This is a genomic window from Rhodothermales bacterium (assembly GCA_040221055.1).
Lineage (GTDB): Bacteria > Bacteroidota > Rhodothermia > Rhodothermales > UBA10348 > 1-14-0-65-60-17.
Window position 1 is genome coordinate 1 of record JAVJVN010000014.1, and the last position, 110,000, is coordinate 110,000.

Annotated in this window: 94 protein-coding genes (1 of these 94 running past the window's edge); 24 read left to right on the forward strand and 70 right to left on the reverse strand. The window is 61.7% G+C overall.

Features of this window, described 5'->3' with window-relative positions:
* Positions 1–351: 351 nt before the first annotated feature.
* The 16 genes from RIE53_07655 to ruvB form a co-directional block, all read right to left on the reverse strand.
* A complete protein-coding gene (locus RIE53_07655) occupies positions 352–684 on the reverse strand; it encodes a DUF5615 family PIN-like protein (GenBank protein ID MEQ9104559.1) in 333 nt (110 codons plus the stop codon).
* Positions 681–905 carry a DUF433 domain-containing protein gene (locus RIE53_07660; GenBank protein MEQ9104560.1) on the reverse strand — a complete coding sequence of 75 codons (225 nt, stop codon included), beginning with the start codon at positions 903–905 and terminating at the stop codon, positions 681–683. The genes RIE53_07655 and RIE53_07660 overlap by 4 nt, the downstream gene beginning before the upstream one ends.
* A gap of 182 nt (positions 906–1,087) precedes the next feature.
* Positions 1,088–1,354, reverse strand: coding sequence for a type II toxin-antitoxin system YafQ family toxin (locus RIE53_07665; GenBank protein ID MEQ9104561.1), 267 nt, complete (start codon positions 1,352–1,354; stop codon positions 1,088–1,090).
* Positions 1,355–1,612 (reverse strand): type II toxin-antitoxin system RelB/DinJ family antitoxin, encoded by a 258-nt coding sequence (locus RIE53_07670; GenBank protein ID MEQ9104562.1) that lies wholly within the window; start codon positions 1,610–1,612, stop codon positions 1,355–1,357.
* Between the two features lie 333 nt (positions 1,613–1,945).
* Positions 1,946–4,534 carry an FtsX-like permease family protein gene (locus tag RIE53_07675; GenBank protein ID MEQ9104563.1) on the reverse strand — a complete coding sequence of 863 codons (2,589 nt, stop codon included), beginning with the start codon at positions 4,532–4,534 and terminating at the stop codon, positions 1,946–1,948.
* Positions 4,531–4,845, reverse strand: a complete 315-nt coding sequence (locus tag RIE53_07680) for a helix-turn-helix transcriptional regulator (protein MEQ9104564.1) — start codon at positions 4,843–4,845, stop codon at positions 4,531–4,533. The genes RIE53_07675 and RIE53_07680 overlap by 4 nt, the downstream gene beginning before the upstream one ends.
* Before the next feature lie 43 nt (positions 4,846–4,888).
* On the reverse strand, positions 4,889–7,318 hold the full coding sequence (locus RIE53_07685) for a choice-of-anchor B family protein (GenBank protein ID MEQ9104565.1): 2,430 nt from the start codon (positions 7,316–7,318) through the stop codon (positions 4,889–4,891).
* A gap of 84 nt (positions 7,319–7,402) precedes the next feature.
* Positions 7,403–8,698 (reverse strand): selenium-binding protein SBP56-related protein, encoded by a 1,296-nt coding sequence (locus RIE53_07690; protein ID MEQ9104566.1) that lies wholly within the window; start codon positions 8,696–8,698, stop codon positions 7,403–7,405.
* A gap of 164 nt (positions 8,699–8,862) precedes the next feature.
* The gene (locus RIE53_07695; protein ID MEQ9104567.1) at positions 8,863–9,396 is read right to left on the reverse strand and encodes a DinB family protein; all 534 of its coding nucleotides are present in this window, start codon (positions 9,394–9,396) and stop codon (positions 8,863–8,865) included.
* 45 nt (positions 9,397–9,441) lie between these two features.
* Positions 9,442–9,819: a hypothetical protein gene (locus tag RIE53_07700; GenBank protein ID MEQ9104568.1), complete on the reverse strand. Its 378-nt coding sequence runs from the start codon at positions 9,817–9,819 to the stop codon at positions 9,442–9,444.
* 139 nt (positions 9,820–9,958) lie between these two features.
* Positions 9,959–10,726: an alpha/beta hydrolase-fold protein gene (locus RIE53_07705; GenBank protein ID MEQ9104569.1), complete on the reverse strand. Its 768-nt coding sequence runs from the start codon at positions 10,724–10,726 to the stop codon at positions 9,959–9,961.
* A gap of 12 nt (positions 10,727–10,738) precedes the next feature.
* Positions 10,739–11,377, reverse strand: a complete 639-nt coding sequence (locus tag RIE53_07710; GenBank protein ID MEQ9104570.1) for a Vat family streptogramin A O-acetyltransferase — start codon at positions 11,375–11,377, stop codon at positions 10,739–10,741.
* The gene (locus RIE53_07715; GenBank protein MEQ9104571.1) at positions 11,378–12,631 is read right to left on the reverse strand and encodes a serine hydrolase domain-containing protein; all 1,254 of its coding nucleotides are present in this window, start codon (positions 12,629–12,631) and stop codon (positions 11,378–11,380) included.
* Between the two features lie 283 nt (positions 12,632–12,914).
* On the reverse strand, positions 12,915–13,334 hold the full coding sequence (locus RIE53_07720; protein ID MEQ9104572.1) for a DoxX family protein: 420 nt from the start codon (positions 13,332–13,334) through the stop codon (positions 12,915–12,917).
* 191 nt (positions 13,335–13,525) lie between these two features.
* Positions 13,526–13,885, reverse strand: a complete 360-nt coding sequence (locus RIE53_07725) for a DUF6122 family protein (protein MEQ9104573.1) — start codon at positions 13,883–13,885, stop codon at positions 13,526–13,528.
* Between the two features lie 99 nt (positions 13,886–13,984).
* On the reverse strand, positions 13,985–15,016 hold the full coding sequence (gene ruvB / locus RIE53_07730) for a Holliday junction branch migration DNA helicase RuvB (protein MEQ9104574.1): 1,032 nt from the start codon (positions 15,014–15,016) through the stop codon (positions 13,985–13,987).
* A gap of 82 nt (positions 15,017–15,098) precedes the next feature.
* On the opposite strand from ruvB, the gene RIE53_07735 reads away from it, so the two are divergent.
* From RIE53_07735 to RIE53_07750, 4 genes are all read left to right on the forward strand, one after another.
* The gene (locus tag RIE53_07735) at positions 15,099–15,668 is read left to right on the forward strand and encodes a DUF3109 family protein (GenBank protein MEQ9104575.1); all 570 of its coding nucleotides are present in this window, start codon (positions 15,099–15,101) and stop codon (positions 15,666–15,668) included.
* Positions 15,662–17,128 (forward strand): RNA polymerase factor sigma-54, encoded by a 1,467-nt coding sequence (gene rpoN, locus RIE53_07740; GenBank protein ID MEQ9104576.1) that lies wholly within the window; start codon positions 15,662–15,664, stop codon positions 17,126–17,128. Before RIE53_07735 ends, rpoN begins: the two co-directional genes overlap by 7 nt.
* 25 nt (positions 17,129–17,153) lie before the next feature.
* The gene (locus RIE53_07745; GenBank protein ID MEQ9104577.1) at positions 17,154–18,644 is read left to right on the forward strand and encodes an aminotransferase class V-fold PLP-dependent enzyme; all 1,491 of its coding nucleotides are present in this window, start codon (positions 17,154–17,156) and stop codon (positions 18,642–18,644) included.
* Positions 18,645–18,927: 283 nt separating this feature from the next.
* Entirely contained in the window at positions 18,928–19,155 is a 228-nt protein-coding gene (locus RIE53_07750) for a hypothetical protein (protein MEQ9104578.1), read from the forward strand.
* Positions 19,156–19,395: 240 nt separating this feature from the next.
* Here the strand turns inward: RIE53_07750 and RIE53_07755 are convergent, their stop codons facing one another.
* Both RIE53_07755 and RIE53_07760 read right to left on the reverse strand, forming a co-directional pair.
* Positions 19,396–20,280, reverse strand: a complete 885-nt coding sequence (locus RIE53_07755) for a hypothetical protein (protein MEQ9104579.1) — start codon at positions 20,278–20,280, stop codon at positions 19,396–19,398.
* A 15-nt stretch (positions 20,281–20,295) separates the two neighbouring features.
* A complete protein-coding gene (locus tag RIE53_07760) occupies positions 20,296–22,224 on the reverse strand; it encodes a M1 family metallopeptidase (protein MEQ9104580.1) in 1,929 nt (642 codons plus the stop codon).
* Between the two features lie 39 nt (positions 22,225–22,263).
* Here RIE53_07760 and RIE53_07765 point away from each other — a divergent pair, with 39 nt between their 5' ends.
* The gene (locus tag RIE53_07765; protein ID MEQ9104581.1) at positions 22,264–23,208 is read left to right on the forward strand and encodes a hydroxymethylglutaryl-CoA lyase; all 945 of its coding nucleotides are present in this window, start codon (positions 22,264–22,266) and stop codon (positions 23,206–23,208) included.
* On the opposite strand, the gene gcvP is transcribed toward RIE53_07765, so the two are convergent.
* From gcvP to RIE53_07830, 13 genes are all read right to left on the reverse strand, one after another.
* Positions 23,199–26,063, reverse strand: coding sequence for an aminomethyl-transferring glycine dehydrogenase (gcvP, locus tag RIE53_07770; protein MEQ9104582.1), 2,865 nt, complete (start codon positions 26,061–26,063; stop codon positions 23,199–23,201). The genes RIE53_07765 and gcvP overlap by 10 nt on opposite strands.
* Positions 26,064–26,198: 135 nt before the next feature.
* Positions 26,199–26,993: a ribonuclease III gene (gene rnc, locus RIE53_07775; protein ID MEQ9104583.1), complete on the reverse strand. Its 795-nt coding sequence runs from the start codon at positions 26,991–26,993 to the stop codon at positions 26,199–26,201.
* A complete protein-coding gene (locus tag RIE53_07780; GenBank protein ID MEQ9104584.1) occupies positions 26,993–27,895 on the reverse strand; it encodes a serine hydrolase in 903 nt (300 codons plus the stop codon). The genes rnc and RIE53_07780 overlap by 1 nt, the downstream gene beginning before the upstream one ends.
* Positions 27,892–29,454, reverse strand: a complete 1,563-nt coding sequence (locus tag RIE53_07785) for a glycoside hydrolase family 3 protein (protein MEQ9104585.1) — start codon at positions 29,452–29,454, stop codon at positions 27,892–27,894. Before RIE53_07785 ends, RIE53_07780 begins: the two co-directional genes overlap by 4 nt.
* Positions 29,451–30,071: a nicotinate (nicotinamide) nucleotide adenylyltransferase gene (nadD, locus tag RIE53_07790; protein ID MEQ9104586.1), complete on the reverse strand. Its 621-nt coding sequence runs from the start codon at positions 30,069–30,071 to the stop codon at positions 29,451–29,453. Before nadD ends, RIE53_07785 begins: the two co-directional genes overlap by 4 nt.
* Entirely contained in the window at positions 30,068–30,862 is a 795-nt protein-coding gene (gene bamD / locus RIE53_07795; GenBank protein MEQ9104587.1) for an outer membrane protein assembly factor BamD, read from the reverse strand. The genes nadD and bamD overlap by 4 nt, the downstream gene beginning before the upstream one ends.
* Positions 30,863–30,923: 61 nt before the next feature.
* Positions 30,924–32,309, reverse strand: a complete 1,386-nt coding sequence (locus tag RIE53_07800; protein ID MEQ9104588.1) for an ABC transporter substrate-binding protein — start codon at positions 32,307–32,309, stop codon at positions 30,924–30,926.
* Between the two features lie 14 nt (positions 32,310–32,323).
* A complete protein-coding gene (guaA, locus tag RIE53_07805; GenBank protein ID MEQ9104589.1) occupies positions 32,324–33,892 on the reverse strand; it encodes a glutamine-hydrolyzing GMP synthase in 1,569 nt (522 codons plus the stop codon).
* Positions 33,892–34,269, reverse strand: coding sequence for a glycine cleavage system protein GcvH (gene gcvH, locus RIE53_07810; GenBank protein ID MEQ9104590.1), 378 nt, complete (start codon positions 34,267–34,269; stop codon positions 33,892–33,894). Before gcvH ends, guaA begins: the two co-directional genes overlap by 1 nt.
* Complete coding sequence (accC, locus tag RIE53_07815; protein ID MEQ9104591.1) at positions 34,256–35,611, reverse strand: acetyl-CoA carboxylase biotin carboxylase subunit; 1,356 nt, start codon at positions 35,609–35,611, stop codon at positions 34,256–34,258. Before accC ends, gcvH begins: the two co-directional genes overlap by 14 nt.
* A complete protein-coding gene (gene accB / locus RIE53_07820; GenBank protein MEQ9104592.1) occupies positions 35,611–36,084 on the reverse strand; it encodes an acetyl-CoA carboxylase biotin carboxyl carrier protein in 474 nt (157 codons plus the stop codon). Before accB ends, accC begins: the two co-directional genes overlap by 1 nt.
* 22 nt (positions 36,085–36,106) lie before the next feature.
* Positions 36,107–36,676, reverse strand: a complete 570-nt coding sequence (gene efp, locus RIE53_07825) for an elongation factor P (GenBank protein MEQ9104593.1) — start codon at positions 36,674–36,676, stop codon at positions 36,107–36,109.
* 89 nt (positions 36,677–36,765) lie between these two features.
* The gene (locus RIE53_07830; GenBank protein MEQ9104594.1) at positions 36,766–38,406 is read right to left on the reverse strand and encodes an aldehyde dehydrogenase family protein; all 1,641 of its coding nucleotides are present in this window, start codon (positions 38,404–38,406) and stop codon (positions 36,766–36,768) included.
* 56 nt (positions 38,407–38,462) lie between these two features.
* On the opposite strand from RIE53_07830, the gene RIE53_07835 reads away from it, so the two are divergent.
* On the forward strand, positions 38,463–39,149 hold the full coding sequence (locus RIE53_07835) for a hypothetical protein (GenBank protein ID MEQ9104595.1): 687 nt from the start codon (positions 38,463–38,465) through the stop codon (positions 39,147–39,149).
* On the opposite strand, the gene RIE53_07840 is transcribed toward RIE53_07835, so the two are convergent.
* Positions 39,136–41,004, reverse strand: coding sequence for a PQQ-binding-like beta-propeller repeat protein (locus tag RIE53_07840; protein MEQ9104596.1), 1,869 nt, complete (start codon positions 41,002–41,004; stop codon positions 39,136–39,138). The two genes, RIE53_07835 and RIE53_07840, sit on opposite strands and share 14 nt — an antisense overlap.
* Before the next feature lie 330 nt (positions 41,005–41,334).
* On the opposite strand from RIE53_07840, the gene RIE53_07845 reads away from it, so the two are divergent.
* The 6 genes from RIE53_07845 (at position 41,335) to RIE53_07870 (ending at position 52,620) form a co-directional block, all read left to right on the forward strand.
* Positions 41,335–42,792, forward strand: a complete 1,458-nt coding sequence (locus RIE53_07845; GenBank protein ID MEQ9104597.1) for an RAD55 family ATPase — start codon at positions 41,335–41,337, stop codon at positions 42,790–42,792.
* Positions 42,793–42,799: 7 nt separating this feature from the next.
* The gene (locus RIE53_07850) at positions 42,800–46,207 is read left to right on the forward strand and encodes a tetratricopeptide repeat protein (protein MEQ9104598.1); all 3,408 of its coding nucleotides are present in this window, start codon (positions 42,800–42,802) and stop codon (positions 46,205–46,207) included.
* Positions 46,208–46,210: 3 nt separating this feature from the next.
* Positions 46,211–47,701 carry a glycosyltransferase family 2 protein gene (locus RIE53_07855; GenBank protein ID MEQ9104599.1) on the forward strand — a complete coding sequence of 497 codons (1,491 nt, stop codon included), beginning with the start codon at positions 46,211–46,213 and terminating at the stop codon, positions 47,699–47,701.
* A gap of 172 nt (positions 47,702–47,873) precedes the next feature.
* On the forward strand, positions 47,874–48,356 hold the full coding sequence (locus RIE53_07860) for a hypothetical protein (protein ID MEQ9104600.1): 483 nt from the start codon (positions 47,874–47,876) through the stop codon (positions 48,354–48,356).
* Positions 48,357–48,358: 2 nt separating this feature from the next.
* A complete protein-coding gene (locus tag RIE53_07865) occupies positions 48,359–50,683 on the forward strand; it encodes a hypothetical protein (protein ID MEQ9104601.1) in 2,325 nt (774 codons plus the stop codon).
* Positions 50,684–50,802: 119 nt separating this feature from the next.
* The gene (locus RIE53_07870) at positions 50,803–52,620 is read left to right on the forward strand and encodes a hypothetical protein (GenBank protein MEQ9104602.1); all 1,818 of its coding nucleotides are present in this window, start codon (positions 50,803–50,805) and stop codon (positions 52,618–52,620) included.
* 24 nt (positions 52,621–52,644) lie between these two features.
* On the opposite strand, the gene bshB1 is transcribed toward RIE53_07870, so the two are convergent.
* The 17 genes from bshB1 to argS all read right to left on the reverse strand — a co-directional run bounded on the left by bshB1 (position 52,645) and on the right by argS (position 74,532).
* Positions 52,645–53,400: a bacillithiol biosynthesis deacetylase BshB1 gene (bshB1, locus tag RIE53_07875; GenBank protein ID MEQ9104603.1), complete on the reverse strand. Its 756-nt coding sequence runs from the start codon at positions 53,398–53,400 to the stop codon at positions 52,645–52,647.
* Positions 53,397–56,102: a leucine--tRNA ligase gene (leuS, locus tag RIE53_07880; GenBank protein MEQ9104604.1), complete on the reverse strand. Its 2,706-nt coding sequence runs from the start codon at positions 56,100–56,102 to the stop codon at positions 53,397–53,399. The genes bshB1 and leuS overlap by 4 nt, the downstream gene beginning before the upstream one ends.
* Positions 56,103–56,126: 24 nt before the next feature.
* Entirely contained in the window at positions 56,127–57,737 is a 1,611-nt protein-coding gene (bshC, locus tag RIE53_07885; GenBank protein MEQ9104605.1) for a bacillithiol biosynthesis cysteine-adding enzyme BshC, read from the reverse strand.
* Complete coding sequence (locus tag RIE53_07890; GenBank protein ID MEQ9104606.1) at positions 57,734–58,324, reverse strand: bifunctional nuclease family protein; 591 nt, start codon at positions 58,322–58,324, stop codon at positions 57,734–57,736. Before RIE53_07890 ends, bshC begins: the two co-directional genes overlap by 4 nt.
* Positions 58,325–58,337: 13 nt before the next feature.
* Positions 58,338–59,432, reverse strand: coding sequence for a histidinol-phosphate transaminase (hisC, locus tag RIE53_07895; protein MEQ9104607.1), 1,095 nt, complete (start codon positions 59,430–59,432; stop codon positions 58,338–58,340).
* Between the two features lie 53 nt (positions 59,433–59,485).
* Entirely contained in the window at positions 59,486–59,845 is a 360-nt protein-coding gene (locus RIE53_07900; GenBank protein ID MEQ9104608.1) for a DUF3276 family protein, read from the reverse strand.
* A gap of 119 nt (positions 59,846–59,964) precedes the next feature.
* Positions 59,965–61,680, reverse strand: a complete 1,716-nt coding sequence (locus RIE53_07905; GenBank protein MEQ9104609.1) for a trypsin-like peptidase domain-containing protein — start codon at positions 61,678–61,680, stop codon at positions 59,965–59,967.
* 9 nt (positions 61,681–61,689) lie between these two features.
* The gene (locus RIE53_07910; GenBank protein ID MEQ9104610.1) at positions 61,690–62,496 is read right to left on the reverse strand and encodes a purine-nucleoside phosphorylase; all 807 of its coding nucleotides are present in this window, start codon (positions 62,494–62,496) and stop codon (positions 61,690–61,692) included.
* Positions 62,493–65,156 carry a PP2C family protein-serine/threonine phosphatase gene (locus tag RIE53_07915; GenBank protein MEQ9104611.1) on the reverse strand — a complete coding sequence of 888 codons (2,664 nt, stop codon included), beginning with the start codon at positions 65,154–65,156 and terminating at the stop codon, positions 62,493–62,495. The genes RIE53_07910 and RIE53_07915 overlap by 4 nt, the downstream gene beginning before the upstream one ends.
* Positions 65,157–65,225: 69 nt before the next feature.
* The gene (locus RIE53_07920) at positions 65,226–65,906 is read right to left on the reverse strand and encodes a RecX family transcriptional regulator (GenBank protein MEQ9104612.1); all 681 of its coding nucleotides are present in this window, start codon (positions 65,904–65,906) and stop codon (positions 65,226–65,228) included.
* 6 nt (positions 65,907–65,912) lie between these two features.
* Complete coding sequence (locus tag RIE53_07925; protein ID MEQ9104613.1) at positions 65,913–66,749, reverse strand: hypothetical protein; 837 nt, start codon at positions 66,747–66,749, stop codon at positions 65,913–65,915.
* A gap of 44 nt (positions 66,750–66,793) precedes the next feature.
* Positions 66,794–69,418, reverse strand: coding sequence for a TonB-dependent receptor (locus tag RIE53_07930; protein ID MEQ9104614.1), 2,625 nt, complete (start codon positions 69,416–69,418; stop codon positions 66,794–66,796).
* Between the two features lie 42 nt (positions 69,419–69,460).
* Positions 69,461–70,591, reverse strand: a complete 1,131-nt coding sequence (locus RIE53_07935) for a FecR domain-containing protein (protein ID MEQ9104615.1) — start codon at positions 70,589–70,591, stop codon at positions 69,461–69,463.
* Complete coding sequence (locus tag RIE53_07940; GenBank protein ID MEQ9104616.1) at positions 70,588–71,130, reverse strand: RNA polymerase sigma factor; 543 nt, start codon at positions 71,128–71,130, stop codon at positions 70,588–70,590. The genes RIE53_07935 and RIE53_07940 overlap by 4 nt, the downstream gene beginning before the upstream one ends.
* The gene (locus tag RIE53_07945) at positions 71,131–71,946 is read right to left on the reverse strand and encodes a geranylgeranylglycerol-phosphate geranylgeranyltransferase (protein MEQ9104617.1); all 816 of its coding nucleotides are present in this window, start codon (positions 71,944–71,946) and stop codon (positions 71,131–71,133) included.
* 3 nt (positions 71,947–71,949) lie between these two features.
* Positions 71,950–72,837 (reverse strand): prephenate dehydratase, encoded by an 888-nt coding sequence (gene pheA / locus RIE53_07950; protein ID MEQ9104618.1) that lies wholly within the window; start codon positions 72,835–72,837, stop codon positions 71,950–71,952.
* A 9-nt stretch (positions 72,838–72,846) separates the two neighbouring features.
* Positions 72,847–74,532 (reverse strand): arginine--tRNA ligase, encoded by a 1,686-nt coding sequence (gene argS, locus RIE53_07955; protein MEQ9104619.1) that lies wholly within the window; start codon positions 74,530–74,532, stop codon positions 72,847–72,849.
* A gap of 111 nt (positions 74,533–74,643) precedes the next feature.
* Here argS and RIE53_07960 point away from each other — a divergent pair, with 111 nt between their 5' ends.
* The 6 genes from RIE53_07960 (at position 74,644) to RIE53_07985 (ending at position 81,004) form a co-directional block, all read left to right on the forward strand.
* Entirely contained in the window at positions 74,644–75,345 is a 702-nt protein-coding gene (locus tag RIE53_07960) for a DUF4159 domain-containing protein (GenBank protein MEQ9104620.1), read from the forward strand.
* Between the two features lie 46 nt (positions 75,346–75,391).
* Positions 75,392–76,699, forward strand: a complete 1,308-nt coding sequence (glyA, locus tag RIE53_07965; GenBank protein MEQ9104621.1) for a serine hydroxymethyltransferase — start codon at positions 75,392–75,394, stop codon at positions 76,697–76,699.
* Entirely contained in the window at positions 76,699–77,256 is a 558-nt protein-coding gene (locus tag RIE53_07970; GenBank protein MEQ9104622.1) for a phosphoribosyltransferase family protein, read from the forward strand. The genes glyA and RIE53_07970 overlap by 1 nt, the downstream gene beginning before the upstream one ends.
* Before the next feature lies 1 nt (position 77,257).
* Positions 77,258–78,139, forward strand: a complete 882-nt coding sequence (gene tatC / locus RIE53_07975) for a twin-arginine translocase subunit TatC (protein MEQ9104623.1) — start codon at positions 77,258–77,260, stop codon at positions 78,137–78,139.
* 22 nt (positions 78,140–78,161) lie between these two features.
* Positions 78,162–79,814 (forward strand): S41 family peptidase, encoded by a 1,653-nt coding sequence (locus RIE53_07980; protein ID MEQ9104624.1) that lies wholly within the window; start codon positions 78,162–78,164, stop codon positions 79,812–79,814.
* Positions 79,815–79,993: 179 nt separating this feature from the next.
* Entirely contained in the window at positions 79,994–81,004 is a 1,011-nt protein-coding gene (locus RIE53_07985; protein MEQ9104625.1) for a trypsin-like peptidase domain-containing protein, read from the forward strand.
* Between the two features lie 9 nt (positions 81,005–81,013).
* Here the strand turns inward: RIE53_07985 and RIE53_07990 are convergent, their stop codons facing one another.
* The 18 genes from RIE53_07990 to RIE53_08075 all read right to left on the reverse strand — a co-directional run bounded on the left by RIE53_07990 (position 81,014) and on the right by RIE53_08075 (position 101,779).
* Positions 81,014–81,838: a M23 family metallopeptidase gene (locus RIE53_07990; protein MEQ9104626.1), complete on the reverse strand. Its 825-nt coding sequence runs from the start codon at positions 81,836–81,838 to the stop codon at positions 81,014–81,016.
* A 38-nt stretch (positions 81,839–81,876) separates the two neighbouring features.
* Positions 81,877–82,548, reverse strand: coding sequence for a ribulose-phosphate 3-epimerase (gene rpe / locus RIE53_07995; GenBank protein MEQ9104627.1), 672 nt, complete (start codon positions 82,546–82,548; stop codon positions 81,877–81,879).
* Between the two features lie 10 nt (positions 82,549–82,558).
* Entirely contained in the window at positions 82,559–83,584 is a 1,026-nt protein-coding gene (gene nuoH, locus RIE53_08000) for an NADH-quinone oxidoreductase subunit NuoH (GenBank protein ID MEQ9104628.1), read from the reverse strand.
* 20 nt (positions 83,585–83,604) lie between these two features.
* Entirely contained in the window at positions 83,605–85,326 is a 1,722-nt protein-coding gene (locus tag RIE53_08005; protein ID MEQ9104629.1) for a 2Fe-2S iron-sulfur cluster-binding protein, read from the reverse strand.
* Between the two features lie 2 nt (positions 85,327–85,328).
* Complete coding sequence (locus RIE53_08010; GenBank protein MEQ9104630.1) at positions 85,329–85,865, reverse strand: DUF4920 domain-containing protein; 537 nt, start codon at positions 85,863–85,865, stop codon at positions 85,329–85,331.
* Between the two features lie 23 nt (positions 85,866–85,888).
* Positions 85,889–87,190 carry an NADH-quinone oxidoreductase subunit NuoF gene (gene nuoF / locus RIE53_08015; GenBank protein ID MEQ9104631.1) on the reverse strand — a complete coding sequence of 434 codons (1,302 nt, stop codon included), beginning with the start codon at positions 87,188–87,190 and terminating at the stop codon, positions 85,889–85,891.
* Positions 87,191–87,199: 9 nt separating this feature from the next.
* Entirely contained in the window at positions 87,200–87,874 is a 675-nt protein-coding gene (locus RIE53_08020; GenBank protein ID MEQ9104632.1) for an NAD(P)H-dependent oxidoreductase subunit E, read from the reverse strand.
* Positions 87,875–87,880: 6 nt separating this feature from the next.
* The gene (gene nuoD, locus RIE53_08025) at positions 87,881–89,194 is read right to left on the reverse strand and encodes an NADH dehydrogenase (quinone) subunit D (protein MEQ9104633.1); all 1,314 of its coding nucleotides are present in this window, start codon (positions 89,192–89,194) and stop codon (positions 87,881–87,883) included.
* 1 nt (position 89,195) lies between these two features.
* On the reverse strand, positions 89,196–89,861 hold the full coding sequence (locus RIE53_08030) for an NADH-quinone oxidoreductase subunit C (GenBank protein MEQ9104634.1): 666 nt from the start codon (positions 89,859–89,861) through the stop codon (positions 89,196–89,198).
* A gap of 10 nt (positions 89,862–89,871) precedes the next feature.
* On the reverse strand, positions 89,872–90,456 hold the full coding sequence (locus RIE53_08035; GenBank protein MEQ9104635.1) for an NADH-quinone oxidoreductase subunit B family protein: 585 nt from the start codon (positions 90,454–90,456) through the stop codon (positions 89,872–89,874).
* A gap of 47 nt (positions 90,457–90,503) precedes the next feature.
* On the reverse strand, positions 90,504–90,860 hold the full coding sequence (locus tag RIE53_08040; GenBank protein ID MEQ9104636.1) for an NADH-quinone oxidoreductase subunit A: 357 nt from the start codon (positions 90,858–90,860) through the stop codon (positions 90,504–90,506).
* Between the two features lie 143 nt (positions 90,861–91,003).
* Positions 91,004–93,820 carry a TonB-dependent receptor gene (locus RIE53_08045; protein MEQ9104637.1) on the reverse strand — a complete coding sequence of 939 codons (2,817 nt, stop codon included), beginning with the start codon at positions 93,818–93,820 and terminating at the stop codon, positions 91,004–91,006.
* A gap of 143 nt (positions 93,821–93,963) precedes the next feature.
* Positions 93,964–95,037 (reverse strand): ABC transporter ATP-binding protein, encoded by a 1,074-nt coding sequence (locus RIE53_08050; protein MEQ9104638.1) that lies wholly within the window; start codon positions 95,035–95,037, stop codon positions 93,964–93,966.
* Positions 95,034–96,584, reverse strand: coding sequence for an iron ABC transporter permease (locus tag RIE53_08055; protein ID MEQ9104639.1), 1,551 nt, complete (start codon positions 96,582–96,584; stop codon positions 95,034–95,036). Before RIE53_08055 ends, RIE53_08050 begins: the two co-directional genes overlap by 4 nt.
* A 51-nt stretch (positions 96,585–96,635) precedes the next feature.
* Entirely contained in the window at positions 96,636–97,631 is a 996-nt protein-coding gene (locus tag RIE53_08060; protein MEQ9104640.1) for an iron ABC transporter substrate-binding protein, read from the reverse strand.
* Between the two features lie 115 nt (positions 97,632–97,746).
* A complete protein-coding gene (locus tag RIE53_08065) occupies positions 97,747–99,345 on the reverse strand; it encodes an amidohydrolase family protein (protein MEQ9104641.1) in 1,599 nt (532 codons plus the stop codon).
* A 35-nt stretch (positions 99,346–99,380) separates the two neighbouring features.
* Positions 99,381–100,982 (reverse strand): D-aminoacylase, encoded by a 1,602-nt coding sequence (locus RIE53_08070; protein ID MEQ9104642.1) that lies wholly within the window; start codon positions 100,980–100,982, stop codon positions 99,381–99,383.
* Positions 100,983–101,002: 20 nt separating this feature from the next.
* Positions 101,003–101,779 carry an SDR family NAD(P)-dependent oxidoreductase gene (locus tag RIE53_08075; protein MEQ9104643.1) on the reverse strand — a complete coding sequence of 259 codons (777 nt, stop codon included), beginning with the start codon at positions 101,777–101,779 and terminating at the stop codon, positions 101,003–101,005.
* Between the two features lie 75 nt (positions 101,780–101,854).
* On the opposite strand from RIE53_08075, the gene RIE53_08080 reads away from it, so the two are divergent.
* Positions 101,855–103,669, forward strand: a complete 1,815-nt coding sequence (locus RIE53_08080) for a choice-of-anchor B family protein (protein MEQ9104644.1) — start codon at positions 101,855–101,857, stop codon at positions 103,667–103,669.
* A complete protein-coding gene (locus tag RIE53_08085; GenBank protein MEQ9104645.1) occupies positions 103,666–105,078 on the forward strand; it encodes a beta-propeller fold lactonase family protein in 1,413 nt (470 codons plus the stop codon). The genes RIE53_08080 and RIE53_08085 overlap by 4 nt, the downstream gene beginning before the upstream one ends.
* Here RIE53_08085 and RIE53_08090 read toward each other — a convergent pair.
* Complete coding sequence (locus tag RIE53_08090) at positions 105,043–105,972, reverse strand: DUF368 domain-containing protein (protein ID MEQ9104646.1); 930 nt, start codon at positions 105,970–105,972, stop codon at positions 105,043–105,045. The genes RIE53_08085 and RIE53_08090 overlap by 36 nt on opposite strands.
* A 7-nt stretch (positions 105,973–105,979) precedes the next feature.
* Positions 105,980–107,443, reverse strand: coding sequence for a tetratricopeptide repeat protein (locus RIE53_08095; protein MEQ9104647.1), 1,464 nt, complete (start codon positions 107,441–107,443; stop codon positions 105,980–105,982).
* Between the two features lie 66 nt (positions 107,444–107,509).
* On the opposite strand from RIE53_08095, the gene tmk reads away from it, so the two are divergent.
* From tmk to pyrR, 4 genes are all read left to right on the forward strand, one after another.
* Positions 107,510–108,139 (forward strand): dTMP kinase, encoded by a 630-nt coding sequence (gene tmk, locus RIE53_08100; GenBank protein MEQ9104648.1) that lies wholly within the window; start codon positions 107,510–107,512, stop codon positions 108,137–108,139.
* Between the two features lie 26 nt (positions 108,140–108,165).
* Positions 108,166–108,651: a transcriptional repressor gene (locus RIE53_08105; GenBank protein MEQ9104649.1), complete on the forward strand. Its 486-nt coding sequence runs from the start codon at positions 108,166–108,168 to the stop codon at positions 108,649–108,651.
* 83 nt (positions 108,652–108,734) lie between these two features.
* Positions 108,735–109,142 carry a hypothetical protein gene (locus RIE53_08110; GenBank protein ID MEQ9104650.1) on the forward strand — a complete coding sequence of 136 codons (408 nt, stop codon included), beginning with the start codon at positions 108,735–108,737 and terminating at the stop codon, positions 109,140–109,142.
* A 6-nt stretch (positions 109,143–109,148) separates the two neighbouring features.
* A complete protein-coding gene (pyrR, locus tag RIE53_08115) occupies positions 109,149–109,664 on the forward strand; it encodes a bifunctional pyr operon transcriptional regulator/uracil phosphoribosyltransferase PyrR (GenBank protein MEQ9104651.1) in 516 nt (171 codons plus the stop codon).
* Here the strand turns inward: pyrR and RIE53_08120 are convergent.
* Positions 109,652–110,000, reverse strand: partial view of a PASTA domain-containing protein gene (locus RIE53_08120; GenBank protein MEQ9104652.1) — the 3' portion only. 422 nt of this gene lie beyond the right edge of the window; only the last 349 of its 771 coding nucleotides appear in the window; its start codon lies off the right edge, out of view; the stop codon is at positions 109,652–109,654. The two genes, pyrR and RIE53_08120, sit on opposite strands and share 13 nt — an antisense overlap.

The following is a 110,000-nucleotide window of genomic DNA, read 5'->3' on the forward strand; positions in this document are numbered from 1 at the left end:
CCGGTCTGTCTCAAGCCCGAAAGAGGGTCCAGGACGGACGCTGACCCGGCTCTGAGCCACCGGAACGTCCGGGGCGTGGTTCATCACAGACAAATCAGCGATATTGGACACGTCACAAATACGAATCGCTCAGCTTAGGTATCAGTCTTTGAATTAACATCAGTCAGAATGCATGTTGGTTCGCGAATCTACGGCGAGCCATGCCCACCTATCAGAAATCTAGTCGATCCAAGCCACACCCGCATAGTGTAAATCGACCGTTTTTCGGATCGACGTCCCTTCCGTTGCCGAAGTCACTGGTGGCCTAGCGAGTCCGTAGCATTCGCTTGTTATGGCGCGTAATGCTTTGATTCAGGCCAGAATCAGGATTCCAAAAGGAGCCGAACTCCCCAATCTGAAAATGGCATCCACGCTATCCCTCAAGAGCGATTCAATATCGGAAGTAGAGCAATTGCCCCTACGGATCCACACGATGCGCGGAGGAAAGCCACGAACCATGCCGATTTCACTCAGATCGGAGTCCTTGCTCACGATCGTCAACGAGTTCTCTTGCGCGTAGTCCCAGACTTCAAAGTCGGAAGCACTGGCAAGTCCAACTCTCGCAACGTGTTCAGATAGGGGAAATACGTCGGCGAGCCGCTCAACCAACTTTTGGGAGAGATTGTGGTCAAACAGCAGCTTCATGCGCTGGCGGTAACCGTGACGCGCTCCCGTTCAGCCGCATACTCCAAACTGGCAAGAATATCCTCTTTTGACAGAGACGGAAAGTCTTCAAGGATCTGCTCTTGCGTCATCCCTGAGGCCAGGTAGCTCAAAATATCGTACACCGTGATGCGCTGACCCCGAATGCATGGCTTTCCGCCGCGCTTTCCTGCTTCTATGGTAATTCGGTCCAAGTACGACATGGATTCAGAATTGCTGATTATCCGGTTGTAACCTAAAAGCGAGAAGCCTGTTTCAGCCGACCGCGTAGCGCCATAACGGCTGGCGGATTTGCGGCGAGCTAACGCCCACCTACCAGAAAGTAACCGTCCAAGACCAGCAATGCTGGTGGAGCGAGCCCGCAAAATCCGCTTGTTATACGACTTCAGAACAGGTCTTCGTGGGTGCCTGTTCGGACGAGGATCAAGTCTTGACCGGAAACCTGATACAGAAGGAGCCAATCTGCTTCAATGTGAATGTCCCGCACCCCCGCCCACTCCCCCTCAAGCTCGTGATCTCGAAACTCATCAGGTATGGCAGTTTCTTCTGCCAAGAGCTCCACGATGGCCCAGAACAACTCAGGCTCGTATCCAGCTCTGAGCATTCGTTTTAAGTCTGACTCGAACTTCTTGGTGGTTTTGACCGAAAGCATCTATGTGGAGAGCTTGGCTTTCAGGTCTTCAATCGACTTGTAGGAAGTGACTTTGCCTTCCCTGGCGTCTCGAATTGCCTGCTGCGTCTCCTCATTGGGCAGCTCGACAGGAAAGGGAATGCCGCGACGAAGTGATACCTGCTTGTAGAACAGGGCGATTGCTTGGGAAGCCGAAATCCCGAGCTTCTTGAATACAGCCTCAGCCTGTTTCTTATCGGTTGCGTTGATCCGCGTTGAGATGTGAGCCGTCTTTCCCATGGTCATTCACCCTGTGTTCCATTGTCAACACAATGTATATACTCGAGCGTGACGGAAGTTTCAACGACCTGAAGTCGTATAACGTAGCATTCTGCCGAACGTACATCACAGGCAAATGCCATATAGGACGCAGTGTGAACGGCAGGTAAGTATAGACGAATCAGGGAGTACGGGCAAGGCCATTCCGCATAGGATGCGGGTCGCGGCCATATAGGTCTATTCCACCTATCGACGCCACGAGCCCCGTCCCCCAGCCCGCTCTTAAATGTAACCTGGCAGGTTACATTTGAATCGGGCCACAACCCCCAGAAGTTCGGCCCCTCACTCGGCTCCTCATTCCGCCCGAAGTGCCGTCGCCGGATCCGTGGCCACGGTGCGGAAGGACTGGGCGGCGATGGTGACGAAGGCCGCAACGAACACCAGACCCACGGCCGCGACGAAGATGCCGGGCCCGATGGTCGCCTGGAACGCGTAATTCTCGAGCCATTTCCGGGCGAAGACCAGGCCCAGAGGTACGGCCACCACCGATCCCAGGAGAATGAGTCCGGAGAAACTGCGGAAGATGAGCATGACGAGTCCGGCCCGCGATGCGCCGAGTACCCTACGGACGCTCAATTCCTTGGTGCGGTTCTGGATGGACAGCGACGTGAGGCCGAGCAGACCCAGCAGGGCCAGGAAAATGGCGCAGGCCGAAGCCACGTTGATGATGCGCCCCCAGCGCAGGTCCATGGCGTACACACGCTCCATCCGTTCGTCCATGAATTCCCAGGAGAACGGCACGTCGGTCGACACCGATGTCCAGACCGATGCCAGTCGACCCATGACCTCGTCCACCCGGCCCGGAGCCAGGTGTACGTACAGGTACCGGAAGGCATCCGGTCCGCCCACGGACATGATCAACGGCCCGACGTCCTGATACAGGGACTGGAAGCGGAAACTGGAGGTGACGCCGATCACGAGGGGTGAAGGTTGCACCGGATACCAGTCCGGAAGCGGCTTCCCGACCGGGTCTTCCAGACCGAATCGCTCAACGAAAGCCTGGTTCAGGATGACGGCCGCCGAGTCGGATGCCAGATCCGGATTGAAGGCGCGTCCGTCCTGCATGGAAATATCCAGGACCTCCAGAAAACGATGATCGGTATAGAGCTCATCCACCGTCACGCTGGACCCTTCGTAGTCCATGTTGAAGCCCCAGCTTCCCCGGTACCCGAGTGCGTTGCTGGCCAGCGTCATGTCCACGACGCCCGCATCGCCGGCGAGCGCATCCCGGTACCGGTCCCGCGCCTGCTGCCCGTCCAGCCCGTTCAGGTCAATGAGCACCACCTGATCCGTCTCGTACCCGCGATCCTGGTCCCGGACGAACGTGGCCTGCCGGTGCATGACCAGCGTCGCAATAATGAGCACGATGGACACCGTGAATTGCAGGGTCACGAGCCCCTTCGTGAACAGGTTCGATCCGGAAACCCGTACGCGACTCTTGAGGACATCGATGGGGCGGAATGAGGACAGCACGAGGGCCGGGTACGATCCGGCAATGAGCCCGGTCAGGACGACAATCCCCAGCACACCCAGCGGAATGCTCCAGTCCTCCAGCAGCGTGAACGTCAGGGCGCGGTCGGTCAGGTCGTTGAACGTAGGCAGCAGGTACCAGGCCAGCCCAAGCCCGAGCAGCGTGGCCAGTACCGTCATGAAGAAGGCTTCGCCCCAGAATTGGGCCAGGAGTTGGCCACGCACGGCGCCTACTGCCTTCCGGATGCCCACCTCGCGGCTGCGCCGAAGGCTGCGCCCGATGGCCAGCGTCATGAAATTGATGCAGGCAATGAGCAGGATGGCCATGCCCAGACCGATCAGCGTGAACGAATAGGCGGGGTCGCTCGTGTTCGTGAGATACATCTGCGACAGCGGGACGGCCCGCCATGTGGAGGCCTGGACGCCGTCCGGGACGGGCTCCCGGGCCTGCAGCCGCTCCAGGAAATCACCATTCACCTGCGCGAAGTGCTGGAGGAGCGCATGGTCGACCGTTGCGCGGTCGGCATCCGGATGCAGTCGGGCATAGGTCTTCACGAGCGACCAACCGTAGGCGTCCACGGCCTGGGGAAAGCGCGATGGAATCCAGTCCGTGATGGGCGCCAACAGTTCAAACTGGGTGGATGCATTGGCGGGCGGATTCTCCAGGACGGCCACCACATCGTACGTCCGGTACGTCGTGCCGACCCGGACCTCCAGCGAGGCCCCGACGGCCTCCTCGGTGCCCAGGAATCGCTCGGCAGCGGAGGCCGTCAACACAATGCCGTCTCTCTGCGGGTCTCCGGACAGGACCCGGAACGGAAACACCGTGTGGTACGATGGATCGATGAACAGCACATGCGCCTCGAAAATGTCGTCGTCGCGACGCACGAACACCTCATCCTCCCATACCCGCGTGGAGGCGGCCACGCCGGGCACGTCCGCAGCAAGGAAATCCGAGAGCGGAAGGGACAGGTTCGTTTTGCCGGGGCGGTAGGCACCGACGGGGGTGGCGCGCCATTCCTGGATCTGAACGATGTCTTCGTGGCCCTCATGCACCTGGTCGAATGTCCATTCGTAGCGCACGAAGAGCAGGATGAGCACGGCAAGTGCAATGCCCAGCGTGAGGCCGGACAGGTTGATGAAACCCTGGATTTTCTGCTTGTTCAGTGTGCGCAGGGCCAGCGTGGCATAGTTCTTCAGCATGACGGAGCTCCAGCCAAGTGATTGCAGGATGAAAGCGGGCGCGGAGACCAGGACCTGGCGGACGTACCATGCACGGGCGCGTTGCAGCCCGTCCGAGCCGACATACGCGGCATACAATTCGTCGAGATCACCCATGACCTCGTCGCGGTCGGCCGGGTGGACGCAGTATTCCAGGATGGCCCGAAGGATGAAGGGTGGACGCATATTCATGGGGCCCACGCCAATCCGGATACATCACGCCACATCGCATCGTATTCCGCCCGGGCATGTTCGAGGGCCTGGACGCCCTTGGCCGTGAGCCGGTACATGCGCTTGCGGCGGCCGCCACGCTCGGCGGTCGGGTGACCTGTATGCGACCGGAGCAGCCCCGCCCGGGTGAGCCGTTTCAGGGGCGCGTAGACCCCGGCAATGGACCACTCTTCGGACGTGGATTGCTGGAGGTGGTCCAGGACGGATGCCCCGTAGGCATTCTCCTGCAACTTCCAGACCGCCAGCAATATGAGTTCATCGGAACGCGACATGGCGGACATTATGCGAGGCAGAAGAAATAAAGTTGCAGGGTTGCTACAACTCCGTCTTCTTCTTGCCCCGCAACAGGAACATGCCTTCGCGTTTGCTGGTCACGATGACCGTCCCGCTCTCGAAGAACGGATAGGTGCTCCACGCGCCACTGAAGCCCGGACCGTCCAGATACGGCGTCGTATCGAACGAGCCGACTTCCACCGGATGCACCGGATCGGAAATATCCAGGACGTGCATGCCGTACCGGTAATTGGCCTGGTACATGAATCCATCCTTGATGTACAGGTTGTGGGCGCTGGCGGGCATGGATCCCATGAACTCGTTCACCAGGATGGGGTCCTCCAGGTCGGCCAGGTCCCAGATGAGCGTCCGCGTCCGGTCCACGTTGCCGCGCAGCACATCGGCCTCATCATTCTGGTAGAAATAGCGCTGGTCATCGGACAGCCACCCCTGGTGGATGTAGGCCGCCGCGGGCGACGAGGCGGTGGAAAGCGAGACCGGATGGGCCTTGTCGGTGACATCCATGATCTCGAATTCGGCACCGTTGGAATTCAGGCACAGTTCGTGCCCGGTATACCGCTGGTCGGGACCGGTGTACGTCACGCATTGCGTATCGTGCGTGCCGTGATTCCCACCCTTGGCGCATCCCACGAAAACCGGATCCAGCGGATTGTTGATGTCCATCATGTAAAGGCCGCCCCCGCACGTGGGCCGGTCAATGGTATAAGCGAACCCGGTGTCCTCGTTGATGATGACATTGTGCGAGCTCGCAATCCCGGTGTAGTGCACATCCGGCTCGAACAGGGCGGGCGGCTCCGTGACCCCGCGCAGCCGCGTGAGATCAAAGATCTGCAGACCGTGATCGCCCGCGCCGTCCGCCACGATGTAGGCGTGGTTGCGGAAGGTCTTGATGTCCCGCCAGATGGGCGAGGGCGGCGTGCCCCACGGTTTCGGGAGGTCGCCGATCAGGACGGGGCTCAGGGGATCCGTCACATCCACGAAGGATACGCCGTCGGTGCGGGCAATGAGGGCATATTCGCGGCCGGTATCGGGATCGGTCCAGCCCCAGTTGTCATTCACGCGCACACCCCGGGCGTTTTCGGGCGCCCGAAGGTAGTCGTTCGGCAGGAAGGACAGCAGCTCAACTTCGTCGCAGTCGAACGGCCCGATCTTGCCATCCACGCACTGCCGTTCTTCACCCGTGAGGGCGCCCAGCACGTCGGGCGGGCTCAGCATTCGCTGCGGCTCTTCGTTCGGCGCGTACGCGCTCAGGGCACCCGCCTGATGATGCATGCCCGGGGCGGACACGACCACCTGTGGGCCTTCGACGACGATCGTGCTTCCGAAGGCATCGCGTTCGACGGTGCCGGTGAGTTGGATGCGCTCCGGCGTATCGAGCGAGCCGTCGGCGTTTCTGCCCAGCACGAACGCCGAGCCCGTTTCATTGCCGCGCAATGTCGGGGCGCCGACCCAGATGGCCTCGGCGGCATGGGCCACGCTGCTGCCGAACAGGTCACCGGGCTGGCCGTCGGGAAGTTGGATGATGCGCTCCGGCGCCCACGGTTCGTCGCGGCGGCCTTCACGGGCTTGTCCCGTTTGCCGCGTGAAGGAGTAGACCGCGCCCCGCGTACCGTGGGCGCCGGGAGCGCCGACCAGGAGTTGGCCGTTCTCCATGGACAAGGCGCTGCCGAACGATGCGGCAGATTCCGAAAAGAAGGGGAGTACCCCGGTTTCGGTCCAGGTATCGTCCAGGAGCCGGAATTCCGTGACGCGGCCCACGTTCTGGAGGCCGGCCGAGGTGTCATCCCAGTCAGGCGCGCCGACCAGGGCCCGGCCGTCCACCAGCAGGAGGGTGGCCCCGAACCGGTCTTCCGGCGTGGCGCTCGAATGCTGGAAGGCCGAGTGATACGTGAACGAGCCATCGGCTCCGCGCCGGTACGCATGTACGCGCTCTGAAGACCCGGCCAGCAGCCAGTCCTCGTTCAGCGCCAGCGTCAGTCCGAAGTCGGTGCCGCAGTATCCGCGGTGATTGCATTCCGGCTCGAGTCCGGCGGTGCCTGGCCCGGAGACCATGCCGACGTGTCGCCAGCCTGAAGTTGCTCCTTTTTCGAACACGTGGAGAGGGCCGCCCCGCTGGCCAGCAACGAGTGTTGCGCCATGTTTGGCCAGGACCGTGCCGAAACCGTCCGCCCGGGAGGCGTTGGGCGCCGTCAGCCGCTGGACTTCGGCCCACCGCGAGGCCGAGCGCTCGTAGATGTAGACCGATCCTTCGCGGAACGACGTATTGGGTTCGCCCACAAAGAGTTCGCCGCCGTCCAGTACCACCGCCACCCCATACGATCCGGATTGAGCGAGGGTGGTCGCGGGCGTAAAGGCCAGACAGGAAAGGATGACCAGGAAGGCGCAGAAAGCGCGGAAGGCCGGGGCCGTGAATACGACCGGTTGCGAGCAGACGGTGGACACAGTACGCATGACGGGCGGGTATCTGACAGACAGGGGATCCTCGCCAATGTACGCGGCCCAAGTGAGTGCAGCGTGCAGAAGCGTCGTCACCCGCTACCGGTATCCGAACAGCGCAGCGTGCGGGATTGCCGTACCGGTCTGGCCATGGGGCCAGTTCTCGCGATAGAAGGACACTCCGGCCCTTGGAAACTCCGGCGATCCGAACGCATCATCGAGCGTCAACAGTCCACTGCCCGCATGGAATTCGAACATGAGCACCGTGTGCGTCGCTGCCGGACCGGACGACGTGACCACGACCCTTGAGCTGCCCGGGTCCGCTGCGGCCCAATGGGGCTGATAGCCCGGGGTATTGAATCGACTGGCCTCCTTGATATCCGTCGGGTCCGAGATGTCAATGACCAGGATGGTCTCGCTGAACATGACCGGCAGGATCAGGAAATCGTCCATGACCGCGGGCACCGAACAACCTAACAAATCCGGATAATTGAGCGCCAATTCAATGGCAGGTTCAGAAGTATGGATTTCGCTTATACGATACAGGCCGCACATCAGGGTATTCATGATGACGGAACCGTCGTTCATGGCACGACTCTCAAACGGTTGAGCCTCCGCCGGATACTGTTCCGCCCGGCACCGTTCTCCGATTCCCAGCACGCACTCCGGGCCATCGGCAGGTTCGACCCGTGGTACACGCAAGGTGTTCAGCAGGGCCGAATCTGAGAGCCTCCAGATCTGCACCAGATCGGCAGCCTGCTCGGTCGAGATGTTCATGGTCCGGCTGGTCGTGACCAGCCTGTCCAACTCCGGAATGGCCTCGACCGAGTAGGGCCGGATCCGTTCGCCCTCGAATTCCGGATCTGCCGCACTGGTCACGGAAATCAAGTTGGCGTCCGAATCGAATTTGGCGAGTCCACCCGGATTGCCGGGCATGCTTCCATCTCCGTATTGCATGGTCGCAAGCAAATCCCCGTCCGAAAGACGAAGAAAGCTGTGCGGGAAGGAAAAGCCGGGTACGGGAGCGAGTTCGGCCGAAAGAACGGGCGCACCGGGCACCGCCAGGTCAAACAGGAAGGTTCTACCCGACCGGTAGCCGTTGGCGAACAACAAAGCGCTGGTTGGAGCAACAGGCTCGGCATGATGGGGATTCGTTCCGACGGCGCCAGCGGGCGCTGTGGCTATGATCTCCCCGTACTGCGGACTCTCCGGATCCGAATCCAGGACGGCGAGAAAGTCGGTATCACTCGGGCGCTGGTCCAGATCGCCGGCCCAGACATACAGGAGCGGCGCGGGTCCGACGTGAAGATTATCCTCCCCCTCAGACGGAGAATGCCCGGGCGCACACCCGCCCGCCAAAAGCGCCATGCCGAGCAGCAGGGTTCGTCCCCTCATAAGCGAAGTTGATATGCTGGAAACCAGATCGGGGTGATGGTGCGTGGAATGGCAGCAATCTACGCCGACATCCTGAGAAAGAAATATGTCCGGAAGACGGGGCGCAGGTCAACCCGGGAAATCCATAGAACGCTGTCCCGCGTCTTACTCCTCGACTCTGCCCGTCACGTCAAGTCCGATTCAATGGCGGCTCCGTTGATCATCCTGACGGTCGTAACGATCTGTCCCGTATGCCGGGCCGCATGGTCGGCCGCGTGGAACAACAAGCCCAGCACGTTGGAAGGCAGCCGGGCACGGCCCACCAGACGTTCATCTGTCAGGGTCGATTCATCGGTCTGCCGCAACTGATCCAGTGATCGATCAACCACCTGCTTCCAGTTTTCGAGTAGCGTGCTTGCAGCGGGCAGGTCGCCGTGCTGTCCTTGCTCCGCCCGCAGCGCCGCCGTCTGTTCATCCGTCAGTTCCGCTCCCCGAGCGTAGGTGAACAACCGGTCGGTACTTCCCGCGAGATGCCGCAAATGGAATCCAACAGAAGCGGCTCCATGCAGCTGGAACCACAAACGAGACGCCGGCAACTCGCCGAGCGCCTCCTCCACATTCTCGACCGAGTGGACAAGTGCATGCGCTACCGGCTGCAGCAGCGGCGGAATGCCAGGGATGCGTCCCCTGAGCCATGGTGAGGGCAGTGCTTTACCCATGGAATTGGGTCACGTTGATGCTGAAGGTCAGGAGTCCCATTCCATTCACGCGCGTGATGCACCCGCGTAGCCGCCCAGCAGGATCAAAATGGTGGCACCCCCGGCAGCTCCGCCGACGAACCCGGCAACCAATGAAGCAAGCGGCCCAGGAACTCCACCCATCATGACGGAAATGGAATCCGGGGTTGCAAGGCTCATGCTGACGAAGAAAACGGACCCAATGATGGCGTAATTGCCAATCGATCGAATGGCGGCCGAATGGTCAACTCGTGCGAACAATACGTGTCCAACCGCTCCAGCAAGGAGCCCCGCAATCGCACAGAAAAACCCGAACGACAGTGAATACGGCACCCCGGCTTCCCCGAGAAGACCCGTGAGTGCTCCCAATACAAAGCCACCAAAAGCACCAGCGACAGCACGCATGGCACCCAGTTTCGTCGAGTTTGATTCCATTGCATTACCTGTTGGCATTTTATCTCTGTGAGGCTCAAAGTTCAGTATCGGGCAGGTGAATCAGCCTCCCCACAAAGGATACGCGATCACAAGTGACGGTGCCAATGGATCAGTTGGCAGCGTCCCGACCGTAGAAATACAACAACAGGTCGTCCAGGAGTGGCCCCCAGTTGTCCCACGTGTGGCCGAACGGGACTTCAATGTATTTCATGGGATACGCCTTGTCCCGCAGGATATCCCGGAAAGCCCGGGTCCGGGCCTCGTTGTCCTGTCGATCTCCGGAAGACATGAAGATGCGCAACGGAAGCCGCGCAGAGTCCGCATAGGCGGGATGGATGTACTGGACAGGATGCGTCGCAGGCGACTGCATGGCAATGCCTTCAATCGAATCGTGGGCGTAGAGGCCAAAACAGGCCGCATTCAGAGCGCCGAACGAGAGGCCGGCAATCGTGCGGGCATTCCGGTCCGCACGTGTTCTGTAGGCGCCGTCAATGGTCGGAATCAGTTCCTCCGTGAAGAACCGGATGAACGACTGGTTGCAGAAGTACTGGGCATTGCGACGGCTCAGGTGCTCATATCCGGGAATCCGTGGATCCAGGAAGACGGCAACAATGGGTTCCATCAGCTCGGCCGTGATCAGGGAGTCCAGGACTGCCGGCATGTTTCCCGTGTCCTTGTACCACGCCCCGTCAGACAGATAAAGCACGGGAAGCTCATCCAACGCATCGTATCCGGGAGGCGTATAGACCCAGTATTGCAGTTCGTACGTCAACACCTCGCTGTGGATCAGTTGCGCATCTGATGTCCTGGACGGCTGAGCAGACGTCGTCACGGACATCGTGACAGCAAGCAAGGCAGAAAGAATCAGAAATCTCATGGGTCGCGTCGTTTATTGCGCTTTCGCTTCTCGCAGCTTGTCGATATCGGCGGACACGATGGCCGGGAGATTGCGACTCACCTTCTCGATATCCCAATCCCACCACGCCAGCTCCAGCAAGGCTTCAATCACGGTATCGGAGAATCGCTGGCGGATGACCTTGGCCGGATTTCCTCCCACGATCGCGAAGGGCGGCACATCGGAGGTCACCACAGAGCGGGACGCGATGATGGCCCCGTCTCCAATCGTCACCCCGGGCATGACCAGGGACTCATAGCCCATCCAGACATCGTTGCCAACAACGGTATCTCCCTTGTGGGGCAGTTCCCCCTGTTGAGGGGTTGCCGTTTCCCACCCGTTGCCAAAAATGAAAAACGGATAGGTCGAAAAACCATCCAGCTTGTGATTGGCGCCGTTCATGATGAACTTCACATCCCGGCCCAATGCACAGAACTTTCCGATAATCAGCTTGTCGCCGACAAACGGGAAGAGATAGAGGACATTGCGCTCAAAATCCTCCGAATCCTCCGGGTCATCATAGTAGGTGTAATCCCCCACGACAATCTGAGGGTTGGTCACAGTGTTCTTGATGAAACACAGTTGACTGAACCCCTCCATCGGGTGGACGGTACGCGGGTCGGGTCCTTTCATTCAGGTCGGGAGTTTGGTGTTGTTATCAATGATTTGCATCCTCCGCACCATTGCCAATACGATCATGATGTATCCGCCAATGAGAAGAGAGAAGATCCACGTCTTGTTCTCGGTGATTACGACATAATCTGCAATTCCGGTCTTCCAGAAAATCCAGTGGTCTCCGAGACGCGAAGCCATGTTGGGATGCCCGGTTTCCAATACGATAATGCCGTCTCCTGATGATCGGTCCATGCGGACGGCCGTGTTCAGCAAATCACCAGAACCGTCGTGACCGGAAATAACGACGCCCTTGCTGTTTCGAGCAAACAGCGTCGGGCCGAGCGCATGAATGCCAATCCCATTATTGAAGGCCTGGGCGGTATACATCTCATCGAGCATCTCCGTCGACAAGACTGGATTGTCGCCAAGGTTGGCCTCGACGAAGCGCACCAAATCCGAAGGTGTGCTGTGTAGCGACGCGGCGGCCAAGGCTGTAAAACGGCGATACGGTTTTGGATTGCCTTCACCATCCAATCGGGTCACGCGCTCCAATGGCGTACTGTCGGACCACTCGAACGTCGATTGATGCATGCCCAGTGGTTGCAGGACATGCTCATCCATATAATCCTGGAACGTCTGCCCGCTCACCTCCTCAACCACCAATTGAAGGAGCGTATAGGCGGCGCCTGAATATCGGTATTGAGTACCGGGTTGCAGGCCAACGATGGCTTTTCCATCTGACCATGGTGCATCTGAAGCTTGAGTCAAGGATGCTTCGATGGTCTGCACTTCTTCGCCTGGGCCGAATCCGGCGTATCCCAGGCCATCAACCAGTCCCGATGTGTGGGAGAGCAATGTCCGGATGGATACGGATTGATTATCGAATTCGCTCGGCGGCAGACTCCAGCGCGTCAAGTACGTTTCGACAGGCACATCAAGATCGAGGACGCCCTCCTGAACCAGTTTCAGTATGCCCCACGCCGTTACCCACTTGCTTACTGACGCCATGGGGAAAATGGCGTTCTCATCCACGGTTTGCGAGTCGGAGTGAAAGAGTGAAGCCACCGGCTGCCCCCGTTCCATCAAAATGAGGGCGAAGTTGTCCACGCGCTCTTCTGCAACAATCTGTTCTACCTCATGGATGAAGGCCTCTGGAGCGTCATTGCTTGTCAACGGCCAAAGTATGGCCCCGGTCGAAACCCCGTACAGAATGGCTCCCGACCAAGCAATGAACAGAAGGAGGGTGAGGAGGATGTGCTTGAAGATTTTCAATGGTGCGCCTGTCCGATGAAGTGATTGACAACCGGATACAAGGCACCCTATTCAACACAAAGTTGCTCACTCGCTTAAGATCCACGACGACCTCCTCGGCATCTTCCCGAGGGTGCATACCGGCTGGGCAATTTGCAGCGAGCTAATGCCCCCTGCCAGAAAGGAACTGGCCTTATGCCAGCACGCCAGAACTGCGAGACCGCAAAATGCGATTGTTCTGCGCCGAAAGAACAGTTGATTTCAGAGTAACTCCTCCCTAAATCTTCTCGCTGTTCGAGGTCGATTAACGTCTATCGAGTGAGGCTTTTCCTGCTCCAAGAAATAGAAATGCGATACTTCCAAATAACATCGCCAATGGAGGAGTCATGGCTTCAAACGTATCCCCGGCCGGAAAATGCACCATTGCCAACGCTATCAAGAAATTCGCGATCATGAAAAGAGATGCTAAACGGATCTTGTAGCCAAGTAAGATGGCCATGCTCCCGAAAAACTGAACGTAAACAGATATTACGGCGCTGACCATCGGTGCAGGAAAACCAAAGTTATCTAGGAAGACCGAAAACTCCACCATCTGATCCCAGCTGAGAATATTGTCAATGACTCCGTAAAAGAGTCTAGCTCCGACAAAAAGCCTCAGTAGCAGTAGTCCCAGATAACTCTGAGATTCGAGAATGCGTTCTAGTGCAAATATTATTTTCTTCATGACTGGATCCTGGGTATCAGAGAGTGCAGAACTGGTATTCTGCCGAACGCGCACCATTGGTCACCGGTACGCAGGACGCTGAGCGGTCGACAGCCAAGTATAGACGAATCCATCAGTTCCGGCAAGGCCATTCCGCACAGGATACAGGCCGGTTCCACAAAGGACCATTCTCAATAGTGCACCGACGGACCTCAGAAGCAATCCTGCCAATCGAGGGCCATGTGGATGAGCAGGCCGAGTCCCACCAGATGCACGACCCGTGCCGAAGCAGGCAGTGTCTGTTGACCATCAGGCTCCGGGCCGGTCGCCCGACGTCCCGTAAAAAGGGGCACCACGAAAAGCGCTGCATATACAATAATGGCCGGAATCGTGTGCAGCGGGTGGAAACCGATGGAACAGCGTGTGGGATCGTAGATCGGATTGGCCAGCAGGTGATCCAGGTCCACCAGCATGGTCGCAATCAGGATGAACACGGTATTCTGCCATCGCCCGCGATAGAACAGGGCGGCAACGAACATCGGGATCAGGAAATGCAGCGCAATGTGGAGCATGGCAGGGGATCAGGAGTGTGCGGATGCCGAGCTCAAGGCCTCATATCCGTTCGATTCGTCGTGCATGGTGCGTTCTAAATGTAACCTGCCAGGTTACATTTATCCTGAAAACAACCCACCCTCATCCGCCGGCGGCCGCGTCAGCCCGAAGTGCTTGTACGCCATCGGTGTGGCGGTGCGGCCGCGGGGGGTGCGTTCAATGTAGCCTTCCTGGATGAGGTAGGGTTCGTAGACTTCTTCGATGGTGCCGGCGTCTTCGCCGACGGAAGCGGACAAGTTGTTCAACCCGGTCGGGCCGCCGCGGAATTTCTCAATGAGCGTCAACAGGATCCGGGCGTCCATGTCGTCCAGGCCTTCACGGTCCACGTTCAGGGCGTTCAGGGCGTGGTCGGCCACGTCACGCGTAATACGGCCGTCGCCCTCGACGTCGGCGAAATCCCGGGTGCGGCGCAGCAGCCGGTTGGCAATCCGCGGCGTGCCGCGGGAGCGCCGCGCAATTTCAATGGCGCCTTCGTCCGAGATGGGCTGCTTCAGGATACCGGCCGAGCGGCGCACGATGTCGGTCAGCACATCCGATGTGTAGTAGTCGTACCGGAAATCAATGCCGAAGCGGGCGCGCAGCGGCGAGGTCAACAAGCCCTTCCGCGTGGTGGCCCCCACGAGCGTGAAGGGCGGCAGCGTGATCTTGACGCTGCGCGCGCTGGGTCCCGAGTCAATCAGGATATCGATGTGGTAGTCCTCCATGGCGGCATAGAGGTACTCTTCCACCACGGGCGAGAGCCGGTGGATTTCATCGATGAACAGCACGTCGCCTTCGTTCAAGTTGGTCAGCAGCCCCGCAATGCTGGCCGGCTTGTCGAGCACGGGACCCGAGGTGGTCTTGACCTGGGCGCCCATTTCCGAGGCAATAATGTAGGCGAGGGTGGTCTTGCCGAGCCCCGGCGGACCGGACAGCAATACGTGATCCAGGCATTCGCCCCGGCGGCGGGCGGCCGTCATGAAAATCCGCAGGTTGTCCTTTATTTGCTGCTGGCCGATGAAATCGTCCAGGGTTTTGGGTCGGAGCGCCTTTTCGACGTCCTCTTCAACCGGAATGGCATGCGGAGTGGTAGCGCCGGATCGTTCGATCATGGAAACTTGATGCGCTGTGTGGTCTGGAAAGTTGACATCGGGCGGGCTGTGGTATAGAATACGGCATCATGTTTGTAGTGCCATGCTTCTGATCGACAACATACTCATTTCAGACGATCTCGTCGACGCCCGGTTCTGTTGCAACCTCGGGGCGTGCCATGGGGCATGTTGTGTCCAGGGCAACTCGGGCGCTCCGCTCGAAGAGGACGAGCGCGCAAGGGTGGAAGCGGCCTACGAAGTGGTCAAGAACGACCTTCGGCCGGAGGCGCGCAAGGTCATTGATCGCAAAGGCGTGTGGGAGGAAACCGGAGACGGGCAATACGCCACCACGTGCGTCGGCCAGGCCGAGTGCGTATTCGTGACCTACAAGGGTCCGGTAGCCATCTGCTCCATCCAGAAAGCCTACCAGGAGGGGCGAACCGACTGGGAAAAGCCCATCTCCTGTCACCTGTATCCCATCCGCATCCAGTCGCTCGGCGACATGGACCTGCTGAATTACGAACAGATGGACATGTGCCTTCCCGCCGTGAAAATGGGCGAGCGCGACGGTGTCTATCTGTCCGACTTCCTCGCTGCGCCGCTTGCCCGCAAGTACGGCGAAGATTGGGTTGAACGATTCCGCGCCGTGTGCGACGATCGACGGTCATGCTGAATCTGCAACAGAGACAATCGCTCCAGCAGCGCCTGTCGCCCCAGCAAATCCAGTACATCAAACTCCTTCAGCTGCCCACGCTGGCGCTGGAGCAGCGGATAAAGGCCGAAATGGAGATCAACCCCCTGCTCGAAGAGGGGGAGCCCGAGGACGAACTGGATGTCGTCGAGGAGCCGATTTCCGAGGATGACCTCCAGGAAGACGAGCGCGAGCTCGAGGACGAATACGACTGGGAGGAACTGCTGGACGACGGGGATGACCTGTACGGCTACAAGGCCAAGGTGGACCACAGCCAGGAGGACGATACGCGCGAGTCGCCCATGCCGTACCAGTCCACGATGGCCGACAAACTGGAGGAGCAGCTCACGTTCCTGGACCTGTCAGACGAAGACATGCTCATTGCCGATCAGATCATCGGCTCCATCGACGAGGACGGCTACCTGCGCCGCCCGCTCGAATCCATCGTGGATGACATTGCCTTCAATCACGGGTTGCTGCTGACCGAGCAACAGGTGGAGGAGGTCCTGTATCGCATCCAACGGCTGGATCCGGTGGGGGTCGCGGCGCGCGACCTGAAGGAATGCCTGCTCATCCAGCTTGAAATGCTGCCGGAGCGCATCCCCGGCAGGGATACGGCCATCCAGATGCTCCAGAAGGCGTACAAGGCCTTCACCATGAAGCACTTCGACCAGATCCGCCGCCGCCTGGGATGCGACAATGAAGAGCTCAAGGAAGCCTTCGATCTCATCCAGCGCATGGACCCCAAACCCGGCGAAGGAGAATTCTCGGCCGGCGAGAACTACATCACGCCCGATTTCACGGTGCGCTATGAGGACGACGGGTTCATCATTTCGCTGAACGGCGCCAACGCCCCGGAGCTGCGCGTATCGCGCCACTACCAGCACATGCTGGAAGAAGTGGTCACGGACAAGAAAAAGGGCCGCGACCGCTACGACGCCGAGACCAAGAACTTCCTGAAGTCGAAGTTCGAGTCCGCCCGCTGGTTCATCAACAGCATCAACCAGCGCCGCCAGACCATGCTGTCGGTCATGCATTCCATTGTCGACAAGCAGCAGGCGTTTTTCCAGATGGGCGAGGGGCATCTGCGCCCCATGATCCTGAAGGACATAGCCGAGGACATCGGCATGGACATTTCCACCATCAGCCGCGTAGTCAACGGGAAGTACGTGCAGTGCGACTTCGGGGTGTACGAGCTGAAGTACTTCTTCTCTGAAGGTCTGACGACCGAGAGCGGCGAGGACGTATCGAACAAGGAAGTGAAGGCCATCATCGACGGCATCATTTCAGAGGAAAACAAGAAGAAGCCCCTTTCGGACCAACGGATTGCAACCATGTTGGAGAAAAAGGGGTTTCAGATTGCACGCCGTACCGTGACCAAGTACCGGGAGCAGCTGGGCATCCCCGTTGCCCGCCTCCGCAAAGAGATCATACTCTCCTGACCCATTCCAGCCAAGCCCTACTGTTGTGACTGAACTCGAAGCCTGGTTCGCCCCCTTTCGCGAGAACACCATCGGCATGGATGCCACGTTCGATTCCCCGTACGGGACGCAGCGTGTGGTCTATGCCGACTGGATTGCGTCGGGGCGGCTGTACCGGCCCATCGAGCAGCGCCTGTCGGAAATCATGGGCCCGTGGGTGGGCAACACGCATACGGAGACCAGTATTACCGGCACGTCCATGACGCTGGCCTACCACGAGGCGCGTGCCATCATCAAGCGCCACGTGAACGCGGGCCCGGGCGACGTCATCATTGCGAGCGGATCGGGTATGACGGGGGTCATCAACAAGATGCTGCGCATCCTTGGGCTGCGCGTCCCCGAGAAGGTGCAGGACTGCCTGTCCATTCCGGTGGAGCGCCGCCCGGTGGTGTTCCTGACGCACATGGAGCATCATTCGAACCAGACCACGTGGCTGGAGTCGCTGGCGGACGTCGTCGTGCTGGACCCGGATCATGATGGTCGATGCGCCACGCAGCACCTGCGCCGCGAGATCGTGAAGTACGCCGACCGGCCGCTCATCGGATCGTTCACGGCGTGCTCGAACGTGACCGGGGTGCGGACGCCGTACCACGAGCTGGCGCGCATCATGCACGAGCACGGGGGATTGGCGTTCGTGGATTTTGCCGCGAATGCGCCCTACGAGCCCATGGACATGCATCCGGAGGATCCCATGGAATCGTTGGATGCGATCTTCTTCTCGCCGCACAAATTCCTGGGTGGTCCCGGATCGCCGGGTATTGTGGTGTTCGATGCGCGGCTGGACTCGAATCGCGTCCCGGATCATCCCGGCGGGGGCACGGTCAATTGGACGAATCCCTGGGGTGAGCACACGTTCATTTCCGATATCGAGGACCGGGAAGACGGCGGAACGCCTCCGTTCCTGCAGACCATCAAGGCGGCACTGGCCATCCGGTTGAAGGAGGCCATGGATCCGGAGAAGATCATGATGCGCGAGCACGAACTGCTCGAGATGGCCTTCCCGCGGATGCGCGCCATTCCGGGTCTGCATCTGCTGGCCGATGCAATCGAGGACCGGCTCGGCGTGTTGTCGTTTTATGTGGACAATGTGCACTACAACCTGATCGTGAAACTGCTCAACGACCGGTTCGGGGTGCAGGTGCGCGGCGGATGCTCCTGCGCCGGCACGTACGGCCATTTCCTGTTGCACGTGGACAAATCCACGTCTCATGCCATCACGGAGCGGATTGATCGTGGCGATATGTCGCTGAAACCGGGCTGGGTGCGCTTGTCGCTGCATCCGACCATGACGAACGAGGAGCTGGAGCACGTGCTGTCGGCGCTCGAGGCGGTGGTCCGGAACGTGGACGAATGGAAGCAGGATTACCGTTACGACCCGTCCACGAATGAATTCACGCACGTCACGGCCGTGGACGGCACGCACGCCCGCGTGTGCTCGTGGTTCGATATGGAGCCCGCCCCGGCGACGGCCTTCTAGGAAGGGAATACCGGGAATCCGGAAAAAATGTCCGTTAGTTCAGGGGTCATGTGCGTCCGGCAGACGGGTCCCGACCGGGCGCCCAGTGCGCTCCTGAGCGGTTCTATCAGGGGTTTTTGGCGTGTATCGGGTCGGATTGAGGCCATAAATCGGTCCCCATGTAACTTCGGAAGGGTGATTCCGTCCAGTTATGACACGGATATTTTTGTGTCCCATCCCAGAACGGCCCGGTATTTGTAAAGATTTCGGGCAGGACACCAACCGTCACCAAACTGCTACTGCCATGAACACCGCCTTCGACAACCTCTTGGCCCGCTACCTCAACGGACAGATCGGCGAACGCGTCTGGTCGCGTCTCATGCGGACCTTCGACTTTTCTGGCATGTCGACACACGAAAGGGAGGCCTACCTTCGTTTCATGAACGACGTGGCTCCTGAAGGCGGCCTGCAACTGAAATACGTGCCTCGCACGGCGGAGCTGTCCAACATCCTCCAGGACATCCGCTTCTGAAACTGAAGACCGAAAAGCTACCTCCTAAAGCTTCAGCGACCTTGTAAAACTGTGGTGGGTGGGACAAGGTCGCGCTCTTCAGCCCCTGAGGGGGCGGGCCTCCCGGCCCGCCCCCTCTTTCTGTTGGTGGGGGGTGGCAGCGAGGGTAAGGGTCGCCGCCAGGGGGTTGTGGCGAAGTGCGAACACGCCATAGTTAAGAAAAAGCCGAAAAACTTGAATAGTGATTCGGCCAAGTCAAGGTCATGCTTCTGCAATCATCGGCATGTCGTGCTGGGCGTCGGCCTCCCAGACGGCGACTTCGCTGCCAATCCAGCCGACGGTGACGGCGGCGCGGGCGAGCATGAGGAGCTGTTGGACAAGAAAAGCCAGGACGAGCCCGCCCATCCGGAGGTCCAGGCCCGCCGCAGCGAACAAGGTGACGATGGCGGCAAGCATCCACACGATGTAGACGCCGTTGGCCCGGGACGACCGCACGAGCCAGGCGAATCCAGCCGACCAGGCGGATCCCACGGACTGCCCGCCCAGCACGAGCTCAATCCGGGCAAAGTCGTGCGCCATGTCCAGCATGGCGAAGACGAACAGGACGAGCAGCGGCAGGAGCGCCACGTTCACCCAGTACGCGCCGGCAGGACCGCTGAAAATCAGGTTGGCGGCCAGCCCGAGCAGGCCGATGGCCACGAATCCGACGAGCATCATTCCGAGGAACAGCCCGCCCAGCAACACGGCCCGGAAGCCGTATCGACCGATGCCCGTCCAGAAGGACCCCTGGGCGCCGCGGGACAGCGCGTGGGCGAGGCCCGTGAGCGAGAGTACGTTCCAGATGAGGTAGATCGGAACCACCCACAGCAGTTGAGCCAGCATCGTGGCCACGAGGTCCGGTGAACGCGTGAAGATGTCTGCCCAGAGTGCCGGGTCGAAGGTGGTCGCGAGTTCTTCGGAGAAACCGGATTCCGAAACGGCGTTGCCCAGCACGACGAGCAACGGGATGGAAATCACGAGGGCGACCAGCAGGTTCAGGCCATAGATGAGCCAGGCCAGCCCGGGCCGGCGGCGGATGGCGTCCACGCCGAGCGCAAGGGGGGAGGCGGGACGGCCGGAAGGGTCGGGTTCGGAGTAGGGTGCCATGGAAATCAGGAAGGGTTAAAGCAGCCCGCTGGCCAGGAAAAGAAAACGTTGTACGAACGCCATGTACCGGAGTTGGGCCCGCCGGGCGAACGTATTGTCGGCGGCAGAGGGCGTGACCATCCGGTTGTTGAGCTTGTTGACATCGAGCCACACGACCCCGTCCGGGTCCAGATGGGCTTCGACAATCCGTTCACTTCCGGGAAAGTGCAGCGTGGTCCACCGGGACGCGCCGTCCCAGGTCCGCTCGGCGGTCGTGCCGTCCGCGAACGTCACGCGGAGCCGCTGCGGGAAGACCCCGTCCTCCCGGCGCTCCAGGCGGACCGACTGGGCCGTGATGGCGTCCACCCGGTAGTCCACGACGGCCGTACCGTAGACATACGGTTCAAAGAACCAGTCGAATGACTCGCCGGTCACGTCTTCGAGCGTCTCCTGCAGGTCCCGCGTCGTGGGATGCCCGAAGCGCCAGCGCTGGTAGTATGTCTGCAGGAAGGCCTGCATGCGCTCCCACCCCAGGTATCCTTCGAGCGTGTTCATGACGGTGGCCGGCTTCGCGTAGGAGGCCTTTCCGAAATCGCCGTACGGATATTCCCACGAGCGCGCATAGAGCGGCCCCCGGTTCGGATTGCTGAGCGTGTAGGAAAGCCGCTGGAAGTCCCGGTCGCCGATCCGCACGCCGGCGACCTCCAGGATGGATCCGTCGGGCCACTCGGTATCCATGATGCGCGATTCCACGTAGGAGTTCATGCCCTCGTCCAGCCAGGCTTCTTCGGCTTCGTTCGATGCGAGCATCCCCATGAAATACTGGTGGCCGAACTCATGGATGATGACCAGCTCGAGCGGCCTCACCCATTCGGGCAGTCCGTATGCCGTTCCGGCCGTGATGAGCGTCGGGTACTCCATGCCATTGGATCCGCCGAGCCCGTCCACGACCGTGAGCGTCGTGTAGGGATAGGGCCCGATCCAGTCCGCGTAGTACTGCAGAGCGACCTTCGTGGCCGCCAGGTGGCGCTCGGCCTGGGCGGCGTGGCGCGGTTGGAGCAGGAGCCGGATGTCCACATGCTCCCACCGGTCCTCGTGTTCGATGAAATCCGGGCTGGCGGTCCAGGCGAAATCGTGCACATCGTGGGCCACATGCCGGATGACCCGCAGGCTGTCTTCCATGCGATCCTCCACGCGCAACCCCGTTGCGCCCACGGCATGGTCGGCCGGTACGCGCATGGTCACGTCGTACGTGCCGAAATCGGCATAGAACTCGCTGTTGGCGTGGAACTGATGCGTGCTCCAGGCGCCCCGGGGCGCATCCTCGGGGACGTACCGCTGTCCGGGGATTTCATACACGCCGAGCTTCGGAAACCACTGGGCCACCATGAAGAACGGGCGCCCGGAATCGCCGGTTTTCCAGCCCGTCCGGGCCACGATTTCGGGCAGCCGGGAGGTGAAGGACAGGTCCACGGCAATGGTTTCGCCGGGCGCAACGGCGCGCGGCAGCGTCACGGAAATCACGGTGCTGTCGGCCACGTTGCCGTCGTCCGGCTGGATGAACCGGATGGCCGGCATCAGGTCGGCGCCTTCGAACGTGAACGCCGTGATCCGGACGCCGCCCCAGGGGTCCTGGCCGCTGGCGCTGAAGCCCCGGTGGGCACCGCCGCTTTCCCGCATGAACGTCGATTCGTTGTTGCTGAACGCGTTCAGATAGAGATGGAATTGGAGTTCATCCACCGGCACCGCATCCCTGTTGCGCCACGTAATGCGCTCTGCAGCGCGCACGGTGCGGGATTCGGCGTCGAGCGTCGCATCGATGGTATAGGACACGACCCGGTCGCTGAGCGGCTCGGAGGAGGTGGTCTGGGCGGCGGTCGCGTGGGTGAGGGATGCGGCAACCAGGGTGGCCAGGAGGGCGGCCAGAATGGCGGGCGTCCGGATGATGCGCGGAAAACCTATCATGTTCGTGCTCGTTCGCTTTGCACCCAGTATACAGAACACATGCGACACGAAACGCGTCACGTCAGCCTCTGCGAGGTCGGACCCCGCGACGGCTTCCAATTCGAATCGAAACCCATTCCGACCGAGCGGAAGGTGGAATGGATACGCCGCCTGGCGGCGGCGGGCCTGCCGCGCGTGCAGGTGACGTCGTTCGTGCACCCCGGGCGGGTCCCCCAGATGGCCGATGCGGATGAGGTGGTCGCCGGTGTGGCCGGGCTTCCGGCCGTGGCTACCGGGTTGGCGCTGAACCTGAAGGGCGTGGAGCGTGCCGCAGCGTCGGGGCTGCATTACGTGGATTTGAGCATTGCCACGAACGAGCGGCACGGCCGGGACAACGCCAACATGTCGGTGGAGGAGGGCGTGGAGCAGGCCTTCGTCATGGTCCGCCGCGCCTGGGAGCTCGGATTGGAGGTCCAGATGGGGTTCCAGACGGTCTGGGGCTACGGGCAACCGGGCGACACCCCTATGGAACAGGTGGTGGACTTGGCGCGGCGCTTCGCGGCGCTTGCCGGCCCGGACGGTCGGCGCCTGGAGTCGATGTCGCTGGCCGACTCGACGGGCATGGCCAATCCGGCGTCCATCCGGCGTGTGGTGGAGGCTGTTCAGGCGGCGGTCCGCGAAGGGGTCCCGGACGAGAACGCCGTCCCGCTGGTGCTCCACCTGCACGATACGCGGGGGCTGGGAGTGGCCAACGTGATTGCCGCGCTCGACGCAGGCGTCCGGCGGTTCGATACGTCGCTCGGGGGACTCGGCGGTTGTCCCTTCATCCCCGGTGCCACGGGCAATGTGGCGACCGAGGACGTGGCCTATGCCCTGCGCGAATTGGGGTGGGTGACGGGTGTGGACATCGGCGCGGTATCCGAGGTGACGCGCGAGGTGGCCGCGTTCCTGGGGCGTCCGCTCAGCGGCCGGGTGTACGGTTTGGACGTCGCGCGTCAGGAATAGGCTTCCATCGGCGGGCAGGAGCACACCAGGTGGCGGTCGCCGTGCGCATCGTTCACGCGGCGGACGCTTGGCCAGAACTTGTACTCGCGCGTCCACGGGGCCGGGTAGACCGCTTTTTCGCGGCTGTACGGCTTGTCCCAGGTCTCGGACAGCACGAGTGCCGCCGTGTGGGGAGCGTTCGCGAGGGGGCTGTCTGCGGAGGCGACCGCACCCAGTTCGACTTCCTTGATTTCCGCGCGGATGGCCATCATGGCCTCACAGAACCGGTCGAGTTCGCCCTTGTTCTCGCTCTCGGTGGGTTCGACCATCATGGTGCCGACGACCGGCCAGGACATGGTCGGGGCGTGGAATCCATAATCCATGAGCCGTTTGGCCACATCCACTTCGGTCAGGTCGGTGTGCTGCCGGAGCAGGCGCAGGTCCATGATGAATTCGTGCGCGACGAACCCGTTGCGGCCCGTATACAGGATGTCGTAGTGGCTGCGGAGCCGGTGGGCCATGTAATTGGCGTTCAGGATGGCCACCTGCGTGGCCTTCTTGAGACCGTCCGGCCCGAGCATGGCAATGTAGGCCCAGGAAATGAGCAGGATGGATGCGCTCCCGAACGGCGCGGCCGCAACCGGGCCGAGCTGGAGGTCCGGCATGCCGTCTTCGCGCGGGGATACCACCGGGTGGTCGGGCAGATACGGCGCAAGGTGTTCGGCGACGCAAATGGGGCCGACGCCGGGACCGCCACCACCGTGCGGGATGGCGAAGGTCTTGTGCAGGTTCAGATGGCACACATCGGCGCCGATGTCTCCCGGGCGGCACAAGCCCACCTGGGCGTTCATGTTGGCCCCGTCCATGTAGACCTGGCCGCCATGCTTGTGGATGGTGGCGCAGATATCGCGAACGGACTCCTCGAACACGCCGTGCGTGGACGGATAGGTGATCATGAGCGACGACAGGTGGTCGCCGGCCTCTTCGGCCTTCCGCGTCAGATCCTCGACGTCGATGTTGCCGTCCTCATCGCAGGCCACGACCACCACGTCCATGCCCGCCATGACGGCGCTGGCCGGGTTCGTGCCGTGGGCCGACGACGGAATGAGGCACACGTTCCGGTGGCCTTCGCCCCGGTGTTCGTGGTACGCGCGGATGACCAGCAGTCCGGCATACTCACCCGATGCGCCTGAATTCGGCTGCAACGAGGTGGCGGCAAAGCCCGTGATTTCAGACAGCCACGTGCGCAGTTCGGTCATCATTTCCCGGTAGCCGGCCACCTGGTCGGCGGGAGCGAAGGGATGGATCTGGTTGAAATCCGGGTTCGTGATGGGCATGAGCTCCGCCACGGCATTCAGCTTCATGGTGCACGATCCGAGCGGAATCATGCTGCTGGTCAGCGACAGGTCGCGTGTGGACAGCTTGTGCATGTACCGGGTCAGGCCGGCCTCGGACTGATGCTCATGGAAGACCGGGTGGGTCATGAACTCCGTGGTCCGGGCCAGGGGGCCGGTGTACCCGGACGCCATCTGCTCGGCGCGGCCGCGTACGTTGGCGCTTATGCCGAACGACCGGAAAATGGCCACCATGTCGTCGGTCGTCACCGTTTCGTCGAGCGTGACGCCCACGCTTCCGTCGGCGTACATGCGGAAGTTCATGCCGGCCTGCTCACCGGCCTGTTTTACGTGCGCAGCGTTGACACCGTCCACGCGGAGGGTATCGAACCAGGATGCGTGACGTACCGTCAATCCGGCTTCGCGGAGGCCTTCCGCCAACAGGCGGGTCAGGTCATGGATGCGCGTCGCTATCCGGCGCAGGCCATCCGGACCATGATAGACGGCGTACATGCCGGCAATGACGGCCAGCAGGACCTGGGCCGTACAGATGTTCGACGTGGCCTTGTCGCGGCGGATGTGCTGCTCGCGGGTTTGCAGGGCCATGCGCAGGGCCGGGTTGCCGTCGGCATCGATGGTGACGCCGATGATGCGGCCCGGGACCTGGCGCTTGAACGCCTCGCCCGTGGCGAAATAGGCGGCATGGGGACCACCGAAGCCCATGGGCACGCCGAAGCGCTGCGTGGAGCCGACCACCACGTCCGCACCCCACGTACCGGGGGCTTCCAGGAGGGTCAGGCTGAGCAGGTCCGCGGCCACGACCACGTGTGCACCGGCCGCGTGGGCGGCGTCGCAGAAGCTGCCGTAGTCCTCGACGCTGCCGTCCGTCGTCGGATACTGCAGCAGGGCGCCGAACACCCCGTTGTCGAAGGTGAAGGTGCGATGGTCGCCGACCACGACTTCAATGCCGAGCGGAATGGCGCGCGTTTCAACGACCGAGATGGTCTGGGGATGGCAGGCCTCGGAAATGAAGAAGCGTTCCTTTCCGCTCCGCCTGGAGGAACGGTGGAGCATCATCATGGCCTCGGCGGCGGCCGTGCCCTCGTCCAGAAGGCTGGCGTTCGCAATCTCCATTCCGGTCAGGTCGATGACCATGGTCTGGAAATTCAGCAGCGCCTCAAGGCGACCCTGGGCGATTTCAGCCTGGTAGGGCGTGTACTGGGTGTACCAGGACGGATTCTCCAGGATGCCGCGCTGGATGACCGGCGGCGTCACAGTGCCGTGATACCCCATGCCAATCCACGACCGGAAGCGCCGGTTGCGACGGCCGAGCTCGGCGGCCCGGTCCAGCAGTTCCCGCTCCGACAGCGCCTGTGGCAGCTCCAGGTCCCCGTCCATCCGGATGGCGGCCGGAATGGTGCTGGCCACCAGTTCCTCCAGGGAGGACAGGCCGAGGGCCGTCAGCATTTCGGTGATTTCAGCGTCCGACGGACCGATATGGCGATCCTTGAAGAAGTCCGTTGAAGACAGGCTGACAGCCATGGGCGTAGGGGAAAGCGGGTGGACAGGAATCGATTCGGAACGACCGAGCGAACAGGGTCAGCCGCATGAACGCCGGCATGCCGGTAAAGTACGCGGCGGCAGTTTCAATTTTGCTTGAAACCGGGGTGGCCGCGTTCAGGCGGTTTCCGCCTCGCGGAGTCGGGCCAGTGCCTGGCTGGCCGCGTCCTGCTCCGCCCGTTTCTTGCTGCGCTCCGTGGCCCGGCCGAATTCCTCCTCTTCCACGAACACGGCCACTTCAAACAGCTTGTCATGGCTCGGCCCGCTTTCGGCCATCACGCGGTACACCGGTTGGGGGCGCCCGTGGGCCTGAAGATATTCCAGCAGCGCGCTTTTGTGGTTGTGCCGTTTCGCGGCCAGATCGCGCAGGTCGGGTTTGTTCAGGAGATGCTTCTGGATGAACGTCCGGGCCGCGTCCATCCCCAAGTCCATGTACAGGGCCCCGATGACCGCTTCGAACCCGTCGGACAGCATGGAGTCCGATGCCTTCACGTGTTCATTCGACACGCTGTCGCTGGTCTGCAGGTAGCGTTCCAGATGGATGGTACGGGCACTCGCCGCCAGGGACTGTCCGCTGACCAGCTTGGCCCGGAGCCGGGTCAGCCAGCCTTCGGCTTCGTCCGGGAATTCCCGGAACAGATGGTCCGCGACCACGAATCCGAGCACGGCATCGCCCAGGTACTCCAGCCGTTCGTTGCTGTCCAGGTGGGCATCGTTGTCCCCCCGCATGAGGGACCGGTGCCGCAGGGCCTGCTGGTACAGGGATGGGTCCTGGATGGCATGACCGACCAAGCGTTCGATGTCTGCCCGGTCGACCGGTTCACCATGGGAACGTGGCGGAGTGGGATGGCCCGCACGCTCGTTGCCGGGCGGTTCAGCGGGGCGTTTCAGGATGCGGTCGAACAACCCCATCAGGCTCCTCCGCGGAGGTGCTCATGGACACTGAGGGCAATGCGTGCGCCGAGCGCAGCCGACGCCGCGTGGTCGTCCACGCCCTCCACCAGGATGACCAGGACATACGGTTCCGCATTGGGGGGATAGACAATGGCCGCATCGTGGTTGATGCGCGTGATCTGGCCGGTCTTGTGTGCCACCCGGACATCCGGCGGCAGGCCGGCCGGAATCATGTCGTTGAACCGCTGATCGAACAGGATCTGACGCATGGAGGCGTCGGCCTGACGCGAGACCGCGGTTCCGTTCATGAGATGCGTCATGAGCCGGGCGAGGTCCTTTGATGTGGCCCGGTTGCTCAGTCCCTGCTCAAAGGCCTTCAAATCCTCCACGCCGCGCAGGGTCTGCATGTGGGTGGTGCCCAGTCGTTCGGAGGTGGCCTGCACCGAATCGGCCGAAAGCACGTCCATGAGCAGGTTCGTAGCCAGGTTCGAGGACACGATGATCATGTTGTACGTCAGGTCGGCCAGCGACATGGGCGACCCGAGATGGGCGTAGGACGCATCATCCGAATCATCTTCAATGGAGAACGTGGATCCGTCCACGATGGACCGGAATTCGTTCCGGAGTACGATCTCATCGCTCATGGCATAACGCCCGGCGTTGACCTGGCGGAAGACTTCAATCATGACCGGCACTTTCATGGTGCTGGCCGCATGGAAAAGACGATCGCCGTTCACGTGGAGCTCGAAACCGGTGGACGGGTCCACGACGGAGACGGCGACGGTAACCTGGCTTGAATCCGGGGTGCGCGCGGAGTCGGCTTCAGCAAGAGTCGCGCGGATGGTGCGCTCGAGTGGGGTGGTCATGTCGGGTGTGGAGCAGGCGGCCATGACAAGGGCCAGAAGCAGGATTCGTTTCATTGGAGTCGGCTCAACCAGGAAGCCAGGGCTTGTTGGGAGGGCGCTACGTCGCTGAACAGGCACACGCTGGTCACGGCACCGGGAAAATCGGAAAGGATGGTCGGGCTTCCAAGGCTGGCCAGCACGGTGGCGTGCCGATCGCACATTTCCCGCACGAACCGGTGCTGGGCCGGTTGCAAACCGAATTTGTGCCAGGCGGCGGGCTTGACAATGACGGCCACGACCACGCCGCGGTGCTCGGCGGCCGCATCCACCAACTGTTTCAGGTCGGCTTCGTCCGTTTCGGGCAGGATTTCCCGGTAGGTCCCGTTCGGGAAGGCCTGCAGGAAGGCCTTTTCAAGGGTCCCGGCGGCCGGGTCGTTGTACGTGACATGGGGCCGGACCAGCACGCACAACACATCTTTCTGGCCGGGCTTCAGGGCAAAGAACCGGTAGGATTCCCCGTATTCCACGAGGGCCCGGGCGGCCATGCCGGCGGCCGCGGTCTGGTGTTCGGCGCATCCGACCACGCGGGGTTCGAAGGCCGTGCCGGGGTCCAGGAAAAAGGAATCCCCGAACCGGTCCGAGAATCCGGTTTTCAGGGTCCATAGCCGTTCGAAGGCTTCGTCGACCCGTGCCCGCAACTCCGCATCCGAATGCGCAGCGGTCACGAGGTGCTCAATGACATCATCCACGGAGCGGACATCCAGCAGGATGTCCACGCCCGCCTTCAGGATGCGGGCCACCTCCTCGCCTTCGGTGGCCGCACCGGCCGTGGCACCGGCCATCAAGAGGCTGTCCGAGATGACGGCGCCGCGGAAGCCCATTTCGTCCCGCAGAAGGTCCTGCAGGATGGGTTTCGAGGCCGTGGCTATCCGTCCGGACGCATCCAGGGCCGGATAGGCCACGTGGGCGGTCATGACGAGCGGCACACCGGCCTGGATGGCAGCCGCAAACGGGGGGAGTTCAAGCGCGTCCAGCGACTCCCGGTCCCGGGTCAGCACGGGCTTGCCGTCGTGGGAGTCTGTCTCGGTGTCTCCGTGGCCGGGGAAATGTTTGGCGGTGGACAACAGGCCCTCGGCGGCACATCCGCAGATGTACGCGGCCACGCGGGCCGAGGCGGTTTCCGGGTCGGTGCCGTATGCGCGGGTGGCAATGATGGGGTTCCGGGGATTCGACGCCACGTCCGCGACGGGCGAGAAACTGATGTGGATGCCGGCTGCCAGAGCTTCCCGGGCGGATATCCGGGCCATTTCCTCGACATCGTCCGGCGACAGGGAAGCGTACGCCAGCGCATGCGGGAAGACGGTTGCACCACGGAGCTGCTGGCCGACACCCCGTTCCATGTCAGTGGCCACCAACAACGGAAAGCGGGACCGGCTTTGCAGGACGGCGAGGGCCTGTGGTGTCATGAACCGGTCACCGTTGAACAGGCACAATCCCCCGAGGGCATGCCGGTCGAGCAATTCACCTATCCGTTCAGCGTCCTCGGCGACCGTGACGGCCGGGGGCATATTGGATCCGATCCGGGGGAAAATGAGTTGGGCGATCCGGTCGCGAAGGGAGTGGGGCTTGGTCATTCCGGAAGATACAACCCGTGCGCGCGAATGTAGGACAGCGTCCGCGGATGCAGGTGGGTCCGGAGCAGCCCGGACACGGTGGTGTCTGTCCCTTCTCCGGCTCCCGCAGCCTGCAGCGCCTGGCGGATGGCGGTCGACGATATGTCGCTCTGGATGCCGTCCAGGTGGATGGCGGGCCGACCGTTTGAGCGCCGCAGCGCCGAAGCTGAGGTATCCGGGCGGTCATAGACCACCAGGGTGGCCAGTTCTGCAATGCGGTCCGGATCCCTCCAGGTTTCGAATCCGGCCAGGTTGTCGCTGCCCACGATCAGGAAGAGGGTGGCATCCGGCTGTTCGGCCGTCAGGGACTCCAGGGTCTGGACGGTCCAGGACGTGCCGCCCCGGTCCAACTCGCGGGTATCCAGCCGGAAGCGGGGCTCGTCCTCGATCACGCCCCGGATCATGGCCATCCGATGCGGATCGGCGGTCAGGGTCCGGTCGGGCTTGTGCGGGGGGTGCGCGGCCGGAATCCACAGTACCGCGTCGAGATGCAGCTGGTCCAGTGCGGCCCGTGCAACGCGCTCGTGCGTCCTGTGGGGAGGATCGAAACTTCCTCCAAAGACGCCCAGGCGGGTCATGACGGCTGGCTCAACCGGTCCAGTTCAGCCTGGAGCTCCATGTAGACGGCTTCGGCGTCCTTCAGGATGGGGCTGTCCGGGAAAATCTGGATGAGTCGCTCGTAGCTGTCCACCCCTTTTCCGAAGCGCTCGGCACGCTTGTCACGAACGCTCAACTTGCCGTACTCCAGGTAAGCCTGCATGGCGCCCAACAGGGCATCGTCAGCCCATTCGGTATCGTAATACCGGTCGAACACGGCTTCAAAACTGACGGCTGCCGCCTGGTAGAGTTCGCGCCGTTCATACAGCTTGGCTGTGTAGTAGGCCTTCTGGCCCAGCTTCTCGCGCAATTCCACAATACGTTCGGCGGCATCGGCCGACCGCTCATGATCCGGATAGCGCGTCATGAACAGGCGGAATTGCCGGATGGCCCGCTCGGTGTCCGTCTGATCCAATTGATACGCGGGTGAACGGTCGTAGTAGGTCATGGCCAACAGGTACTCGGCGTCGGGAACGCGCGCGTCCGACCGGTAGATCTGCGTGAACCGCGTGTATTCGTTGGCAGCCAGCAGATACTGCTCCGACGCCCGGTAGGCATGTGCCAACTGGAGCTGGGCATCGGCGGCCCATTCATGCGAGCGGCCGAAATCGAAGGCGCCCTGGAAGTACTCGATGGCGATATCGTATCGGCCCGCCTCGAAGCGCTCCATGCCCCGCTCATAAGCCTCCTGCGGCGACGTGTACCGGACCCGATTGGGCGAGGAGCACCCGGCGAGGACCAGGACGAGGACAAGGATGGAGAGTCGTTTCATGGAAGGGCAGTGCGCGATGGGAAGCAGGGCGGATGGTACGAGGCCCTTCGGGGGCAGTTCCTCACCGTTGGAGCACCAGACGGCCGTCCCGGTACCGGTGGTAGAACATCCCTTGGTTTACGTTCGTGCCGTCAAAATGGATGCGGTGGCCCAATCCCTGGAACGGGGGAGCCTGCCGGATGGCATCGGCCAGTTCCGCGGCTTCGTACGTGTCCATCAATCCGAGCAGGAAGGTCGTCCCATCGTATCCGGCGAAGGCCAACCGGTCGGGTTCGGTCCTGGCCAGGGTTCGGAAGGATGCGATGAAGGCCGCTGTGGCCCGCTCGTCGTATCCCGAATAATAATCATTCACATACGATACGCCGTACTGGCTGGCGTGCGCCGTCATGGGCAGGTCATGCCAGCTCGAATTGCCCACAATGCGCGTGGTCTTGCCGAAGCGATCCATACTGGACAGGACGCCTCCGGCCACCCGCTGGCGGTCCGGGCTGACAATGGGCATGAACAGGGCTTCCACATGGTCAAGCGTATCGGCCGGGAAGAAGTTGTCCAGTTCCAGCCAGTTCCGCTCCTCGGGCAAGAGCACGATCAGGTTTATCCGGGCGCCGAGCCGGGACGCTTCCTGGATGAAGGCATCCGTAATGCGTTCCGACAGTCCGGCGGGGTCCATGGACGCGATGACACCCAGGCTGTCCAGGCGCAATCCGTTCACGGCATGGCGGGCGGCCAGGCGGCCCCGGACTTCCATGCTGGGGTTGGCCTGGAATGCCATCCGGCGACCCCGGCTGACGGCCTCGTCGGTGGCCATGGGGGCCATGAAGACCAGTCCCTGGCGTTCGGCTTCGGCAGCGGCGGCAATGGCATTCTCCGAATACAGGGTGCCGAAAATGGCATCGGCGTTCTCGGCGGCCAGTTCCTGCACGGCGCGGCGGACGGCGTCGGGGCCGCCGTCCGCATCCCGGAAAATCATTTCCACCGGTCGACGGGTCTCGGCGGCGTTGTGCCTGCGGACCGCCAGGTGAATGCCGTTGAACATTTCCTGGGTCTGCAGCCGGTCCTCGCCGTCCAGCGACAGGATGATGCCGAGGCGGGCCGGCTCCAGCCGGGCCACATCCTGTGCATTTTCGGCCAACGCCAGGAGGCGCGCCGCGTCGCTCGTGAACCGGGAATCGGGATACGTGTCGGCGAAGGAGCGCACGAGCGACGCAGCGCGTGCATATTGGCCCAGCCGGTACGCCGACCGGGCGGCCATGAACGCGGACGTGCTGGCGGCGGTCGACGAGGAGTATTCGCGCAGGACGCGATCGAAGTCCGCCTGGGCCTCCGACCAGGATCCGGCTTCGAATGCGGCCAATCCGGATGTTACGAGCGAATCGGCCGTGGCATGGGGGATCTGCTGGGCGGCGGCCACCGGGGCCGACGCCAGGAACAGCAGGACCAGGACCATGCGCATCATTCCCATTATTCCCACTCGATGGTGGCCGGCGGCTTGGAGCTGATGTCGTACACCATCCGGTTGATTCCCCGGATTTCGTTCACGATCCGGTTGGACACATGTGCCAGGAATTCGTGGGGCAGGTGGGCCCAGTCCGCCGTCATGCCATCCACACTCGTAACGGCCCGGAGGGCACAAACGTTCTCGTACGTGCGCTCGTCGCCCATGACCCCGACCGACTGGACCGGCAGGAGGGCGGCAAAGGCCTGCCAGACCTCACCGTACAGGTTCCACGCGTGGAGTTCCTCGATGAAAATGGCATCGGCCTCCCGCAGGATGGCCACGTCCTCGCGCGTGACGGGCCCGATGACGCGGATGCCAAGACCCGGACCGGGAAACGGGTGCCGGTCGATGATGGCCGACGGCACGTCCAGCAGACGTCCGATGGCGCGTACCTCGTCCTTGAACAGTTCACGGAAGGGCTCGAGCACCTTCAGGTTCATTTTTTCCGGTAGTCCACCGACGTTGTGATGCGTCTTGATGGTGGCCGAGGGACCCTTGAAGGACACACTCTCGATGACATCCGGGTACAGGGTACCCTGTGCCAGGAACGCCGGGCGCTCGCCGAGTTCTTCGACAATGGCGTGGGTCGCATTGTCGAACACGTCCACGAAGGTGTTGCCGATGATCTTGCGCTTCAGTTCGGGGTCCACCACCCCTTCCAGACGATCCAGGAACAGGTCGCTGGCATCGATGGCGGTCAGTCGGATATGCCAGTTGTCGCGGAAGGTGGACTGGACCTGCTCCCATTCGCCCTTCCGGAGCAGTCCATTGTTCACGAAAATGCAGGTCAGTTGATCGCCCAGCGCCTTGTGCAGGAGGACGGCGGCAACGGAGGAATCCACGCCGCCGGAAAGACCCAGGATGACGTGGGCATCCCCGACTTCGGCCCGGATTTCATCGATCTTCTCTTCCACGAACGAGGCCGCCGACCAATCTCCCGTGCAGCCACAAATCCGGTGGGCAAAGTTGTCCAGGATCTTGCGGCCGTGCTCGGTATGGACCACTTCGGGATGGAATTGAACGCCGTAGTGCGGCAGGTCCGTGGACCGTACCGCGGCAATGGGGGCATTCGACGTGTGGGCAATGACGGTATAGCCTTCGGGAAGCCGCGTCAGGTGGTCGCCGTGACTCATCCACACATTGGATCCCTCGGGCACGTCCTCGAACAGCCCGGCGGTCTGGTCAATCCGGATGGCCGCACGGCCGAACTCCCGTCGCGTGGCGCGTTCCACCGCACCGCCGCTGACCTGGGCCATGGCCTGCAGTCCGTAGCAGATGCCCAGCACAGGCATGTCTGACCCATCGTCGCGTTTCAGTCCGAGGAACGCAGGATCGAGTTGGGGTGCACCGACGTCGTAAACCGACGACGGGCCTCCGGACAGGATGATGCCGCGGGGCTGCCGGGACATGACCTCGTCGACCGGGGCCGTGCAGGGAAGGATTTCGGAGTAAACTCCGGCCTCACGGATGCGCCGCGCAATCAGTTGCGTGTACTGGGATCCGAAATCAAGTATGACAAGCGTTTCGTGCATCAGCCGACCATGGCGGCGTAGTCGGCCGACGAGAGCAGGCCGTCGCGGTTCGACGGGTCCGATACCTTGATCTTGATCAACCAGCCGTCGCCGTAGGGATCGTCGTTGACCAGTTCGGGGTTGGCTTCGAGCGCATCGTTGACCTCGAGGACTTCCCCGTCTACGGGCATGAAGAGTTCGGAGACCGTCTTGACGGCTTCTACCGTACCGAACACGTCATCCCGATCCACCGCATCGCCCACGGAATCGATTTCGACATACACGATGTCGCCGAGTTCGGACTGGGCGAAGTCGGTAATGCCCACGACAGCCGTATCGCCGTCCAAGCGGATCCACTCGTGGTCTTTCGTATAAAGCAGGTCGTCAGGAAATTTCATTGGGTTGGGGTTCGAGCGTGAACGTCTCCAGGAACCGCGTGTCGAACTCGCCGGCACGGAACTTCTCGTTCTGGAGCAACTGGATGTGGAACGGAATGGTCGTGTCTATGCCCTCAATGACGAACTCCTCGAGGGCACGGAGCATTTTCTGGATGGCCAGCGGACGCGTGCGCGCGCGCACGATGAGCTTGGCGATCATCGAGTCGTAGTTCGGGGGAATCCGGTACCCGGCGTAGACATGCGTGTCCACGCGGACCCCGTGCCCTCCCGGCGGGTGGAAGGTCTTGATGAGCCCGGGGGAGGGCGAGAAATTCCGGTACGAGTTCTCGGCGTTTATCCGGCATTCGATGGCGTGGCCCTGGAGCGGGATTTCGCGCTCGGTAATGCTTTCGCCGGCGGCCACGCGGATCTGGTATTCAATCAGGTCGCAATCGGCCACTTCCTCGGTGACCGGGTGTTCCACCTGGATCCGCGTATTCATTTCCATGAAGTAGAAATTCCGGTCGGCATCCACCAGGAACTCGACCGTCCCGGCGCCCTCGTAATTCACGGCTTTGGCCCCTTTCACGGCGGCTTCGCCCATCCTGCGCCGCAGGTCGGCATCGACAATCGGGGACGGAGATTCCTCGAGCAGCTTCTGGTGTCGGCGCTGGATGGAGCATTCCCGTTCACCGAAATGGATGACGTTGCCCTTGCCGTCGCCGAGGACCTGGATTTCAATGTGCCGGGGCGAGGTGACGAACTTCTCCACGTAACAGCCGCCGTTGCCGAAGGCGGCCTCGGCCTCGTTGCTGGCCATGGTGTACAGCTTCTCGAACTGATCGGCGGACGGAACCATGCGCATGCCGCGGCCTCCGCCACCGGCACTGGCCTTCACAATCACGGGGTAGCCGATGGTTTCGGCCACACGCGCACCATGTTTGGCATCGGTGACCTCTCCGTCGGAACCGGGAACGACCGGTACGTCGGCCTTGACCATGGTTTCCTTGGCCAGGCTCTTGTCGCCCATGAGCCGGATGGTCTCCGGGGAAGCACCAATGAACTTGATGCCGTGGTCTTCACAGATGGCGCTGAACTCGGCGTTCTCGGCCAGGAATCCGTAGCCCGGGTGGATGGCGTCTGCCCCGGTGACTTCCGCCGCGGCAATGATGCGGTCGAACCGGAGGTAGGAATCGCGGCTCGGCGGTGGGCCTATGCAGACGGCCTCATTGGCGAAACGGACGTGCAGGGAATCCTTGTCGGCCGTCGAGTAGACCGCCACGGTCTTGAGACCCATCTCGTGGCAGGTCCGGATGATCCGGAGGGCGATTTCCCCACGATTGGCGATCAGTACTTTCTGCATTACGCCGGCTCGATGATGAACAGGGGTTGGTCGTACTCGACAGGGGTGGCGTTCTTGACCAGGATCTTGCGGACCGTACCTGAAACCTCGGACTCGATTTCGTTCATCAGCTTCATGGCCTCGATGATGCAGAGGACATCCCCGGCCTTGACCGAGTCGCCGACCTGGACATACGGTTTCGAATCGGGCGATGCGGCCTCATAGAAGGTCCCGACGATGGGTGCGCGTACTTCGGTGCCGGCCGGCTCGGCCGGAGCTGCAGCGGGTGCCTGGGGAGCGGCAGCGGGTTGCGGCGCGGGCTGTGGTGCGGGCTGGGCCGCCGGGATCTCCCAGGACTGAACCATGGGTGCCGGTGCAGGTGCGGGTGCGGCTTTCCGGACAAAGATCCGGAGATCTTCTTCCTCGATTTCGACCTCGGATACATCACTTTCCGAGACCAGTTTCAGGATGTCTCTCAGGCGTTCCAGATCCATGGGGTTCTCCGTATTGTTGGGCTCAAGCCGTATTGACACGCGTCACATAATCGCCGCGTTCGGTGTTGACGCGGATAACGTCACCTTCGTTGACGAACAGGGGCACATACACGGTAGCACCCGATTCGACTTTCGCCGGTTTGGTGGCACCGGTGGCCGTATCGCCCTTGAGGCCGGGTTCGGTCTCCACGACCTTCAGGTCCACCGACCCGGGGATTTCCGTGGTCAAGGGCTGTTCCGTCTCAGCGTGCATGAGGATGTCGATGGTGGCACCTTCCTTCACGTATTGGCGTCCAGCCACGGCATCGACGGGCAGGTTGATCTGCTCGTAGGTATCCGTATTCATGAAATGCAGTCCCAGGTCATCCTCGTAAAGGAACTGGTACTTGCGGCGTTCGACCCGGACCTGGTCCACGCGTTCTCCCGCGCGGAAGGTGTTGTCAAGCACACGGCCGGTGCGGACGTTGCGCAACTTCGTTCGGACGAAGGCTCCGCCTTTTCCGGGCTTTACGTGTTGGAATTCGATGATGGACCAGATGTCGCCATTCCATTCCATGGTAAAGCCGTTTCTGAAATCACTGGTATCTGCCATACGGGTGCGAACCGCGGGTTGAATGTTGAGGTGGGTCAGATCGGTCAATATACCCCGGAAATCGCGCTGGAGTCAATTCCTCAGCAGGTTCACACCTTTTTGAACCGGGCCACCAGTTCGGCAATCCGGTCCGGGGTCAGGGGAAGCGGGGTGGCGGCCGGAGTGGATTCAGTTTTTGTTGCAGTGGCTGGCGCGGGCGCTGGTTTTGTTGCGGTAGCCGGGGCCACCGGTCGGCTGCCGGCCCGTTCCCTCAGACGGGCTTCGATTTCCTCCATCCAGGGACGTGACGGGGACGGGGCGCTGATTGCCGGATGAGTGCTCTTTGCCGGGCGGGCGCTGTTCGTGGCTTGTTCGCTTCGGGTTTTGGCAGGATGCACTGGATGCGTTTCGAAGGCCACGCGTTTGATGTTCACCAGATGAAGGGGAGATATGTTGTCGCTGGTGATGGATCCACCCAGCGTGCCCGGCCCCAACGTCATGGCCGGAAACAGATCCGTCGTGTAGCCCACGGATCCGAGGGCTGCCACGGAATTGACCACGATCCGCATGGCTGGCTTTTCGAGGGCAAAGGCCTCGATTACGTTGTCTGACGTGGCATGCATCCCCAGCGTATGGCCGATTCCTCCGAACGCCAGGATGTCCTTGCATCGCTGGCACCCTTGCTGCCATCCGTCCACCCTGTACAGGGTCAGGATGGGCGACAGGGTTTCCATGGAAAGGGGTTCGCCGGGACCAACCTCGTCCACCTCCGCAATCAGGGCACGTGTTTTCGAGGGTACTTCAAATCCCGCCCGTTGTGCAATGATGACGGGCGACTGCCCGACTTGCTCCACGTTGAGATGGCCGTCAACCCGGACGAACGTCCGCAGCAGATCCTTCTCCGTTGGTGATAGCACGTAGGCACCCTGGCTGCGCAGCGCCGCGAGCATGGGCGCGTACACCGGGGAGTCGGCCACGATGGATCGCTCGGTGGAACACAGCGTGCCCCAGTCGAAGGATGCTCCGTACACGATATCGCGTGCAGCCTTTTCCAGGTCCGCGGATCGGTCCACATAGACCGGGACGTTGCCCGATCCGACGCCATACGCGGGTTTTCCCTTGGAATAGGCGGCTTTCACCATGGCCGATCCGCCGGTCGCCAGGATGAGATCCACATCGGGATCTTCCAGCAAGGCATTGGTCCCCTCCAGGGACAGGTCCGTCAGGCAGCCGAACAATCCTTCGGGAGCGCCGGCACGGTACGCCGCCTGGGCGACAATCCGGAGGGCCTCCGCGGTGGAGGCGGTTGCGCGCGGATGCGGGCTCATGACGAGGCCGCACCGTGCCTTGGCGGCAATGATGGCCTTGTACATGGCCGTGGACGTGGGGTTGGTGGACGGGATGAGGGCCGCCACCACGCCCATGGGCGAGGCGACTTCCCATACCGTCGTTCCTCGCGAAATGATGCCACACGTCTTCATGTCTCCCATCCGCTCCAGGAGCGTCCGGGTGGCGAACAGGTTTTTCGCGGTCTTGCTGTCCACGCGCCCGAAACCCGTCTCTTCGTGCGCCATCCGGGCCAATGGTTCTGCGGCCTTTTCACCCGCGCGAGCCATTTCACGGACAATCCGGTCGACGGCATCCTGCGAGAACGTGTGGAAGCTTTCGAAGGCTGCCCGGGATGCCCGGACAAGCGTTCGGGCTTGCTGGATGGATTTCAGGTCATTGTCCATTGCCGCAATATGCGGCACGGCGTGCAAAAAGTCGAAATCCCTACGTATTGGATTGTGACAAACGCCTTCTTTTCATGCCCGAGTCCCAGGAACACATCGACGAGTACCTGCTCGCCGCCTTTTTGGCCGGTGACCTGCCCCAGCGGCTCAGGGAAGAAATATCCGCCTATCTGGTGACCAACGACCGGGCACGCGACCTGCTGGCCATGGCCGGGGATGCGCTGTACGCTGCGGACGGGGGGGACGGAGCCCGGTCTGCCCCGGCCCGGAAATTACGACCGGCCCGCCTGGATATTTCCGGAATGATGACGGCAGAATCGGCATCCCGGCGCTTTGCGAAGTCCGATGAAAGTCTCTGGAAGACCATCATAGTCGTGGCGAGCACCGTGTTGTTGTTGACGGTTGCTGTCGCCTGGCACATCTCAATTGATTTTCGGGGCATGGGTGGTGCGGTCCTGGACACGGAGTGGGTCCCCAGCCTGGCAGAAAACCGGTTCGTACTCGCATGGGAAGAAGTGGACGGAGCCCGATCGTACCGCATCATCCTGCACGACGACGTGCAGGACATGCCGCATGCGGTCGGACTTACGATCGCGACCACATTCGATGCGTCCCTTTCTGAAGCCTGGCCGGGGAGAGCAGCCGGGGCAGAGGCTGGGCACGTCGGGAACGCTGGAACCCATACGTTGTGGATTGAAGCGCTCGATCCGGATGGCAACGTCCTGCGACGCTCCGCCGCCATCCCGGTCAGCCATCCGTAGCATCGATGCCGATCCGGCCCGTGTGCCGCGCGTTGCGTTGGAACGTAGGCCATTTTTCCCGTGCCAGTCCGACCGATCCGGTTTCGAACGAGAACAGGGCACCGTTGTCGCCGGCTACCAGCAGTTCACCGCTCCGTGTAATGGTCAATGGACCGTCGGACTGTGTATTCAGGTGGTAGGTCCAGTACGGCGTATTGTTCGGGTTGATGGCATACAGGGTCTTGGCGCCGACGAAGTAGACAATCCCGTTTGAATCGATGGTCGGGGTGCCCACGTTCTCGGCCACGAACACCCAACGCAGGCGCGGTGTGAAGGCGTCGGCGTCTTCATTGAGCGCGATCAAACCGGTGCTCGTGCCTACGTAGATGGTGCCGTCGGGACCGACCACGGGTCCGGAACGCAGCGGCCCGGTCAAGGGGTAGCTCCACAGGACGGAGCCGTCCTCGCCGGCTACGGCGTACAACTGTCCATCGTTGGAAACGGCATAGACAATGTTGGCCGTCGTGGTCCGGGTGTCGCCGGTCGGGAGATTGATGGTGATGTCCTTTTCGATCAGGGCCATACCCACCATGACGGACCCGATGTTCTGCTGGGTCTTCCAGAGCAATTGTCCGGCCGGATCGAGGGCGTACAGGAAGCCGTCCGTGGAGGCCACGATGATGGTCCGGTCCCGGGCAATCACCGGCGGTACCACAATGGCGGCATCGGATACCTTCTTGGGCCAGCGTCCACCGATCGACAGGCCGTCGAACGAGCTGACGGCATGGACGCGTCCATCACTGTCTCCGAAGTAGATGACCCCGTCCACGCCGAGCGTCGGACTGGAACGGAGCAGGGAGCCGGAATTGTACGCGGTGGACCATCCCCAGAGGCGTTCGCCCTGGTTGGTCAGGCCATACAGGCGCCCGTCCTCGCTGACGACGAAGATGTCTTCATTGTTGCCCACCATGGGGGATGACCGGATGGGACCCTTGGTTGGGAATTTCCACTTGAGTGCGCCATCGACGGTGAAACTGTACAGGGTGTCCGAGGACGTTCCTACATAAATGTCGTTGTTGAAGCCGATGCCCGGGGCACCGTCGATCTCACCATTGAATCCGAAGGCACGCCACTTCAGGCTGCCCGGACGCAACTCGCCTCCGGTTTCGAGTTCGGTCTTCTCGACCGTGACCGATTCCGAAATCCGGAACACATTGATACCGGAGTAGGCCTTGACCTCGAGGACGTGTTTGCCGAGCGGAAGCTCAATGGTATCCCAGTCGAAGATGAACGTATTCCCACCAATGGACTCCGAGATGGATGCCATGGCGACGCCGTTCACCAGCAGGTCGACCCGCGTGACGAAAGGCTCTCCGGGGTCGGTCCGGGCCACGACCCGCGTGATGCCGTTGACTTCCTGGTCGGTTTCAGGGTCCACGATGGTCATCCGGGGTCCCGGACCGTCACTCTGGTTCTGGACCGTCACCAGGACCGGCGCACTGATGCCACGGGCCTGGAACTTGTCGAAAGCCACGGCTTCAATCCGGTAGAGCCCATCGGGGTAATCCAGTGAATTGAAACGAAAATTGAACAGGGCCCCATCGAATACGGCCTCGCCCGCGCGCTGACCATTGATGTTGATATTGATGAAGGAGACGAAGTTGTCGTCCCCGAGCGCCTCGGCGCTGATCTGGACGAGCACATTCCGGCCCGATACGGTAGCCTCATCGAAGGGGCGCAGGATTTCCAGGCGGGGAGCACGCTCGTCGATGGCCGTCCCGAATATGTCGCAGCCGGAGCCGAGGACAGCAATGGCCATCAAAACGGCGACCAGGGCGCGTCGCTCATTCGTCAGGATGTGGGATAGGGAGGTCATACCGTAGTCAATGTTGTCGTGTGTATCCGGGGGTCTATCAAGGATCGGACCAAAAACCGGAAACAGGAGGCGTAACGCAAAAAAAAGTGTGGAAGCGGTTTACAAACCCCGGATAACGGCGATACCGGATTCGAGTCGGGCTCCGAAACCCGTTCCATTTTGGGCTGCACGTCTCAAAACGGGATTGGAAACGAAGTCCGATTCGATACACAACATTCGAATCCAGCCGATCCGGGGCGGTTTTGCAGACATGGCACGGCTTTTGGTATCGTGTTTTTCCGCCGCCTGGTGATCCACTGTCATCAGGCCCTTAAACCTGCCCCGTTCGACATGAACGCAACATCAAACGTATCGACCGTGAGCTTCGCGCCCAAACATCTGTCTGGCATCGACGTCGTCGATGGTGCCTGGGGCGGACTGTATCGCGGCGGTTCGTACCTCGTGTACGGGCGGGCCGCAAGCGGTCGTGGATTGCTCACACTGACGTTCGCCCACACTGGAGCCCAGCTCGGTGAGCCTGTACTCTTTGTCTCTCCGGACCGCCACAAGGATCTCATGATCCAGGCCGCGTCCATCGGGTTCAATCTCCGCGAGTCCTATGAGACCGGCATTGTCCGACTCATGCGGGTGCCTCCGCTCATGAATCTGCAGAACATGGGCGACGACGGTGTGGCCGGTGCCCTCTGGGATCTGGTCAATCTCATCCGCCAGCATCGGCCAACACGACTCATCATGAACGACTTCATGCCGTTCGTGGCGTTTCGGTCATTCGACCGGTTCAGGAATGAGTTCATCCAGTTCCTCGAGCAGATCGATTCGCTGGAGACCACAATGATGTTGGTCATGCCCGAGCCGGCCAATCAACAGTCCAAGCGGGTTATTGAATTCATGGCCAGTCAGATGACGGGTTCCATGCACATTGAACTGGCGGATGACAATCCGACCACCACCAAGCGGCGTATTACCCTCATTCCGCACATCGGGCACATCAAGCGTCAGGTTGTGGATTACTGGGACCTGGAAGATCTCATCCAGGCGGCCAATCAGGCCCAGCCCGCGACACAGGCTCCGGCCCCGGTCGCACCCCGGCCCGAGGATGCCCTCCCGGCTTGGAGCGATGAGTCCTCGGCCGACCTTTCGCATACTCCCGATTCATGGACACCGAATCCGTCGGCACCCTCGACGCTTCCGGGGACCACGCCGACAACCGTTCCGTCCCCGTTCGCGCCGCCCCCGTCCCCGTTCGCGCCTCCTTCGCAGTCGGCCCCCATGCCGCCGGCCCAGGTGCAGCCGCCCGTGCAGCAGGCTCCGCCCGTCCAGGTGCAGCCGCCCGTGCAGCAGGCTCCGCCACCCGCGGTTCCGGACGCGGAGACCGAACACACCTATTCCGACCGCAGCGCGTTCACACAGCGCCTGCAAGGCTATTTCGCGGCCCGCTCCACCGGTGCCGATCCGTTCCTTCTCCTCGCACTCCGCATGGATCGACCCGAGAAGAAGGCGGCCCGTCCCTTTGACTTCGATTTCCTGATGGACCTGGTCCGTGAGGAATTGCGACGGGGCGACGACATGCTGGTCGACGCCGAATCGGAGCGCCTCATCATCCTGCTGGGCAACAGCCGGTCCGAGCAGGCCCAGCGCTTCTTCGCCCGATTGAAGGACCGACTGCGCAAGGAGTCGCCCGTCCAGGCCGACCACCTGCTGCACGCCGTCAGTGCCATCGTGGTACCGGACGGTACGCCGTTCGACACGGCCGAGGAATTTCTCAATTACGCACTCGACGAGGCGTAGCCTGCCCATGAACCGCATTTTCCGCATAACCATCCTGGGATTCTTCCTGTTGCTCGTGGCGCTTCCGTCACAGGCGCAGGATCTGGTCATGCAGGAACGGGCGTCAGCGCTCATTGAGGAGAGCCGGTACAGCGAGGCCATCGTCCTGCTGAATTCGGTCATCACGCCGACCACCCGCGATGCCCGGCTGTATCTGCTCCGGGCAGAAGCCCATGAAGGTCGCGGCGATCTGGCCAGTGCGTCCCGCGATTTTGAAAAGGCACTTGAGCTGAATCCGGGTTCCGTTGAGGCCCGTGACGGATTCCGACGCGTACAGCAACGCCAGAGCGGATCGGCCGAATCCGGGAATTCCAGCCTGGAGAGCCTCCGGCGCCTGGTTGAGCTGAATCCGGACAACCTGTCGTATCGCATCCGCCTGGCGGATGCCTTGTTCGAGTCGCGCCGTTTCCGGGAAGCCGCCACGCAGTATGGCGAATACCTGGATCGTACGCAGGGTACGCCGGATATCGTCCAGAGCTACCTGATCGCGATCGCCGGTTATGAAGGCGACAATGATCTCGGCGAGCGCGTGGCCGAGAAGTACACGAAGATGTACAGCAACAACGACGATCTCTGGATGCGTCTGGGCTACTTTCGCCTGTGGCAGTCCAAGAACAAGTTGGCGCAGGATGCCTGCGATCAGGCACTGAAATTGAACCCGAACAACCGGGAAGCCAAGGAGTGTCTGGGCAATGCCCAGGATCCCGGTCTGGCATCGGGTGCGCAGTCCCAGTATCCGATCGATGTGCTGTTCCGCGAACTGCAGGCCGACCCGGGCAACGACAGCAAGCGATTCCAGCTCGTGGACCTCCTGGTCGACGCCGGCCGCTACTTCGAAGCCCGTCAGCAGTTGGACCGGCTTGCCAATCCGCATCGGTCGACCGACATGTGGCAGGAGCGCTCGCGCCTGGTAGAGAACCGGATGCAGACGGAGCCTGCTCGTCAGGGACCGTCCACCTTCATCGTGGATGTGTTGCAGCGTCGGTTGGAGCGCAACCCCGACAACGACGAAGACCGATTCCAGCTGGCCGAAGCATTCATCAAGTACAATCGGTACTTCGAGGCCTACGACCAATTGGTCATACTGGAACCCCGACATGGCCAAGACCAGCGCTGGCTGGCCCTGTTCATGCAGGCGGACCAGGGTCTCCTGGACGTGAACGGCAATTCCCCGATCTATCCGATTGACCGGTATACCTATCGTTTGCGGTTCAACCCGACCGACATGCAGCTGCGCTACAACCTGGTGGATGAACTGGTTGCGGCCGAGCGGTTTGCGGAGGCGTACGATGTCCTGATCGATCCGCGCTATTCCAATCCGGCCGATCCGGGTTATCAGGGCCGGTTCGCGTCCATTGAGCGGACGCGTCAGGCCATTGCCCGGCAGAAGATCCAGGAACTCGAGGCCGTATTGGCCCAGGACCCCCGGAACGAAGCGGCCCTCCGGGAGATCATCCCCAATTACAATATCGTGGGTCGTGCGGACGATGCCATTCGTACCTACGTACGCCTCATTGAACTGCGACCGGAAGACCGCCAGATCCGGATTGATTACGTGAATGCGCTCAGGCTCAGCGGATACGCCGAGCAAGCCGTCGTGCAATCCCGCTGGCTGGCCGACCGGGATCCGCAGAATCCGGAAATCCAGCGCCTGTACGTCATGTCCCAGATCGGGGCCGGACAATTGGATGCCCGCGGGGAGTCCTTCCTTGTGGCGCTCCTGGCGCTGCACGGAAATGATCCCGAGCTGCTTTTCGAGGCGGCATCGTACCGATTGGCCACGGGGAACGTGGCCGCCGCCACGGAAATGACCGACCGGCTGGAAGCCCTCAATGAGCAGTCCTATGCCCAGCGCGTCGATACCCTGCGGCTGCTTATTTCGCGTGAGGAAATGCGTGCCGAAGAGCAGCAGCGCGTGGCCATCCTGAACGAAGCACGCCGTCAGGTGACCGCCCGGCAATTCCAGGCAGCCATTGCGAGCTACGAGCGCTACTTCGAGGCCGCGGGCCGCCGGACACGGGCGGAGCTCAAGGAATTTGCCCAGGTTCAGGCCGCAGCCAACAACTTTGACGAGTCGATCTCCATCTTCAAGGCCTTGCTGTCCGAGTCGTGGGATTTCCCGACGGCCAAGGAACTGGCACGGACCCAGCTGACACGGGAAGACTACTCGGGTGCCCTGGGCACGCTGGAGCGGCTCCAGGCCGAAAACCCCCGCGACTACGAAGTCCGTTTCATGCAGGCCGAGGCACTTCGTCAGCTGGGCATGTACGAGCAGGCACAGGCCATCTATGACGAAGCCCGGGGACTGGCGCAGGACTCCGAGTACGTGAATGAGCGGGTGGTCAGCATTGACGGCGACATCCGGGCAGCCATTGCCCAGAGTGGGGAGTGGACCGGATACGATTTTGCCGGTGTCATCGTGCCCACGTCAAGCGCCACGCGTTCGCGGGGTGGTGGCACGCGATACGACCGCTGGGCCCAGGGCATGCAGACCCAGGTCACCCTGCCCATCAACACGGTGCTTACGGCCGGCGTCAATTCCCACTTCATCAGCGGCACGCGTCGCCTGGTCCCGAATTCTGAAGTGGTCCGTGGGCGCGTGAACCAGATTTTCATGGGAGGCTACATCGATCTGACGCCCCCTTTCCTGTCCAAGCGGGCCTCCTATTCCAACCGGATTTCCACGGAGTTCGGTCTGTACGACTACGAGGGCGCCCGGACGGTGGTGTACGGCGGCATCCGGTACTGGCGCCAGGAACTGGGCAGTTACGAAGCGTCCGTCGGGCTTCGAACGGGTGAAGGTACCATCGATCTCTGGTCGCCCGGTGGCGCCCAGTTCAATCTTCGCCTGACGCAGTTCGACGTGAAGGGTTCGTCCGTGACCGTCATGCCCGATTCCGTCCTTCGCCTGACGGGGTCCATGGCACTGAACGTGGTCAGGGACAACTTCGGCAACACGTCCAGCAACAGCGATACGAACTTCGGATCGGTCATCCAGCTGGAGGCCGGCTACAAGATCATCGACTACACCTTCCTGGGCATTACGTACTACAACCAGCAGTACCGCTCCACGGTCGATACGTACTTCTCTCCCCGCAACTACCAGGTCTACGACTTCTTCCTCGAGTACGAGAAGGAGATGCCGTTGACGTGGTACATCCGGGTTCGTGGCGCCATGGGCATGATCGCCCAGAGCAGCGGGTTCATTTCCCGCCGATTCGAGGTGGACTACATCAAACGCCTGGGACGGAATTTTTCCGTGACGCTGAGCTCATCGCTCGGAGCATCCACGCGTACGCTGGGATCGGGTTCGACCGCGTTCTTCGACAAATACAACACGTTCACGTTCTCCGGAGCGTTGTACTGGACGCTGTAGCCCATGCCTGAAACCAACGATATCCAGCAGCAGACCGGGACGGAATTGTCCCCATCGGGCATCCCGGTGGTCCGGCAGTCCTTCATGCCCGTGCGCCGCAAGGAGGATGACCTCCCCACCGCCGCGGAAACGGAGGAGTCACTGTTCCGACGGGTCTTCCTGTACGGCTTCCTGTCCCTGGCCCTGTTCATCCTGATCTACGTCTTTCTGTACGATCCGGGCGGGTACCTCTTCCGGTTTACGGGGTGGAGTTCGAACCTGCGGGGCAGCGGGCTCATTGTGTATTCCTCCATCGTGGCCCTGGTCCTCTTCCTGGTCATCCTGCTGTTCCGGTACCTGTCGCTCATGAACATGGCGTACCTGAATACGGTGCGTCATACCGTGAGGACGGGCCACGATGAGACGTTCCTGCCGGGTATTTCCATCATCGTGCCGGCCTACAACGAAGGCAAGCTCCTTCAGAGCACCATCAAGTCACTGGTGTACATGGAGTACCCCAAGTTCGAGATCATCATCGTGGATGATGGTTCGACGGACGATACCCGGCAGGTGGCCCGCGGCCTTGTGGGCCATTACCGTGACGGTGCCGTGGAAGTCCGCCTGGTCGAAAAGTCCAACGGCGGCAAGTCCACCGCGTTGAACGCCGGAATCCAGGTTTCCCGCTATGACTTCCTGCTGAATGTGGACGGGGACTCGCAGCTGTCACCCGATACATTGCGCAAGGCCATCCGCCATTTCGTGGATCCCCGTCTGGGCGCCATTGCGGGCAACGTGAAGGTGCTCAACCGGAACAACATCTGGACGACCCTGCAAGCGCTGGAGTATGTGGAAGGCCTGAACATGGCCCGGTCCGCGCAGTCCGTGGTCAAGCTTGTGAACATCATTCCGGGACCGCTCGGGCTGTTCCGCAAGCAGGCCATCCTGGATGCCGGCTGGTACAGCTCCGATACGTTTGCAGAAGACGCCGACATCACACTCAAAATCCTGCGCGCCGGCTGGCGCGTGGAGTATGAGCCGGATGCCAAATCCTATACGGAAGCACCGGACCGGATTGTGGATCTCCTGAAGCAACGCTACCGCTGGACGCGGGGCATCCTCCAGGCCGTTCGCAAGCACCGGGACTTGTTCTTCAACCCGACCATCAATTTCGGGGGGACCATCGTGATGTGGTCCATGGCGTTCGAGTCGCTGATCTGGCCCATCATGAACGTGTTCGCGAACGCCTACTTCATTTTCATCGCGCTTGTGTTCAACATGAGCTACTACCTGGTCTATTGGTGGCTCTCCCTGACCATCCTGGATCTCATTGCCGCTCTGTATTGTATTGCGGTGGAGAAGGAGGAAATCCGTCTGGTCTTCTACTCGCTGTTCTACCGGCTCTTCTTCATCCTCATCATCGATGTCTGCAAGACCTTTGCAACCATCGAGGAATTCCTGGGCTTCGGAATGAACTGGGGCAAGCTGGAACGGATTGGCACGGGCGCCCGCAAGTAGGCCCTGTCGGGACGCCAGCGTGCGTCTCATTTTGATCGATTCGCACGGAACTGATACGGATTCCAATGAAAAGCGATCATTTCAGGCTCTCAGACCACATTACGCAAATTGGGCACACTGTTTGTTGTACCCTGTTTGACATTCCCTGAACGCTCACGACGAGACTCGACCCATGGAACTCGTTCCCATTCTTTCGACCATCATTCTTGTAGGCACCATCGCCACGTTCATCCTGGCCGTGGCGGCTTACGTGCTCTACAAGATCCGCGAACGCCGCGCCCACGAGGAAGGCGGTCTGCAGGTCCAACCTGCCCAGGAGCCCCACGTCCTGGTCGCACCACAGCAGCCGCAAATGATTCAGCAGCCGCAATACCAGCAGCCGCAGTATCAGCAGCAGCCGCAGACCAACGTCTACGTAGGCAGCCAGCAGGAACAGGCCGGCGCGACGCGCTCCGCTGTTCCGTCCGGCTCCTCGCCATCCCAGACGCCGCAGGCCCGTCCGCCCCAGGTGGCCCAGCCTTCGCAGCAGAACTCCTTGTTCTGGGAATACACCGACGAAGGTTTCGTACCCGTCCGTCCTGACGACGTGCAGGAACGGGAAGAAGACACGCGTCGCGGAAGTGAATCCAGCGACGAAGGCTACGCCTGGTTGTAATCATGCGCACCCTCCAACTCGAAAGGATCAGCACCATTTGGTTCCTGACGCTCGGCGTGACTTCGCTGGCGGCAGGAATCCTGGTGTACATCCTGCTTTTGGAGAGTGCCTTGGGTGCGTTCAGTATCCGTGAGGCCTCTCCGACGCAGATCGGCGTCGATACGCGCCCCCGGATTGCCCTTCTGAACAGTGAATACACGAAGGAAGCCCACAAAATCCTGAACCTCCGCGATACGAGCACGGCGTGGGTCGACCAGACGCTCATTTCCTGGCGGGAGTTCTTCATCAACCAGAAGCCGCTCATTCCCTTCACGGACATCAGTGATGATGACCTGGAATACGGCGATCTCTCGGAATATCAGGTACTCGTGCTGCCGTCCGTCCGGGCCATGAGCGACCTGCAGATCCAGCGTGTCCAGGAATTCATGCAGAACGGAGGCAGCGTGATGGCCACATGGACGCCGGGAATCTATCGTCCCGACGGGTCGTGGCGCGGCTGGAGCTTCATGGAAGAGACCTTCGGGGTCGAGTTCGAGGACTTCGTGGAGCGCGGGCAGGGAAACTTCCGCGTCTATGCCGACACGTTCCCCGGCCAGATGCTCGACGGCATCTATCTGCCACGATACCTGACGGAATCGGATCGATTCATTCCACCATCCACCGGTGATGAAGGCCATGAGGCATTCCGGGCGAATCAACAGCGCCGTGCATCCGAAATGGACTTCCCTCCGCTCCAGGACTACGTCTGGTTCGATACGCTGAACTCCGCCCAGCCAACGGTCGACTGGGCACGTGCCCGCCAGATCCGTGCAGAAATTCGCGACCTGGATGGTTCGCTCCGTGAGCAGGATGCCGTGGTGGTGTCCTATTTCACCTGGACCGGCCGGGACCTTGGCGACGACATTCCATTCCCCCGTACGAGTGGCGGTATTCGTCGTCTCACGCTGCGAGCGGGTACCCCCATCTCTGCCGACATTCCGCCGGGGTATCGCGTCAAGATCCAGGTCTACAATCCGGGCGTGAAAGTCCGCGTGGTGGACGAGGACCGGGCAAAGGCGGCCGCGTTCTGGTTCGACTTCGCTACCGAGGACCTGGTCAGCCAGGACCAGTTGACCGAGTCCTCCGGCATTGTCTATGGCAATTACGGAGCGGGTCGCTTCGTCTACATGGGATTCCAGCGCAACGCCATGGGCGTCGGACCGGACGACGCCGAGGACTGGGAAATCCTGCAATACTATTTCCGGAACACCATGAACTACCTGCGTCGTCTGCCGACGATATGGGTACACGACTGGCCGTACAACTACACGGCGGCTGCCATGGTGACCGGAGCGGCAGAGTCGTCGGAGGGCATTGGTCGCTTCGCGTCGTTTGCCGACATGTTGGACAGGCAGGATGTGCCGGGAACATGGCTCGTCAAGCCTGAACAGGCCGCTCCGCACACGTCTCTTCTGCGCCGCCTGCACCGGACCGGGGACGTGGCGGTGTACGATACGCTTCGCGTGGAGGCAGATGGTTTGCCCGAGAATCAGGCGGTCCGGCTGCAACGGATGCGGGACATGCTGGAATCCATCGTGGATGGACGCGTACAAGGGTACCGTTCCACCGAGCGCGGCATACTGGGTCGGAATACGATGGGTGGACTCACGCGTGCCGGCTACACCTATTTCATGCCGGATTCCATCGGTCGCCGGATTGCCCCGAAAATCATGGGCTTCCCCTACGAAACGCTCACTCGGATTGGCACGACCATCAAGGGCGAACAGGACGTGTTGCGCGACCTGGACGAGAGCGGACGCGATTTGCTCACCGGCCTCATGCTGGAGGATGTGAACCGCATCCAGTATGAAGGCGGACTGTACAATCTCGTTTACAATCCCGAAACCATCGGGTCGGGGACACTGAACACACTCGTCTCCACACTGAAGGACGGCGATTTCTGGATTGCGCCCGGTGACTCCATTGCCCTGTGGTGGCGTTTGAAGAAGGGTCTGAATGCCGACGTGGAGCAACGCAGCCCGTCCCGTATTTTCGTGCGCGTCTCGAATGATAACGGACATACGGCCAAGGAAGCCACGGTATCCATTTCATTGGGCCGTTCGGTCACGGCCGTGAACGTGCGTCCGGAGCTCATCAATATTTTCCGGCCCGTTCCGGACGAAGTGGACATCCCTCCGTATCGCCTGCGTGAAAACGGCACCATCCTGGAGTTGTCCATCCGCGAATTGAAGCCACAGCAGTACCGGATTTTCCACGTCGATCTCCTGGACGAGCGGTTTGCCCTCCATGATCAGAACAGGAACAGTGACGAAGGGGGAGGCGAATGAGGCTCCGGCTTCTTCCATATCCATCCCGTCAGGCCGGGCTCTGCGCCACATTGGTGCTCACGCTGTGCGCGTTGTACCTCTTGCCGTCTACCGCGCTCTCCCAGCCTGTACAGAAATTCGTGACGCTGCAGGCCCCCGCGCGCACCGTTGCAACGGATCTGTCGGACCTGCTGGCCGACCAGAAGCCGCGCGTGGCCCTCTATACGGCGACGCACACCCGGACCTATGTCGGAGGAAATGCCCGACTGGTCGACGATGCGGTCTATTTCTGGGAATTGTTGCTGCTGGGTCTGCGACTTCCTTACGACTCGATTGACGACCGGGACATCGACCGGCGCATTGACAAGGATTATGAAATCCTGATCATGCCCGTTGCCGAGGCGCTCTCGGACCGGCAGAAGCGCCGACTGCGCGAATATGTCCGGGATGGCGGAAATATCATTGCTTCCGGCCGATTCGGAATGTTCGATGAACAGGGCAACCGGACCGATGGCGGGTTCTTCCGGGACATGGTGGGCGCGGAGTTCGTTGAGAACGTGCCCGGCCAGCCCTACGGATACCTCCAGACATTGACCGGGAAAGGCCCCGTGTCGGCCGGCGTGGACCCTGGATACCAGTTGAATATTGCGGCCCAGCAGCCCCTGGCGGCTGCCCGTCCGGTCGAAGGAATGGGTCTGGGGCGCGTGGTCACCTATGCTCCTTCCGATCAGGCGGCCTTCGATTCGCTCACGACGGCCGTATACAACCACTCCGACGACGGTCACGTGTTGTGGACCCGGTTTCATGCCCACGAGGTGTCCAGGGCGGACATGCAACAGTACATGTGGCAGCGGCTCGTGGTGAATTCCTTTGTGGACATGACAGGAGGAGTCAGCGTGTCGGTGGCCCCGTGGCCGAACGCCCATCCCATGGCGCTCAGTGTCGCCGTGCTTCCGACAGTCGGGTATGACCCGCTGGCGTTCTCGGGAGGCGTGACCCAACTGCTGGATATCCTGGCCACGGCACGCGTTCCCGGCAGTTTCTATCTGACATCCACGGAACTGTCGTCCCTGAATGACCTGCGCAACCGTCTGATTACGGCCGGTGAAGTCGGTGTGACCGCTGAAAGTGATCGGGTGCTGAAGGGGCAACCCATGGAAGTGCAACGCGACCGGATCATGAAGGCGAAGCGTGACCTCGGCATTGAAACCCTGCACGGCATCTATCCCCCCGGTGGATTTTTCGACGGAAACACCATCCGCGTGATGGACGACCTGGCCGTCGACTATCTGGTATTGCCGGGTCTGGACTCCTGGGCACCCGGGGAGCTCAACTGGTGGAACCATGTGGACTACCGGGAGCGCCTGAACCAGGACGAAGTGATCGAAGAAACGCCGCAGGTCGAACTGTTCGTGCCGGGCGGAAGTACGGCCAGTCAGCAACCCCAGCCAACCGGCCCTCCTCCGAAAACGTTGCCGGATCCCGTAGCGACGGTCTCCATCATTGAAGGCATTGCTCCGACATTCGAGGCATCGTACCGCCTGGTCCGGGACGTGAACGGCCACTACGTACTGCCCTATTACCCGGAAACCTACTCGGCCCGGACGACATCGGCCGCCGACCTGGAACGGACGCTGGCCCTGGCCCGCTCGGAACGGGCATGGATTGCCACCGTGAGCGACGCGCTCATCTGGTGGCGTCAGCGTCAGAGCATCCGGCCGCTCATCGTGTCGCTGGGTCGGCAGGAAATGCACATTGACGTCAACAACGACAGTGAATCGATTGTGGACGGTGCCGTACTGGAGATCAAGATGGGCGACCAGCGCTTCCGCAACATGCGGGTGGCCGGTGGCGAAGGGGAAGTCCGGTATGAGGAGGAGTCCGGTGTGGCCTATGTCCACTTGCCGACCCTCGACCTGGGGCCCCGCCGCGTGGTCCTCACATGGGACCGGCGTTGAACCAGCCTGCCCCTCTACTCTACCCTAGCGAAACGGGCGCTCCTTGCTGAGCATGCCCATGAGGTCATGCGTTCCCATGGGCCCGTGCCGGTAGATGAACGGCTCGCCATAGGTGGCTCCGATCCGGTACCCCGCCACGCGCATGCGCGCTTCTATCCACTGCATGAAGGCCGGATTCGAGATGAAAGTCTCGGGTTCGTCCGGCGCCGCGACGTAATCGGGCGAGTGGAACTGCGACGTGTAGGCTCTCAGCGCCTGCATGCGGCGCTCCCAGACATCCGATACGTCGACCACGAGCGTCGGCTCGAGCTCGATGGACTGGATGTAATGCAGGACGTGATGCGGCCGCCAGGCTTCCTGGAGAACGCCGTTTTCGTCCTTTGTTTCAATTTTCGTCAGACCCGACTGGAAGACGGCGTCCCCGACCAGTCGGGCGGCGGCCGGATGGTCCGGGTGCCGGCAGTCCGGCGCATTGATGAGCAGGATATGGGGCCGCAACGCCCGCAGGGTCCGGATGACTTTCAGGCGGTTCTCGTGCGTGTCGGCAATATCACCATCGGGGATGTCCAGGTTCAGGCGCGTTCGGACCCCGAGGATACGGGCGGCCTCGGCGGCCTCGGCCGCCCGACCGCTGACCGTGCCGCGCGAGCCCAGTTCGCCGCGCGTCAGGTCCACAATACCCACCGAATGCCCCTGGTCGACCAGGCTGCAGATGGTTCCGCCGGCGAACAGTTCCACGTCGTCGGGGTGGGCTCCGAAGGCGACTACATCACAGGTCATGATACCACCAGGTTGACCAGACGGCCGGGAACGTAGATTTCGCGGCGCATCGTTTTGCCTTCCAGGTGCCGGGCCACATTCGGATCGAGCTTCGCGACAGAGAGGATGTCTTCTTGCGAGGCGTTCGCATCGACCGAAATAGTCGCCCGGAGCTTGCCGTTGACCTGGACGGCCAAGTCAATGGTGCTGTCCTTGAGCAGGGCCGGGTCGGCCACGGGCCAGGGTTTGTAGGCGAGCGTTTCCGCATGTCCCATCCGGCTCCAGAGTTCCTCTGCCATGTGGGGGGCAAGCGGCGCCAGCATGAGCACGAATGAGCGGGCCACGTCGCGGGGAATCCGTTCCAGGGCAATGAGTTCGGACGTGAATTCAATGAGCGCGGCAATCGCCGTGTTGAAGCTCATCCGTTCCATGTCGTGGGTGACCCGCTCGATGGTCTTGTGCAGGCTGCGGAGCAGGGCCTCCGGCGCCACCTCGTCAGTCACCAGGAGTTCGCCGCTGTCCTCGTCGACGAAATTGCGCCATACCCGGCGCAGGAAGCGGTTGACCCCCACGATGTCGCGGGTATTCCACGGTTTGGATGCGTCCAGCGGGCCCAGGTACATCTCGTACAGACGGAGCGTGTCGCATCCGTACTGCTCGTTGATTTCGTCCGGGCTTACGGCGTTTTTCAGGCTCTTGCCCATCTTGCCGTACTCCTGCGTGACGGGCTCCCCATCGTGGAAGAAGCGACGGCCGGGTTGATCCTGGACCTCGGTGGCCGGGCGGCCGTCCTGGTCCACCACTTCGGTGGCTTCCACGGCTATGCCCCGGGCATCGCGGTAGGCGTAGGCCTGGATATAGCCCTGGTTGTAGAGCCGTCCAAAGGGCTCCTTGGTACCTACATGGCCCAGGTCGAACAGCACCTTGTGCCAGAACCGGGCATAGAGCAGGTGCAACACGGCATGCTCGACACCTCCGATGTACAGGTCCACGCCATTGTCGCCCATCCAATACCGTTCTTTCCCCGGCGCCACGAAGGCCTCGTCGTTGGTATTGTCCAGGAAGCGGAGGTAATACCAGCAGGAGCCGGCCCATTGCGGCATGGTGTTCAGCTCGCGCTCGTAGGTAACACCGTCCAGTTCCACCGTGCGCCAGGCTTCCGGTGCCCGACTCAGCGGCGGGCGGGGCGGGGCATCGGGGTCGGACGTGGCGGTGGGGCGGAAGTCGTCCATCGGGGGGAGTTCCACCGGCAAATGCTCCTCCGGAACGGCGCGAACCGTGCCGTCGGGGCCGTGCAGGATGGGAAACGGTTCGCCCCAGTACCGCTGCCGGCTGAACAGCCAATCGCGCAATTTGTAGGTGACCGTCCCTTCGCCGTGGCCGTGTTCTTCGAGCCAGGCAATCATTTTCTTCTTGGCGGCCGCCATTTCCAGGCCGTCCAGGAAGCCGGAGTTGATGGCGGCTCCGTCCCCTGTCCATGCCTTGCCTTCGAAGTCGTCCGGTGGCTGAACGGTCCGCACGATGGGGAGGTCAAACGTCTCGGCGAATGCCCAGTCCCTGTCGTCCTGAGCCGGAACGGCCATGATGGCTCCCGTCCCGTAGCCCATCAACACATAATCGGCCACCCAGATGGGAATCCGTTCTCCGTTGACAGGATTCACGGCAACGGCACCCGTGTCCACACCCGTCTTGGTCTTGCTGTCGGCCATCCGGTCGATGTCCGTCTTTGCTGCGGTGACGCTTCGGTAGGCGTCCACGGCCGACTGGTGGTCAGGCGTCGTAACACGGTCCACCAGCGGGTGCTCCGGCGCGAGGACCATGTACGTAGCTCCGAAAAGCGTGTCGGGCCGGGTGGTGAACACGCGGATGGTCTCGTCGTGTCCATGTACGCGGAAGTCCACGTGGGCGCCCTCGCTCCGGCCGACCCAGTTGCGCTGCATGAGCTTGACGGGCTCCGGCCAATCGACGTCATCCAGGTCGCGCACCAACCGGTCCCCGTACGCGGTAATCCGCAGCATCCACTGCTTCAGGGGACGCTTGAACACCGGATAATTGCCCCGTTCGCTCCGGCCGTCGTTCGTCACCTCTTCGTTGGCCAGGACCGTCCCCAGCTGCGGGCACCAGTTCACGGGTACCTCGGCGAGGTAGGCCAGGCGGTATTCAGCCAGGACGGCCTCCTTCTCCGCTGCCGTCTTGCCGTTCCATGCAGGATCCTGTGCGGCCAGCCGGTCTTCCAGTTCCGCAATCGGGCGCGCCCGTTCCTGCTCGGCATCGTACCAGGAGTGGTAGAGCTGCAGGAAGATCCACTGGGTCCAGCGATAATAGTCCACATCCGTCGTGGCCAGTTTCCGATCCCAGTCATAACTCAGACCGATCGACTTCAGCTGCCGGAGCATGTTCTCGATGTTCGTCTCGGTCGTGACCCGCGGATGCACGCCGTGCTCCACGGCATACTGCTCAGCGGGTAGGCCGAACGCATCGAAACCCATGGGGTGCAATACGTTGAAGCCACGCATCCGCTTGTACCGCGCCGTGATGTCGGTCGCAATGTACCCCAGGGGGTGACCCACGTGCAGTCCCACGCCACTGGGGTAGGGAAACATGTCGAGGACGTAGAACTTGGGGCGGGACGTGTCGGGCGACTCGGGAGTGCGGAAGGTCTTGCAGGACTCCCAGTGGTCCTGCCATTTCTGTTCTATCTGCCGGAAGGGGTAATCAGCCATCGGAAAAAATGCGTGGGATGATGCTCAAATACTCAGTACTTGATGCGTCTCGGTGTCCAGTTCCAACTCGTCCAGCAACCGCTGGGTGAAACCGGGACCGTATTTGTTCATGAAGTACACCGGACTCACAAAACGTTCCTGCAACGTTCCGTCCGGGACGAGCGACAGGATGGCGCGCTCCAATTGGTCGCGGACAATGTCCTGCCGGGACCGTTCGGCCTTGACCAGGCGGTTCTTCAGCCCGGACCACTCTTTCATGAACTGGGCCCGCATGGCCTCGGCGCTCTTCACGAGCGAGGGATCCATCTGCTCGATGACTGGCTTGATCGCGTTCACGGCCTCGTGGAGATGTTTGCCTGCCGAAGAAAAGACCTCGTCCAGGTCAACGTCCATGTTGTCCAGCACCACGCGACGGAACAGCCGGTCGAGTTGGTCTTCCAGGTCCGGCACGTCGAGGCTGTAGCGGTCCAGGACTTTCTCAATGCGTCGTTCAACGAGCGAGACACTTGCCCTCGGGAAAATGATGGGCATCGGTATGTGGGCCCACGTGTACAACGGTTTGAACTGGGCGAAATAGGCGACTTCCCCGGGTCCGGCCACATAGGCTGCGGTTGGCAGGACGGCATCCTGGAGCAGCGGGCGAAGGACTACATTGGGGCTGAAGGAGCCGGGATCCCGGGACAACAGATCGAGCAGATCGGCCTCGGTGATGGGTGTTCCGTCCCGGAGCTCGAGGCCCTGGTCGCCTGCATCCACGGCCACGCGGCCGTCCTCCCGATGCAGGAACAGATTCGTGGGGGACGAAGTGACCTGGGCGTGCCAGGACGTGGAGAGCGAGCTGCTGACGGTTTCCAGACGCTCGTGGCTACCCCGCCAGTCGTTGATTTCATGTTCGAAGACCTGTTCCCCGAGTCGCTTCAGATCCGGATCGTCCGGAGACACGAACAGGATGCGTCCGGTCCCGGTCATGGCCTGCATGACCTGGACGAAGGCGGAAAGGAACGTGCGACCAGGAACGTAGGCCTCCCGCAGCAGGCGCATGACGTCGTCGCGGAATTCCGTGGGCTGCAACAAACCCTCCAGTTCGTCCAGCGTACCGACGATGCCCTCGGGGAGGGTCCGTCTGCCGATGGCCCGTCCGTTCTGGGTCTCATCATCCGGACACGTGATGGTCTTCGGAGTGTCTCCCTCGAACAGACCGCACCAGGCAATTTCCTCGAAGTCGTGATCCTCTCCTTCGAGCCAGAACACGGGGACGACCGGTCGTCCCGTTTCGAGCTCCATCCGGGACGCCAGTTGGATGGTCGTGAGGGTCTTGTACAGCGTGTAGAGGGGGCCGCCAAACAGGCCCAGTTGCTGCCCCGTGACGACAGCGACCGATTCCGGGTTTTCCAGCTTCAGGATGAGGGGCTCACTGGCGTCGAGAATGCCCCATTCCCGGGCCTGCTTTCGAAGCAGATGTGTCAGGGGCTTCCGGTCAGGATGCGCGCTTGCCGCAGCTTCCGCACGGGCTGCCCGATCGGCTGCCAGCCGGAAGTCTCCGTTGAAAAAGGATTCCAGTTTGTCCGGCTCATGGACATAGTCACTGAACAGCCGGGAGAATGATTGAAAGGATGAAAAGGGAATCCGTCTCAATTGCTCTCACTTTTCAATCGGCTGATATCATCCCGCAGCCGAGCCGCCCGTTCGTAGTCTTCCTCCGCGATGGCGGTCTGAAGGTCGTCCTCCAGTTTCTCCAGCGCGGACTTGGGTTCGGCAGGCTCCGGTTCGGCCATGGCTTCGGACGGGGCATCTTCGCTCTCGTCGTCCGAGTCGTCGGCCGGAATGCCCGCTTCGTCCAGCACGGCCGCGTCCACGAAAATAGGGGCGTCGACACGTACGGCCAACGCGACGGCATCGGACGGTCGTGCGTCCAACTGCCCGGATGCACCCGCAATGGCGTAGCGGATCTTGGCGAAGAACGTGCCTTCCCGCAGCTCATCGATCACGATATCCGTGACCTCCGCGCCCACGGCGTTGAACAGGTCCCGGATGAGGTCGTGTGTCATGGGCCGGGGCGGCTGGATTTTCTCCAGTTCGAGGGCAATGGACTGGGCCTCGAACGCCCCGATAATGATGGGCAGTCGGCGGTTTCCATTCACTTCGCCCAGCACAAGGGCATATGCCCCTCCACTGGAGGGACTCGTGGAAAGGCCTATGATATCGACTTGGACAAAATCCATACGGATGGGTGGGCTATGGCATTTCCGACAGAGCAGAGGTCAACGCATCCAGAAATGCCTGGTTCTCATGGGGCGTTCCGGCATTCACCCGGAGCCATCCTTTCAGCTCCGGGTACCCGCCCATGTTGCGTACAAGTACCCCCCGGTCCGCCAATCGTTCAAGCATGTCGGACGGGTCGTGTCCGGTACGGAAAAGTACGAAGTTTGCCTGGGACGGCAGTACATCCACGGCAGGCATGTCCTGGAGCGCGCCCGTCAGGCGCGCAGTGGCGTCCTGGATGAGACCAATCCGCTCCTGGATGATCTCCGGGTGCTGAACCAGGGCCATGCCCACGGATTCAGCCATCCGATCCACCATGAACGGCAAACGGGCCTTGAGCAGGTGACCGGTGACTTCCGGATGGGCCACCAGGTACCCCAGCCGGATACCGGCAAGACCGAACGCCTTCGACAGTGTCCGGACCACGATCACATTGGGATGCTCCGGCAGCAGTGTCAATGCGGAGGCTTCCGGGTTGAACTCGTGGTAGGCTTCATCCACCACCACGAATCCACGGGCTGTTTCCACAATCCGCTTCACGTCCCGGAACGGCATGGCCAGGCCGGTCGGATTGTTCGGAGTGGTTACAATGCTCACGTCCGGATCTTCGGTCCGGATGGCATCCAGCAACGCCTCGGTATCGAACTGCAGGTTTTCCCGCGGTGCGACGCCCACCACACGACCACCAAAGAGCCGGATGACCGACTCATAAAGCGCGAACATGGGTCGCGGCACGACGACCGGGCGGTCCGGGCGAATGAGGCAAAGCCCGATGGTGTGGGTCAATTCGTTGGATCCGTTTCCCACAAGGATGCCGGACGGATCCACACCCAGGCTGGTGGCAAGCGCGTGGACGAGTCGGTCCGGTTGTTCCGACGGATACCGGTTGAAGGGAATCTGGAACCAGGACTCCAGCAATTCCCGCTTCAGGACCGGCGGAAGATCGAACGGACTCTCGTTCTGGTTCAGCTTGTAGGGAACGCTGCGTGCACCGGGCACGATGTAGGGGCGCTCGGCGCGGACTTGGCTGCGCAAGCGTTCAACCAGCAGATCGTCGGGCTCTTTCACGGTACCTGGAACGGATGGCGGGTGGGAGACGGGCAGATCACCCGCACACCGGATCAGTGGCCTCCGGGTTCCCCGTCAAATTCGGAAAGATGGGGAAGACCCCTGAATTCGAAGTCCGGCAGGCACTCTTCCTGCACGAATCCTACGGCTTCGTGCAAGGCCGACACGAATTTCCCGAAGTCCTCCTTGTACAGGAAGATCTTGTGCTTTTCGTAGGATTCCTCACCCGTTCGTTTGCTTTCCGTGATGGTCAGGAAGAAGTCTTCCCCGGAACGGGTTGTCTTGACATCGAAGAAGTACGTACGCTTGCCGGCGGGGACCCGTCGGGAGAACACCTCATCCCGATAGCTCCCGCGTTGATCATCCCCGTGATATCCACCGTGATAATCGTCATCAGAATAATCCTGGCTCATGGTTTCCTCCGCGCTCGCAGCCCGATTGGTGGTTGGGTTGCCGGGAATATGCACAAATCGCGACAAGAAAAGCAACGGATGCCCGTCACGGGCGCCCTGGTGCACCTCTCAACAGCCTTCTAAAGAAGGTCAGGGATCCGGAACGGCACGAGGGGCATTTCGGTGAGACTGCTGGGACCCCATTCAGGACGCGCAATCATCCGCGCCAGTCGACGGGCCCAGTAGCCGTCCACGCGCGCCAGGGCGCCCGCTACCTGCCGGGCTTCGTTGAGTTGCCCCTGGGCCACGTGGACCTGACCCAGGTCGAAGAGGGCGGGTGCAAAGGACGGGTCGTACGCAATCACGTCCTGCAGCAACGCGGCTGCACGACTCCATGCATGCATACCCATCGCGCTCCTGGCGCGTCCATAGGTGGCCAGATGCCGGAATGGGCCGGCGGCGGCAGCGCGCCCGAAATGCAGATCGGACTCCGTCCAGTCGCGCCGTGCCAGATTGATGAGTCCCAACAGATAATTGGCGCCGTAGTGTCCGGGTTCGGCCTGGATGGAGGCCTGGAAACCCTGTTCCGCGAGTTGCCTGTCTCCGCCGAGATGCGCCAGCAAGCCGAGGCTGTAGAGGAGTTCGGGGTCGGGTATGGGAGCGGAGATGGCCGCGTCCATGAGGTCCAGCAACTCCGACAGGATGAGCGACCGGGTTGCGGCTACGGATAATCCGTTCATATCCCGGCGACCGTCGGGACGGGACAGTGCGGCCATCGCCGCCCCCAACTCCGTCATCTGGTGCCAGGGGTCGTTTACGGGGATCAAATCCGCGATGGTGCGGGGCGGTTGCCCGTCCAGGAAGGGCTGCAGCAAGGGACGGGGGTCATGCGCGACCGTGATTTCTTCCCGGAGGACGTCCGTCCGGGGCGAAAGGACCGTTCCTGCTGTAACAATGCCCACAACATCACCCCTGGAATCCAACAGCGGACTTCCGCTGTCGCCGGGTCGGACGGGGTTCGTGGTAATCCATCGACGCCCATCCATTCCAGCATGGAGGCGCCCGGTGGATTGGCGTCCCGGAGAGAGGGTATACAGCCACTGTTCACTCGCATCCGCCGGGAGTGGTGCCAGACGGACAGGAGCAATGCCTTCATCCAGGATGACCGAAGGATCGACATACAACAACGCCAGGTCACGCTCGGCACTGATGGCCCAACCCCGTCCGACGCGCATCTGTCGTCCTGACGGGAGTAGGACGGTAATGACCGATGCATTCCGGATGATATGCCAGGACGTGAGCACGGCAGAACCGGCTACCAGAACGGCGTGACCGTCCCTGCGCAGCAGCGTTGTACCGGCCGCGGATTGTATTTCTGCAAACAGCGGCAGAACGGCACGGGCCAGGTCTGGAGTAAACGCAGGACGTGGAACGACTTCGACCGGGATGCCCGGCGCCTCCACGGGACGACCCGCATTCGGAAGAATCCATGGACCCACGGTGACGATGTCCGGCCGGGGATCTTCGGCCACATAGATGAAGGTCCGCGTGAATCGATAGACCATGGTGCCCGCTATGGCCTGGCCATCCCTGGACTGGGGCCTCGTCGCATTCACCTGGCGCAACGGACCGTCCGGTGCCGGACTGGACACATCCGACAGAAGCCACCCGGTTGACAAGGCATCCCGGGCGTGGGATGCCGAAACATAGGCGGAAAGTTCAACACGCAGGGTATCGCCGGGAAACAATACACTGCGATCGGCCTCCGCGCGAAGCTGGACATCCTGTACCACCTGGGCCCGCCCCTGTCCCGCGAGGACTGGAAGCAGTACCAGGAAAAGGGCTATGTGGCGCAAGCCGCGCATTCAACTGCGGGCCGCGATGATTCCCAGGACCAGACGCGAGAGGTCGGCTTTGACGCGACGACCCGTCTCAAGGACTTCTTCGTGATTCAGCGGGGCGGTGTTCAGGCCAGCGGCCGGATTCGTGATGGTGGACAGGCCGAGCACGGAAAGCCCCAGACGATGCGCCACCAACACCTCCGGTACCGTGCTCATGCCAACGGCATCGGCTCCGAGTTGCCGGAATGCCCGTATTTCGGCCGGCGTTTCGTAGTTCGGTCCCCGGGTCCAGATGTAGGTACCGGTCACTGTTGCTATGCCAAGGTCATCTGCCACGGTCCGGGCGCTCTCTGTCCAAGCGGCATCGTACGGATGGCTGGAACGCACCGGCGGCGCGAGCTCAGGAAGCAAGGCTTCCATCGGATTCTCGAAGGTCCAATTGATATGATCGGTAATCCACATCAATGTGCCGGGCGGATAGGCCGGATTGACGCCCCCAGCGGCGTTCGTCACGACCATGGACGTAACACCGAGGGCGGCCAGGAGACGGACAGGGAACGTGACGGCCGGCATGTCATGCCCTTCGTACATGTGCAGTCGTCCCTGGACAAAGACGACCTGGGTGCCCTCGAGCGTGCCGAAGACCAGCCGGCCCGAGTGTCCCTGCACCGATGACGCCGGATAGTCGGGAATGGAAGCGGTTTCCAGGACCACGGGATCCTGCATGATATCGGCCAGGTCACCGAGCCCCGATCCGAGCACAAGGCCCAGTTCGGGTGCAGGCCCCATGCGCGTCCTGACCCAAGCAGCCGCTCGCGACACGTCGCTCATGATTCCGCCTTCCGCTTGACCACCACCATCGTCATGTCATCGGACCGGCCCATGCCTTCAATGAAATGATGGACATCCTCCGTCAACAGCCGAAGGATGGCCGAGGCCGACTTGGAGCCCACCTGGGCTACCTTGTCAGCCAGGCGTTCATCCCCATACAGGTCACGCCTGGAGTTCATGGCCTCGGAAAATCCGTCCGTATACAGAACGAGGGCGTCGCCGGGTTGCAGGATGACCGTCATTTCCTCTATCCCGTTGTCGAAGACCTTGCCGTCTGAAAACCCGATGGCCATGCCGGCAGGCCGCAGGAATTTGTACGAGTTCTCCGATGCACGTCGCAGGATGGCCGGATTGTGTCCGGCACGCGCGAACGAGAATGTGCCTGTCTGGACGTCAAGTATTCCATAAATCATGGAGATGAAGGTCCCCGACGGCACGTTGATGCAGAAAAGGTGGTTCAGGCGGCGCATGACCTCCGCGGCGGGCAATTCCAGGCGGGCGAGGGTCTGAAGGATGCCTTTGACGAGGGTCATGTAGAAGGATGCGTGAATGCCTTTGCCGCTTACATCTCCGACCACGAATGCCACGCGCTGACCGTCCAGTTCGATGAAATCGTAATAGTCGCCGCCCACTTCGTTGGCCGGAAGACACATGCCCGCAATGTCCAGTCCCGCAATACGGGGCATGGTGCGGGGCAGGAAGTTGGCCTGGACCTGGTAGGCAATTTCAACCTCCCGCTTGACCCGCTCCTGGCTGGCCATCTCCGTCACGTACTCAGGAACGTATTCTTTCAGGTCACGACCGGATCGCCCGCCCAGGAGTGCGATGAATGCGAATACCAGGACAGATGTCAGCAACAGGGACGCCAGCAGCAGGTCCACCCAGGTGTCTATGCCGCCGACCAGGTACCCCTCTTTCAGTTGCCACAGCAGATGCGACGTGAACAAGGCCACGAGCATCGTCATGAGGTCGTATCGGTGGAACAGGACGCTGATCAGCAGCCCGAAGCCGGCCGATACCGCGAGGCCTTCCACCGTCATATGGAAATTGATGGGCGACGCATCCAGGATGATGGCGCCCAGAGTGACGATCGGAATGACGCACCAGGCCTTGTCGCAAATCCGATGGGCAATTACGCCGAAGCTCATGGCCAGCGTCACGGTGGAAAGCCATGACATGGCGAAACCGGCCATGACCACACCCAATACAGGTCGGGCAAACGTATCCGAAACCAACGTGTCTTCAATCTGAGGCTGCAACGCGTCAAATGCGAACATGCCAAGCGCTGCCACGCCGAGGAGTGCCCCGCCCCCGAGCATACCGCGGATGAGCATGGTGCCGAAAGGGACATTCTGAAGATCGCCATGCCGGAACAGGACCATGGTCCGCAACTTGCCCGGGAATCGGTCCCGGGACAGCGAATCCGTTACACCGGAGACCATGAAGACAAACAGCGATACGCCCCCTGCGACGACGGAAAAGAGAACAATCCGGACCAGGATATCGGCCCATAGTGGCCAGTCGAAACCGACGAATCGACCGTTGCTGCCCATGACCGCCACGCCGCCGATCAGCGTACCCACGATCACGGCATCGATCATGGCACTCTTGACGTCCACGAGACGGGACATCAATCGACGGAAGAATACCACGATGAAGATGATGACCAGCAGGATCCACGCGCCAACCGTAATGAACTGCATGACGGATGCCAGCATGCCGTACCCGTTGGTCATCCCGGGATTGAACTGAAGGTCAATGCGCCCCAGGTTGCCTGCGCTGGTCACCGTGGTTCGGGCCACAATGGACTGGCCGGCAATGGGGGGATCAGACACCAGGGTCACTTCGGCCATCCGACCGTCGGTACCGGCCAGGGTCCTCAGGGAATCCGTGCGCCAGGTCACACTCCGGAGTCCCGTGCGGTCGAAATGATGGGACAGGAGGATCCGCACGTCGGAGGAATCGAGCAGCACCATCTGTCCGGACTCCAGGCGCTGCAGGCGTTCGTCGGATGATCGTTCGCCCGGCGGGCGGGCGAGATCGAATCGCACGTGCCCCAGCAGGGTCGTATCGGACAACGCCGCCAGACGTGCACGCGTGGCGGCCACGCCCCCCGTGTCGGCCGCCACAATCCTGGCGAGTGCGCCCCGGTTGACCGTGAACTGGGCCGAACCGAACAGCCGTCCGGACCCGACGGTCCCCGACTCGTTGCGGAAACCGACGACGGCTCCATCCAGGTTCAGTTGGATCTCGAATACCGTGTCGAAGTCCGCAAAAGTGTCATCCGGACCGGCAGATGGGTCCCGGGTACGATAGGTCAGGTTCCAGAAATAGGCGGGAATGGGTGCCGCCGCGCCGGATGCCAGGAATGCGGTGGCGTCGCTCTGACCCAGCACCCGTTGGACCTGTTCCAACAAGTCTGTGTCGCGCATGAGCTTGGCCGACGTGGTCAAGTTGTCGACACTGTAGCCCTGTGAGGCCAGGAAAACATTGGCCCGGTCAATGGCCTCATCCTCGGTGAGGGAATAGACCGCGGCGCTGTCCGGATGCAGCCGCGGCATCATCAGGGCGAAGGCGGCCAGACCCAGAATACCGACCAGCAACAGCACGAAATCCGTACCGCGCAGGCTGAAGGTATCAAGTTTCCGGGTCGGCGACATTCAGGATACCCGAACGTTTCGGGGGGTATTTCTCCAACGTCCGAAAATAGGGTTCAGCATGGGAAGTGTTCAGCTTTTTTCTGCGTTCCGCCGAATGGCCTCCCGGATGGTGTCCACGCGATACCCCCGTCCGGCCAGCCACCGGATGATCTTGCGCTCCCGGATCCGGTCATCGGATTCGCGGCGGTATCGGACGTCCGCCTTCTCCATGAGGTCATCGAGCCGTGCGTCGAGGTCAACTTCCTGAATGAGCGACGCCAGGATATGATCGGCGTCGGCGGGACGTATCCCTTTCCGCATCAAATCCATGCGTACCCGTGCCGGTCCGTATTTGCCCAGTCGCGAACGGGCATACATCCGGCCGAACGCAGCATCGTCCAACAATCCGGTATCCAGGAGCATGCGGATGAGTCGTTCCGTTGTTTCCGGGGGCACGTCGAGCTGAGCCAGACGCTGGCGGACCTCCCGTTCGGACCGGGGGCGATACTCCAGGAAGCGCATGATGCGGGACCGGCTCCGGAAATACAGGTCCTCCTCCAGCAACTCGGCGCATTCCTGTACCGTCAATGTCCTTCCTTTCCGGAGTCCGTGGGATGCAATGAGATCCACATGAATGCCGAAAGCGAAGGCATCATCCAGGTAAATGGAGCACCGGTTGGCATCCTTGCGTTGCCAGACCAGCCTCGTTATGGTCCCGCCCGCGTCCGGGGGAGGGGTGCGCTGGATGGGTTTTATGCGCCCGATGGACATGTCGGCTTATGGAAGCTGGATGCGAATGCTGTCAAGAGCTATACCGCCCACGAAACCGATGGCTCCGGGTACATTTCCTTCACCGGCACGTGATCGCGTGTTGGCCCGGATCTCGGCCCAACTGGCGAACGCCCGGTCGCCCCGGACCAGGGCTACCATCAATGCGTGCGGGGGGAACGGACTGTTTTCTTCAGGGACAGGTACCGCATAGACCCCTTTCCAGACCGAACGTACCGTGGGGTCTTCCGGGAAAACAGCGTTGGGAAGCAGGAAGAAGTCGAGGATGGATGATGAGAACGCATCGTCCGGCACCAACTGCGCTTCCATCCACCAGCCTCCGTCCAGCACGTCCCATGCCACATCGACCTGGACCGGATAGACGTAGCCGCGTGCCGCATCCAGTCCCAGATCCAGGGAGTCCAGCCCGATGGCCAGGGTATCGACCAGGATGGCCGGGATGGCATCGGTCGACGGTGTGACCGTCCACGCCGAAATCGAGAGGGCAGGTGGCACCGTGCCGTTGGCGAGGATGGTCCGATCCTGCAACGTGACTTGGAGCGTGAACCGGTCACCGGGTCTGACGACGGGGACCGGATGGTCTACGGGGCCATACCGCCCATCGCCGAGCAGGGTGTAGGCGTGGGGGACGTTGTTCAGGTGCAGGACCACATTTGCATCCTCCCGTCCAGTGGTCCCTTCGGACCGCGGGGTGGTCAGCGACTGGACCGATCGGACCGAAACTTCAGGAAGGGGTTGGTTGGCCACTACGTACGCTTCGATGACCGGCAGGTCCGGCGGTTCGTGGACCACCGCGTCGCACGACGCAAGGACCCAGACAGCCACGATCAGCAGGCAGACTTGCAAACGCGGAGCATGCATGCGGGGGGTCATTGGATGAGCACCTCCACGTCGAAAAGGGGCAAGAGGGGCAAACCTCGCCGGTTCCTGGGATTGGCTATGGCATCCTCCGGGTTATAGCTCTGACCGATCACGTTGCGGCGAAACGAGACGTTGAACAGGTCCAGACCCACTTTCCATTCCGCATCCCAGGCCCGGAAGCGCCAGGCCATCTGTGCATCGACCCGGAAATACGGAGGCAGGCGACCATTGTTGATGTCGGGCTGGTACAATGTCCACGAGGGCGTTCCCGTGACCGGATCGTGAACCACGAATCGACCGATCGGAACCGTGACGGGATATCCGGACCGCCAGATCCCCGAGGCGCCGACGGTCCAGCGACCGAACGCCGATTGGACCACCAGGCTCGCATTCCGGGGCGTGTTGAACCGGGCCGGGCGCCAAGTTCGGGCCTCGCTATCGAGTAGACGATGGCGTGTGAGCGATCCCGTGTAGGAGGCCACTATACGCCAGCGGCCGCTGTGGTAATCCAATCCGAACTCCGCACCGGCGGACCGCTCCTCGCCCGTATCGTACTGGGCGAGCAGGGTCGCCACGGAAATGCCCGGACCAATGAGATCGGTCCTTCCGCTGAATCGTTCGTCGGGCAGGAGCACATTCCGGCTCGCTCGGCCGTACCCGTCCACGGTGAGGGACAACCCTTTGATGGGCCGGTATTCCACCCCGGCCGTGACCTGAGCCGAACGCGACGGAGGCAGGTCCGGCCCCGCCGGTACCCAACGACTGGAGACCAGATCATACAGGAACGCCAGGCGATCCTGGATGCGCTGCAGGTATTGCACCTGGGTGGCCATGCCGGCCCGTACCATCAGGCGTTCGGGATGGATGGAGTATTGGATGTTCAAGCGTGGCGAGGCCCGAACGTAATCCCCGTTCGCGAACCAACTCACCCTGAGTCCGGGCTGGATTTTCCATCGTGGAGCGGGCCGCCATACATCCTGGATATAGGCGGCCAACTCGGCCGAGTCGGAGGCGGATCGTTCCTCCAAAGGGTCGGAAAAGTCACTGGAATAGCGGACGACGGCATTGATGTCCGACGTGAAATGGCGTTGGACGAGGTGCAGGCCCATGCGCACCTGATGGGACAAGGAGGCGTACCAGTCCACATCCAATTTGGCGCCCAGGTCGGCCACCGATACGGCATAGGACGATTCCACCCACGAGGAACGACTGGGCAGGACGAACGCATTCTCGTCGGCATGATAGCGCGAATCGTACAGGGTTGAGGTCACAAACAGGCGCTCGCCAACCAGGCGCTGGAATCGCACGCTCGTCATGCTGTTGCCCCAGTCCTGGTCGATCTCGAAGAACAGGTCGGCCGGGCGAAGGAACGAATCGAAGTCCAGGGAGACGTCGAAAGGGAGTCGCAGATCCAGTACGTCCCCGCCTGAGTAGTGGGATATCGTGACCGTCGATCGATCATCCGGGCGCCAGGAGAACTTGGCGCTCCAGTCGTGGAAGTAATACCCCGTGCGAAGCGTGTCCCGTCGTCCGGTGTCATCGCTGACCGGGTGACGCAGACCGATGATCTTGTCTACGTACGACCGTCGACCGGCCAGCATGAACGAGGATCGTGAACTGATGGGCGATTCCATCAGGAACCGGGCATGAAGCAGGTTCATTCCGGCGTTGAGCCGCGGACCTGAGCGTCCTCCGTCCCGGAGTTCGGCGTCCAGGACCGAGGACAGGCGTCCACCGTATTCCGCGGGGAATGCACCCCGATAGAGCAGGATGTCCTTGAACGTACCCGTCTGGAAGGTGGAAACCAGGCTGAAGGCATGCCAGGGATGATAAATGGGAACGCCGTCCACCAGGTACAGATTCTGATCCGGGCCGCTTCCCCGGATCATCAGACCGCCGGTCGCCTCACCGGCCCGCTCGACACCCGGAAGCCAGCGGAGGCTCTCGAGCACATCGTCCACGCCCAATGTACCCGGCAGTGCGCGGAGACTGTGGGGAGGAAGGGCCACCAATCCCGGGGTCGTGGCGAGGTCGGCGCGCAGGGTAGGCACAGCCTCGACCACAATGCCGCTGACGGCGAACGTAGCAGGCTCCAGCTCGAGCGCGAGCAGGGAGCCGTTCACCACGACCACCGTATCGGCCGGTTCGTATCCCACGAACGTGGCGCGAATCCGACGTCGTCCCCCCTCCACGCCCGGGAGGACGAAGAATCCGGCGTCGTTGCTTATTCCGGCTGCACCCAGTCCGGGAACCAGGATGTGGGCGCCCGTCAGGGTCTCCCCGGTCTCTGCGTCCCGCACGAAACCGGCCAGGTTATGATTCCGGGACCGAGTGGTCGTGGACGCGAGTGGAATGAGCACGAACTGGGTGGAGGAAATCTCCTGCACCCGGAAGGGGAGCCCCGTGACCAGGCACAGCAACGCATCGTGTGCCGACGGGCCCGTGTAGGAGCACGACGTCCGGAATGGAGCCAGCATCGTACGACTGAACACCACATCCACATCCGTCTGGACGGTGAATGCAGCCAAGGCGTCGGTCAACGGCGTATCCGCGTGCTGCAACCGGATGGTCTGCGCGTCTGCGGGGCCCACGACAAGGAGGGCAAAGAGAAGGATGATCGGGAGGCGGGACACGCGGCTTATAAACACCGCTGTCAACCGCGTTCCTTCGGCGTGCTACGGCCGCGTGGCCAACAACCGGTATCGCGTGCCGCGTTCTTCGACGTCCAGCTCGGCACCGACGGCGGCCGCGACAACCCCCAGGATTTCATCCAACCCTTGTTCCCGGTCGAATGTACCGGTCAGATCACGACCGGACAGCGGCTTGTCCACTTCAATGCGGACGTTGAAGCTGCGACTCAGTGTGGCTGCCACAGAATCGATGGGCGTATTCCGGAAGATGAAGAGTCCCGTCCAATCCATTTCGGCCATGGCTTCGAACGGATACGGCGTTTCCGGAACACCCCCGTTGGGTACCCGGGTCGCAAGACCCGCATCCAGCCAGACGTCCTGGCCGGCGGCTTCCACGCGCACGCTGCCGGTGACCACCGAAATCCGGGTTTCGTCCGGTAGCGCTTCCAGGCCGAATGTGGTTCCAACCACGGTGGTGATCACATCTCCCGAGCGCACGGAGAAGGGGGCGTCCGCTCGGGGAGCCACGTCAAAGAACGCCCGGCCTTCCAGGCTGACGTCCCGCGGATTGCTGCGGCTTGTCCAGAGCGATGCGCCTTCCACCAGGCGTACCTGGGATCCATCTTCCAGGGCGACCATGCGAACCCCGTCAACGGGGGCTGTCAGCACCTGCGATGTATCCTGCAGGACCAGATATCCCACGACCAGCAATGCCACCACGGCGACGGCCGCAGCGGCCATCCGGGGTACCGATGCTGCCACGCGGCCGTACCATGAGCGTACGGTGGCGGGTTGCGCCTTCCGGGACCGGCTCCAGGCAATGTCGAATGCGGCCACATCCTCCGCCATCCGGTCCACGATTGCATTGAGCGCAGGATGGGAGGCGCACGCCGAACCGAACGAGGTCCGGCACTGCCCGAGTCGCAGGTGCATGTCCGCATCCAACCGGCGGCCCGATCTATCCATGGCCAGTGCCATCAGATCATCCAGCGGCGGCATGATCGCGTCCAGTCGGCATCCGGCCCGGTCCGATACCTGCACCCACAACCAGACCTGGCGGGCCAGCTCCGGTTGGTCGGCAAGGGCGCGACGGACCGTCTCTACGGTGTCGTCCGTCCACTCGTCGGTGTGCAATATGCTTTCGAGGGTTACATCCATCAGACCATAAGCCGTCATGAGGTCCGCAATAGTAACAGCACCACGACCTGCATGATGTCGCGCAAGCGTTCGAACGCCCGTTTGACCTGCATCTTGATCGCGGCTTCCGTCGATCCGGTCATTCCGGCAATCTCCTCATACTTGAACCCATGCTCGCGGAGTTCAATGATTTCCCGGGCGCGTGGCGAGAGGCTGTCCAATGCCCGATCAAGGTCCAGTCGGTCGGAAGGCCGGAACGGATCGATCGGGTGGTCGGGTGGGGCATGCGCATCGAACAGCCGTTCCTTGGGACGATAGCGGCCCCGATACCAATCCTGGAGCTCGTAGAGGGCCCCCTTCATGGCAAAAGCCTGTAGCCGTCCGTTGTCCTTCAGATCGGCCAGGCTCCGATGCACGCGGACCAGGCTGTTTTGCACGAGATCATCGACGTCCCCGCGCAGGCCGATCCGGTTGATGAAAAACCCCCGCATGACAGGCTCCAGGGCTTTCATCAAGTCATTCCGCGCCCGGTCGTCACCGTTCTTGGCCCGTTCCGCCAGGTGTTCGAGATCGTCCATTCAGCGCACCGATACCGTGAGGGCCAGCAATCCGAACACCATGGCCATCTTCACATGTCGACTGGCCCTGGGTGCAGGAAACCCTTCACCCACCGTACCTGCCAGGGCCAGTGCCAGGAATACCGCTGCCGGAATGCAGGTCAGCAACCAGGTCCCGGCGAATGCCGGAAGCACGGCCGGGGCCGGCAGGGCGATGAGGGTGCCCGCGAGCAGAACCTGCACTCCGCTCCGGACCCTTCGGGTACCCACCAGGACGGCAAGGGTCCGGCTTCCTACCCCGGAATCCCCGTCGGCATCCTCCGCATCCTTGACCAGTTCCCGGATGAGATTCAGCACGAACGCAAACACCATGGCCACCCAGAGGGCCGGGCCCAAAGGCGTGTCGAGGCGGGCAAAGGGGAGCGATAGGGTGACCAGGCCAGCGACGACCAGGTTTCCGATGAGGGGACGATGCTTCAGCCAGCGATTGTACAACCAGAGCAGGAGGGCGATACCGACCAGAGCTCCGAGATGACGCAGCGAAACCATGGCGCCGAGTACGAACGATGCGCCGAGGAGCACTCCGCCCATCAGACGGGCTGTCCGGAGCGATACCCGGCCGCTGGGAAGGGGGCGGTCCGGCCGGTTCACACGGTCCGCCTCCAGGTCCCGGAGGTCATTGTGTACGTTGCCCGCGGCGGCGACCGACGCCAGCGCCAGGGCGGCAAGGAGGGTACCGATCCAGTCGACCGGCTGGTCCATGCGCGTCAGCCAGGCACCCAGCACGACGCCGCACAGGACCAGGATCAGATTCAGCGGGCGGATGAGTTGTACCATGCCTCAGTCCCGGCCTGCACGACTGCCTTCCGCATAGGTACCGAGGACGGTGACGTACGCGGCAATCTCCTCGAGGTGGGACAGGGCATGCTGCACGTGCTCGTCCCACTCGGCGCCCGCCAGGTCCAGGTAGAAGATGTAGTTGCCGGGGCTGCCGACCAGCGGGCGACTCTCAATCTTGAACAGGTCAATGTCCCGGAGTGCAAACACGGCAAGGCTCTTGAACAGGCCTCCCGGCACGTTCTCCTTCTGGGCATACAGGATGGAGGTCTTCAGGGTCTGCGCGGCGGAGCCGGACCCGGAATCAGTCGCCGGCCCCGTGTCGGAGCCAGCCCCTTTTCCTGCGCTTTCCGGTCGTGCCAAGGCCAGGAAACGCGTGTAATTCTGGTGATTGCTTTCGATATCGCTCGCCAGGATGTCCAGACCATACTCTTCGGCGGCCCGACGGCTGGCAATGGCTGCGTGTGTCCTGTCGCCCGCCCGTGCCACATCCCGGGCCGCTCCGGCCGTGTCGTACGCCGGTATGGGGCGCGCGCCGGGGACGTGCCGGCGCAGGAAGTCGCGGCATTGCCCGAGCGCCTGCGGATGCGAATGCACCTCCACCAGGTCCCCGGCGCGCGCCCCCCGGACGCCCAGCAATTGATGCCGTACCCGGAGATGGGTTTCGGCCACGATACGGAGGCGATGCTCCCTCAGCAGATCGTAGTTCTGGTGCACGCTGCCGTGCAGCGAGTTCTCGATGGGGATGACGGCGCGGTCGCACGCCTCGCCGGCCACGGCTTCGAACACCTGGTCGAAGTCCGGGCAGGGCACGACCTCGGCGTCCGGATACAGGCCCCGTACAGCCTCCTCGCTGTAGGCGCCGGTTTCTCCCTGGAATGCTACGCGCAACGAACTACCTCACATGGATTCAGGGGCTGAAATGCCGAGCACACGCAACCCGTTTGCAAGGACGTGCCGGGTGGCGACAGCCAGATGCAATCGGGCCTGGGCCACATTGGCCGACTCCCCGATGATATGACACTGACCGTAAAACTGCGTAAATGCCACGGCCGTTTCGCGGAGCCACGTGGCCAGACGATGCGGCTCGCAGGCCGCCGCCGCCCGATCCACCGCTTCAGGGAGTCCGAGCAACTGCTTCATGAGGGCGATCTCGGCGTCGTGGGTCAACGCGGACAGATCGGCGCCGGGCTCGGCTTCCAGTCCCGATTCGGCGGCCTTCCGGAGGATGGAGCAAATTCGGGCATGTGCGTACTGGAGGTAGAATACCGGATTCTTGTCGCTGGCTTCCTTGGCCAGGTCGAGGTCGAATTCGAGGTGGGTATTCGGCGAACGCATGAGGAAGAAGAACCGCGTAACGTCTTCCCCGACCTCATCCATGAGTTCATCGAGGGTCACGTACGTGGCCTTCCGCGTGGACATTTTCACCGGCTCGCCGCCGCGGATGAGCGTCACGAACTGGTAGATCACCACATGGATGGGATCGGCATCGAACCCGAGGGCCTTCACGCCGCTGAGGACGTCCGGGAACGTAGCTATGTGATCGGCACCGAACACATCCACAATCCGGTCGAAGCCGCGCTCCAACTTGTTGACATGGTAGCCGATGTCGGGCAGCCTGTACGTCGGCTCGCCGGTCGATTTGACAAGCACCGTATCGGCCTCCTTGCCGAAGGCGGTGGTCCTGAACCATACCGCGCCGTCCTTGTCGTAGGCCAGGTCCTTGTCCCGGAGCGACTGCACGATCTCCCAGATCTTGTCCGAATCGTACAGGGAGCGTTCGTTGAACCAGGAATCCATGTGGATGCCCAGTCGCGTGAGTGTGGCCTCGATCTCGGCAAAAATCCGCTTTTCGGCTGCCTGTTTGAAGACGTCGGCATCCTGCTCGGCTTCCAGCAGTGCGGAGCCGTGTTCAGCAAACAAGTCAGCTGCAATTTCTCCGATGTAGGCGCCCAGATACCCGTCATCCGGAAACGGCTCGGGCACCGTTACGGTATCGGGTGCATCCCCGATGACCTTTGTCGGTGTATCCGAGTCGACAAGCGCCACATAGCGACCACGCACCGATTCCCCCAGGATGCGCATCTGACGACCCGCATCGTTGAAATAGTATTCCCGGGTTACATCGAACCCCGACCAGTCAAGCAGTGTGGCTATCGTATCTCCCAGAACGGCATTCCGACCGTGCCCGACGGTCAGTGGACCGGTCGGGTTGGCACTCACGAATTCCACCAGGGCGGATTGCCCGGCGCCTGTGGATGTGCGTCCGAAGTCTGGTCCCGCCGCCAGCAGTTCACCCAGTGCATGGTACAGGTAGTCGGTGGCAAACCGGAAGTTCAGGAATCCAGGTCCAGCGATTTCGACCGCGGCAATCCGCTTGGGATCGAGCGCCAGGTGTTCCTTGAGGCGTTCCGCGATCTGGCGGGGGGCCTGTCGGAAGTGCCGGGCCAGCTGCATGGCGGCATTGGTGGACAGGTCGCCGTGTTCCGGATTCGCGGGCTGTTCGAATTCGGGCTGGAATCCTTCGGGACCTCCGCCCATCGCCTCGAGGGCGGCGGCAATGTGCTCGGTCAGATACTGTTGCATAAGGGCTGTGGAAGATGGGCGCAGGTCTACTCCCGGGCGTCGGCACGGATCCCCCAAAACCTGGGCGGCCGACGGCCGTAGAAGCGGTTCATCACCAGAAAGGTACGTTCCATGCGGCTTCCATCCGGATGTTCGGGCACGCCGACACCCGTCCTGATCTTGACCCTCCTGCTGCTGATCGGTGCGGTCGGCTCGCCCGTGCTGGCCCAGGACGACCATGCCATGACCATCGCGCGACTGAAATACGAAGGCGGCGGCGACTGGTACTCCGACCCTGAATCCCTGCCGGAACTGTTGTCGTTCGTCCGGACGACGACCCTGCTGGACGTGGCTCCCCGGGAGGAAGTCGTGGAACTGACCAGCGACAATCTCCACATGTTTCCCTACGTGTACCTGACGGGTCACGGGAATCTCCGGTTTTCTCCCGATGAGGCCATGCGACTGCGTCGGTATCTGGAGCAGGGCGGTTTCCTGCACGTCGACGACAATTACGGGCTGGACGTACACATCCGGCGGGAGATGAAGAAGGTGTTCCCGGACCGGGAATTCGTGGAATTGCCGTTCAGTCACGGCATTTACCATGCGCAGTTCGAGTTTCCGAACGGCCTCCCGAAAATCCACGAACACGACGGCAAACCGCCCCAGGGGTTCGGTATCCTGGACGATAACGATCGTCTCATGGTGTTCTACTCGTACGAATCCGACCTGGGCGACGGTTGGGATCCCGAAGTCGTCCACGACAACCCGCCGGAATTGCGGGAACGGGCATTGAAAATGGGGGCGAACATTTTGATCTACGCCATGATGAACTGAACCGGGGTTTGGTGCGTTGCCTCTCCACAACATCCGATTTTTGCCCATGTCGACTCTGCAGACCCAGGATCCCGAACTGTACGACGCGCTGGCTCGTGAGGCCCGACGCCAGAATGAAGGTCTCGAACTCATTGCATCCGAAAATTTCGTCTCCCGTGCCGTGCTGGAGGCCATGGGATCCACGCTCACGAACAAGTATGCGGAAGGTCTGCCGGGCAAGCGCTACTATGGCGGATGTCAGTTCGTGGATATTGCCGAGGATCTGGCGCGTGACCGGGCGAAGGCCCTGTTCGGCTGTGAGTGGGTGAACGTGCAGCCTCATTCGGGCGCATCGGCCAATGCCGCCGTTTACCTTGCGTTCATGAAGCCCGGAGACACCTTTTTGGGGCTCGATCTGGCCCACGGAGGGCATCTTACGCATGGGAGTCCGGTCAATTTTTCCGGCATCCTCTACAAGGCCGAATACTATGGCGTAGAAAAGGAGGGGCCCATGGCGGGGCGGATCGACATGGACCGTGTTCGCGACAAGGCCCGTACCGTACGGCCCAGGATGATTTCCATCGGTGCGTCGGCGTACAGTCGGGATTTCGACTATGCGGCGTTCCGTTCGATTGCGGACGAAGTGGGCGCCCCGTTGTGGATGGACATGGCACACACGGCGGGCTTGATTGCCGCCGGAGAGCTGAACGATCCCATGCCACACTGCCATGTGGTGACGACCACCACGCACAAGACCCTGCGCGGACCCCGGGCGGGCATGATCCTCGTCGGTCGCGACTACGAGAACCCGTTCGGAAAAGTGGCCCCGAAGTCTGGCCGCGTGAAAATGATGACCGAACTCCTGGACTCTGCGGTGTTTCCCGGCATGCAGGGCGGGCCGCTCATGCACGTGATTGCAGCCAAGGCTGTCGCCTTCAAGGAAGCCCTCGCCGACGATTTCAAAACGTACGGTGCCCAGGTCATCCGCAACGCCAAGGCCATGGCTGCCGCGTTCACCGAGCGGGGATATGACGTCGTATCCGGTGGTACGGACAACCACATCGTTCTCTTGGACCTGCGGAACAAGGGGTTGACCGGAAAGGATGCCGAGATCGCACTGCAGGCCGCCGACATTACGGTGAACAAGAACATGGTTCCGTACGATACGGAGAGTCCCTTCGTGACATCCGGCATCCGGCTGGGTACGCCGGCCATGACCACCCGTGGTCTCGGAGAATCGGAATTCCGGGAAGTGGTCCAGTTGATCGATGCGGTGTTGCAGGACCCCACCAGCGAAGCAGTGCAGGCCCGGACCCGATCGACCATCCACGAGATGACCGCCCGGTACCCCCTGTACGACTTTGTGACGGTCTGATGACGAATCCCGTGTACGATGAGTTGGTGGACCTGGGGCGCCGGCTGTACGAGCTGGCCCTGGTCCGGCGGGAGAACGAAGACATTACCGACCCGTCCGGACAGCCTATCGGCTGGCTGCTGGATACGCGGATCCCCATGTTGCGGGGAGACATCATGCGTGAGGTCGGGGATGTGCTGGCCGGGCGACTCACGGCCAAAGGCATCCACCAGGTTGCGGGTTATGGATTCGGGTCCTATGCGTTGGTTTCTTCGGCTGTCGCGGCCCAGGCGCCGGTGCCCATCCTGGGCGGATTCGTCCGGGAGAGCCGTAAAGCCCATGGGCGCCGGCGCCTGGTCGAAGGCCCCATTTCGCGCGACAAGCCGGTTGTTTTCCTGGACGATATCCTGAACAGCGGTCGCAGTGCCATGAAAGCCATCGAGCTCCTTCGTGCCGATGGCTTCCAGGTGGTCGGCATGATCTGCCTGTTCCATTTCACGTGGAGCGGTGGGCGTGCCCGCCTGCAAGAGCACGGCCTCTGGGTCGACTCCATCCTGGACCTGAACCTGAGGAAATGACATGATCGGTCGTGCCGTGGGTAGGATGAAAGATGTGGTCATGCGCAAGCGGGCCGGTAAAAGCCTGCCCGGTACCGATGCGCGTGTCGATATCGAGGCGCAGGCGGAGATGGGCTTCCTCGATCACCTGGAAGAACTCCGGTGGTCTTTGCTGAAGGGATTCAGCGCCATCGTGGCATGTACGGCCGTGGCGGGTGTCTACCGGCGGTGGGTCATCGAACATATCCTGTTGGCTCCCAAGAACCCCGACTTCATCTCGTACCGCGTGTTCAATATGGAGGTGACCCCGTTCGTCATCCAGAACCGGACCATCACGGGGCAGTTTTTTGCGGACTGGGGGACGGCGCTCGTCGTCGGGGCCATCATCGGTTCGCCGATCTTCATCTACTACTTGTGGCGGTTCATTGAACCGGGCCTGTATCCCAATGAAAAGGAAGGGCTTCGCTTCTCGGCCGTGTTTGCCACGTTCTTCTTCATTCTCGGGGTGTCCTTCGGGTACTTCGTCATCACGCCGTTGGCCCTCCAGTTCTTCGCCGCATACCAGATTTCCCCCGAAATCCAGAACGAATTCGACATCACGAAGTATTTCGAGATGATCACGTTCTGGTCGTTCGGAACGGGAATCCTGTTTCAGATGCCGGTGGTGATCTATTTCCTGGCCAAGCTGGGTATTGCAACGCCCGCCGCCCTGAGGCGTGTCAGGAAATATGCGTTGCTGGTGGCGCTCGTGTTGGGTGCGTTCTTTACCCCGCCCGATCCGTTTTCGCAGGTGCTGGTTGCCATGCCGTTGCTGTTGCTCTACGAGGCGTCCATTGGTATTGCGGCCGTCGTCCAGCGGCGACGAGAGCGTGAACTGAAGGCCGCCCTTTCCGACGATCCTTGATCCACACAGACGCTGCACGCCCATGAGACGACCCTCGGTACGAATCCTTGCTCCTGCCGTCGTGGCGGCCGCACTCGTTCTGATGGCCGTCCGGTCCGGGGACGATGATCTGTTCGAACTGCGGCGGAATTTCGAGATTTTCGGCTCAGTCTACGAGCAACTGGTGCTCGGATACGTGGATGACATTCGACCGCAACCGTTCATGCGTGCCGGAATCGAGGCCATGCTCGCCGAACTCGATCCGTACACGGTGTTCTACGACGAGGCGGACCTGGCGGACTCCCGTGTACAGATGCAACAGTCCACAGGTACGGTCGGACTCACGCTGGGCGAGCGGGCGGGGCGGCTGACGGTCTTCGAGCCCGGCTCGAACGCCGAGGCGTACAGGCAAGGCGTTCGGATTGGCGACGTCATCGTGGGAATCGGCGGTGTCGATGCTGCTACGCTGACCCTGTCCGAAGCCTACGATCTGCTGTCCGGTGAACCCGGCTCGACGGTCGAGGTCGTCATCCAGCGCACCGGCGAGGACTTACCGAGGACCTTCACCTTGCCTCGCGTTCCCGTGGATCGGGATAATGTCCGTTGGGCCGGCTACCTCGGACCCGATACGACGGCCCTCTACGGCTACGTGAAACTTGACCAGTTCGGCCCCCGATCCGGGCGGGAAGTCCGCCGCGCATTCCGGGAAATGGCCCGGGGTGCCGGGTTGAATGGATTGGTTCTTGATCTTCGCAACAACCCGGGCGGCGTGCTGGAGGATGCTGTCGAAATCGTCGGTTTGTTCGTGCCCAAGGATTCTCCCGTCGTCACGCTACGCTCCCGGGATCGAACGGCGGACACCGTCCACCGGACCGATACCGATCCGCTGTTCCCGGACCTCCCGGTGGTTGTGCTCATCAACGAATATTCCGCCTCCGCATCGGAAATCGTAGCGGGTGCCCTCCAGGATTACGATCGTGCCGTGGTTCTGGGAACGACCACGTTCGGAAAGGGGCTCGTCCAGGTCGTGCATCGGTTGCCGCACAACGCAGCGCTCAAGATGACCATTGCCCATTATGTCCTTCCAAGCGGTCGCTCCATCCACTCCGCCGAGTTGAATACTGCATCGTCCCGGGTGGCCGTGCCCGAGGAGCGGCTTTTCCAGACTCCCGAAGGGCGGACCGTGCGCTCGGGTGTGGGCGTCGAACCGGATATTCCAATGGAGCGTCCTTTCGTGTCGGAGCTCGAGACCGCCCTGCGTGAAAACGGGGCGTTCTTCCTGTTTGCTGATCACCAGGCCGCGACACAGTGCGCCACGCTGGATTTCGACGCGTGCGTCGCCAATCAGGACCGGCTGCTGGCCGAGTTCCGATCGTGGCTCGCGGACCGACAGTTCTCCTACCTGACCCTTTCCGAGAAACAGCTTGCGCTCCTGGATGAAGAAATGCGGGAAGCGGGTTGGGATGCGACGGCCGGGGCGCTGTCGGACGTGGAGCGCCGGCTCCGGACAGAAAAGGAAGGTGACTTCGACCGATACGCCGAGCGGTTGACCGGGTTGATCGCCGAGGAACTCCGCGTGCGCATGCTGTCGGGTCAGGCCGCCCTTGAACGTTCCCTGACGGACGACGCCTGGGTGAGCCGCGCCCGGGAGCTTCTTGACCGCCCTGCGGAACGGGGCCGCCTCCTGGGGCAGTGAACCCCGGGTCGGCCCTGTCCGTACGGATGCCCTACCATGCTTAGCCCATCGGAATGATGTCTCGTTTAATCTTCCTGTTTTCGATCATCCTGGCACTGTCGGGTTGTGACCAACCGGTTCAAAGTCAGCAAAATACCTTTGTCCCGCAGTCGACTGTCACGGTATCTGACAGTCTGTACATGAGCAGGACCACTGCCATTACCCGTGCGGTGGAACGGGCGTCGCCTGCGGTGGTGAGCATAAGCGTGACGCAAGTGCAGCAGGTCCGTGCCCGGGATCCCTTCTGGGATACCTGGATGGAGTTCATGTATGGTCGCCAGCGGACCCAGCTGATGCAGCGGCAGGTCCAGTCGGCCGGTTCGGGATTCATTATTTCCGCCGACGGATATGTGGTCACCAACGAACACGTAGCGGCCGGGGCCACCCAGATTGCCATCGCCCTGCCGGATGGAACGACCTTCGATGCCCGTCTCGTCGGCACGGATACCGCCACCGATCTGGCCTTGCTCAAGGTCGACACCGACGTTCCATTGCCGTATGTCGAGTTCGACCTGGCATCCGAGCCGATCGTGGGAGAGTGGGTAATTGCCCTGGGAAACCCTTTCGGGCTGTTTGAGGCGACGGATCCGTCCGTGACCGTGGGGGTCGTCAGCGCCACGAACCGGGACCTCACGCCGCAGGGCAACCGATTCTACCTGGACATGATCCAGACGGATGCGGCCATCAACCGCGGGAATTCCGGTGGTCCCCTGCTGAATGCATTGGGTCGGGTGATTGGTGTGAATACGGCCATCTACTCCGAATCGGGCGGGTCCATCGGCATCGGGTTCGCCGTACCTGCACAGCGTGTCCATCGGGTCCTTGAGGAGTTGCGTGAGAACGGATTCGTGGATCGCTCCTATTTCACGGGTCTGTCCGGTCGGAGTGTAACGGCCCAGATTGCCCAGGCGCTGGGCATGGATGCAGCGCGCGGGGTGTTCGTGGAAGAAGTTGAATCGGGTTCCCCCGCGTCCGATGCGGGTTTCCAACCGTACGATGTCATCCAGTTCCTGGAGGGCGAGCGCGTATCCACACGGGATGAATTCGTGGCGCGGCTCTTTGAGTACCGGCCGGGCGACACGGTGCAGATCACGGTGTTACGACAGGCTGAGTGGGTGGACCTGACCCTGACCATTGGAAGCAGTCGCTGAGGCCCGGTCTCAGTGACCGTACGTCCGGCCTTCAATCAACATTTCGGCGGACCGGCCACGAGTCCGGAATTCCACGGGAATGGTGGTCCGTGTGAGGTCATCATTGACCGTATAGACCTCGAAATGGAGATGGGGTCCGGATGCGTATCCGGTGCCCCCGGACCAACCCAGCAGGTCGCCTTCGCGGACATGCATGCCTTCTTCCACCTCCACGCCGCCGTGTCGAAGGTGAACGTATGTTCCAATCGTTCCATCGTCGTGCTGTATGGAAACATGATTGGCCTGCCCTTTGAGTTCATCGTCTAGGCCTCCGGTGCGGAAGTCTGCCTCGACCGAAACGACCATTCCGCCTCGTGCCGCCCGCACGGCGGTCCCCTCGGGCATGGCCCAATCCAGTGCGTACTTGCCCCTGTGCGTGGCCTGGCCATTGTATCCCTGTCCCACCAACCAGGACGTACCGCGTTCGAACGGAAGGGCATACGTTACACTGGCGGCATGTACCGCCGTTGCCGAACCGGTAACCCAGCTGAAATTGAACGAGTAGGACCACGGTTCATCCGGGTTGTCGACCTGAAGTTCGACCAGTGGAGCCTTCCGGTCGGCCGAGACGGTACGCACCAGGGGCATGCTTTCTGTCGAGCGCAAATTGACCAACTCGAGGTGAACGGACATCGTGATATCCCACGAGACCAGGAGCGACGCCTCCAGCGTGATGGTGCCATCCCGCTCCAGCGTCTCAATGCAGAACGTCTGGTCAAAGCACTCGGTGTCCTTGGGCGGGAGGACGTCCCCGGTGCCGTACGTCGTGAGCAGCAACGTCAGGATGGCAATCATGACCGAATATAGGACGCAACCATGACCGAATACAGGACTCAGCGGGCGCCCAAGGCGTCCATCAGTGCGCGGACGTTGCCGGCAATATCACCCGATCCGCCAAAAACAGCACTCCCGGCGACCACCACGTCGGCGCCGGCGCCGACGACTTCTGCCACGTTGTCCGGCTTCACGCCGCCATCCACTTCCAGGCGGGCCTTCGATCCTGCCTCGTCAAGACGTGCACGGAGACGACGGATCTTGTCGGTCGACGACGGAATGTAGGATTGACCGCCAAATCCGGGATTCACGGACATGACCAACACCAGGTCCACATCCTCGAGGATCTCGTCCAGTGCATGGAGCGGCGTCGCCGGATTGAGCGTAACGCCCGGGCGGGCCCCGGCATCACGGATTTGCTGCACGGTGCGATGGAGATGGGTGCAGGCTTCCACGTGGACCGTCACATAATCGGCCCCGGCCGCGACAAACGCATCCACATACCGTTCCGGGTGCTCGATCATGAGATGCACGTCGAGCAATGCACCCGTTTCGTTGGCCAACGGCCGAAGGGCTTCCACCACAAGTGGGCCAATCGTGATATTCGGCACGAAATGTCCGTCCATCACATCAATGTGCAACCACTCGGCTCCTGCTTCCACCACGGCCCTGCATTCGGACGCGAGGCGGCCGAAGTCGGCACTCAGAATGCTCGGAGCCAGGATGGGCATGATGTCAGTATCAGGACGTGAATGCGAGGATGGCTGCCATGAGAAGGGCGTTGACCAGGGAGATGGGCAACAGGTACTGCCAGCCGAGTGTCATCAGCTGGGTATACTTGAACCGGGGCAGCGTCCACCGTACCCAGATGAATACGAAGGCGAAGAATCCTGCTTTCACCAGGATGGACAGCAACTGAAGGACCGTCAACCATGCCGAGTCAACAAGCGCAGGGAACGTGCTCAGGATGAGGGGCTCGAACGGCAGCATGTACCCGCCGAAGAACAGCGTAACGATCACGAACGATGCGATGAAGAAGTTGACATACTCCGCCAGGAAGAACATGCCGAACTTCATGCCCGAGTACTCCGTGTGGTACCCTCCGACCAACTCCTGTTCGGCTTCCGGCAGGTCGAACGGCGCCCGGTTGGTTTCCGCGAACGCGGTGACAATGAACAGGATGGCCCCGATGGGATTCCGGAAGATATTCCAGCCGAAGAAGCCCCATCCGCCTGCCTGGTCTTCGACGATGGTGGTGAGACTCAGCGACCCGGCAATCAGGACCACGGACAGGACCGCAAGCCCCATGGACAACTCATAGGAGATCATCTGGGCGGAGGACCGCAGGCCACCGAGCAGCGAATACTTGCTGTTGGAGCTCCAGCCCGCAAGGGTAACCCCGTAGACGGAAATGGACGTCAGCGCCAGCAGGACCAGGACGCTCACATCCATGTCGGCGATGACCACATTGTGGGCAAAAGGAATGAGCGCGCCCGCACCCATGGCAATGACCACCATGAGCATGGGGGCCAGAGAATGGATGAATGGATTGGCCAGGACCGGGACGATGTTCTCCTTGAAGACGAGTTTCAGCACGTCCGCGAACGGCTGAAGGAAGCCGAATGGACCCACCCGGTTCGGTCCGGGCCGGTTCTGCATGTATCCTGAGACCTTGCGCTCGGCATACACGAGGACGGATGCCGATACCAGCAGAAAGTTGACGATGGCGAAGGCAATGAGTGCCGTCCAATACCAGGCGAGTTCCATGAGTCGTCGGGGTCAGCGTGTCAAGTGGTGGTCTGGCCCACCTCGGCCAGACGGAATCCGTGATCTCCCATGGCCTCGTAGGTGGCTCCGGCAAAGGCCGGGTTGGCCTCCGACAAAGCGGCCATGATGGCCTTCGGGCCTTTCCAGTTCATTTCAATACCCAGCTCGGCGGCCACGGCAGGTAGGGAGACCCATCCGGGCTCGCAATCCACCATGTTCTGTTCGTTGTACCACCGGTCGTACGGCGTACCATGCAGGTCCGCCCGGCTCTTTCCGATTTCCATGGCGAGCGTGCGGTTGATTCCCTTGATGGCCTTGGCAGGGCGGAGGCGCTGGGCGTGTCCGTCACAGTTCACGAACGTACCAACGGTCTCTACCGCCGTCGCTGCCGGCAGCGTCACATGGGCCGCGGGGAGTGTCTGGTTGGTGGTGTTGTATTCGTGCAGGATGACCTTGACGGAAGCAAGATCGTCCACTGAACACACACCGGCTGCTACCGGGTCGTCTTCGAGGACATAGACCGCGTCGAAATCGCCGGCCCGCAGGCGGGCCGTGAACACCGAGGCATCCAGGGCACTGAATCCGAGCCGTTCACAGCCCTGGCTGTTGGGTGTACGATCATCCGTGCGCAACCATCCGTCTCCATGCCCGGGCTCCACGTGCGGAAGATAGGATGGCACGTCGGCACCGACGGCGTCCGCAAGCTGTGCCAGCAGCCAGTTGTCTTCCGTCGTTGCGTAGGCCGATCCGATGAAGGCAATGCGCTTGCCATCGAGGCCCTTCAAAAGGGCTCCAGCGGCCTGGAAGGCAGCTTCCCATGAAGCCGGTGCGCCATTGACCGTGGGTCCGGCAGGGCGATTTTCATTGAATGTGCGGTAATCCAGCCGATCCTCGTCCGCAAGCCAGAATTCGTTCACGTCCATGTTGGTCCGCGGCGTGACCTTCATGATCTGGTTGTCCTTGACGTAGTACCAGCAATTCGAGCCCTTTGCGTTGACCGTCGAAATGGAAGCGGTCCGGCTCATTTCCCAGATGCGGGCCTTGAAGCGGTGGTCCTTCGACGTCAATGCGCCGACCGGGCAGATATCAATCACATTCATGGAGTACGGTTCGTCGAACTCGACTCCGGGCGGGGTCATGGGGTAATTCCGGACGCCCCGTTCAATAATGGTCAACTGGTTGGATTTCGAGATCTCCTGTGTGAATCGCGTGCAGCGCGTGCAGTTGATGCAGCGCTCACCGTCCAGCACCACGCGGGGTCCAAGGTCAATGTGCTTCGGCTTGGCCACCTTCCGGAATTCGAATCGGGATCCTTCCGGGCCGTACTTGTAGGTCTGGTTCTGGAGGGGGCAGTGGCCGGCCTGATCACAGATGGGGCAGTCCAACGGGTGATTGATGAGCAGGAATTCCAGGTTGTCCTTCTGGGCACGCCGTACAAGCTCACTGGTCCTGTGGGTGCGGACAACCATGCCATCCGCCACGTCCATGGTGCAACTGGTCTGCAATTTGGGCATGAACTGGATGACGGGCTTGCCGTCTTCTCCGACGACCGGCTTACGGGTCTCCCGGTCCATTTGCGGCATGCCGACTTCAACGAGGCACTGCCGGCAATTCGCGGGCGCCGACATGGCTGGATGATAGCAGAAATGAGGAATCTCCGCCCCGCTGTCCAGACAGTGCTGCAGCAGCCGCGGACTGCCGTCCAGTTCAATTACCTGGTCGTCAATGGTGACTTTGGTCATTGTCAGATCGTGTCTTCGTTGCTCGCAAGCTTTTCAACCAGCACGCCGCTGGCCGTAATATGGAGTTCAGGGCTGGCATCGTCTGCATGGTGATCTCCCCCCTCTTCCGCGTGGTGATTTTCGGAGGCGTCATCCATGTGCATGGGGGCCTCGAATTCGGCCAGTGTCGACTCGTCCAATGTACCATGAACAATGGCGCGGCGTCCGGAAATGCCCTTGTCCAGCGTGAACAGGTATTGATCGTGTTCGTCGCGGGGCATTACGATGCGGACCAATTGCGTGTCGGAGACCTGGAGGGTCATCCAGCAGCCGCGTCCCTGACAGACTTCCGTGATCATTCCGGACACCTTGACCGGCGTCCCCATGAAGTCCGAAGGCTGGCTCGCTACCTGCTGGACGGGCATGATCTCGGCCTGGTCAAACTCCTGGCCGAACACATCATAGGCAGCAAACAGAACCGGCGGTGTCTCCACGGCCGTGTCTGCGCAACCGCCCATGAATGGCAGCAAGAGGAAGAGAACGAAAGCGAATCGGGTCATGAGTGGTTCAGTTGAACAAAAGGTTAAACACCGGTCGCCACCAGGGACGGTTTGCACTTGGCTTCGAATTCTTCCCGGAAGCGCGTCACCGTATATCTGACCGGCCAGGCGGCGGCATCGGCAAGGGCGCATATGGTCCGGCCTTCCATCTGTGTACAGAGGTCAATCAGGAGATCGAGGTCGCGCAGGTTGCCTTCTCCCTCATCTATCCGCGTCACGATGTTTTCCAGCCAACCCGTTCCTTCCCGGCAGGGAGTGCACTGGCCACAGCTTTCGTGCGCGTAGAAGTGTGTTATCCGACGGAGGAATGAGACCATGTCCGTATCCTCATCCATGAACAGCATGCCAGCCGTTCCCAGCATGGATCCGGCCTCACGCAACCCGTCCGGGTCCATCGTCACGCCATCCAGCATGTCGGCCCGAAGAACCGGTGTGGAACTACCGCCCGGAACCAACGCCTTCAATTTCTTTCCTCCTCGCATGCCACCGGCCACCTCGTCGAGGAGGTCCGTAATCAGCATGCCCGTAGGGAATTCATAGACACCAGGGCGATTTACGTGCCCGGAAATACCGTACAGCAGTGGCCCTGGCGCTGTCTGGGCACCGATCCCGGCGTACCAGTCGCCTCCACGCGCAATGATGAGCGGGGCACAGGCCAGGGTCTCCACATTGTTGATGGTCGTCGGATATCCCCAAATGCCCTTCTGGGCCGGAAACGGGGGTTTTACCCGCGGATAGCCTCGCTTGCCTTCGAGCGAGTTCATGAGGGACGACTCCTCACCGCAGATGTAGGCACCTGCTCCCTTGTGGATGACTATGTCCGTCGAAAAGCCGGATCCAAGGATGTTTTCCCCGAGGTACCCCTTGGCATAGGCCTTCTCGAGCTCCCGCTCCATCTGGCTGATCCAGTCCGCATACTCTCCACGGACATACAGATACGCGGTTTTGATGCTCATGGCGTAGCACGCTATCAGCATGCCCTCGAAGAGCAGGTGCGGATTGTACTCCATGATCTGCCGGTCCTTGAACGTACCGGGCTCGGATTCATCCGCATTGCAACACAGGAACCGGGGAATGTCCGGGTTGACCGGGGGCATGAAGGACCACTTGAGCCCCGTCGGGAATCCGGCACCGCCGCGTCCGCGGAGATTGCTCTTCTTCACCTCGTTGGTGACCGACGTCGGATCCCATTTGTCCGACGTGAGGACGTCCTTCCAGGCCGCATAACCGCCCTGCTCCTCGTAGACCTCCAAGCGGTGCAGATCCTTCACCGGAGGAAGGATGACCCGTTTGTAGGAGCGCCAATCGCCTGCTTTCGATGCCATGACTGAATACTATTTGAGCGTGTCGGAGAAGGGACGGACGGAGTAGGTTTCGGTGGCGGTGACATCGCTGCGACGATTTCCGCCCATCTCATCCTCGTCCTGGGGGAGCGTTACCGACTCAAAGGCCGGCATTCGGTGCTCCTTGAGCGCATCCACCAAAGCGTCCAGCTTGTCCTCGGTCAGATTGTGCACGTACGGACCGTTCGTCACCTGGAGCATGGGGCCCGATCCACAGGCGCCAAGGCATTCGGCTTCCTGGATGGTGAACAGTCCGTCAGGCGTCGTTTCACCCTTGTGGATGCCCAGCTTCTTCTCCAGGTGATGCAACATGTCGTATCCACCACACAGATGACATGAGAAACACGTGCATACGTCCAGGACGTACGTGCCTTTCTTCTCCTTGAAGTACTGTGTGTAGAACGTGGCGACACCGTACACCTTGGCATAGGGGACCTCCACGGCATCGGCAACCAGCTGGATGACCTCAGGCGGCAGATACCCGAATTTCTCCTGGGCCAACCAGAGTACACGCATGATGGCCCCATCGGCCGTGGGGTAACGCGAAATCCAGGTCTGGATCTGCTTCGTCTCGTCCGCCGTGAACACGAGTTCGTCCGGCGTGAATACCGGATCGGGTTGGCGCTCCGGCAACTCCACGACGGGATGCTTGATGAAATCAGCCATAATCTGCTATTTGTCTGCTTCGCCGAGGACCGGATCTACCGTTCCAATGAGAATGACCATGTCTCCCATCATGCCGCCTTCCAGCATGTGCTCCAGGCCCTGGAGATTGGTGAAACTGGGCGTGTTCATTTTTACACGGGCGGGCTTGCCCGTCCCGTCCGATTCGATATAGAAGCCCAACTCGCCCTTGGGCGCCTCGATGGCATGGTAGGCCGACGCCCCCTTGGGCGGACAGGTACCCGTGTCCGTGTACATGAAGTCATGGATGAGGCCTTCCATCGAGTAGTAGACCTCGTTCTTCCCGGGATACGATTGCTTCGCATCGTCCGAGCGAACCGGACCCTTCACGGTTTCCAGCTTCTCCAGGCACTGCCGGATGATGCGGATGCTTTCCATCATCTCCTCCATGCGGATAAAGTAACGGGCCAGCGCATCGCCATCCTGCCGGGTCGGGATGTTGAATTCGACTTCGTCGTATTTCAGGTAGGGCTCGAAACGTCGAATGTCGTGCTCGATGCCGGAACCACGGAGGTTCGGACCGGTCATGCCCAGATCCAGTGCATCTTCCTTTGAAAGGATGCCGATGCCCACATTCCGGTCAATCCAGATCCGGTTGCGGTTGAGCAATTTGACCCATCCGGCGTGTGCTTTCGGGAAGCTCTCGGTGAAGTCCCGGATCATGGCCATGCCCGTGTCGTCGACGTCGGTCACGACGCCGCCGATGCGGCTGTGCGATACGGTGAGCCGGGCCCCCGTGACATGGTCAAAAATGGAGTACAGGTCCTCACGCAACTGGAAGGCCCAGAGAAACACCGACACCGCCCCGGCATCCATGAGCCCGACACCCATCCACAGGAGGTGGGCAGAGATGCGCGCGAGTTCGGACATCATCATCCGGATCCACTGGGCACGCTCAGGGACGTCGATTGAGGCAACTTTCTCGACCGCAAGGCACCATGCCACGTTGTTCGAATAAGGCGCGAGGTAGTCCATGCGGTCCGTATAGGGCATGAACTCCTGGTACGTCTTGGACTCGGCCAGTTTTTCGACGCCGCGGTGCAGGTATCCGATGTCGAGGACGCTCTTGACGATGGTCTCACCGTCCAATTGGACCGCACAACGGAGGACGCCATGCGTAGCCGGATGCTGCGGTCCGATGTTGAGCACCATCTCGTTGTCCAGCGGGTCGGCGGGTGAACCGTCGCCCTGTCCGTGCTCCATCCACGAATGCTTGGTTTCGAGCCGGCGGTACAGGGCCTCGTTGTGGCGTGGCCAGAACTTGAGCGTGTCTTTGAAATCGGTCGTCTGGATAATGCTCATGTCAGTTCACGTCACGCTGGGCTTCTTCATAGCTCTTCGGCGGAATGGATCCGTGTGCACGGGGGTACGGATCCAGCACCTGATCACCGGTGGGCGTCTGTGGAGGGAGAGGCAGGGAACCGGGAACACCCAGGAGCGGGAATTCCTTTCGCAGGGGGAAATACTCGAAATCCTCGGGCATGAACATGCGCCGGAGATCTCCATGACCCTCGAACCGGATACCGAACATGTCCCAGCACTCCCGCTCATTCCAGTCGGCGGACTTGTGGACCGACGTGATGGACGGCACGACAAGGTCGTCTTCGTCCACACGACATTTCAGACGGATGCGTTTGCCGGCGTCCATGTTCACGAGGTTGTACATGACCTCGTACCGGTCCTCCTCCGTGAACCGGTCCACGCCACCCAGGTCGGCCAGGTAGGTATACCCGAGTTCCGTCTTCAAGTGGGCGCATACGTCGACAATGCGGGACTTCGGGACAAAGACGGTCCGCTCTCCCGCGTACTCCACCACGTCCAGCACGGCATCGCCGAATGCGGTACGGAGGGCTTGGACGGTGTCGTCCACTTCCGTCGTGGACTTCGCATGCGGGTTGGGGCCCGCCTCCAGGACCGGCGGGGCCGGTCGGAAATGGAACTCCAGCGTTTCGGGTTGTTTTTTTGCCATGGGTCTCTGCCTATTGCTGATGTTCGAGACCAGCCGGTGTCATGACATCGTCGCCCGCTCCGGTCAGGATCTGAGGCCGGGCGGGAGCCACGGCGGCGTGCTCGGGACCGAATATGCCGTCCTGTTCGACCGAGTATTCGTTCCGGATTTTTTCCTGGATGTCCATGAGCGCGTGGATGAGTGCTTCGGGGCGCGGAGGGCAACCCGGAATGTAAACGTCCACCGGCAGGAAGTTGTCCACGCCTTGCACCACACCGTAACACCGGTGCATGCCACCCGTCGACGCACAAGCACCCATGGCAATACACCACTTGGGATCGGCCATCTGGTCCCAGACACGGCGGATGGTGTGGGCCATCTTGAAGCTGACCCAGCCCGCCACGATCATCAGGTCGGCCTGCCGCGGTGAGAAGCGCATGGCTTCACTGCCGAATCGGGCGACATCGTATTTGGGTGCGGCGAAGGCCATCATTTCGATGGCACAGCACGACAGTCCCATGGGCATGGGCATGAGCGAGTTGGAGCGGGCCCAGTTAACCACGGCATCCACGCGCGTGGTCAGGAAGCCTTCGCTCATTGAGGAATCATTCGCCATGGAATCTCACAATATGGAATCTCACAGATGGGTATCGCCAGGTCACGTCAGTCGAATTCGAGTCCGCCTTTCTTGATGTCGTAAAGGAGGCCGATGGCAAGGATGGTCACAAACAGGATGACCACGGCCATCACGCCGGGACCGGCCCCGGCGGCAAGGAACTCCTTGAAACTGACCGCCCATGGATACAGGAATACGACTTCAACGTCGAACACGATGAAGATCATGGCGACGAGGTAGAATTTCACGGAATAGCGTTCCCGTGCCGACCCGATGGGGTCCATGCCACTCTCATATGCCTTCTGCTTGATGGGGTTGGCACGGTTCGGACCAATGAGGGCCGCCGCCTTCAACAACGTGAAGGACAATCCAGCCGCAATGGCCAGCTGGAGGAACAGGGGCATGAAGTCGGAAAGCATGAGCGCGCGTGGCGTGTTGGTGGGCGGCAGGATACAGGCTCCGGCCCCTGAAAGTACCGCACACCGCCCCCAGTCCAGTCGGCAAGCAGTGGTTCAGGTTAATGGGGCGTGGTGCGACCACGCCTTGTTCAGAAGCTGTACGTCAGGCGGCCCATGGCCATCCGACCCAGCTGGGGTGCACCAATGAATTCGCGGTGCATGTTATCCGTCACGTTCGTGACGTTCACGTCCAGGCGCAGGCCCGGGGTGAATTCGGACAGGTCGTAACCCGCTCCCAGATCCAACAGGAAGTAGGACTCCAACGTTCCCTCGTACGGGCCCGACCGGATGGGGAATTCTTCCACGTAGCGGCCGCTACCGTTCACGGACAGGCCGTTCGCGAACGTGTACTGGAAGCCTGCACGCCCCTTGAGTGTCGGTGCGTTCAGCGCGAGCGTCAGGCCACTGCCCGGCTCTTCCAGTTCCTCGTCGTCGAAGAAGTCATCGCTGACCAGGGACAGGTTCGCAAACAGACTCAGGGCGTCGCTGGCCAGGTACTGGATCGCGATGTCCGATCCGTAGAAGTCCACGTTGCCGAAGTTGCGGTACGTGAGCATGAGCTCCGGCACCGCTCCGACGCCCGGATTGTTTTCAATGGGTTGGACAATGGCCACCGGCGTGCTGGCGTCCGGCAGCCCGTCTCCCGCGAGGTTCACCAGCAACCCGGCCACCGCATTGGGGGTCAGCCCGAATTGGGTCAGGGCACCCGCCAACTGAGCGTTGCCGGCAATACCCGCACTGATCGCGGCCGTCAGGTCATTGGACAGATTCGGAACGAAGACCAGCGGGGTTTCCATGAGCAGCGGGCCCACGAAGTTCTTCCGCTTCGAGTAGTACACGTCCACCGTGGCGAGCAACTTGTTGTTGATGACGCCCTTGTACCCGACCTCGAACGTCTGCGTGATTGTCTGGTCGAGGGGCTCGATGTCCGTGAGTCCGTTCACGAAGGCAGGGATTCCCGTGGTCGGGTTCACGATACCCATCAGCCCGCGCGAGAAGCCCTGCACGTTCGTGCCGCCCTGTGGGGACAGCAGGGCGACCAATTGGGCGACGGCCTGGGCAGGCAGATTGATCCCGTTCTGGGCCAGGACCGCCTGGATGGTTGGCGTTCCGAGTCCAGCGAGGCCGGCATAGACCGATGCATAGGTCGCATCCAACGGCAGGCCCACCGGGGTCTTGGCACCGATGGCCGCAGGATTCAGGCTGGAGGCGACCAGGTCCGTTCCGGCAATTGGCGCGAACGCCGGGTTCCGTTCCCAGGTGTATCCGGATGCGGCACCGCGGCCACGCACCGTGATGAGGCCGCCTACCTGGCCGGCCACGATATCGAGGAAGTTGGAGTTCGTACCCGGCGACGAGAAGGCCCGGTTGTAGGTGGCCCGGAAGGAATGGCTGTTGTTCGCCTTGAACACGAGGGCGGCGCGCGGAGATACCTGGAAGGCATCGACCACACTGTTGTAATCGCCGCGAAGGGCTACCGTGACATCCAGTTTGTTCGTGAGCGCCGTGGTCGACTGGACGTATCCGCCGAATTCATCGATGTTGTCATCATTCTCGTTGCGGCCGAGGATGGTGCCTTCGGTGTCCGGCCGGATGAGCTCCATGTCCGCTCCGACAATCACGTTCTGGCGACCGCCCATGAACTCCATGTCGTACTGGACCTGGCCGACGAGCTGGCCACCGTTGTCGATGACCGGGTCGACGACCCCATCACCATCCAGGTCCTGTCCGTACACGAACGAGTCTCCGGCGTCGGTCATGTTGTAGTACACCTGGGCAAAGAAGTCCTTCAAACGGAGTCGCACCTGGGCGTAATTGTACCCGAAGTCGTCCGCCTGCAACGTGCCGATGCCGGACAGGACGGTCGAATTCAACCGCGACATGCCCCCATTCACGGTCAGGGAGCCTTCATCGGAGAAACGGTATTCCACCGACGCGTTCACGTTCAGCTTGCTGTAGTCGTTGTCGCGGGGGCCGGTTGCCGCCAATTCCGGGGCATCAACCGGGTCGTTCGGATCCAGCTCCCAGTCGTTGGCCTGGCCGTACATGCCTGTCAATTTGTAGCCGACCTTGCCGCCCGCACCGATCACTCCGGCATGACGAAGCTGCGTGGAGAACAGGGAGCGCTCCCCTCCCTGCACGGAAATCGTCGTTCCGGGGTGGGCAAACGCATCCTTGGTCACGAAGTGGACCACGCCGGCATCCACACCGGCACCATAGAGCGCCGATCCCGGGCCGCGGACCACCTCAATGCGGTCCACATCGATGTTCATGTTCGGCATGATGCTGTAGATGTTGACGGCCAGCGAGGCCACGGCGGCCTGGCGGTAGTCGGTCAGCACATAGGCTGCGCCGGAAAACGCATTGTTGAAGCCCCGGATGACCATTTCGCGGCGGTCCACACCGGTCTGCTGCATGTCCACGCCTGGCGTCGTGCGCAGGGCTTCCACGGACGACGTGCCCACGTCACGGGCGACCTCCTGGGTGCCGATGATGGAAACGGATGCTGGTGCATCGAGGGCTTTTTCCTGGCGTCGGGATGCGGCTACGACGACCGTGTTCAATTCAAGACCCTGCTGACCGATCGTGAAATCGGCCGTGACCGTTCCGCCAGCCGTGACGGTTACCGAGGCCTCTTCTTCCTGATAGCCCACGAACCGGGCCCGCAGGGAATACGTGCCCGGGGCAACGGTGAAGGAATAGCGGCCTTCCAGGTCCGTGGCTGCGCCGTTGACCAGCGATCCGCCTGCGTTGAAAGCCACCACGTTGGCACCGGCCACGGGCCGACCGTCGTCGGCGTCAATGACTTGCCCCGAAATCGTACCGGTCTGGGCGTAAGCGCTTCCAGCGGACAGGACAAATGCTGCAAAAAGCAGCATGATAAACAGGCTGTATCGGTGAATCATGGCTGTTTGAAGGGTTGTGAGTGAGGTTTCGACCTGCGCAAACAGCGAATGATACAAAACCAAACGCGACTGGAACCACACACCCGGGAATTTTCCGTGGAGAGCAGCGTCCACGGGTTAGTGCCGCAGGCATTGCAACCGGCTCACGGACAGACCGCGGGAGGTTCGTCGTGCAGCACGATTCCGGGCTCCAGAGCGGTAATGCGGACCTGGTCACCGACCTCATTGGAGAACCGGTTGTCCGTGTGGACCAGCACATCGGTGGACCCGACACGGACCGTGAAGGTGATGTCGTGGCCCTTGAATTCCCGCCGCACGATCGTGCCCGTTTCGGCATCACCTGGCGTCACCCTGCCGGAGGGGACCAGCGTGAGGTGCTCCGGGCGCATGGAGATCCAGGTCTGCCCCCGGGCCTGTTCATTCAACGCAATTTCGCCAAAAGTCGTCTTCGCCCGCGTGCCGTCCGCATCCCCGAGGATCAGGTTGGTCAGACCCAGGAACTGGGCCACGAACGGCGTCCGGGGACGGTAGTAGATCTCTTCCGGTTGCCCCACTTGTTGGATGTGGCCGTCACGCATGACCGCCACCCGGTCCGCGAACGAGAGCGCCTCCTCTTGATCGTGGGTGACCATGATGGCCGTAATCCCGAATCGCTTGAGGATGGCGCGGATCTCGGATCGGGTACTTTGCCGCAACCGGGCGTCCAGGTTGGAGAACGGCTCATCCAACAGGACGAGCGACGGTCGTGGGGCGAGTGTGCGTGCAATGGCGACCCGCTGCTGCTGCCCACCCGACAACTCGTGTGGAAAACGCTGACCCAGCCCGTGTAGACCCACCGCGTCCAGCAGATAGGCCACGTCGCTGGCTCGGTCCGGATCCTTCCGGATCCCGAAGGCCACGTTCTCGGCCACCGTCAGGTGGGGGAAGAGCGCATAGTCCTGGAACACGAAGCCGATCCCCCGCTTCTCCGCAGGCACCCGGTACGTCCCATCCCGGTTCAGGACCTTTCCCTGACACGTGATGGTGCCCGCCTCCGGCGCATCGAATCCTGCCAGGACGCGGAGGAAGCTGGTCTTGCCACACCCCGAGGGCCCCAGCAAGGCGAACATCTCCCCTTCCCGGACCGAGAACGACAAATCCCGGACCACCGGCGGCAATCCTTTCGCGTGCCGGCGGGTAACGCCGTCCACCGTCAATATGGGTGTGGATGAAGTCACGTCAGGGGAGGCGGAAGGATGTTCGGGGAACGCTTGACTTCCCGGTTCAGCAGCAGTCCGACGAAAAGGGCCGAAAAAAGCACGATCAAGAGGGCATGGGGTGCCGCCTGGGCATACATGGCCTCGTTCGTATACCCCCACACATTCAATGCGAGCGACTCGAAGCCCACCGGGGAAAGCAGGAACGAGAGTGGAAGTTCCTTCATGACCGACAGGAATACGAACGCCAACGAGGCGACGATCCCGGGTCGGATGACCGGGAGGACGGTTTCGCGGAACGCAGCCAGCGGGGTCCGTCCCAGGAGGCGGGCCGATTCCTCAATCGCCGGGTTGGTCCGGAAGAAGGCGGATCGGATGGGCCCCATGGCTTCGGCCAGGAAATGGAGGCTCAATACCGCGACCAGCAGCACCGTGGTTTGGTACACCGCCGGAAACAACGCCAGGGAAAGGAAGATGACCCCCAAAGCAAGCGCCAGCGGGGGAATGGCGTATCCCAGATAGGTCAATCGATCCAGCCAGCGCACCGGCCAGGATTTCATCCGGACGCCCGCCCAAGCCACCGGAAGGGCCAACATCACGGTCAGCGCCGAGGCCGGCAGTGCGGCACTGATGGAGCCGACGACCGATGGCAACAGGGCTGAATGCCCCGATTGGATCCCGGTCCAGGTCCAGTGCAACAGTGTGCCGACCGGCACGAACAGACTCACCGTGGCCACGGTCAGCAGGAACGGCCAGGCCACCCATGCCCAACCGCCCAGTTCCCGCACGTATCCCGCACGCCCGACACCCGGTCCCCGGCGCGCCAGGAACGTGTTCTTCAGCGCGCGTGCATCCACCCACAACAGACTGGCCGTCAATCCCAGCAGCATGAGCGCCAGCCAAGCCGCATACATCCGGTCGAATGCACCCGTGTATTGCAGGTAAATGGCATAGGAGAACGTCTCGAACCGCATGAGCGATACGACGCCGAAATCGCCCAGCACATGCAGCACGATGAGCAGGCTTCCGGCCAACCAGGCGGGTTTGAGTTGCGGCAGGACAATGCGTCGGAATACCTGGCGCTCATTCATCCCGAGGACACGGGCCGATTCCTCCAGCGAAACATCCAATCCCAACAGGGCCGAGCGCAGATTCAGGAAGAGATACGGAAAAGTGTAGACGCTCAGAGCCAGCAACGCCCCCCCGTATCCCGTCAGACGAGGCAACTCCAGCCCGATCAACTGCGCGGCTGTGCCGTACCGTCCCGTGGCGGCCAGGAGCACCCAGGCCATGACATACCCGGGAATGGACAGCGGAAGCACCCCGAGAAGCGTAATCAAACGCCTGCCTGGAAGCGCCGACCGTGTGGCCAGCCAGGCCAGGGGCAGGGCGACAGCGGTCGTGAGCGCCAGGACACCGATGGCCAGGAGGACCGTATTGCCCAGCAAACGCAGGTTCCGCATGCGCAGCAGCAGGTCCACCGCCAGTTCCGGGGGCGTGGTTGCCGCCCGGACGACGAGATAGGCCACCGGCAACAGCACACCTGCCGCCACCAGGATGCCGGGCACCCAGATGGGCCATGCCCGGACGAATCGGTATCGTCGGCCGCTTCCGATCAACTACAACAACCCGACCGAGCGCAGCAACGTGAGTGTGCTCTCCAGGTCACGCATGTTCTCCAGGCGGACATCGGGTTTCAGGTCCGAAATCCGATCGTAATCGGCAATCCGGGTGCTTGGGGCGATGCCCTCCACCACCGGGTACTCGAACGTTTCCCGGGCGAAGAATTCCTGGGATTCATCGGACAGGAGATACGCAATCAGCCGTTCGGCAGCCTCGGCATTCCCACTCGACGTCAATCGGCCTATTCCGGCCACATTTATGAGATTGCCGATGTCTCCCGGCTCGAAAAACGTCTGCTCCACCGGATATGCCGCATCGTCCGCTTTGTACCGGTAGAGATAGTAGTGGTTGGGAAGGCCCAGGTCGATTTCACCGTTGGCAATCGCTTCGATGATACTCCGGTTGTTGCTGTAGGCCTTGGTACCGGCCGCGGACATGGCCATCAGCCATTCGCGTGTGGCATCCTCGCCAAGCTCCACGCGCATGGCCGTTACGGCGGCCTGGAATGACCCGTTGGTGGGGGCCCATCCCACACGCCCGGCCCACCGTGGGTCCGTCAGATCCAGGATGGATGCCGGCAATGCCTCCGCTTCCAACCGGTCGGAGGACCAGGCCAGGACCCGGGCACGACCGCTGGTGGCCACCCACGCACCGTCCGATGCGGAAAAACCTGCGCCTGCCCGTCGCGTCAGTTCGTCCGGGAGGGGTGCGAACAATCCGGCATCCTGGATGGCACCAAGCGCACCGGCATCCTGGGCCCAGAACAGGTCGGCGGGCGACTGCTCGCCTTCCTCCAGGAGCGCCACCGCCAACTGGGCGGTATCCCCGAACCGGACCTCCACTTCAATTCCGGTTTCGGCCTGGAAGGCATCCAGGAGTGGCTGCACCAGCGACTGGCTGCGACCGGAATACACCGTCAGTGTGGTTACATCGGGACTCGTGCAGGAGGTCAGGAATACGGCCGTCAGGGCCAGGATAGCGGCAATACGCATGGCGTCGATCGATGGTTGTGGATCAGATGCAGGAGTTGTTTAGACTTAATCTAAATAGCAGGCGGCATCAATCGTTCCCCTTCGTCGCGCATCCTCCAAATCTTCCAACAGCCTCCTAACGTGCCATTCGAAGTGCCTGTCCGGGTCGGAGGCCGGTCATCTTCCCTTCCAGGAGCACCGGTCGGCCATTGACCAGGACATGGACAAAACCCTCGGCGTACGCGTGGGGGGCTCCGAATTCAGCAGTATCCCGGACGTCTTCAGCCCGGAAGACGGCGATGTCCGCCTTCAGTCCGACGGCGAGCCGTCCCCGGTCCTCAATGCCGTACCGTGCGGCTGGCAGTCGCGTCATCTTGTGGATGGCGGTTTCCAGGTCAAGCAGGTTCCGCTCACGCACATACCGGGAAAGAACGCGGGCAAACGTACCATAATTGCGGGGATGCGGAACGCCGGATCCAAACTCCGGGACACCGCCATCCGATGAGATGCTGGTCATTTCGTGCTGCATGATGCGTTCCACATCTTCCTCGGACATGGAGTGGAATACCCCGGAGCAACTTCCCGCCTCCACCAGTTCGATGGCCATATCCGCAGCGCCTTCCACCGTCACCGGCAGGCCGCGGTCGGCAAGGAGGTCGGCCAGGCTCTTGCCATTGAGGGAGGGGTTGAAGTCGCAGACGGCGGCCACGATCGTGGCGGGGTCGGCACCGCGTTCAATGCGGATGTGCTCGGAAACCTCAGCCCGGATGCGGGCGCGGGTCGTCGGGTCGGCCAACCGCTCCACCAGGGCTTCGAACCCACCGTCCTTTGCCCACGCCGGAAACAGGATGGTGAGGCCGGTGCTCGATGCGGTGTACGGGTATTGATCGCTCGACACATCCAGCCCGGCGGTCCGGGCGGAATCAATCAGGGCCAGGGATTCAGCACTGCGACCCCACCGACCCTTGCCGATGACTTTGTGATGCGTCACCTGGGCACGGATGCCGGCCGCCGCGGCCACGTCAATGACTTCCCGCACGCTTTCCAGCAGGCGCCCGCCCTCGTCCCGGATATGACTGATGTAGAGGCCTCCGGCCGCGGCGGCCGGCCCGGCCAGGACGGCCACTTCCCGGGCGTCCGCGAAATAGCCCGGCGTGTACTCCAATCCCGATGACAACCCGAACGCCCCGTCCTGCATGGCCTTGGCGACCAGCGACTTCATGCGCTCCATCTCCTCCGGCGTGGCTGCCCGGTCGTCCTGGCCGACCACCGCTCCGCGGATGGATCCGTGCCCGATGAGCAGCCCGACGTTCAGCGCGGCCGGGTCCTGATCCAGCCAGGCCAGGAAGCCCCCGATGTCGAGCGTTGACGATCCGTCCTGCCCGCCCATGACCGTGGTCACGCCCTGTCGGATATAGTTCTCGGCCAACGGGCGTTGGACAAGGGCACTCCCGGACGGACTGGAGCCCGTGGCATGGCTGTGGCTGTCAATGAACCCCGGCGCCACCACCATCCCGGTAACGTCCAGCCGCCGCGCGGCGTCGGCGCCGGACAGATCACCGATGGCGGCAATCCGGTCGCCCTTGATGCCGATATCGGCCACCGTTCCCGCCGGGAGGGGACTGCCGTACACATGGCCACCGGACAGGATTACGGAAAACGTGGTGTCTACCTGGGCGGTCGCCGCGTTCTGCGTGGCAAACGTCAAAAACAGCGCGAGAAAGAAGGCCGTCATGGGCAAGGGAGAGGTCAAGTGATGGGAACAGCTCTTCAGCGCTTCTCGGCCCGGCGCAGCGCCCGGCCGGGCATGGCTCCCGTGTGTTGGCCGTCCAGCAGGACGATTTCACCGTTCACCACAACATGGTGCACGCCGGTCGACAACTGGTGAGGGTTCTCGAACGTCGCATGGTCCTGGATGGTAGCCGGGTCGAAGACAACGACATCCGCCAGATAGCCGGGAGTCAATTGCCCCCGACCCGCCAGGCGCAGGCGTTCGGCAGGCATGGACGTGAGGCGCCGGACGGCCTCTTCCAGGGACAACAGACCCTCATCCCGCACATACCGACCCAACAACCGGGCGAAATTGCCGTATGCCCGAGGATGCTGACTGGACAGGAGCACATTGCCTTCCGGTGCCATCGAACCGGCATCCGATCCGAAGGTCATCCAAGGCAGGGCAATCTGCTTCCGCACGTTCTCCTCGGACATCAGGAAATACACCACCTCGACCCGACTCGAGTCGTGGATGACCAGGTCGATGGCCACGTCCTCCGGACTCTGTCCGCGCTCGGCCGCGATTTCCGACAACCGACGCCCCGTCAGGTAACGCAAGGAATCCTGCCGGAGGCCGGCAATCAGCGTACCCTCGGCACCTGCCGCCAGATACAGGTTTTCCCACTCATTCGTCGGGGTCCGCATTTCTTCCAGTACCCGGGCGCGGATATCGGGATCCATGAGGCGCTCCCGCCAGGCCCCGTCGCCGCCCTCCTGGACCCACGGTGGCATGGCCGCGTCCAGGCCGGTGGAGCCGGCCGTATACGTGTACATGTTCGCGGCCACCTCCATCCCTTCGGCCCGGGCCGCTTCAATCCGTTCCACGACCGCGTCGAACTTGTGCCAATTCGACTCGCCGGCCATTTTCAGGTGCCAGACCTCGGCGCGCACGTCGGCCTCTCGGGCAATGGTCAGCAATTCGTCCAGGGCTTCCAGCAATTGGTTGCCCTCGGAACGCATGTGCGAGATGTACAGCCCATCGTATTCCGCAACCACGCGGGAGAGTTCAATCAACTCCTGTGTGTCCGCGTAGAAGCCGGGGGCATAGATCAGCGAACTGCCCAGACCCAGGGCGCCGTCTTCCATGGCCTGTCGCACGAGAGCCTTCATGCGATCCAACTCCTCCGGGGTCGGCCGCCGGTCCGCATAGCCCAGTTCATGAACGCGCACCGTCGCCGCGCCCACAAACGAAGCAATATTGGTGGAAATTCCGGCGTCGGCAAGGCTGTCCATCCAGGCCGCCAGGGAGCGTCCGCCCACCGGTCCCTCCGACGTGCCCTCGCCGAACACCTCCACGGTGACCCCTTGCACGATGTCGCTCATGCTGCGGCCGTCCCGTTCCAGGCGACCTGCTGCCCAGGAAAGCATGTTGATGAACCCGGGTGCCACCGCCAGGCCCGTGGCATCGATCTCCCGGCGGGCGGTCTCCGTGGGCATCATCCCGATGGCGGCAATCGAATCCCCCGAAATGGCAATATCCGCCACATAAGGCGCGCCTCCCGAGCCGTCATACACCGTGCCTCCACGGATGATGACGTCATGATCCGGCTGGACGCATCCGCCCAGCAACAGGAGCAGCACCAGAAAAAGGCCCGACACGGGTCCACGAGCAAAGCGCATCATTTCGATTTCCGGTTGACCAGGGTGGCATGGGACTGATCGACACACATCATCAGGACCTCACTGATGTTCACGTGGGGAGGACGGGTCGCGCACCACAGGATGGCATCGGCCACATCTTCGGGCGTCAAGGGCGTCATGTTCGCATACACGCTGTCCGCACGATCCGAATCCCCTTCGAACCGTACGATCGAGAACTCCGTCTCCACGAGACCCGGACTTACGGCCGATACGCGGACCGGGGTGCCATGGACGTCCATCTTGAGCCCCTCATTCAGGGCGTGTACGGCGTGTTTCGATGCGCAATAGACCGTCCCACCGGGGTAGACCCAGTGCCCGGCCGTCGAGCCGATGTTGATGACGTGTCCCCGACCGCGCTCCAGCATACCGGGCAGCACGGCTTGCGTAACGTACAGCAACCCCTTCACATTCGTATCGAGCATGCCGTCCAGATGCTCGGCGGTGGTTTCGAAGCTGGTTGCCAGCCCCAGCGCCTTACCCGCGTTGTTCACCAGCACATCAACGGCCATCCACTCCGGCGGCAAAGCCGCGACCGCCGAGCGCACGCCCTCCCGGTCCGTGACATCCATCTGCACCGCGAGCGCACGAACACCGACTTCGTCCTGCAGGAAGCCCACGAGTTCGTCCAGCCGTCCCGACCGCCGAGCCGCCACGATGACGTCGGCTCCGGCCTGTCCGGCGGCGACCGCCGTGGCACGGCCGATGCCGGAACTTGCACCGGTCACGAACACAATTCGATCTTTCAGGTTGTACATGCGGATCTTGGTTTCTTCACACGCAAGTTACGTTCCCGCCACTTGTTCAACAGCCTTCCAATCCCTGCTGCCCTCATGCACACGAACTGGACACCTGACGCGACCGTTCGCGGATTGCTTTTCGCGGTGGCGACGTTGCTCGGCGTGATCTTCCCGATGGCGGCCGGGACGGCCTACCCCACCATGGCCCAATCGCAGGCCTGCGTGGACGGCAAGGCCGGCGTGCATGGATGCGAAAACGTGGATCTCCGCGCCCGCCTCGACCGATCGGCGTTGGGTCTGGATCCGGGCGTCCGGCTGAATGACCTGTGGGCGTGGGAGGATGCTGTCAGCGGTCGTGCCTTCGCACTTGTAGGCACCATGGCGGGCATTACCTTCGTCGACGTGACCCAGCCGGACACCCCCCGGGTCGTAGGCCATCTTCCGCGGACACCCGGCTCCGGAACCACCACATGGCGCGACATGAAGGTCATCGGCCACCATATGTTCGTGGTCGCGGACGGATCGGCCTCCGCGTCCCACGGCATGCAGGTGTTCGATCTGACCGCGCTGCGGACGGCGGGTCCGGCTCCGCAGACCTTCCAGGCTTCCACCACCTATACAGGCATCGGGGCGGCCCACAACGTGGTTGCAAATGCATCCACGAACCTGATTGTCATTGTCGGTGCCAACGGAGGAGGCACGACCTGCGGAGGGGGATTGCACCTGGTGGATGTCTCCGATCCCATGAATCCATCCTTTGCCGGGTGCTTCACGGATGGCTCATCCCGTCGCGGGTACTCGCACGACGCCCAGTGCGTGGTCTATGACGGTCCCGACACCGCGCACCGCAATCGGGATATCTGCGTGGGGTACAACGAAGACCGCATTGTGATCTCGGACGTCACGGACCGGCAGTCACCGCGGACGGTCGGCGTCGCCTCGTACCCCGGTTCAGCCTACATCCACCAGGGATGGTTCACGGACGATCACCGGTACCTTATCCAGAACGACGAACTGGACGAGAATGCCTTCGGCCACACGACCCGGACCCGGGTTTTTGATGTGTCGGATCTCGACGACCCGGTCCTGCTGTCCACCTTCTCGTCGCCGAATGCCAGTATTGACCACAACCTGTACGTCAAGGATAACCTCGTTTTCCAGGCCAATTACTCGTCGGGGCTGCAGATCCTGGATATTTCCGATCCGGCGAATCCCGTCCGTTCCGGGTGGTTCGACACCTACCCGGCAGACAACAACGCCAATTTCAATGGGGCTTGGAGCGTCTATCCGTGGCTGTCCAATGGTACCGTGTTGGTCAGTGATCGGGACAACGGTCTGTTCGTACTTGAAGCGACGGAGCAGGGATTGACCACGGTCGACCATCTCGAATTCGAGGCGCGTTCGACCACCATCCGTCTCACCGGGCGGATTGCCAGCGTCCGCGCCCCGGCGTCCCTGGAACTGCGCGTGGGCCGATACGCCGGATATACCACCGAGTCGCGACTGGACGTGACCACCACCGGGCCGTTTACCTTTTCCGTGCCCGATCTCGAGCCCGGACGCTATCCCGTGCAGTTGGTCCTGGTCGAATTGGACGGCCGGGAAACCATCATGGCGGAGGACATCCTGTTCGTGCTGCCGGAATCGCTGGTCCTCCAGGACCCCTTTCCGAATCCCGCCACATCGTCCACCCGCGTGACCGTTCTGTCCAAAGTCGATCAACATGTGCGTGTTGCCCTGTTTGATGCGCGCGGTAGGGAAGTGGAGGTCCTCATGGACTCACCGATGTCAGCACTGTCGGAAGCGGCCCTGTCGGTCGATACGTCATCGCTGGCCGCAGGTCTCTATTATGTCCGCGCAATGGGCGACGGGATGGACCTCGTCCGTACGGTGGTCGTGGCACGATGAGGATCCTGGTCATCGGTCTGCTTCTTGTGGCCTCCGGGTGCGATCTGCTCGGCGACGACAAGACACCCGGTCCCGGCCAAGTGGATACGATTGTCTATTCCCGCCACATCCAGCCCGTTTTCAACAATCGGTGTACGTCATGTCATGCCGGCGATGCCGCATCGGCCGGGCTGCGCCTGGATACGTGGCAGCACGTGATTGCCGGCTCCAGCCACGGGGAAGCACTCATCGCGTTCGATGCCGTGCACAGTCGGATGATCCGGTTGCTGGAAAACACCGCCGACACGCCGCATCCCCTGAATGCGGGTGGCGACAACCTGAGCCCTGACGAACTGGCCCTCCTCAAGCGATGGATTGACGAAGGGGCCCGTAACGACCTGGGAAACGCGCCGTACGAGCAGGCCGGCGACCAGATCTACGTGGCCAACCAGGGGGACCGGACCGTGTCGGTCATCGACCCCTCCTTCCTCGTGGTGGCGCGGCATTTCCATCTGGACGACATGGGATACAGCGATCGCTCGGCGCCTGCCCATGTGGCCGTGGAGCCGGACGGGTCGCTGTGGTATGTCTCGCTGACGGGCGACAACAAAGTGGTGAAGTTGACCCGGGGTGGTGCGGTCCTCGGGGAAGTACCGGTGGAGCATCCGGAATTGTTGGCCCTGAATCCGGCCAATGGTCGCGTCTATGCCGGACGGGCGCTCTCCGTGGTGACTCCGGCATCCAGTATCGCGGAAATCAGGCGGTCCGACATGTCCGCGACGGAAATCCCGGTTGTCTTTCCGCGTCCCCATGCGCTCGCCCTGAATTTCACGACCAATGCGCTGTTCAGCGCCAGCTTTGATGTGGACCAGTTCTTTTCGGTGTCCACCGGGTCGCGGGAGGTCACGATTTCCTCCATCGAGGGACCCTCAAGGGCCTTCATCCAATTTGCGGTCCGCCCGGGCGAAGACGAATTGTGGGCCACCGGCCAGTTGAGCGACCAGATCACCGTCTACGACATCTCCAATCCACTGGCCATCGTGCAACGGCAATCGGTGGACGTCGCCTCGGATCCCTGGCACCTGACGTTCACGCCGGATGGGACGCGGGTCTATGTGGCCAACAAGGGGGCAGACCGGGTGACTGTATTTCGGGCCAATACCGCCACGATCCTGGCTGAAATCGAGGGCCCCGGATTGGCCCAGCCGCACGGCGTGGCCGTATCCCGGGACGGCCGACATGTATTCGTCTCGAACCGGAATGAAGATGGTGCCTACACGTCCCGCCACGCAACCGGCCAGCTGCATGAGCCGGGGACGGTCGTCGTCATCGACACGGCCACGAACACCATTGTCAAGGTCCTGGAAGTGGGTCGTGAACCGGCCGGAATGGGCTCAAGTGTGGTGGTGCCGATCACGACCGGGAACTGAGGACGCAGGACCCTGCTCTTTCCGGCGCATCCGTCGGACCTCCCACCACAACATGCCAATGGATATGGCGGCGCCGAAGATGCCCCACGCCACCACAACAAGCATATCGGAGCCGGCATCGGGCAGCAACATGCTCCGGTCTTCCGACAACCATGGCCACAGGGAGCGGAGGGATCCGGCCATGAGGCCCACCAGGGCGGCCATGGTCAGATCGTGATACCGGTCCAGAAGCCATTTCAGGCCCAGTGCGAACGAGCCCAGCCCCAGCCCGGCACCCAGGGCGAAGGTGCCGATGACCACGACATCAAACGACTCGATGGCCTGGAATACGGGCTTGTACATGCCCAGGATGAGCAGCAGGAATGCGCCGGATACCCCCGGGAGGATCATGGCGCAGATGGCCACGGCAGCGGCCAGGAAGAAGGCCAGGAGCGAAGGGTCGGCCAGTTCCCTCGGTGGCAGGCCGACGAGGTAGAACGCTACAGCGGCAGAAAGGGCCATGACCACGAGCTGGGACGCGGTCCGCTTCGTAATTCGCAGCCACGGGATGGGGACCGACCCCAGGATGAGCCCGAAAAACAGACTCCGGCTGATTTCCGGATAGGCGTCGAGCAGGTCGGGAATGAGGGCAGCCCCCGCAATGGGTGCCAACAGGATGCCGGATGCAAGAGACAGGAAGAACACCCACGGCATGTCGGTCAAGCGGGTCCTGAACCCGGGGAAATCCAGGCGGACCACATCCAGACCGGCCTTGAACAAGGTCCCCAGAACCGCAATCAGTCGTTCGTAGATGCCGAACAACAGCGCCATGGTGCCACCGCTGACTCCGGGAATGACGTTGGCGGCACCAATGGCAATGCCCTGAAGGACATGGACAATCCAACGTGGCATCATCCGGACCTTAACCGTCGAATCCCAGGAGGTGACGGATATTCACGTCGCGATACAGTTCCGGATAGACATGCGGGAATTCATCCCGCTGCTGCGGATCGAGCCGGAAGGCCATTTTGAGGGATCGGATGCTTTCTTCCGATTGCCCCATGGCAAACAGGGCCTTGGCCTGGCTGAAGTACGTTTCTGCACTGTCCGGCTTCAGGTCGAGGGCCTTGCGATAGGCATTCAGTGCCTGCTCCACCTGGCCGGCTTCGAACAACGTCTCGGCAAAATCCATCCAGGCTTCCCCGTTCTCGGGGGAGATGCTGACCACGGTGCGGTAGGCATTGATGGATTCGGCCAAGCGACCCAGGTTGTAGGCACAATCGGCCTTGGCGTACCAGAAATCTGGCGTATCCGGGTTCAGTACGACGGCCCGGTTGAAGAACGCCAGTGCTTCCTCGAAGCGCTCGAGGGCATCGAAGGTGCACCCCAGTCCGTACCAGGCCTCTGCGTAGGAATCGTCCGCTTCGATGGCCATTTCGAAATAATGGATGGCCGAATCGTAGAGTTTCAGTTCCTCGAACGCGAGGGCAATGTTGTAGGCGGTGGCCGCATCCGGTCCTTCGATTTCGATGACGCGCTTGTAAGCGGCAATGGCCCCCCTCAGATCGCCGAGGTTCGCGAGTGCGTTCCCGCGGTTGTAATGCGCTGACGCGAACTCCTCCGCAATGACGATGGCCATGTCATAGGACTCGACGGCTTCCCGGTACTTGCCCATCCGATTGAGCACGATGCCGCGGTTGTACCACGCGTCGTTGGAGTACGGGTCGATGTCCAGGTGGCGATCGTAGCTCGCAATGGAATCCTCGACGCGGTCCAGTCGGTCATGGCAGAACCCCAGTTCGTACCAGACTTCCGGATGCTCCGGGTTGATTTCCGCACAACGCTCGAAAACTGATACGGCTTCCTGAATCCGGTTCAGGCGCTCCAGGGTGACTCCGTGGTTGAACAACGTTTCGTCATTGTTCGGGTCAATGCGCATGGCATCGTCGTATGCGGCCAGCGCTTCTTCCGTTCGATCCAGGCTGTCCAGGGTGATGCCCCGGTTCACAAGTGTTTCCACGTCCGTCGGATTCAGCTCCAGCGCCTTGTCGTAGGCGTCGAGCGCTTCCTCATGCCGGCTCATGTTGTTGAGCAGGATACCGCGACGCATCCATGCGTCGGACGAATAGGGCTGCATTTCCAGCAGTCGGTCCACGACCCGCAGGGATTCATCGAATCGACCCCGTTCGAAATAGAACGTGGCGATCTCCTCCAACGTATCGGAGTCGAACCAGGAAGACGCGGTTGCATCCTCGAAACGAGCGGCAAGCTCTTCGAGCCGTCCGTCATCCGGAAAATCGTCGTAATCGTCGAATCCGAAATTGAACATGTTCATCCGCTGGTGTATGGGCCGCGACAGGATCTCAGGCAGCACAATATACCGCAAGGAATCCAATCATATATAACGTCAGAAACGTAGTTTGTCGTGGAGGACACAGACCAGGAACGTCATATGATCATCAGTTTTGAAGGCATAGACGGCTCAGGGAAGAGCACGCAGGCCCATCGCCTGCTCCACCGGCTGGCCAATGCAGGATACGAGCCTTTGTTCGTGCGGGAGCCGGGGGGGACGGACGTGTCCGAACGTATCCGCGACTTGCTGCTGGACAAGCGCAACCGGATTGATCCGATGGCCGAAATGCTGCTTTTTTCCGCGGCCCGGGCCCAGCTCGTGTCCGAGGAAATCCGGCCCCACTCCCGCGGGGGAGGAGTGGTCATCTGCGATCGGTTCTTCGATTCGACGGTGGCGTATCAGGGAGGCGGTCGCGGCATTGCCGACCCAAGGTGGCTGCTTGATTTCCAGGAAACGGTGACGGGCGGACTCGTTCCGGATCGCACCTATTATATACGTGTACCGGTGGACGTGGCCAGGGAGCGTCTGACGCATCGGGATTCCCGGGCCGGGGCGGATCGGATGGAGAACGAAGACCGGGCCTTCTTCACGCGGGTCACGGAGGCGTATGACCGCATTGCCGAATGGGCAGCGGACCGTGTTCGCGTCATTGATGGCGCGCGGGACGCCGATGCGATTGCGAAGGCCATCTGGCAAGATGTGGAAGGGTTGTTGCCGGAGCGGAACTGACACTTTCAAGCCGGGGTACACGGAGCATGCAGACACTGGCCCCACACCAACTCGACGAAGCACGCGCCCGGTTCCAGGCGTACCTGAAGGAGCAGGGGCTGCGTCAGACCACGGAACGGCAGGCGATTTTCGAGGAAGTCTACCTGATCGACGCCCACTTCGACGCCGACGAGTTGCTGTCCCGATTGCGCGCCGGCAATGTCGCCGTCAGCAGGGCGACGGTGTACAACACACTGGAGCTGCTGGTCGGCTGCAATCTGGTGGTGCGGCACCAGTTCGGCAACAAACAGTCGACCTTCGAGCGATCCTACAGCTTCTGGCAACACGACCACCTCATCTGTCTGGATTGTGACCACCTGTACGAATTCTGCGATCCGCGCATCCAGACCATCCGGGACATGGTGGCGGAGATCTTTGAATTTGAAATATCCCACCATTCCCTGCACATGTACGGCCACTGCCGGAAAGAGGCGTGTCCTCACAGGGACAAAGCCGGGGCGGAGGCGTCGTAATGGGCACTCTGAACCCTTTGTGTGTATTACCGTATGATGAAGTCCTTTATCCGAAGGACCAGCGCGCTTATATTGCCCGTCCCATGAAATCCATTCTCTTCATAGCCCTCGTGGTTGTCCTCACCGGCGCCGCCGTCGTCTCCGGGCGTGTCCAGTTGTCCGGATTCGAAGTCCGGCCGGAAGGAGCGGATTTCATTGTGACCTGGTCTACGGATTTGGAAGAAGATGTGCGGGAGTTCGAAATCCAGCGCCGCACACCAAGCAGCAATGACCAGTTCGTGAAGGTCCACGGCATTCCGGGCCATGGCCCCCAGAAGGCATACGCATTCCGCGACACCCAGGTGTTCAAGTCCGGGTCGGACAAGCTGGATTACCGGCTTGAGGTCGTATATACGAATGGCATCCGGGAGGTGCTGCGCTCGCAGTCCCTGAACTACACGTCGACCGCAACGCGTCGGACGTGGGGTAGCCTAAAAGCCATGTTCCAGTAGGTGGCCGTGCGCACCCGGATCATGTCGGCCCGACAGGTTGAGCGAACCCTCAACCGGCTGGCCTATCAGATAATGGAGCGGAACCGGGGCGCGGTAAACCTGGTCATCCTGGGCATCCTTCAATCCGGTGCCGTCCTGGCCGATCGGCTTGCAGCCGACATCAACCGGATAGAGAACCACGACCTGCACGCTTTCGGTCTGGATACGTCAACCTATCGGGATGACCGGGCCGACGATGCCGCCGATACGCAGCAACTTCCGGATCTGACGGACAAGGACGTCATCCTGGTGGACGATGTACTGTTCACCGGCCGTACGGTCCGGGCGGCCCTGGATGCCGTCGTGACGTTCGGGCGTCCTCGATCCATCCAGCTGGCAGTCCTGATAGACCGGGGTCACCGGGAGTTTCCCATCCAGCCGGACTACACGGGACGCGTCATGCCCACCAAGCATCGTGAGCAGGTCGTTGTCCAGACTTCTCCTGAACTGGGTGTGGACGTCGTGGAAAGTCAGGGCGACTGAGCCCGTTCAGTCCGCAGGCGGACTTCGTGTCCTTCCCGGACACTCGCACCTGCCGCCGGGCTCTGTCCGGTAATCGGAAGTACATGGTCCTCCGCCGGTCCGGTCAGGGAGCCGAGTACGATGGATCGCAGGTTTCTTTCCAGCAGGAACTGCCGGGCTTCCTTGACATCCATCCCGACCACATCAGGGACTTCCACGAAGGTGTTGCCCAGTCCCGTGGAGTACCAGAGGGTGACCGGTGTTCGCGGTGAGACGTGGGCCCCGGCTTCGGGGTCCTGGCGCGTGATGGTGTTCGCGTGGGCAGACGGTATGGAGTCCGGCAGGACATCCGCGACA

What these genes read in the sequence shown, in the direction of transcription:
- RIE53_07970 (MEQ9104622.1), top strand. Translation starts at nt 76,699, where the DNA reads ATGACGAATCCCGTGTACGATGAGTTGGTGGACCTGGGGCGCCGGCTG.
- argS (MEQ9104619.1), bottom strand. Translation starts at nt 74,532, where the DNA reads ATGCAACAGTATCTGACCGAGCACATTGCCGCCGCCCTCGAGGCGATG.
- RIE53_08005 (MEQ9104629.1), bottom strand. Translation starts at nt 85,326, where the DNA reads ATGACCAAAGTCACCATTGACGACCAGGTAATTGAACTGGACGGCAGT.
- RIE53_08065 (MEQ9104641.1), bottom strand. Translation starts at nt 99,345, where the DNA reads ATGACGGCCTTCTTTCTCGCGCTGTTTTTGACGTTTGCCACGCAGAAC.
- accC (MEQ9104591.1), bottom strand. Translation starts at nt 35,611, where the DNA reads ATGCAGAAAGTACTGATCGCCAATCGTGGGGAAATCGCCCTCCGGATC.
- RIE53_08110 (MEQ9104650.1), top strand. Translation starts at nt 108,735, where the DNA reads ATGAAATCCATTCTCTTCATAGCCCTCGTGGTTGTCCTCACCGGCGCC.
- RIE53_07845 (MEQ9104597.1), top strand. Translation starts at nt 41,335, where the DNA reads ATGAACGCAACATCAAACGTATCGACCGTGAGCTTCGCGCCCAAACAT.
- RIE53_07980 (MEQ9104624.1), top strand. Translation starts at nt 78,162, where the DNA reads ATGAGACGACCCTCGGTACGAATCCTTGCTCCTGCCGTCGTGGCGGCC.
- RIE53_07760 (MEQ9104580.1), bottom strand. Translation starts at nt 22,224, where the DNA reads ATGATAGGTTTTCCGCGCATCATCCGGACGCCCGCCATTCTGGCCGCC.
- RIE53_07685 (MEQ9104565.1), bottom strand. Translation starts at nt 7,318, where the DNA reads ATGCGTACTGTGTCCACCGTCTGCTCGCAACCGGTCGTATTCACGGCC.
- glyA (MEQ9104621.1), top strand. Translation starts at nt 75,392, where the DNA reads ATGTCGACTCTGCAGACCCAGGATCCCGAACTGTACGACGCGCTGGCT.
- RIE53_07660 (MEQ9104560.1), bottom strand. Translation starts at nt 905, where the DNA reads ATGTCGTACTTGGACCGAATTACCATAGAAGCAGGAAAGCGCGGCGGA.
- RIE53_07725 (MEQ9104573.1), bottom strand. Translation starts at nt 13,885, where the DNA reads ATGCTCCACATTGCGCTGCATTTCCTGATCCCGATGTTCGTTGCCGCC.
- RIE53_08085 (MEQ9104645.1), top strand. Translation starts at nt 103,666, where the DNA reads ATGAGGATCCTGGTCATCGGTCTGCTTCTTGTGGCCTCCGGGTGCGAT.
- nuoH (MEQ9104628.1), bottom strand. Translation starts at nt 83,584, where the DNA reads ATGGAACTCGCCTGGTATTGGACGGCACTCATTGCCTTCGCCATCGTC.
- RIE53_07850 (MEQ9104598.1), top strand. Translation starts at nt 42,800, where the DNA reads ATGAACCGCATTTTCCGCATAACCATCCTGGGATTCTTCCTGTTGCTC.
- RIE53_07755 (MEQ9104579.1), bottom strand. Translation starts at nt 20,280, where the DNA reads ATGGCACCCTACTCCGAACCCGACCCTTCCGGCCGTCCCGCCTCCCCC.
- RIE53_07780 (MEQ9104584.1), bottom strand. Translation starts at nt 27,895, where the DNA reads ATGAAACGAATCCTGCTTCTGGCCCTTGTCATGGCCGCCTGCTCCACA.
- RIE53_08020 (MEQ9104632.1), bottom strand. Translation starts at nt 87,874, where the DNA reads ATGGCTGATTTCATCAAGCATCCCGTCGTGGAGTTGCCGGAGCGCCAA.
- RIE53_07675 (MEQ9104563.1), bottom strand. Translation starts at nt 4,534, where the DNA reads ATGAATATGCGTCCACCCTTCATCCTTCGGGCCATCCTGGAATACTGC.
- rpe (MEQ9104627.1), bottom strand. Translation starts at nt 82,548, where the DNA reads ATGCCCATCCTGGCTCCGAGCATTCTGAGTGCCGACTTCGGCCGCCTC.
- RIE53_08030 (MEQ9104634.1), bottom strand. Translation starts at nt 89,861, where the DNA reads ATGGCAAAAAAACAACCCGAAACGCTGGAGTTCCATTTCCGACCGGCC.
- rnc (MEQ9104583.1), bottom strand. Translation starts at nt 26,993, where the DNA reads ATGGGGTTGTTCGACCGCATCCTGAAACGCCCCGCTGAACCGCCCGGC.
- RIE53_08010 (MEQ9104630.1), bottom strand. Translation starts at nt 85,865, where the DNA reads ATGACCCGATTCGCTTTCGTTCTCTTCCTCTTGCTGCCATTCATGGGC.
- RIE53_07960 (MEQ9104620.1), top strand. Translation starts at nt 74,644, where the DNA reads ATGCGGCTTCCATCCGGATGTTCGGGCACGCCGACACCCGTCCTGATC.
- accB (MEQ9104592.1), bottom strand. Translation starts at nt 36,084, where the DNA reads ATGGATCTGGAACGCCTGAGAGACATCCTGAAACTGGTCTCGGAAAGT.
- RIE53_07710 (MEQ9104570.1), bottom strand. Translation starts at nt 11,377, where the DNA reads ATGAAAGGACCCGACCCGCGTACCGTCCACCCGATGGAGGGGTTCAGT.
- RIE53_07935 (MEQ9104615.1), bottom strand. Translation starts at nt 70,591, where the DNA reads ATGACGGCTTATGGTCTGATGGATGTAACCCTCGAAAGCATATTGCAC.
- nuoF (MEQ9104631.1), bottom strand. Translation starts at nt 87,190, where the DNA reads ATGGCATCGAAAGCAGGCGATTGGCGCTCCTACAAACGGGTCATCCTT.
- RIE53_07915 (MEQ9104611.1), bottom strand. Translation starts at nt 65,156, where the DNA reads ATGTCGCCGACCCGGAAACTTGATACCTTCAGCCTGCGCGGTACGGAT.
- bamD (MEQ9104587.1), bottom strand. Translation starts at nt 30,862, where the DNA reads ATGAAACGACTCTCCATCCTTGTCCTCGTCCTGGTCCTCGCCGGGTGC.
- rpoN (MEQ9104576.1), top strand. Translation starts at nt 15,662, where the DNA reads ATGCTGAATCTGCAACAGAGACAATCGCTCCAGCAGCGCCTGTCGCCC.
- RIE53_07985 (MEQ9104625.1), top strand. Translation starts at nt 79,994, where the DNA reads ATGAGCAGGACCACTGCCATTACCCGTGCGGTGGAACGGGCGTCGCCT.
- bshB1 (MEQ9104603.1), bottom strand. Translation starts at nt 53,400, where the DNA reads ATGACCTGTGATGTAGTCGCCTTCGGAGCCCACCCCGACGACGTGGAA.
- guaA (MEQ9104589.1), bottom strand. Translation starts at nt 33,892, where the DNA reads ATGCACGAAACGCTTGTCATACTTGATTTCGGATCCCAGTACACGCAA.
- ruvB (MEQ9104574.1), bottom strand. Translation starts at nt 15,016, where the DNA reads ATGATCGAACGATCCGGCGCTACCACTCCGCATGCCATTCCGGTTGAA.
- RIE53_07750 (MEQ9104578.1), top strand. Translation starts at nt 18,928, where the DNA reads ATGAACACCGCCTTCGACAACCTCTTGGCCCGCTACCTCAACGGACAG.
- RIE53_07765 (MEQ9104581.1), top strand. Translation starts at nt 22,264, where the DNA reads ATGCGACACGAAACGCGTCACGTCAGCCTCTGCGAGGTCGGACCCCGC.
- tatC (MEQ9104623.1), top strand. Translation starts at nt 77,258, where the DNA reads ATGATCGGTCGTGCCGTGGGTAGGATGAAAGATGTGGTCATGCGCAAG.
- RIE53_07945 (MEQ9104617.1), bottom strand. Translation starts at nt 71,946, where the DNA reads ATGGTACAACTCATCCGCCCGCTGAATCTGATCCTGGTCCTGTGCGGC.
- RIE53_07940 (MEQ9104616.1), bottom strand. Translation starts at nt 71,130, where the DNA reads ATGGACGATCTCGAACACCTGGCGGAACGGGCCAAGAACGGTGACGAC.
- RIE53_07990 (MEQ9104626.1), bottom strand. Translation starts at nt 81,838, where the DNA reads ATGATTGCCATCCTGACGTTGCTGCTCACGACGTACGGCACCGGGGAC.
- gcvP (MEQ9104582.1), bottom strand. Translation starts at nt 26,063, where the DNA reads ATGGCTGTCAGCCTGTCTTCAACGGACTTCTTCAAGGATCGCCATATC.
- leuS (MEQ9104604.1), bottom strand. Translation starts at nt 56,102, where the DNA reads ATGGCTGATTACCCCTTCCGGCAGATAGAACAGAAATGGCAGGACCAC.
- RIE53_07665 (MEQ9104561.1), bottom strand. Translation starts at nt 1,354, where the DNA reads ATGCTTTCGGTCAAAACCACCAAGAAGTTCGAGTCAGACTTAAAACGA.
- RIE53_07920 (MEQ9104612.1), bottom strand. Translation starts at nt 65,906, where the DNA reads ATGTCCATCGGGCGCATAAAACCCATCCAGCGCACCCCTCCCCCGGAC.
- RIE53_07800 (MEQ9104588.1), bottom strand. Translation starts at nt 32,309, where the DNA reads ATGGTCCTGGTCCTGCTGTTCCTGGCGTCGGCCCCGGTGGCCGCCGCC.
- RIE53_07705 (MEQ9104569.1), bottom strand. Translation starts at nt 10,726, where the DNA reads ATGAGATTTCTGATTCTTTCTGCCTTGCTTGCTGTCACGATGTCCGTG.
- RIE53_07900 (MEQ9104608.1), bottom strand. Translation starts at nt 59,845, where the DNA reads ATGAGCCAGGATTATTCTGATGACGATTATCACGGTGGATATCACGGG.
- RIE53_07720 (MEQ9104572.1), bottom strand. Translation starts at nt 13,334, where the DNA reads ATGAAGAAAATAATATTTGCACTAGAACGCATTCTCGAATCTCAGAGT.
- RIE53_07735 (MEQ9104575.1), top strand. Translation starts at nt 15,099, where the DNA reads ATGCTTCTGATCGACAACATACTCATTTCAGACGATCTCGTCGACGCC.
- RIE53_08105 (MEQ9104649.1), top strand. Translation starts at nt 108,166, where the DNA reads ATGCAGACACTGGCCCCACACCAACTCGACGAAGCACGCGCCCGGTTC.
- nadD (MEQ9104586.1), bottom strand. Translation starts at nt 30,071, where the DNA reads ATGACCCGCCTGGGCGTCTTTGGAGGAAGTTTCGATCCTCCCCACAGG.
- RIE53_08040 (MEQ9104636.1), bottom strand. Translation starts at nt 90,860, where the DNA reads ATGCCCCTGTTCCTCCAGCTGGCCATTGCGGCTGGATTGTCCTTCACG.
- RIE53_07910 (MEQ9104610.1), bottom strand. Translation starts at nt 62,496, where the DNA reads ATGAGCGACGTGTCGCGAGCGGCTGCTTGGGTCAGGACGCGCATGGGG.
- RIE53_07785 (MEQ9104585.1), bottom strand. Translation starts at nt 29,454, where the DNA reads ATGACCAAGCCCCACTCCCTTCGCGACCGGATCGCCCAACTCATTTTC.
- RIE53_07695 (MEQ9104567.1), bottom strand. Translation starts at nt 9,396, where the DNA reads ATGGGTAAAGCACTGCCCTCACCATGGCTCAGGGGACGCATCCCTGGC.
- RIE53_08080 (MEQ9104644.1), top strand. Translation starts at nt 101,855, where the DNA reads ATGCACACGAACTGGACACCTGACGCGACCGTTCGCGGATTGCTTTTC.
- RIE53_07655 (MEQ9104559.1), bottom strand. Translation starts at nt 684, where the DNA reads ATGAAGCTGCTGTTTGACCACAATCTCTCCCAAAAGTTGGTTGAGCGG.
- RIE53_07890 (MEQ9104606.1), bottom strand. Translation starts at nt 58,324, where the DNA reads ATGGATTTTGTCCAAGTCGATATCATAGGCCTTTCCACGAGTCCCTCC.
- RIE53_08045 (MEQ9104637.1), bottom strand. Translation starts at nt 93,820, where the DNA reads ATGATTCACCGATACAGCCTGTTTATCATGCTGCTTTTTGCAGCATTT.
- RIE53_07840 (MEQ9104596.1), bottom strand. Translation starts at nt 41,004, where the DNA reads ATGACCTCCCTATCCCACATCCTGACGAATGAGCGACGCGCCCTGGTC.
- RIE53_07865 (MEQ9104601.1), top strand. Translation starts at nt 48,359, where the DNA reads ATGCGCACCCTCCAACTCGAAAGGATCAGCACCATTTGGTTCCTGACG.
- tmk (MEQ9104648.1), top strand. Translation starts at nt 107,510, where the DNA reads ATGATCATCAGTTTTGAAGGCATAGACGGCTCAGGGAAGAGCACGCAG.
- RIE53_07855 (MEQ9104599.1), top strand. Translation starts at nt 46,211, where the DNA reads ATGCCTGAAACCAACGATATCCAGCAGCAGACCGGGACGGAATTGTCC.
- gcvH (MEQ9104590.1), bottom strand. Translation starts at nt 34,269, where the DNA reads ATGAAATTTCCTGACGACCTGCTTTATACGAAAGACCACGAGTGGATC.
- RIE53_07670 (MEQ9104562.1), bottom strand. Translation starts at nt 1,612, where the DNA reads ATGGGAAAGACGGCTCACATCTCAACGCGGATCAACGCAACCGATAAG.
- RIE53_08035 (MEQ9104635.1), bottom strand. Translation starts at nt 90,456, where the DNA reads ATGGCGAATGATTCCTCAATGAGCGAAGGCTTCCTGACCACGCGCGTG.
- RIE53_08075 (MEQ9104643.1), bottom strand. Translation starts at nt 101,779, where the DNA reads ATGTACAACCTGAAAGATCGAATTGTGTTCGTGACCGGTGCAAGTTCC.
- RIE53_08060 (MEQ9104640.1), bottom strand. Translation starts at nt 97,631, where the DNA reads ATGCGTATTGCCGCTATCCTGGCCCTGACGGCCGTATTCCTGACCTCC.
- RIE53_08090 (MEQ9104646.1), bottom strand. Translation starts at nt 105,972, where the DNA reads ATGATGCCACGTTGGATTGTCCATGTCCTTCAGGGCATTGCCATTGGT.
- RIE53_07680 (MEQ9104564.1), bottom strand. Translation starts at nt 4,845, where the DNA reads ATGTCGCGTTCCGATGAACTCATATTGCTGGCGGTCTGGAAGTTGCAG.
- nuoD (MEQ9104633.1), bottom strand. Translation starts at nt 89,194, where the DNA reads ATGAGCATTATCCAGACGACCGATTTCAAAGACACGCTCAAGTTCTGG.
- RIE53_07860 (MEQ9104600.1), top strand. Translation starts at nt 47,874, where the DNA reads ATGGAACTCGTTCCCATTCTTTCGACCATCATTCTTGTAGGCACCATC.
- RIE53_07690 (MEQ9104566.1), bottom strand. Translation starts at nt 8,698, where the DNA reads ATGAGGGGACGAACCCTGCTGCTCGGCATGGCGCTTTTGGCGGGCGGG.
- efp (MEQ9104593.1), bottom strand. Translation starts at nt 36,676, where the DNA reads ATGGCAGATACCAGTGATTTCAGAAACGGCTTTACCATGGAATGGAAT.
- RIE53_07835 (MEQ9104595.1), top strand. Translation starts at nt 38,463, where the DNA reads ATGCCCGAGTCCCAGGAACACATCGACGAGTACCTGCTCGCCGCCTTT.
- RIE53_07700 (MEQ9104568.1), bottom strand. Translation starts at nt 9,819, where the DNA reads ATGCGTGCTGTCGCTGGTGCTTTTGGTGGCTTTGTATTGGGAGCACTC.